Source organism: Yoonia ponticola, assembly GCF_014199395.1.
GTDB lineage: Bacteria > Pseudomonadota > Alphaproteobacteria > Rhodobacterales > Rhodobacteraceae > Yoonia > Yoonia ponticola.
Window position 1 is genome coordinate 228,493 of sequence record NZ_JACIJM010000003.1, and the last position, 115,050, is coordinate 343,542.

At 56.2% G+C, this 115,050-nt stretch carries 107 protein-coding genes and 1 tRNA gene (2 of these 108 cut by a window edge); 53 read left to right on the forward strand and 55 right to left on the reverse strand.

The genetic code is table 11. The features are described 5' to 3' along the window. From FHS72_RS06180 to FHS72_RS06205, 6 genes are all read right to left on the reverse strand, one after another. A protein-coding gene (locus FHS72_RS06180) for an HNH endonuclease (protein ID WP_183527163.1) crosses the window boundary here: on the reverse strand, positions 1–74 show its start. Its footprint begins 511 nt before the window's first position; only the first 74 of its 585 coding nucleotides appear in the window; its start codon is at positions 72–74; the stop codon falls past the left edge of the window. Positions 75–236: 162 nt separating this feature from the next. Next, positions 237–1,004, reverse strand: coding sequence for a GGDEF domain-containing protein (locus tag FHS72_RS06185; RefSeq protein WP_183527165.1), 768 nt, complete (start codon positions 1,002–1,004; stop codon positions 237–239). A gap of 53 nt (positions 1,005–1,057) precedes the next feature. After that, a complete protein-coding gene (locus FHS72_RS06190; RefSeq protein ID WP_183527167.1) occupies positions 1,058–1,726 on the reverse strand; it encodes an alpha/beta hydrolase in 669 nt (222 codons plus the stop codon). Next, on the reverse strand, positions 1,723–2,340 hold the full coding sequence (locus FHS72_RS06195; protein ID WP_425511114.1) for a DNA-3-methyladenine glycosylase family protein: 618 nt from the start codon (positions 2,338–2,340) through the stop codon (positions 1,723–1,725). The genes FHS72_RS06190 and FHS72_RS06195 overlap by 4 nt, the downstream gene beginning before the upstream one ends. Then, entirely contained in the window at positions 2,340–3,068 is a 729-nt protein-coding gene (locus FHS72_RS06200; RefSeq protein WP_183527169.1) for a cobalt-precorrin-6A reductase, read from the reverse strand. Before FHS72_RS06200 ends, FHS72_RS06195 begins: the two co-directional genes overlap by 1 nt. Continuing rightward, complete coding sequence (locus FHS72_RS06205; RefSeq protein WP_183527171.1) at positions 3,065–4,108, reverse strand: cobalt-precorrin-5B (C(1))-methyltransferase; 1,044 nt, start codon at positions 4,106–4,108, stop codon at positions 3,065–3,067. Before FHS72_RS06205 ends, FHS72_RS06200 begins: the two co-directional genes overlap by 4 nt. Positions 4,109–4,204: 96 nt before the next feature. Between FHS72_RS06205 and cobA the strand changes: the two genes are divergently transcribed. The 3 genes from cobA (at position 4,205) to FHS72_RS06220 (ending at position 7,661) form a co-directional block, all read left to right on the forward strand. After that, positions 4,205–5,059: a uroporphyrinogen-III C-methyltransferase gene (gene cobA / locus FHS72_RS06210; RefSeq protein WP_183527174.1), complete on the forward strand. Its 855-nt coding sequence runs from the start codon at positions 4,205–4,207 to the stop codon at positions 5,057–5,059. 64 nt (positions 5,060–5,123) lie between these two features. Continuing rightward, positions 5,124–6,377, forward strand: coding sequence for a cobyrinic acid a,c-diamide synthase CobB (locus FHS72_RS06215; protein WP_183527177.1), 1,254 nt, complete (start codon positions 5,124–5,126; stop codon positions 6,375–6,377). A gap of 45 nt (positions 6,378–6,422) precedes the next feature. Further along, positions 6,423–7,661 (forward strand): MFS transporter, encoded by a 1,239-nt coding sequence (locus FHS72_RS06220; RefSeq protein WP_183527181.1) that lies wholly within the window; start codon positions 6,423–6,425, stop codon positions 7,659–7,661. Between the two features lies 1 nt (position 7,662). On the opposite strand, the gene FHS72_RS06225 is transcribed toward FHS72_RS06220, so the two are convergent. The 3 genes from FHS72_RS06225 to cysS all read right to left on the reverse strand — a co-directional run bounded on the left by FHS72_RS06225 (position 7,663) and on the right by cysS (position 11,616). Further along, positions 7,663–8,439, reverse strand: a complete 777-nt coding sequence (locus FHS72_RS06225; protein ID WP_183527184.1) for a squalene/phytoene synthase family protein — start codon at positions 8,437–8,439, stop codon at positions 7,663–7,665. Positions 8,440–8,474: 35 nt separating this feature from the next. Continuing rightward, positions 8,475–10,091, reverse strand: a complete 1,617-nt coding sequence (cimA, locus tag FHS72_RS06230) for a citramalate synthase (RefSeq protein WP_183527187.1) — start codon at positions 10,089–10,091, stop codon at positions 8,475–8,477. A 61-nt stretch (positions 10,092–10,152) separates the two neighbouring features. Continuing rightward, positions 10,153–11,616, reverse strand: coding sequence for a cysteine--tRNA ligase (cysS, locus tag FHS72_RS06235; protein WP_183527189.1), 1,464 nt, complete (start codon positions 11,614–11,616; stop codon positions 10,153–10,155). Positions 11,617–11,833: 217 nt separating this feature from the next. Between cysS and FHS72_RS06240 the strand changes: the two genes are divergently transcribed. After that, a complete protein-coding gene (locus tag FHS72_RS06240; protein ID WP_183527192.1) occupies positions 11,834–12,163 on the forward strand; it encodes an MmcQ/YjbR family DNA-binding protein in 330 nt (109 codons plus the stop codon). 12 nt (positions 12,164–12,175) lie between these two features. Here the strand turns inward: FHS72_RS06240 and FHS72_RS06245 are convergent, their stop codons facing one another. Then, a complete protein-coding gene (locus tag FHS72_RS06245) occupies positions 12,176–12,313 on the reverse strand; it encodes a hypothetical protein (protein WP_183527195.1) in 138 nt (45 codons plus the stop codon). A gap of 114 nt (positions 12,314–12,427) precedes the next feature. On the opposite strand from FHS72_RS06245, the gene FHS72_RS06250 reads away from it, so the two are divergent. Genes FHS72_RS06250 through FHS72_RS06265 form a run of 4 tightly spaced genes read left to right on the forward strand, consistent with a single transcriptional unit; the run spans position 12,428 to position 16,536 of the window. After that, positions 12,428–13,384, forward strand: coding sequence for a zinc-binding metallopeptidase family protein (locus FHS72_RS06250; RefSeq protein ID WP_183527198.1), 957 nt, complete (start codon positions 12,428–12,430; stop codon positions 13,382–13,384). Positions 13,385–13,440: 56 nt separating this feature from the next. Then, positions 13,441–14,625: a pyridoxal phosphate-dependent aminotransferase gene (locus tag FHS72_RS06255; protein WP_183527200.1), complete on the forward strand. Its 1,185-nt coding sequence runs from the start codon at positions 13,441–13,443 to the stop codon at positions 14,623–14,625. Between the two features lie 49 nt (positions 14,626–14,674). Further along, on the forward strand, positions 14,675–15,724 hold the full coding sequence (locus tag FHS72_RS06260) for a bifunctional transcriptional activator/DNA repair enzyme AdaA (protein ID WP_183527202.1): 1,050 nt from the start codon (positions 14,675–14,677) through the stop codon (positions 15,722–15,724). Beyond that, positions 15,721–16,536: an isocitrate lyase/PEP mutase family protein gene (locus FHS72_RS06265; protein WP_183527204.1), complete on the forward strand. Its 816-nt coding sequence runs from the start codon at positions 15,721–15,723 to the stop codon at positions 16,534–16,536. The genes FHS72_RS06260 and FHS72_RS06265 overlap by 4 nt, the downstream gene beginning before the upstream one ends. Positions 16,537–16,608: 72 nt before the next feature. Here the strand turns inward: FHS72_RS06265 and FHS72_RS06270 are convergent, their stop codons facing one another. Further along, complete coding sequence (locus FHS72_RS06270) at positions 16,609–17,214, reverse strand: outer membrane protein (RefSeq protein WP_183527206.1); 606 nt, start codon at positions 17,212–17,214, stop codon at positions 16,609–16,611. 401 nt (positions 17,215–17,615) lie between these two features. Here FHS72_RS06270 and FHS72_RS06275 point away from each other — a divergent pair, with 401 nt between their 5' ends. Further along, positions 17,616–19,181, forward strand: a complete 1,566-nt coding sequence (locus tag FHS72_RS06275) for a trimethylamine methyltransferase family protein (protein WP_183527208.1) — start codon at positions 17,616–17,618, stop codon at positions 19,179–19,181. 2 nt (positions 19,182–19,183) lie between these two features. Here FHS72_RS06275 and FHS72_RS06280 read toward each other — a convergent pair whose 3' ends face one another. After that, on the reverse strand, positions 19,184–20,287 hold the full coding sequence (locus FHS72_RS06280; RefSeq protein ID WP_183527210.1) for an anhydro-N-acetylmuramic acid kinase: 1,104 nt from the start codon (positions 20,285–20,287) through the stop codon (positions 19,184–19,186). A gap of 62 nt (positions 20,288–20,349) precedes the next feature. On the opposite strand from FHS72_RS06280, the gene tyrS reads away from it, so the two are divergent. From tyrS to FHS72_RS06325, 9 genes are all read left to right on the forward strand, one after another. Continuing rightward, positions 20,350–21,600, forward strand: a complete 1,251-nt coding sequence (tyrS, locus tag FHS72_RS06285) for a tyrosine--tRNA ligase (protein WP_183527212.1) — start codon at positions 20,350–20,352, stop codon at positions 21,598–21,600. A 199-nt stretch (positions 21,601–21,799) separates the two neighbouring features. After that, positions 21,800–22,693, forward strand: coding sequence for a GNAT family N-acetyltransferase (locus tag FHS72_RS06290; RefSeq protein WP_183527214.1), 894 nt, complete (start codon positions 21,800–21,802; stop codon positions 22,691–22,693). 66 nt (positions 22,694–22,759) lie between these two features. Beyond that, positions 22,760–23,611, forward strand: a complete 852-nt coding sequence (locus FHS72_RS06295; protein ID WP_183527216.1) for a PhzF family phenazine biosynthesis protein — start codon at positions 22,760–22,762, stop codon at positions 23,609–23,611. Then, positions 23,601–24,563, forward strand: coding sequence for a zinc transporter ZntB (locus FHS72_RS06300; protein ID WP_183527218.1), 963 nt, complete (start codon positions 23,601–23,603; stop codon positions 24,561–24,563). Before FHS72_RS06295 ends, FHS72_RS06300 begins: the two co-directional genes overlap by 11 nt. A gap of 57 nt (positions 24,564–24,620) precedes the next feature. After that, a complete protein-coding gene (locus FHS72_RS06305) occupies positions 24,621–25,034 on the forward strand; it encodes a Fur family transcriptional regulator (protein ID WP_183527220.1) in 414 nt (137 codons plus the stop codon). Positions 25,035–25,268: 234 nt separating this feature from the next. Beyond that, the gene (locus FHS72_RS06310; protein WP_183527222.1) at positions 25,269–26,153 is read left to right on the forward strand and encodes a DMT family transporter; all 885 of its coding nucleotides are present in this window, start codon (positions 25,269–25,271) and stop codon (positions 26,151–26,153) included. 51 nt (positions 26,154–26,204) lie between these two features. Beyond that, on the forward strand, positions 26,205–27,479 hold the full coding sequence (gene eno / locus FHS72_RS06315; RefSeq protein ID WP_183527224.1) for a phosphopyruvate hydratase: 1,275 nt from the start codon (positions 26,205–26,207) through the stop codon (positions 27,477–27,479). Beyond that, on the forward strand, positions 27,476–27,703 hold the full coding sequence (locus FHS72_RS06320; protein WP_183527226.1) for a hypothetical protein: 228 nt from the start codon (positions 27,476–27,478) through the stop codon (positions 27,701–27,703). Before eno ends, FHS72_RS06320 begins: the two co-directional genes overlap by 4 nt. 25 nt (positions 27,704–27,728) lie before the next feature. After that, positions 27,729–28,148, forward strand: a complete 420-nt coding sequence (locus FHS72_RS06325; RefSeq protein ID WP_183527229.1) for a cupin domain-containing protein — start codon at positions 27,729–27,731, stop codon at positions 28,146–28,148. An 85-nt stretch (positions 28,149–28,233) separates the two neighbouring features. Here the strand turns inward: FHS72_RS06325 and FHS72_RS06330 are convergent, their stop codons facing one another. The 8 genes from FHS72_RS06330 to FHS72_RS06365 form a co-directional block, all read right to left on the reverse strand. Beyond that, positions 28,234–29,625: a 3'-5' exonuclease gene (locus FHS72_RS06330; protein WP_183527231.1), complete on the reverse strand. Its 1,392-nt coding sequence runs from the start codon at positions 29,623–29,625 to the stop codon at positions 28,234–28,236. A 1-nt stretch (position 29,626) separates the two neighbouring features. Continuing rightward, positions 29,627–30,148, reverse strand: a complete 522-nt coding sequence (locus tag FHS72_RS06335; RefSeq protein ID WP_183527233.1) for a hypothetical protein — start codon at positions 30,146–30,148, stop codon at positions 29,627–29,629. Between the two features lie 18 nt (positions 30,149–30,166). Further along, positions 30,167–31,993: a DUF294 nucleotidyltransferase-like domain-containing protein gene (locus FHS72_RS06340; protein ID WP_183527235.1), complete on the reverse strand. Its 1,827-nt coding sequence runs from the start codon at positions 31,991–31,993 to the stop codon at positions 30,167–30,169. Between the two features lie 60 nt (positions 31,994–32,053). Next, positions 32,054–33,859, reverse strand: a complete 1,806-nt coding sequence (locus FHS72_RS06345) for a sodium:solute symporter family protein (protein WP_183527237.1) — start codon at positions 33,857–33,859, stop codon at positions 32,054–32,056. A gap of 4 nt (positions 33,860–33,863) precedes the next feature. Continuing rightward, the gene (locus FHS72_RS06350) at positions 33,864–34,121 is read right to left on the reverse strand and encodes a DUF4212 domain-containing protein (RefSeq protein ID WP_183527239.1); all 258 of its coding nucleotides are present in this window, start codon (positions 34,119–34,121) and stop codon (positions 33,864–33,866) included. Further along, positions 34,118–34,873 (reverse strand): adenylate kinase, encoded by a 756-nt coding sequence (locus tag FHS72_RS06355; RefSeq protein WP_246414532.1) that lies wholly within the window; start codon positions 34,871–34,873, stop codon positions 34,118–34,120. Before FHS72_RS06355 ends, FHS72_RS06350 begins: the two co-directional genes overlap by 4 nt. 51 nt (positions 34,874–34,924) lie before the next feature. After that, the gene (gene acs / locus FHS72_RS06360) at positions 34,925–36,886 is read right to left on the reverse strand and encodes an acetate--CoA ligase (protein ID WP_183527241.1); all 1,962 of its coding nucleotides are present in this window, start codon (positions 36,884–36,886) and stop codon (positions 34,925–34,927) included. Between the two features lie 78 nt (positions 36,887–36,964). After that, positions 36,965–38,860, reverse strand: a complete 1,896-nt coding sequence (locus FHS72_RS06365; protein ID WP_183527243.1) for a propionyl-CoA synthetase — start codon at positions 38,858–38,860, stop codon at positions 36,965–36,967. A gap of 288 nt (positions 38,861–39,148) precedes the next feature. Here FHS72_RS06365 and FHS72_RS06370 point away from each other — a divergent pair, with 288 nt between their 5' ends. Beyond that, positions 39,149–40,570 carry a helix-turn-helix domain-containing protein gene (locus FHS72_RS06370; RefSeq protein ID WP_183527245.1) on the forward strand — a complete coding sequence of 474 codons (1,422 nt, stop codon included), beginning with the start codon at positions 39,149–39,151 and terminating at the stop codon, positions 40,568–40,570. A gap of 32 nt (positions 40,571–40,602) precedes the next feature. On the opposite strand, the gene FHS72_RS06375 is transcribed toward FHS72_RS06370, so the two are convergent. From FHS72_RS06375 to FHS72_RS06385, 3 genes are all read right to left on the reverse strand, one after another. Beyond that, entirely contained in the window at positions 40,603–41,883 is a 1,281-nt protein-coding gene (locus tag FHS72_RS06375; RefSeq protein WP_183527247.1) for a TRAP transporter large permease, read from the reverse strand. A 3-nt stretch (positions 41,884–41,886) separates the two neighbouring features. Then, positions 41,887–42,417, reverse strand: coding sequence for a TRAP transporter small permease (locus tag FHS72_RS06380; RefSeq protein ID WP_183527249.1), 531 nt, complete (start codon positions 42,415–42,417; stop codon positions 41,887–41,889). A gap of 94 nt (positions 42,418–42,511) precedes the next feature. Continuing rightward, the gene (locus tag FHS72_RS06385; RefSeq protein ID WP_183527251.1) at positions 42,512–43,504 is read right to left on the reverse strand and encodes a TRAP transporter substrate-binding protein; all 993 of its coding nucleotides are present in this window, start codon (positions 43,502–43,504) and stop codon (positions 42,512–42,514) included. Positions 43,505–43,995: 491 nt separating this feature from the next. On the opposite strand from FHS72_RS06385, the gene FHS72_RS06390 reads away from it, so the two are divergent. After that, positions 43,996–45,135, forward strand: coding sequence for a lytic murein transglycosylase (locus FHS72_RS06390; RefSeq protein ID WP_183527626.1), 1,140 nt, complete (start codon positions 43,996–43,998; stop codon positions 45,133–45,135). An 82-nt stretch (positions 45,136–45,217) separates the two neighbouring features. Here the strand turns inward: FHS72_RS06390 and FHS72_RS06395 are convergent, their stop codons facing one another. From FHS72_RS06395 to pdxH, 7 genes are all read right to left on the reverse strand, one after another. Continuing rightward, a complete protein-coding gene (locus FHS72_RS06395; protein WP_183527253.1) occupies positions 45,218–47,407 on the reverse strand; it encodes an NADP-dependent isocitrate dehydrogenase in 2,190 nt (729 codons plus the stop codon). Between the two features lie 100 nt (positions 47,408–47,507). After that, entirely contained in the window at positions 47,508–47,984 is a 477-nt protein-coding gene (locus FHS72_RS06400) for a hypothetical protein (RefSeq protein ID WP_183527255.1), read from the reverse strand. Positions 47,985–48,230: 246 nt separating this feature from the next. Continuing rightward, entirely contained in the window at positions 48,231–51,863 is a 3,633-nt protein-coding gene (locus tag FHS72_RS06405; protein WP_183527257.1) for a vitamin B12-dependent ribonucleotide reductase, read from the reverse strand. Positions 51,864–52,438: 575 nt separating this feature from the next. Then, positions 52,439–52,515 (reverse strand) — tRNA-Pro (locus FHS72_RS06410). A gap of 68 nt (positions 52,516–52,583) precedes the next feature. Further along, positions 52,584–53,051, reverse strand: a complete 468-nt coding sequence (locus FHS72_RS06415; protein ID WP_425511115.1) for a DUF192 domain-containing protein — start codon at positions 53,049–53,051, stop codon at positions 52,584–52,586. Continuing rightward, positions 53,051–53,566, reverse strand: coding sequence for a cold-shock protein (locus tag FHS72_RS06420; protein ID WP_183527258.1), 516 nt, complete (start codon positions 53,564–53,566; stop codon positions 53,051–53,053). The genes FHS72_RS06415 and FHS72_RS06420 overlap by 1 nt, the downstream gene beginning before the upstream one ends. A 114-nt stretch (positions 53,567–53,680) precedes the next feature. Further along, positions 53,681–54,286: a pyridoxamine 5'-phosphate oxidase gene (pdxH, locus tag FHS72_RS06425; RefSeq protein ID WP_183527259.1), complete on the reverse strand. Its 606-nt coding sequence runs from the start codon at positions 54,284–54,286 to the stop codon at positions 53,681–53,683. 136 nt (positions 54,287–54,422) lie between these two features. Here pdxH and fabI point away from each other — a divergent pair, with 136 nt between their 5' ends. The 5 genes from fabI to trpE all read left to right on the forward strand — a co-directional run bounded on the left by fabI (position 54,423) and on the right by trpE (position 60,578). Next, entirely contained in the window at positions 54,423–55,229 is an 807-nt protein-coding gene (gene fabI / locus FHS72_RS06430) for an enoyl-ACP reductase FabI (protein ID WP_183527260.1), read from the forward strand. Between the two features lie 65 nt (positions 55,230–55,294). Then, entirely contained in the window at positions 55,295–55,798 is a 504-nt protein-coding gene (gene gpt, locus FHS72_RS06435) for a xanthine phosphoribosyltransferase (protein ID WP_183527261.1), read from the forward strand. Positions 55,799–55,950: 152 nt separating this feature from the next. Next, the gene (locus tag FHS72_RS06440) at positions 55,951–57,126 is read left to right on the forward strand and encodes an aminotransferase (RefSeq protein WP_183527262.1); all 1,176 of its coding nucleotides are present in this window, start codon (positions 55,951–55,953) and stop codon (positions 57,124–57,126) included. Between the two features lie 60 nt (positions 57,127–57,186). Continuing rightward, complete coding sequence (locus tag FHS72_RS06445) at positions 57,187–59,028, forward strand: peptidylprolyl isomerase (protein ID WP_183527264.1); 1,842 nt, start codon at positions 57,187–57,189, stop codon at positions 59,026–59,028. A gap of 38 nt (positions 59,029–59,066) precedes the next feature. After that, complete coding sequence (gene trpE, locus FHS72_RS06450; RefSeq protein ID WP_183527265.1) at positions 59,067–60,578, forward strand: anthranilate synthase component I; 1,512 nt, start codon at positions 59,067–59,069, stop codon at positions 60,576–60,578. A 64-nt stretch (positions 60,579–60,642) separates the two neighbouring features. Here trpE and FHS72_RS18605 read toward each other — a convergent pair whose 3' ends face one another. Further along, positions 60,643–62,142, reverse strand: coding sequence for a divergent polysaccharide deacetylase family protein (locus FHS72_RS18605; RefSeq protein WP_183527267.1), 1,500 nt, complete (start codon positions 62,140–62,142; stop codon positions 60,643–60,645). A gap of 136 nt (positions 62,143–62,278) precedes the next feature. Here FHS72_RS18605 and FHS72_RS06460 point away from each other — a divergent pair, with 136 nt between their 5' ends. From FHS72_RS06460 to lexA, 7 genes are all read left to right on the forward strand, one after another. Next, positions 62,279–62,860, forward strand: coding sequence for an anthranilate synthase component II (locus tag FHS72_RS06460; RefSeq protein ID WP_183527270.1), 582 nt, complete (start codon positions 62,279–62,281; stop codon positions 62,858–62,860). After that, positions 62,857–63,876: an anthranilate phosphoribosyltransferase gene (gene trpD, locus FHS72_RS06465; RefSeq protein WP_183527272.1), complete on the forward strand. Its 1,020-nt coding sequence runs from the start codon at positions 62,857–62,859 to the stop codon at positions 63,874–63,876. Before FHS72_RS06460 ends, trpD begins: the two co-directional genes overlap by 4 nt. Further along, positions 63,876–64,523 carry a uracil-DNA glycosylase gene (locus tag FHS72_RS06470; protein ID WP_183527274.1) on the forward strand — a complete coding sequence of 216 codons (648 nt, stop codon included), beginning with the start codon at positions 63,876–63,878 and terminating at the stop codon, positions 64,521–64,523. The genes trpD and FHS72_RS06470 overlap by 1 nt, the downstream gene beginning before the upstream one ends. Beyond that, the gene (gene trpC, locus FHS72_RS06475; RefSeq protein WP_183527276.1) at positions 64,520–65,329 is read left to right on the forward strand and encodes an indole-3-glycerol phosphate synthase TrpC; all 810 of its coding nucleotides are present in this window, start codon (positions 64,520–64,522) and stop codon (positions 65,327–65,329) included. The genes FHS72_RS06470 and trpC overlap by 4 nt, the downstream gene beginning before the upstream one ends. Next, entirely contained in the window at positions 65,330–65,806 is a 477-nt protein-coding gene (gene moaC / locus FHS72_RS06480; protein WP_183527278.1) for a cyclic pyranopterin monophosphate synthase MoaC, read from the forward strand. It abuts the gene before it with no gap. Next, positions 65,803–66,987, forward strand: coding sequence for a molybdopterin molybdotransferase MoeA (locus tag FHS72_RS06485; protein ID WP_183527280.1), 1,185 nt, complete (start codon positions 65,803–65,805; stop codon positions 66,985–66,987). The genes moaC and FHS72_RS06485 overlap by 4 nt, the downstream gene beginning before the upstream one ends. A gap of 87 nt (positions 66,988–67,074) precedes the next feature. Next, complete coding sequence (lexA, locus tag FHS72_RS06490; RefSeq protein WP_183527282.1) at positions 67,075–67,779, forward strand: transcriptional repressor LexA; 705 nt, start codon at positions 67,075–67,077, stop codon at positions 67,777–67,779. Here the strand turns inward: lexA and FHS72_RS06495 are convergent. Then, on the reverse strand, positions 67,776–69,935 hold the full coding sequence (locus FHS72_RS06495) for a ComEC/Rec2 family competence protein (RefSeq protein ID WP_183527284.1): 2,160 nt from the start codon (positions 69,933–69,935) through the stop codon (positions 67,776–67,778). The two genes, lexA and FHS72_RS06495, sit on opposite strands and share 4 nt — an antisense overlap. Positions 69,936–69,968: 33 nt before the next feature. Between FHS72_RS06495 and gltX the strand changes: the two genes are divergently transcribed. The 3 genes from gltX to FHS72_RS06510 all read left to right on the forward strand — a co-directional run bounded on the left by gltX (position 69,969) and on the right by FHS72_RS06510 (position 73,302). Next, complete coding sequence (gltX, locus tag FHS72_RS06500) at positions 69,969–71,372, forward strand: glutamate--tRNA ligase (RefSeq protein WP_183527286.1); 1,404 nt, start codon at positions 69,969–69,971, stop codon at positions 71,370–71,372. Between the two features lie 93 nt (positions 71,373–71,465). After that, positions 71,466–72,761 carry a citrate synthase gene (gltA, locus tag FHS72_RS06505; RefSeq protein WP_183527288.1) on the forward strand — a complete coding sequence of 432 codons (1,296 nt, stop codon included), beginning with the start codon at positions 71,466–71,468 and terminating at the stop codon, positions 72,759–72,761. Between the two features lie 49 nt (positions 72,762–72,810). After that, a complete protein-coding gene (locus FHS72_RS06510; protein WP_183527290.1) occupies positions 72,811–73,302 on the forward strand; it encodes a GNAT family N-acetyltransferase in 492 nt (163 codons plus the stop codon). On the opposite strand, the gene FHS72_RS06515 is transcribed toward FHS72_RS06510, so the two are convergent. The 11 genes from FHS72_RS06515 to FHS72_RS06565 form a co-directional block, all read right to left on the reverse strand. After that, positions 73,287–74,063, reverse strand: coding sequence for an enoyl-CoA hydratase-related protein (locus FHS72_RS06515; protein ID WP_183527292.1), 777 nt, complete (start codon positions 74,061–74,063; stop codon positions 73,287–73,289). The two genes, FHS72_RS06510 and FHS72_RS06515, sit on opposite strands and share 16 nt — an antisense overlap. Positions 74,064–74,148: 85 nt before the next feature. Then, the gene (locus tag FHS72_RS06520; RefSeq protein WP_183527294.1) at positions 74,149–74,592 is read right to left on the reverse strand and encodes a cytochrome c-type biogenesis protein; all 444 of its coding nucleotides are present in this window, start codon (positions 74,590–74,592) and stop codon (positions 74,149–74,151) included. Next, entirely contained in the window at positions 74,589–76,565 is a 1,977-nt protein-coding gene (locus FHS72_RS06525; RefSeq protein ID WP_183527296.1) for a heme lyase CcmF/NrfE family subunit, read from the reverse strand. Before FHS72_RS06525 ends, FHS72_RS06520 begins: the two co-directional genes overlap by 4 nt. A gap of 83 nt (positions 76,566–76,648) precedes the next feature. After that, positions 76,649–76,852, reverse strand: coding sequence for a pseudouridine synthase (locus tag FHS72_RS06530; protein ID WP_183527297.1), 204 nt, complete (start codon positions 76,850–76,852; stop codon positions 76,649–76,651). Continuing rightward, entirely contained in the window at positions 76,845–77,393 is a 549-nt protein-coding gene (locus tag FHS72_RS06535; protein ID WP_183527299.1) for a holin family protein, read from the reverse strand. Before FHS72_RS06535 ends, FHS72_RS06530 begins: the two co-directional genes overlap by 8 nt. After that, a complete protein-coding gene (locus tag FHS72_RS06540) occupies positions 77,384–77,995 on the reverse strand; it encodes a holin-associated N-acetylmuramidase (RefSeq protein WP_183527301.1) in 612 nt (203 codons plus the stop codon). Before FHS72_RS06540 ends, FHS72_RS06535 begins: the two co-directional genes overlap by 10 nt. Positions 77,996–78,040: 45 nt before the next feature. Then, positions 78,041–78,508, reverse strand: coding sequence for a cytochrome c maturation protein CcmE (gene ccmE / locus FHS72_RS06545; RefSeq protein WP_183527303.1), 468 nt, complete (start codon positions 78,506–78,508; stop codon positions 78,041–78,043). Then, complete coding sequence (gene argC / locus FHS72_RS06550) at positions 78,505–79,533, reverse strand: N-acetyl-gamma-glutamyl-phosphate reductase (RefSeq protein WP_183527305.1); 1,029 nt, start codon at positions 79,531–79,533, stop codon at positions 78,505–78,507. The genes ccmE and argC overlap by 4 nt, the downstream gene beginning before the upstream one ends. Before the next feature lie 71 nt (positions 79,534–79,604). Continuing rightward, positions 79,605–80,216 (reverse strand): VPLPA-CTERM sorting domain-containing protein, encoded by a 612-nt coding sequence (locus FHS72_RS06555; RefSeq protein ID WP_221235358.1) that lies wholly within the window; start codon positions 80,214–80,216, stop codon positions 79,605–79,607. A gap of 85 nt (positions 80,217–80,301) precedes the next feature. Then, positions 80,302–81,120 carry a glutamate racemase gene (locus tag FHS72_RS06560; protein ID WP_183527309.1) on the reverse strand — a complete coding sequence of 273 codons (819 nt, stop codon included), beginning with the start codon at positions 81,118–81,120 and terminating at the stop codon, positions 80,302–80,304. Between the two features lie 205 nt (positions 81,121–81,325). After that, complete coding sequence (locus FHS72_RS06565) at positions 81,326–84,745, reverse strand: indolepyruvate ferredoxin oxidoreductase family protein (RefSeq protein ID WP_183527311.1); 3,420 nt, start codon at positions 84,743–84,745, stop codon at positions 81,326–81,328. A gap of 155 nt (positions 84,746–84,900) precedes the next feature. On the opposite strand from FHS72_RS06565, the gene FHS72_RS06570 reads away from it, so the two are divergent. From FHS72_RS06570 to grxD, 4 genes are all read left to right on the forward strand, one after another. Further along, entirely contained in the window at positions 84,901–85,809 is a 909-nt protein-coding gene (locus FHS72_RS06570) for a LysR family transcriptional regulator (RefSeq protein ID WP_183527313.1), read from the forward strand. Positions 85,810–86,205: 396 nt separating this feature from the next. Further along, entirely contained in the window at positions 86,206–88,365 is a 2,160-nt protein-coding gene (purL, locus tag FHS72_RS06575; protein ID WP_183527315.1) for a phosphoribosylformylglycinamidine synthase subunit PurL, read from the forward strand. A 105-nt stretch (positions 88,366–88,470) separates the two neighbouring features. Next, complete coding sequence (locus tag FHS72_RS06580) at positions 88,471–88,704, forward strand: BolA/IbaG family iron-sulfur metabolism protein (protein ID WP_183527317.1); 234 nt, start codon at positions 88,471–88,473, stop codon at positions 88,702–88,704. A gap of 68 nt (positions 88,705–88,772) precedes the next feature. Continuing rightward, entirely contained in the window at positions 88,773–89,132 is a 360-nt protein-coding gene (grxD, locus tag FHS72_RS06585; RefSeq protein ID WP_183527319.1) for a Grx4 family monothiol glutaredoxin, read from the forward strand. A gap of 76 nt (positions 89,133–89,208) precedes the next feature. On the opposite strand, the gene FHS72_RS06590 is transcribed toward grxD, so the two are convergent. Beyond that, the gene (locus tag FHS72_RS06590) at positions 89,209–89,589 is read right to left on the reverse strand and encodes a cell division protein ZapA (RefSeq protein WP_183527321.1); all 381 of its coding nucleotides are present in this window, start codon (positions 89,587–89,589) and stop codon (positions 89,209–89,211) included. A gap of 1 nt (position 89,590) precedes the next feature. Further along, positions 89,591–90,067, reverse strand: a complete 477-nt coding sequence (locus FHS72_RS06595) for a hypothetical protein (RefSeq protein ID WP_183527323.1) — start codon at positions 90,065–90,067, stop codon at positions 89,591–89,593. Positions 90,068–90,265: 198 nt separating this feature from the next. On the opposite strand from FHS72_RS06595, the gene tkt reads away from it, so the two are divergent. The 8 genes from tkt (at position 90,266) to FHS72_RS06635 (ending at position 97,684) form a co-directional block, all read left to right on the forward strand. Then, positions 90,266–92,281: a transketolase gene (tkt, locus tag FHS72_RS06600; RefSeq protein ID WP_183527325.1), complete on the forward strand. Its 2,016-nt coding sequence runs from the start codon at positions 90,266–90,268 to the stop codon at positions 92,279–92,281. Between the two features lie 66 nt (positions 92,282–92,347). Then, positions 92,348–92,944, forward strand: coding sequence for a DUF4329 domain-containing protein (locus tag FHS72_RS06605; RefSeq protein ID WP_183527327.1), 597 nt, complete (start codon positions 92,348–92,350; stop codon positions 92,942–92,944). A gap of 202 nt (positions 92,945–93,146) precedes the next feature. Continuing rightward, positions 93,147–94,148 (forward strand): type I glyceraldehyde-3-phosphate dehydrogenase, encoded by a 1,002-nt coding sequence (gene gap, locus FHS72_RS06610; protein WP_183527329.1) that lies wholly within the window; start codon positions 93,147–93,149, stop codon positions 94,146–94,148. Positions 94,149–94,349: 201 nt separating this feature from the next. After that, positions 94,350–95,054, forward strand: a complete 705-nt coding sequence (locus tag FHS72_RS06615) for a hypothetical protein (RefSeq protein ID WP_183527331.1) — start codon at positions 94,350–94,352, stop codon at positions 95,052–95,054. Between the two features lie 255 nt (positions 95,055–95,309). Further along, the gene (locus tag FHS72_RS06620; RefSeq protein ID WP_183527333.1) at positions 95,310–95,453 is read left to right on the forward strand and encodes a hypothetical protein; all 144 of its coding nucleotides are present in this window, start codon (positions 95,310–95,312) and stop codon (positions 95,451–95,453) included. Between the two features lie 21 nt (positions 95,454–95,474). After that, complete coding sequence (locus FHS72_RS06625; protein ID WP_183527335.1) at positions 95,475–96,224, forward strand: hypothetical protein; 750 nt, start codon at positions 95,475–95,477, stop codon at positions 96,222–96,224. Positions 96,225–96,329: 105 nt separating this feature from the next. Continuing rightward, on the forward strand, positions 96,330–97,334 hold the full coding sequence (gene gap, locus FHS72_RS06630) for a type I glyceraldehyde-3-phosphate dehydrogenase (RefSeq protein ID WP_183527337.1): 1,005 nt from the start codon (positions 96,330–96,332) through the stop codon (positions 97,332–97,334). Positions 97,335–97,525: 191 nt separating this feature from the next. Then, positions 97,526–97,684, forward strand: a complete 159-nt coding sequence (locus tag FHS72_RS06635; protein ID WP_183527339.1) for a hypothetical protein — start codon at positions 97,526–97,528, stop codon at positions 97,682–97,684. 78 nt (positions 97,685–97,762) lie between these two features. Here FHS72_RS06635 and coaD read toward each other — a convergent pair whose 3' ends face one another. The 3 genes from coaD to FHS72_RS06650 form a co-directional block, all read right to left on the reverse strand. Continuing rightward, entirely contained in the window at positions 97,763–98,254 is a 492-nt protein-coding gene (gene coaD / locus FHS72_RS06640) for a pantetheine-phosphate adenylyltransferase (RefSeq protein ID WP_183527341.1), read from the reverse strand. A gap of 75 nt (positions 98,255–98,329) precedes the next feature. Continuing rightward, positions 98,330–98,764 (reverse strand): CBS domain-containing protein, encoded by a 435-nt coding sequence (locus FHS72_RS06645; RefSeq protein ID WP_183527343.1) that lies wholly within the window; start codon positions 98,762–98,764, stop codon positions 98,330–98,332. Positions 98,765–98,811: 47 nt separating this feature from the next. Beyond that, complete coding sequence (locus FHS72_RS06650; RefSeq protein WP_183527345.1) at positions 98,812–99,702, reverse strand: LysR family transcriptional regulator; 891 nt, start codon at positions 99,700–99,702, stop codon at positions 98,812–98,814. Positions 99,703–99,802: 100 nt separating this feature from the next. On the opposite strand from FHS72_RS06650, the gene FHS72_RS06655 reads away from it, so the two are divergent. The 5 genes from FHS72_RS06655 to mmsB all read left to right on the forward strand — a co-directional run bounded on the left by FHS72_RS06655 (position 99,803) and on the right by mmsB (position 104,872). Further along, positions 99,803–101,302, forward strand: a complete 1,500-nt coding sequence (locus FHS72_RS06655) for a CoA-acylating methylmalonate-semialdehyde dehydrogenase (RefSeq protein WP_183527347.1) — start codon at positions 99,803–99,805, stop codon at positions 101,300–101,302. A gap of 78 nt (positions 101,303–101,380) precedes the next feature. Next, positions 101,381–101,728, forward strand: a complete 348-nt coding sequence (locus tag FHS72_RS06660) for a cupredoxin domain-containing protein (RefSeq protein WP_183527349.1) — start codon at positions 101,381–101,383, stop codon at positions 101,726–101,728. Positions 101,729–101,822: 94 nt separating this feature from the next. Then, positions 101,823–102,962, forward strand: a complete 1,140-nt coding sequence (locus FHS72_RS06665; RefSeq protein WP_183527351.1) for an acyl-CoA dehydrogenase family protein — start codon at positions 101,823–101,825, stop codon at positions 102,960–102,962. Next, complete coding sequence (locus FHS72_RS06670) at positions 102,959–103,987, forward strand: enoyl-CoA hydratase/isomerase family protein (RefSeq protein ID WP_183527353.1); 1,029 nt, start codon at positions 102,959–102,961, stop codon at positions 103,985–103,987. Before FHS72_RS06665 ends, FHS72_RS06670 begins: the two co-directional genes overlap by 4 nt. A gap of 3 nt (positions 103,988–103,990) precedes the next feature. Next, positions 103,991–104,872, forward strand: coding sequence for a 3-hydroxyisobutyrate dehydrogenase (mmsB, locus tag FHS72_RS06675; protein WP_183527355.1), 882 nt, complete (start codon positions 103,991–103,993; stop codon positions 104,870–104,872). 49 nt (positions 104,873–104,921) lie between these two features. On the opposite strand, the gene FHS72_RS06680 is transcribed toward mmsB, so the two are convergent. Beyond that, positions 104,922–105,539, reverse strand: coding sequence for a GIN domain-containing protein (locus FHS72_RS06680; RefSeq protein WP_183527357.1), 618 nt, complete (start codon positions 105,537–105,539; stop codon positions 104,922–104,924). Between the two features lie 9 nt (positions 105,540–105,548). After that, positions 105,549–108,413, reverse strand: coding sequence for an excinuclease ABC subunit UvrA (uvrA, locus tag FHS72_RS06685; protein ID WP_183527359.1), 2,865 nt, complete (start codon positions 108,411–108,413; stop codon positions 105,549–105,551). A 234-nt stretch (positions 108,414–108,647) separates the two neighbouring features. Here uvrA and FHS72_RS06690 point away from each other — a divergent pair, with 234 nt between their 5' ends. Beyond that, on the forward strand, positions 108,648–109,277 hold the full coding sequence (locus tag FHS72_RS06690) for a HupA family protein (protein ID WP_183527361.1): 630 nt from the start codon (positions 108,648–108,650) through the stop codon (positions 109,275–109,277). 71 nt (positions 109,278–109,348) lie between these two features. Here FHS72_RS06690 and lpdA read toward each other — a convergent pair whose 3' ends face one another. The 5 genes from lpdA to FHS72_RS06715 all read right to left on the reverse strand — a co-directional run. Continuing rightward, complete coding sequence (gene lpdA, locus FHS72_RS06695) at positions 109,349–110,743, reverse strand: dihydrolipoyl dehydrogenase (RefSeq protein WP_183527363.1); 1,395 nt, start codon at positions 110,741–110,743, stop codon at positions 109,349–109,351. Positions 110,744–110,879: 136 nt separating this feature from the next. Beyond that, positions 110,880–111,470 carry a DUF924 family protein gene (locus FHS72_RS06700; protein WP_221235359.1) on the reverse strand — a complete coding sequence of 197 codons (591 nt, stop codon included), beginning with the start codon at positions 111,468–111,470 and terminating at the stop codon, positions 110,880–110,882. After that, on the reverse strand, positions 111,454–112,791 hold the full coding sequence (locus tag FHS72_RS06705; protein ID WP_183527365.1) for an MFS transporter: 1,338 nt from the start codon (positions 112,789–112,791) through the stop codon (positions 111,454–111,456). The genes FHS72_RS06700 and FHS72_RS06705 overlap by 17 nt, the downstream gene beginning before the upstream one ends. A 211-nt stretch (positions 112,792–113,002) precedes the next feature. Next, positions 113,003–114,055 carry a tRNA preQ1(34) S-adenosylmethionine ribosyltransferase-isomerase QueA gene (queA, locus tag FHS72_RS06710; RefSeq protein WP_183527367.1) on the reverse strand — a complete coding sequence of 351 codons (1,053 nt, stop codon included), beginning with the start codon at positions 114,053–114,055 and terminating at the stop codon, positions 113,003–113,005. After that, a protein-coding gene (locus tag FHS72_RS06715) for a YhdP family protein (protein WP_183527369.1) crosses the window boundary here: on the reverse strand, positions 114,052–115,050 show its end. It continues 2,295 nt past the right edge of the window; the window shows 999 of its 3,294 coding nt (coding positions 2,296–3,294); its start codon lies off the right edge, out of view; it ends in the stop codon at positions 114,052–114,054. Before FHS72_RS06715 ends, queA begins: the two co-directional genes overlap by 4 nt.

Consider the following 115,050-nt stretch of genomic DNA (forward strand, 5'->3'; position numbering starts at 1 on the left):
TTCAGCACAAGCGCCGGAAAATGCTTGAGGTCCGCTGCATCACGCACAAAGTTGGTTCGAAAGTCGCCGTTCATGGTCAAAATCATCCCTGCTCTGTCGCCCGGAGGTGCAGAGCGGGAGCCCCGCTCCGGCCGCATATCAAAACTATATCTAGTGTTTTCCAAAGGGCAACGCCCAATTGATCATCCAGATATCACACGCATGATCGCAGTTGGTGACAGTGTTATGACGCGTGGTTAACCGACGGCACGCCGGATCGCGGATTTTTGCGGATCAGGGGACGCTAGGTCGCGGGAAAGTCCCATCGCATATTGTTTTCGCCCGCCCGCTTTGGCCTGATAAAGCGCGATGTCAGCCGTGTGAAACGCCCGTCGCGTTTCTAAATCGTACCCCACCTGCGTTATACCCGCAGAGGCCGTGATCCTGATACTGTCATGGCCGTCAATCGGCACATCAATGCCGTTACAGATCGTCGTGACCATCGCCTGAACCGCAGCCAAGTCGGTATTTACGAACAAAATGCCGAATTCCTCGCCGCCAAGGCGCGCACAACGTCCCCCATCGGGCAGAACAGCGCGCATGTGCTGCGCCATAGCGACCAGACAATCATCGCCAACGTCGTGCCCAAAGGTATCATTGACCCCCTTAAACTCGTCCAAATCCAGCAGGACAAGCGTATGCCCCCGTTTCAGATGGGCCGGAAGATGATCCATAAACCAACGCCTATTGGGCAATTGCGTCAGTTGATCGGTTGTGGCCTGCAAATACAGACATTGTTGCAGCGTATTCAGATACTGGATCAAAAACAGTGCTAAAATGCTCATCGGCAACGCCGTGAACGTGGCCGTTTTAAGGTTGTATGCAAAGGTATTTGCATCCGCGACGCCGAATGACAGCACCGCCCGCGTGTGGTTCATGGCCCCACATAACACCACAAAGAAAACAAGCTTGAAAAGGAAATCAAGCTTGTTCCGAGGTGCAATAATCTTGACGAACCGTTGCATGTGCACACCTTAAAAGATCAACGCAGGTATAGCGCACATAGATTTCGTTTCCGTTAACTCACGCCAAGCCGTTCTTGCATAAATGCCAAGGCGACTTGCAGCCCGTCGGGTGCGATGCCGTGGCCTGTGCCTTTCATGACGTGGGCGTAGACTTCTTTCCATCCGGCTGCTTGCAAGGCTTCGGCGGCTTCGGGCAGTGATTGCGGCGGTAGTACGTCGTCTTGGTCACCGTGGATCAGTAGCACGGGCGGTTTGCATTGTACTTCGTCGATCAGCAATTCAGGCTCTAACAGGCGACCGGAAAAGGCCGTGATCCCTGCCACGGCATCTTCGCGGCGTGGCAGCACATGCAGCGCCATCATTGTGCCTTGGCTAAAGCCGAGCACCATGACTTGTTCTGGCAGCAAGTCTTCATCGACCATCACACCGTCGAGAAATGCGTTCAAATCAGCTGCCGCGTTTTCCAGACCTGCCTTGGATTCTTCCTCAGATGATCCGTCGATCCACGGAATCGGGAACCACTGGAAACCCATTGGCGATCCTGCGCAATCTTCTGGCGCGTCGGGCGATAGGAACAGTGTGTCTGGCAGATGTTCGGCCAATGGATCGGCCAGCCCCAAAAGGTCGGCTCCATTGGCCCCGTAGCCGTGCAAGAAAACAACCGCTGATCTGATTTCGCCTGAAACCGGCTCGCGCCGTCCTGCTGTAAGTGCCCGTGTCATCTGATGCCGTCCCTTTGTTTGATGTCTGCGTAATACGCCCATAGCAGCCGTGCCGCAACCGATCGCCAAGGCGTCCACGCGGCCGCCATTTTGCGCAGGTCTTTTTCCTTTGGGCGCTCTGGTAGTGCGAACAGATCTTGTGCTGCGATTTGCAGAGCTAAGTCCCCTGCCGCGAAAATATCAGGCCGCCCAAGCGAGAATTTCGCGTAGATTTCAGCGGTCCACAGCCCGATGCCTTTGACTGCCGTGAGCGTTTTTATCACCTCCGCATCCGGCAAGTCGCGCAGGCCCGCGTAGTCGATCTGCGCCTTGGCGAGCTCATGAGCATAAAGCGCCTTTTGACGGCTGAGCCCTAAGGCGCGTAGGTCGTCGGGCGTCGCGGTCACCACGTTTTCGGGCTGATCCATCCCCGCCTCTACCATCCGCGCCCATGTTGCATTGGCCGAGGCCACACTGACTTGCTGGCCAAGGATCGCGGACATGACTTGACCAAAGCCTTCGGGTCTGAGGCGCAGGGGTAATGGGCTGAGCATTTCTGCGACATCGGCAAAGCGCGGCTCGATTTTGCATAATGCCCCTAGCCCCGCCGCCACATCTGCATCGCATGTAATGATCAAAGTGCTGCAGCCCACGCCAGCGCGTCATCCACAGTTTCAACTTTGGGGCCATCCGGCATTGGCGGTCTACGGATCATCAGCACGGGGATATTCAAGTCACGGGCCGCCACGAGTTTCGTGCGACTACGTTCGCCGCCTGCATTTTTAACCACCAGCCAATCAACGCCAAGCCGTTTAAACAAAGCGACTTCATCCGCAACAGGAAACGGTGGTCGCCCAACTAGGAATTCCCCACCGGCAAAGGGGAACGGCCCCGTCGGCGGATCAATCTGGCGGCAAATAATCCGGCAATCCGCGACATTTGCAAAGCGGTCCAGTGTTTGCCGTCCGGTGCCTAAAAAGACCGTTTGCCCCGCGATGAAATGCGCAGCGGCGTCTTCTTCGCGGTCGATCTGCGTCCAGTTATCGCCCGCCTCTGGTGTCCATGTGGGGCGTAGGAATTGGATATAAGGAAGGTTCGACTCTGCGCAAATCTGCGCCGTGCGGTCTGTGATCTGATGCGCAAACGGATGGGTCGCGTCAAGCACGGCTGTGATCCCCGCCTCTGCCAGATAGCTGCGAAAACCGTCAGCGCCGCCAAAACCACCGATGCGGGTTTCCAATGCCAATGGTTTGGGTGCGCGTGTGGCCCCAGCCAGCGATGCAATCGCGGTGACACCCGCGTCCGCGAGGCCGCGTGCGATGTCCTTGGCCTCGCCCGTGCCTGCCAGCAAAAGCAGCGTCATAGACCGGCCCGCCCGATAATGGCACCCGCGCGGTCGATCACGACGATGTCAAATTGCATAGCAGGGTATGCAGATTGGACGCGGGTTAAGGCTAAATCTGCGATCGCTTTTGCCAATGGTGGGCCTGCGATTGTGTATGCCTCTAACACGGTATTGGCGTCTTTTAACGCGGGTATGCCTGCCATGTCGGCCAGCGCTGCGAAATCCACCTGAGACCGCGACGAATGTAGATCAACGGCCCCTTGCGCGAGTTTGGTCAGTTTGCCGATTCCACCGCCGATCGTGACGCGTTCGATTGGGTTTTTGTTGAGGTATTTCAACATCCCCCCCGCGAAATCCCCCATATCCAGCATGGCGTGATCGGGTAGATCATAGAGCTTTTGCACAGTGGTCTCGGACGTCGCACCGGTGCAGCCTGCGACATGGGTCACGCCGCCAGCACGGGCCACATCAATACCGCGATGGATCGACGCGATCCACGCGGCACAGGAAAACGGGCGCACGATACCAGTAGTGCCAAGGATCGAAAGCCCGCCTTTGATCCCCAGCCGCGGGTTCCATGTTTTCTCGGCAATGACCGCTCCATTGGGCACAGAAATCTCGATACAAACATCAGGGGTCGCGGCATAATCTGCGGCGACCTCGCCCACCACATCATCCATCATCGCACGGGGCACAGGGTTTATCGCGGCCTCGCCCACGGCAATCGGCAGCCCCGCTTTGGTCACGATGCCCACGCCGTCGCCCGCACGAAACTGAACGCCGCCGTCAGAGACCGACACCTTGGCGATAATCAATGCGCCATGCGTCACGTCGGGATCGTCGCCTGCGTCTTTGGTGATGCCAACCGACACCCAACCGTCACCGCGATCTGAGATCGTGATCGGGGTCTCGAACACCTCGCCCTTGGGCAAAACAATCGACACACGGTCAGGAACGTCACCACCCCATAGCCCGATCAACGCGGCCTTAGTGGCAGCCGTCGCACAAGCCCCTGTGGTCCAGCCACGGCGCAACTCTCCCTTGGGTTTGCGTGTCATGCGCGCACTATAATCCGGCAAGCCCATGACGCCAATGCGCAAATAGAGGTCGCTTGATCTCTTTCCAAAACTGCAGCGTCACGGCATAAGCGGCGTATGACACAGACAATTTCCCTGCCCGCCCACGAATGGCCGCAACTTGAACCCGGATGGGTGTGGCTTTGTGGTGCCGGACCGGGTGATCCGGGGTTGCTGACGTTGCATGCACTGAACGCGCTGCGCCAAGCGGATGTGGTGATTTATGACGCGTTAGTGCAAGAGGCGATCCTTGATTGGGCCCCGCAAGCCGAGCACATCTACGCAGGCAAACGCGGCGGAAAACCGTCCGCAGTGCAACGCGATATTTCGCTGCAATTGGTGGAATTAGCCCGCGCTGGCAAACGTGTGCTGCGCCTCAAAGGCGGTGATCCGTTTGTATTCGGGCGTGGTGGCGAAGAAGCCCAAACCCTCGTCCAACATAACGTCCCCGTCCGTATCATTCCGGGCATTTCAGCGGGTATCGGCGGCTTGGCCTACGCCGGAATTCCAGTAACACACCGCGACGTGAACCAGTCGGTCACGTTCATCACCGGACACGACCAATCGGGTAACGCGACTGGATCACTGAACTGGCAAGCGATCAGCGATGGATCGCAAGTGTTGGTGATCTATATGGGCATGAAACATATCGCGCAGATCAGCGCGAAACTGATTTCAGCGGGACGCCCAAAATCCGAACCTGTCGCCGTGGTAACAAGTGCGACGACCACAGAGCAACGGGTGTTAGAGACAACACTTGGGAGCATCGTGGACGACATCGCGACGTCCCGAATGGAGCCGCCCGCGATCATCTGCGTCGGCGCATCCGTCTTGATGCGGCAAGTGTTGGACTGGCAAGGCATGGCCGCAGGCATCCCGCCGCGCAACCTCGATCCATTGGGGCGCGGTAAACCAGCCGAGTCCCCCTCGTGAGGTACGACCAAATTTTCGCGAAAATTTGTACGATTTTTCTAGAAAAATCGGCCCCCGTCGCCAGATGAGTTTTCTGATTGCAGCCCCCGCGTCCGGCTCTGGCAAAACCACAATCACGCTTGGCCTGCTGCGTGCATTGTCCCAAGATGGCATCACCCTGCGCGGCGCAAAGTCCGGCCCTGATTACATCGATCCACGGTTTCACGAAGCCGCTTGCGGTCAGCCCTGCCTGAACCTTGATGCTTGGGCGATGTCAGCGGATCGCATCCAATCTCTCGCCAGCGGATCGCCCTTGATCGTTGAAGGTGCCATGGGCTTGTTCGACGGTGCGCCGCCTGACGGCAAAGGCGCCTGCGCCGATCTGGCCCGCCAGTTGAACTTGCCTGTGGTCTTGGTCGTTGATGCGTCGCGCATGGCGCAATCCATCGCGCCCATCGTCAAAGGGTTCGCGATCCATGATCCCAGCATCACCATCGCGGGCGTGATCCTGAACAAAGTGGGCTCGCCGCGCCATGAGGCCATGCTGCGCCACGCCTTGCGCGACACGGGCATTTCCGTCATCGGTGCGATCCCGCGTAACACGGCGCTCGTTCAACCGTCGCGCCACCTCGGTCTTGTCCAAGCCCAAGAACGTCCCGATCTTGACCGATATTTATCGCAAGCCGCTGACATCGTGCGCGAGCATCTCGATCTGACTTTGCTGCCCAAGCTGTCGCCGCTGAGCGGAGCCCCCACCACACGGATCACGCCGCCGGCACAGTCCATCGCAATCGCACGCGATGCGGCTTTTGCATTCGCCTATCCGCATCTGTTGGATGACTGGCAATCTGCTGGGGCAACTATCCAGACGTTCTCGCCGCTCGCCAATGATCCTGTCCCCGCCGCTGACCTGATCTACCTGCCAGGCGGCTACCCCGAATTGCACGCAGCGCGATTGGCCAGCAACACACGTTTTCTGACCAGCCTCCAGACTGCCGCTAAAACCACCGACATCTACGGCGAATGCGGTGGCTACATGGCGCTGGGCGAAACGTTAACCGACGCCGATGGCCACCGCCACAAAATGGCGGGACTGCTCGCGCTCAACACGTCGTTTGCAAAACGCAAACTCCACCTCGGCTACCGCAGCATCACCGCATCCACTGGCCCCTTCGCCGGATCATGGACCGCGCACGAATTCCATTACGCGACAACCACGTCCGCCACAGGCCAATCGTTGTTCCAAGCGCAAGATGCAATGGGCGACACGCTCGCCGATATGGGTCTGATATCCGGCCGTGTCAGCGGGTCGTTTGCCCATATCATTGACCGCGCGTAACGCGGCCTCTGGACACCACCCAATCTCAAGTCTAACGAATATCGCATGACAGATATTTCCGATAGCCGCGCCAAGCGTAACGTAGCCGTTCTGGTAATTGCCCAAGCAATTTTGGGCGCACAGATGCCGATGATCTTCGTGATTGGCGGGCTTGCGGGCAGTATGCTGACGTCAAACCCGTGTTTGGCGACGCTGCCGATTTCGTTCATTGTGTTTGGCTCAATGACCACTGCGCCGTGGATCAGTCCGCTGATGCAGCGCCGCGGCCGACGGTTCGGGTTTATCATCGGGGCGCTGGGCGGTGCATCGGGTGCGGCGGTCGCGGCCTACGGTCTATATACACAGTCGTTCATGATCCTGCTGATTGGGTCATACCTCACGGGTATTTACATGTCCGCACAGGGTTTTTACCGTTTCGCAGCCGCAGATAGCGCGTCAGATACGTTTCGCCCCAAAGCGATTTCCTACGTCATGGCAGGCGGCCTCATGTCGGCGATTTTCGGGCCGCAGTTGAACAAACTGGTCAGTGATCTCTACGTTGTCCCGTTCCTCGGCACTTACATCGCAATCATCTTTTTGAACCTCTTCGGCTTGCTTCTGTTCTTTGGGCTTGATCTGCCCAAGGGCACCAATAGCACGCCCTCTGTGGCCATCGTCAAAGGCCGCTCGCGCCGCGACCTTTTGCGTGATCCGCGCATCGTCGTGGCGATCATCTGCGGCATGGTCAGCTATTCGCTGATGAACCTCGTGATGACCTCAACACCGCTGGCTGTTGTCGGCTGCGGCTTCACAGCATCGGACGCAAATGACATCGTTTCTGCGCATGTGCTGGCGATGTTTGCACCGTCCTTCTTTACAGGCCACCTGATTGCGAAATTCGGGGTCGAAAAGATCATCGGCACGGGCCTCGTGATCCTCGCCGGAGCCGGATCTGCCTCGCTCTTTGGCATTGAAATTGGCGGCGGCGATCCCGCCCTCTGGAGCTTCTATCTCGGGCTCATCCTGCTGGGCCTCGGTTGGAACTTTGGCTTCATCGGCGCAACATCCATGCTGGCCGAGGCCCACCGTCCAGAAGAACGCGGCGTTGTGCAAGGCATGAACGATATGCTGGTGTTCGGTTTTGTGACCATCGCGTCCATCGCATCAGGTGGCTTGATGAACTGCTCTGGCGGCACACCCGTCGAAGGCTGGACCGCGGTCAACTATGCAATGGTGCCGTTCTTGCTATTGGCGGCAGGGTCGCTGGGCTGGCTGGCGTTGCGCGGCAAGCAGCGGATCGACTGATCTACCAGCGGCCCACAAGGCTACGCCAAACCAAGCTGCCTTTCTTGCGAAAGTCCGACAGCCCAAGACTGCCGTCCACAACACGGCGCGGATCAGCAATCGCCTGACGCAAAATCGGGGCGGTCATCCATGCCGCCCGTAGCGCGGGCACGGCATCACCAAACCGCACTGCTTTGTGCGTATTCAGCAGCTTGAGCCCCCGTTCGGCCCGCGCAATCAAAACATCACTGTCCAGATCATCCGCCGCTACACGCTTGTGCCCCACCAAATCCGGCACGGCACGGAGCCAGAGCGCAATGCCCATCGCCTCGCCAACATCCGTGGCCGCGGCATCATCCACACCACAAGCGGCAGCCGACAACCCCATCAAATGCCCCGCCGTGCGCCGCAAATAAACGTCCAGATCAAAGCCAACCTGACCCGCGTCGTTGGGATAAATATCAAACCTGCGGGCAGCAATCATCTGATCCAACACCTCCGCGTCCAAACCAGCCTCTGCAATCAATCCCGCCAACGGTGCCGCAACCTCATGCGCCCGCACCGCCTTGCCAGCGACAGCATCTGCCACAACATCACGCCAGAACTGCAACCGCATCTCAGCGATCATCGGCTCTTTGGTCACAAAGGGCGCCTTTGCGACTTCTAAATTCAGCGCATACAGCACAAATAACCGCGCCCGCACATCGACAGGAGCCGCCATCGCCGCCAGAAACCGTTCAGGATCACCCGCTTCAACCAGCGCCGCACAGGCGTTTACGGATTGGGCATCTAAAGACATGTCCGCCCCTTCATTTCGCCTAAACAACTCAAATCTCAGACATCCGCATCACGCACCAACTTCCAATTGATCGCATCCAGCAGCGCCTCGAACGACGCATCCACAATGTTCGCAGACACCCCCACGGTGGACCAGCGTTTGCCCTGCCCGTCTTCGCTGTCGATAATAACGCGGGTGACGGCTTCGGTGCCGCCGTTGGTGATCCGCACTTTGAAATCGACCAAACGCATGTCGTCGATGATGTGCTGATATTTGCCTAAATCCTTGCTCAACGCGCGGTTCAGCGCGTTGACTGGACCCTGATCCGATCCGTCCTCGCCCAAGCTATCGGACACGTTCAGTACCTTGTCGCCGTCGATCTTAACCACAACCACGGCTTCGGACAGCGACACCATCTGACCGCGTTTGTTGCGGCGGCGTTCGACCGTGACGCGGTAGCGTTTGACCTCAAAGAATGATGGCAATTGGTTTAGCTCTTCGCGGGCCAACAGCTCAAAGCTCGCCTGTGCCGTATCGTATGAATAGCCCCGCGCCTCTTGTTCTTTGATCCGGTCCAGAATGCGTGTCAGCGCCGGATCGCCTTTTTCCACGACTAGCCCTGCGTCGGTCAACCGCTTGCGCAGGTTCGACTGACCCGCTTGGTTCGACATCGGCACGATACGGGTGTTGCCGACCAGTGCGGGGTCGATGTGTTCGTATGTCGTGGGATTTTTCAGAATCGCACTCGCATGCAGTCCCGCTTTGTGCGCAAAGGCCGAAGCCCCTACAAAAGCGGCCTGTTTCGCGGGCACACGATTCAATATATCGTCCAAGCTGCGCGACACTTTGCGCAGACCCTTGAGCGCATCGCGCGTCACACCCGTCTCGAACAGGCTCGCAAACGGTTCTTTCAACAACAACGTCGGAATGATCGCCGTCAGGTTCGCATTGCCGCAGCGTTCGCCAAGGCCGTTCAATGTGCCTTGCACCTGCCTCACGCCGGCCAAAACAGCGGCCAGCGATCCCGCCACCGCTTGTTCCGTATCGTTATGCGTGTGGATGCCCAGATGATCGCCCGGAATGCCGCTCGCGATCACTTCGCCAATAATCCGGCTGATCTCGGCAGGTTGCGTGCCACCATTTGTGTCGCACAGCACAATCCAGCGACAGCCCGCATCATACGCGGCGTGAATAGCCTCAAGCGCGTAATCACGGTTTGTCTTATACCCGTCAAAGAAGTGTTCCGCATCAAACAAAGCCTCGCGCCCCTGCCCCACAATATGCTGAAAACTGCCCGACACATTCTCGGTATTCTCGGCCAATGTAATGCCAAGCGCGTCGGTCACATGAAATGCGCTCGACTTGCCCACCAGACAAATTGCAGGCGTATTTGCATTCATCACAGCGGCCAGAACATCGTCGTTTTCCGCAGAGCGTCCGGCCCGTTTGGTCATCCCAAACGCGGTCATCGTCGCGCGGGTTTTGGGGGCCGCATCGAAAAAGTCGCTATCCGTCGGGTTCGCCCCCGGCCAGCCGCCCTCAATATAATCGACACCAAGCGCGTCGAGCATCTCGGCAATGCGCTGCTTTTCAGCGGTCGAGAACTGGACGCCCTGCGTTTGCTGGCCATCGCGCAACGTGGTGTCGTACAGATACAGGCGTTCTTTGGTCATAGGCATTGGCCTCCCACACCGAATTTTCGCGAAAATTCGCCCGATTTTTCGCGAAAAATCGTCATAACAACCCCTCCAGCTTCGCAGGATCAAAATCAGGCTCAAATTTATACATTTGGCCTTTTTGCGCGGTATCCGTCAGAATAACCCCTGCCTCTAAAAGCTGATCCCTCAATCGGTCAGCTTTTTCATAATCTTTCATTTGTTTAGCATCGTTGCGGAGCCGAATAATCTCACCAATGATAACCTCAGCTCTTGCATGGCTTTCTTGGACTTCTTTCCGTTTGGCATTCTCTAAATCAGAGAGGTTAGATTGAGATACGATCTTGGGCAAAAGACCTAACAATTTGAGAGAGGCTGCAAACGCGACAAATTTACTCGTGTCTTTCTTGGCTTCCTTGAAAATTACATGCAATCTAGCGATAGCGAGTGGAGTGTTCAGATCATCCGACAAGGCAGAAACAACTTCAGCATCGGCGTCTTCAATCTTTATTCTCTCAGGTTGATAATCAATTAAATTCAAGCCCGATTGTGTTGCCCACTTATTTAACGTCGTTTCCGCATTTTCTTTCTTTTCCGCAGTCCAGTCCATTGGTTTGCGGTAATGCGTCGATAGCATCACAAAGCGTATCACTAGGCCCGAGACACCCTGCTCCAGCAGATCGCGGACCGTAAAGAAATTGCCCAGCGACTTTGACATCTTCTTGCCCTCGACCTGTAGCATCTCGTTGTGCAGCCAGTAGTTCGCGAACCCATGTCCCGCGCATTTTGACTGCGCGATCTCGTTCTCGTGGTGCGGGAATTGCAGGTCGTTGCCGCCGCCGTGGATGTCAAAACGATCCCCCAGCAATTCATAGGCCATCGCGGAACATTCAATATGCCAGCCCGGACGCCCACGGCCCCACGGGCTATCCCAACCGGGTTGGTCGTCCGTTGACGGTTTCCACAGCACAAAATCCATCGGATTGCGCTTGTAGGGTGCCACTTCGACCCGCGCACCCGCGATCATGTCATCGACGCTACGGCCCGACAGTGCACCGTATTCTGTATAGCTTTCCACCGCGAATAGCGCGTGACCTTCGGCCTCGTAGGCATGCCCCTTGGCGATCAAATCCTCGATCATCGCGATCATCGGTGCGATCCACTGCGTCGCGCGTGGCATCGCGCGTTGATGGTCCACACCCTTGATCGACGGTTCTAACGCCCCAATCGCCGCCATATCATCCAGATACCACTGCGTCGTCTCTGCAGTGATCTCACCGATTGACCGCCCGCTTTGCGCAGCCCTAGCGTTGATCTTATCATCTACGTCAGTGAAATTACGCACATAGGTCACATGTTCCGCACCATACTCGTGTCGCAGCAGACGGTACAAAATATCAAACACCAACACAGGCCGCGCATTACCCAGATGCGCCCGATCATAGACCGTTGGTCCACAGACATACATCCGCACATCGTCAGGATTAATCGGGACAAAGTCCTCTTTGCGGCGGGTCGCGGTGTTGTGCAGTTTGATCGTCATATCTTCACCTATCTTGGCCCACACACGGGCAAACGGTTTTCGCCTGCGGGCATAACGACTTCAAGGATCAGATGAAACGTGAAAGAGCAGCCCGCGACGAAGTCAGCAGGAAATAATAATACAGCAAATAATGATGCGGTGGCTCTTCATAGCGCAATGACTAGCAGGAGGTCCGCACCTCGTCTAGTGTTTCGTCACACACCACAGGATGCAGCCCATGACACGCGATGACATCGACGCACTTTGCAAAACCCACGCGGGCGCCACCGCCGCCGATCCGACGACTGAACTGGATAGCTGGAAGGTCGGCGGCAAGATGTTCGTCTGCTTTGGCGACCGTATCGACGGGTTCTGCACCAAGACTGACAGCATCGAGACAGCACAGATGCTGATCGACGCAGGTGCCGCGACCAAAGCCCCCTATTTCCATAAATCATGGGTATTGGTCAGCATGGACGTGGACAGCGATGAGGCCGCGCACCGTATCGCAACCTCGTATGATATTGTCCGCAAGGGCCTGACCAAGCGTGTGCGTGACGCGCTGTAGCCCGCTTTTCCGTCAATGCTTGGCGCATATCTGCACGGCGGATGACAGGAACCCAGCCGCATCACCCAAGGTTGCAACGGCGCCGGCATCGCCAAACATTGCGACGTGCTGGCGTCGCTTGTCGATCATAGAGCCTGCGAGACGGTTCACACCCGCCCCGCCACCGATCAATAGGCGGTAAACGTCCTATATTTGTGCAGGAGTTGCCCTAGTTGCCGCATCGTTTATCTCGACTTGCGCACGGCACGGCGCTAGCGTCGTGACATGCACATATTTCAGAATCCTGCTGGTGACGGCACCATCTATTTCGACAACCTTCTCGCGCCAGAGAATATTCCTGTCGCCTACGATCCCGTTGCACGGGAATTCGTGGCCGAAGCTCTGTTCTGCAAAAACCGCGAATTGATCGGCTGCAACTGGGTGGCCACTGGCCCCGATGCGCTGTGCGTGTCCTGCGCCATGACCGCGATGTCGCCAGACGCGTCTCTGCCCGATGCCGTCGAGAACTGGGGCAAGACCGAAGAAGCCAAACGCTGGGTGCTGGATAACCTGCGCCAATGGGGGTGGTTTACCGACACAGACACAGGCGCACGCCCGATTTTCCACATGCTTGCCGAAGGTGTGAAGCCTGTCGTCATGGGGCATCACACGGGTGTCGTGACTATCAACATCGACGAATCCGATCCTGTACTGCGGGCCGAGCGCCGCGAAGACTTGGGCGAAAACTACCGCACGATGATCGGCCATATGCGCCATGAGATTGCACATATGTTGTGGTGGCGTCTAAGCATCTCGACGACATTCCTGACAGAATTTCGGGCTTTGTTCGGTGACGAACAGGCGGATTACGGCGTTGCGTTGAAAAAGCATTACGCCGACGGCCCGCCTTTGGATTGGCAGGACAGCTATCTGACGCCCTATGCCTCGTCCCATCCGCATGAAGATTGGGCTGAAACCACCGCCCACATGCTGCATTTGATCGACATCGCCGATAGCTTTCTGGCGACGAACCTGTCTGCCCCGCATGCGCCCAAAGGCGGCTGGGACCCCTATAAGGAACCCAACGGGGACAAGCTGACGACCTTTGCCGCCGAGTTGACGATCAAAATTAATCACGTGAACAGGTCGATGGGGTTGGCCGATCTCTATCCCTTCGTGTTGACCGATAAGTCGCGTAAAAAACTGTCGTTTGTGCATCGCTGGTTGTTCCAAGGCCCGTAGTCGCGGCGTTCCAACACCTGCTTGACAATACCCTGCCGCCAAGGCCCATTGGCGGCATGCAAGTATCAAATAGACTCAATACAATTAACGGCACTGGCGACGACGGTTGGGGGCTTTTCAATCGGTCCCGCAAGATGATCGCGGATGGCGTTAAAATCACGGAACTGACAATCGGCGAACATGATATTCGCACCGATGCCAGTATCTTAGACGCAATGCACGCATCGGCTAAAGGTGGTCATACTGGCTACGCGACGATCCCCGGCACCAATGCGCTGCGCGATGCAGTGGCGGCGCGTATCCAGTCGCGAACTGGAGTGCCTACAACACGCGCCAACATCATGATTACACCCGGTGGTCAGTCCGCGCTTTATGCGACGCATTTGGCGGCTTTGGATCACGGCGACACCGCTTTATTCATCGACCCGCATTATGCGACCTACCCCGGCACCGTGCGCGGTGTGGGCGGCGTGCCTGTGGCCATTGCAGCCACGCCCGAGAATGATTTCCAACCGCAAATCGCGGAACTGGCAGCGGCGGCATCCGATCCCCGCGCCAAGTCCCTGCTGATCAACACCCCCAACAATCCAACAGGCGTTGTCTACAGCCGCGACACCTTGGACGGCATCGCACAGGTCTGCAAAGATCATGACCTGTGGCTGATCTCTGACGAAGTGTACGATACCCAAGTATGGGACGGCGACCACCTCTCGCCCCGCGCCCTGCCCGATATGGCCGCACGCACGATGGTCGTCGGATCAATGTCGAAAAGCCACGCAATGACAGGCAGCCGTGTTGGCTGGATTTGTGCGCCTGAAGATATGACCGAACATTTGATTAACCTCGCCACGAACACCAACTACGGCGTGCCGGGCTTTATCCAAGACGCGGCTTTGTTCGCGTTGAACGCAGGCGAAGCGTTGGAAACCCAAGTCGCCGCCCCGTTCCGCCGCCGCCGCGATCTGACATTGGCAGCCCTCGCGGGTCAAAACGTCGTGCAAATCGTGCCTGCGCAGGGTGCGATGTATGTGATGTTGGATATTCGGGCGACGGGTTTAAGCAGCTGGGACTTTGCCAATGCCTTGCTTGACCAGGAACACATCGCGGTGATGCCGGGCGAAAGCTTTGGTGCCGCAGCCTCCGGCCATATCCGCGTAGCGATGACGATTGATGATGCGGCTTACGTCGATGCGATCAACCGTCTGGTGAATTTCGCAAAATCGCGCATCAGCGAGAAGTAACGCCCGAAAAGAGACGCCACGCCTCGGGGGAATCGTCTAGAGTTGTCACATGCTCTTTGATCTTCCCCCTGATGACGTCCTTTATGCTGCCCTGATTGCCCGTGATGCGGGCTATGACGGGCGTGCTTGGGTCGGTGTGACCACGACCGGTATCTTCTGCCGTCCGTCCTGCCCTGCCCGCAAACCGAAGCCTGAAAATTGCAAATGGTTTGATGCTGCGGGTGATTGTATCGCGGCTGGGTTCCGACCTTGTAAGCGGTGCAAGCCGCTGCATGATATGGCTGATCCCAGCGTTGCGGACCTGTTGACTGCACTTGAAGCGGACCCCGAGCACCGTTGGTCTGAAGGCGACGTGATCGCACGCGGTTTCGATCCATCCACCGTGCGCCGCGCCTTCAAACGCGCCTTTGGCATGACGTTTCTTGACCTCGCACGGCAACGCCGTTTGGCTTTGGGCTTTACCGAATTATCCGCAGGGCGCGTGGTTGATGCGCAGGTCGCGGCAGGTTTTGAGAGCGCATCGGCCTTTCGCCGCGCCTTTACCCGTTGGCTCGGCATCCGCCCCGGTGATCTGCCTGCGACCTCGCTGCTCAGGGCCACATGGATCACCACACCGCTGGGCGATATGGTCGCGGTGGCCGATCAACACAGCTTGCATCTGCTAGAGTTCACCGACCGCAAAGCCCTGCCTACCGAGTTGAAAAAGCTGCATGCACGTCATCCCGTCAGTATCGGTTATTTTGATATTTTTGATCAACTGAAGTCAGAACTCGATGATTTCTTTGCAGGATGCTCTGCCACCTTCACAATCCCGCTGACCTACCACGGCACGCCGTTTACCCAAACTGTTTGGGATGCCTTGCGCAAAATCCCCGCTGGCCGCACGCAAAGCTATACCAACATCGCGCAAACTATCGACCGCCCAACCGCCACCCGCGCCGTCGCCCGTGCAAACGGAGCAAACCAAATCGCGATCCTGATCCCATGTCACCGCATCATTGGTGCTGACGGATCATTGACCGGATATGGCGGCGGGTTGTGGCGCAAAGATCGGTTAATCGCCGTTGAAAAATCATACGCAGACAAGGACAGACCATGACCGATATCGGAGCCACATTCCGCGCCCTTCACATCCCCGGCAAACCGTTCATCCTCGCTAATGCGTGGGACATCGGGTCGGCGAAAATGCTCGCGGGGTTGGGCGCTCAGGCGCTGGCGACGTCGTCCGCCGCCCATGCGTTCACGCAAGGCAAAGCTGACGGAGGCACATTGACCCGCGATGTGGCTTTGGCCCATGCGCAAGACATCGTGGCAGCGACCCCACTACCCGTCCAAGGCGATTTCGAGAACGGCTTTGGTGATGATCCCGAAACGTGCGCGGAAACCGTCAGGCTCGCTGCTGAAATCGGACTGGCGGGGATTTGCATCGAGGATATTATCCCGGCGACCACGGACGCCTATGATTTCGACCTTGCCGTGGACCGGATTAAAGCGGCAGCAAGCGCTGCCCGCGCCCTGCCCCGCGACTTTGTTTTAACAGCGCGTGCTGACGGAATTATGTGGGACCGATACGACGTGGACGAGGCGATCCGCCGACTGCAAGCCTTTGAGGCGGCGGGCGCTGATTGCCTTTATGCGCCAATGCCAAAAACCGCCGCTGATCTTGCAAAAATTACCGCTGCTGTCTCGGCGCCCGTCAACGCATTGATTGCGGGCGATTATACACAAATGGACATCGCAGCATTCGCCAAACTGAACGTCGCGCGGCTGTCGCTCGGGTCGAGCCTTGCGCGGATCACCCACCGCGCGATCTACGATGCGGCGCAAGAGATGTTCGGGAATGGCGGGTTCACGTCACTCGGCCATGGGATCGACGGCGCTAAAATCGACGCCATGATGACCGACACATAAGCACCCCGAAAAACGCAACGGCGCCACTGCAGAACAGTGACGCCGTCAATCTTCCTAAGAAGATGTGTAGTCTTAGAAGTTGTAAGACACGCGCAATGCAGCTGTGTCAGCTGAGATGTCGCCTTCACCGCCGTTGAATTCTTCGAATTCGTGACGCAGGTACTCAGCACCAACTGTGAAGCTGTCGGATACTGCGTAATCAACACCAACGCCGTAGAAGTAACCTTCGTCTTCGTCACCATCTACAGTTGCTTGTGCTACACCGGCTGCAACGTATGGCAGGAAGTTGCCAGCGTCGTAACCTGCACGTACTTTAGCGCGCAGAACTTGGTCCAGCTCAAGGCCAGTTTCGTCGTTTGTGAAATCGTCTGTGCCGATTGCTTCGAATTCAGCACCCAGAACCACGTTGCCGAGGTCGTAGTTATAACCGACGTGACCGCCGAATGTTGTGCCTTCAAAGTCGCCGTCAACGCCGTCTGCGTCAACATCGCCGTAGCCAAGTGACAAACCAGCGTATGCGCCAGTCCAGTCTTTGCCGGAAGCGATGATCACAGGTGCGACTGCAACAGGTGCCGGCGCAGGTGCGACAACGGCTTCAGCGAGACCACCAGCGGTTGCGAATGTGCCAGCTACAACCAGTGGGGCTGCGATCAGGGCGGATGTAAGTGTACGTTTCATATCAGTTTCCAATTCTGTGGTAGTTCCGTTGTGGGGCTACAACCCGTAACTTTGTCATTCGTTCCCAAAATGATAGAGGGCCTCACGCGCCTGTGATCGGCACCTCTCGCGTCCGTGATCAAAATGGCTGAAATATGCCACTGGCTGTGCGGAGAACCGCATATCAATGTGCGAAAATCTACTTTTCCGTGGTTCAAACACGACATCAGGTCGCATTTAGAACAGATCGATTTTGGCTTTGCGCAAGACTGGTGCAATCGGAGAGGACGCCATGACGCATCACGCTTCCAAATTCGTGAGAATCACCCGCACCATCGGTGCGCGCAGAGGCAGGGCGGCCCGTGGCAGGCCACAGTGGGGCTGATCACCCCTTTTTCCTGAATTCTGCGAAAGATCACACCATGAAAGATGAATCCATTTCACCCGCCTGCGGACGCCCTGCCCGCTCTGGTGGCCGCGCGGCACGTCACGCAATGCGCGCCGCCCCCTTGACCGAAGCCAAGCGCCCGATCCGCGCAGGCATGTCCGGCGGCACCTACCGTCCCTTGAGCCAACAAGACATGGAACGGATTTACGAGACCGCTCTGATAGCTCTTGAGCAGATCGGCCTTGCTGATGCGCCGCCAAGCGGTGTCGCCGTGATGACCCGTGCGGGTGCTATATTAGGTGACGACAATCGGCTGCGGTTCCCGCGTGCCTTGGTCGAGCAGATGTTGGGTCTGGCAAACAAGGCAATCACGCTACATGCCCGTGATCCTCTACATGACCTACATCTGAGCGGCACAAAGGTGCATTACGGCACGGCGGGCGCGGCCGTGCATATGGTTGATGTGCTGGGACGTCATTACCGCGAAAGCACGTTGCAGGATTTGCATGATGCGGCAAGGATCGTGCAACAGCTCGACAATATACACTTTCTCCAGCGGCCCATGGTGGCCCGCGATGTGACCGATAACCGCGAAATGGACCTGAATACGATCTATGCATGTTGTGCGGGCACGGCCAAACACGTGGGCGTTTCGTTCACCGAACCGGATTTCACCGCTGATGCGCTTGAGATGTTGCACCTGATGGCAGGTGGTGAAGACCAATGGCGGGCGCGGCCTTTTGTGTCGAACTCGAACTGTTTTGTTGTGCCGCCAATGAAATTCGCCACGGAATCCTGTCTGGTCATGGAAAACTGCATCGCGGGCGGCATGCCGGTGTTGTTGCTGTCAGCGGGCCAAGCTGGTGCGACGGCCCCCGCTCCAATCGCGGGGGCAATCGTGCAAGCTGTCGCGGAATGTCTGGCGGGTGTCGTCTATGTCAACGCGATCAAACCCGGTCATACGGCGATCTTTGGCACATGGCCGTTTGTGTCCGACCTGCGCACGGGTGCAATGTCAGGCGGTTCGGGCGAACAAGCCCTTCTGACCGCCGGATGCGCCCAGATGCATCATTTCCTCGGCATACCGGGCGGTGCTGCGGCGGGCATTGCGGATGCAAAACTGCCAGACATGCAGGCCGGATGGGAACAGATGTGTTCCAACGTCATGGCAGGCCTGTCAGGGCTGAACATGGTTTACGAAGCCGCTGGCATGCATGCGTCACTATTGGGCTTTTGTTTTGAATCGCTGATCCTCGGCGACGATCTACTGGGCCAAGCGATGCGCTGCGTGCGCGGTATTGAAATCACGGATGAGACGCTGGGCATTGAGACGATGCGCGACGTCTGCATTGGTGGGCCGGGACATTATCTAGGGACCGACCAAACACTGGGGCTGATGGAAACCGAATACGTCTACCCCGTTGTGGCCGACCGGACCTCGCCGAAAGAATGGGTCGAGCGTGACAAACCCGACCTGATCCAAAGTGCGATTGCCCGCAAGGAATCCATCCTTGGCAAACCCACTGCCGTGCCATTCCCGCCCGAGACAGATGCCGCGATCCGCGCACGGTTCAACATCCATCTGGGGCCAGTGGCGTAGGTTTACGTCGACGACACGGGCCGCGACAAGGTGCCGCCAGACACTGCGGCCTTGACGCCCGTTGTGGTGCGGCAAGACGTGGGCAGCCCACGTGCGACACGGACGGCAAGATAGGCAAAGGCTTGGGCCTCTAACATATCGCCGTCCAATCCGACGTCCTCAACTGGCACCACGGGGCACTCCAGCCCTGCGGATAACATCGCCATTAATGTCGGATTATGTCGCCCGCCGCCCGTCGCCAAAACTTTGCTCGGCGTGCTTGGGCAATGCGTCATGCTTTGTGCGACGCTCATCGCACAGACGGCAGTCAAAGTCGCAGCGGCATCCGCATCGGACAAATCCGCGACCTCTGCTGCCAAGCCGATGAACGCATCACGGTCCAACGACTTTGGCGGGATTTTGTGGAAATAGCTGTGGTTCAAGAACCGCTCAACCACATCATCCGCGACATCCCCCTGCGCCGCCAAGGCCCCGCCTACATCACATGACAGACCCAGCCGTAGCTGCATCAGATCATTCAGCGGTGCATTTGCGGGTCCGGTATCAAACGCCAGCAACGCCCTATCGTCATTGGGTTTTTCTGCTGTAGGGTCAATCCACGTCAGATTACCGACACCACCAAGGTTCAAAAACGCAATCGGCGCAACTGCCTTGATATATTTCGCCAAAGCAAAGTGGAAAAACGGGGCCAGCGGCGCACCTTCACCGCCCAAGCGCACGTCAGCACTGCGAAAATCCCACACGACAGGTTTGCCCAAAACTTCGGCCAGCACAGCACCGTCGCCGCATTGATGCGTGCCGCGCCCGTGTGGATCATGCGATAGCGTCTGGCCGTGGAACCCCACGACCTCTGCATCCTTAAAATCATGCAATATCTGCGCATGTGTGGTCTCGATCAACTCGGGCAGATCGCCCAAGTCGTCTTCTTGCCATTTGCCCAAACCACCGCGCAACACAGCACGCTCTTGATCAGAGTAAGCCCGATAAGCCGTTGGTCCGAATTCAAAAACCGACACACCGTCGGTCACAATTTCAGCGGCATCGACACCGTCTAACGATGTCCCTGACATCGCGCCCACGGCCCGAATCCGTCCTGTCTTCAACATGTGCTTTCCCTAACCAGCCACGCGCCTTATAGGATGCACTGCACACTAGCCGGGAACAAGATATGACCTACCACCCCAAGTCCGAATTTATCGCAATCATGATGGAACGCGGCTTTTTAGCCGATTGTACCGACTATCAGGGTCTTGATGATGCTTTTTCGCGTGGGGTTGTGCCTGCTTATATCGGCTATGACGCGACGGCAAAATCGCTGCACGTCGGGCATTTGATGAACATTATGATGCTGCGCTGGCTCCAGAAATGCGGCCACAAGCCGATCACCCTGATGGGCGGCGGCACAACAAAGGTCGGCGATCCGTCGTTCCGGTCCGATGAGCGTCCGTTGCTGGATGATGCGGCGATCCAGTCCAACATCGACGGTCTGGAAAAGGTCTTCGCGAAATACCTCAGCTACGGCGACGCGGATAACGACGCGATGATGCTGAACAACGCAGAATGGCTGGACGGGTTGAACTACCTATCCTTCCTGCGCGACATCGGGCGGCATTTCTCGATCAACCGCATGTTGTCGTTTGAAAGCGTGAAATCACGGCTCGACCGCGAACAGTCGCTGTCTTTCCTCGAATTCAACTACATGATCTTGCAAGCCTACGACTTCCTTGAGCTGAACCGCCGCTACGGTTGTTTGCTGCAGATGGGCGGATCGGATCAATGGGGCAACATCGTCAACGGGATCGACCTGACGCGGCGCGTGCTGGACCATGAAATTTACGGGCTGACGACGCCATTGTTGACCACGTCTGATGGCCGCAAAATGGGCAAATCCCAAGGCGGTGCGATCTGGTTGAACGACGAAATGCTGTCGTCCTATGAATTCTGGCAGTTCTGGCGCAACACAACGGACGCGGACACGGGCAAATTCCTGAAAATCTTCACGGAACTGCCTGTTGCTGAATGTGACCGCCTTGGCGCGTTGGAAGGGTCCGAGATCAACGCGGCGAAAATCATCCTCGCGAATGAGGTCACAACCCTGTTGCACGGCGCAGACGCGGCAGCAGCAGCCGAGGCCACAGCACGCGAAGTATTCGAGAGAGGCGGCATCGGTGACGACCTGCCAACGCTGACCCTATCGGCGGCAGACCTCGGCGACGGCATGTCCATCGTGCAAGTCATCGTCAAAGCCGGCCTTGCCGATTCCGGCAAAGCGGCGAAACGCTTGATCTCTGAAAACGGGGCAAAGCTGAATGACGAGCCACTGACTAACGCGGGCCTGATGATCGACGCGGCAGCACTGGCCGCGCCAATCAAACTTAGCGCGGGTAAGAAACGTCATGCCTTGGTGCAATTGGGCTAGGTCATCAGATCGACCACGCACACTATAACGACAAACGGAATTGATATGGCCGTCGCAATCAATGCGGCGGCCAATTTCGTCGGGCGCGGACTAAGGGCGATCACGCCCGCGACACGATGCTGATTTATTTTTGCTTTCGCGGCATGTTTCATAGCAAGAGTTTACCAGTAATTAGGTTTCGATCTGTTTAACTCAGGCCATGAAATTAGATCAAACGACATTTGTCGCACCGCCCTTCCAACCGTTGCAACAACACCCGCATTTCGGGCAGGCTTTGGCTGGCATGGGGCGGCCCATGACGTCATATGCCCTGCCAGCCGGCGGCACCGCACAAGTGTTCACCCGCCGCGTCTGGCCATTTCGGCGATCGCTCAAGATGATTTCGCGCGGTCCGTATTGGCCGGAACCACCCAGCGAGAAACATCAATACGACGCGCTATGCATTCTGCGCGCTCAAAACGTGCGTCTGATCAATGCCGAAGACATGCCTGCGCATCTGCTAAAGGCGGCGGGCTACCGCCAAATCATGACCCCCGCCAGCATCGCCGTGATGGACCTGCGGCACGGGCCGGACGTGCGACGCGCCCTGATGTCGATCAAATGGCGCAATGCGCTGCGCAAAGCCGAAACCGCCGATCTGCGCATTTCCATGCGCAGTTATCAGCACACCACAGACAAATGGCTACTGGACGAGGACGAAAAACAGCAATCCGCGCGGGGATATCGCGCGCTGCCCAGTGCCGTGACACAAGCCTATTCCGTGATGAACAAGGGCCAAGCGATCATCGTCACTGCGTCGCGAGTTGCCGTGCCGATTGCCGCGATGATCTTTTTGCGGCACGGCGCGTCGGCTACATATCACATCGGCTGGACCTCACCCGAGGGCCGTGCGTGCAATGCCCACAACCTCTGCTTGGTGAAAGCAATGGATGCGCTGGAAAGCTTCGGCACACAGGTCTTGGACATGGGCACATTGGACACGGCCGCCTCACCAGGGGTCGCGCGATTCAAGCTCGGCTCTGGCGCACAGGCAAAAACGCTGGGCGGGACGTGGCTGCGACTAGCCTGCTTTCGCAAACAGCCATTCATCTGAGGTGACTTGCAAAATCTGTCGTGGCTGATCATGCTTTTGAACAATATTGAACAGGGCGACAGACCAATGACATCTTACCGAGTATACGACGTTTTCACCGACGCGGCCTTTGGCGGCAATCCATTGGCTGTATTTCCGGACGCTACTAACATCCCCGAAGCCAAGCTGCAAAAAATCGCCCGCGAATTTAACTTTTCGGAAACGACTTTTGTCTATCCTGCAGTGGACCCTGCCCATACGGCCAAAGTCCGCATTTTCACCCCCACCCGCGAATTGCAATTTGCGGGGCATCCAACCATTGGCACCGCTGTATGCCTGTCTGACCTCGGCCATACGGGACCGATGGTGCTAGAACTTGGCGTCGGGCCGATCCCTTGCGACGTGTCGGGCCAAACCGCCAGTTTCACCACCAGCGCCCCGCTCGACATCATCGCGACGCCCGAACCAGAACTGGTCGCGGCGGCGATTGGATTGAAACCAGACGCAATTTCGAATGCAACCCATGTCCCGACCCAAGCGTCATTGGGGCTGGCCTTTGTGTTTGTCGAACTGAAAACCCGCGATGATCTGCGGGCCTGCCATCCTGTCGCAGAGGCGAGCAAAATCGGCGCAGCCCGTTATCCCGCAGGCATCGACTTTGCGGTTTTTACCTATGTGCGGAATGGCGACCACCTAGATGCGCGCATGTTTGCCCCGCTCGACAACATGCCCGAAGACCCCGCGACCGGCAGCGCATGTGCGACGATCACCGCCCTGCTCAGCCAAATCGCAAGAAAACCGCTGGCATTTACCATTCATCAAGGCGACGATATGGGGCGCCCGTCGCGGATCAAAGCCGCCGCATTGGCGGGTGATCCGCACCCGATTAAGATCACCGGCGACGCTGTTTTGACAATGGAGGGACATTTTGTCGGTTAACCCCATCCCCGTATCCGTCATCGACATTTTCACCGACGGCACCGCCCAAGAAGCCAGTGATACAAACATCACGCCCTGCGATGGGGCTGCATTTCGGTGGTTGCATTTTGACCTGAACACGCCCGGCCTAGAGGATTGGTGCACCGCGCATCTGCCCCCCTTGGCATTTCGCACGCTGCTTGCGCTGCGCACCCGTCCCCGCGTCGATAGTCACGATGACGGGATTTTGCTGACACTGCGCGGCATCAACCTGAACGACGGCCAAGAGGTCGAAGACATGGTGTCGCTGCGCCTCTGGGCCACGCAAACTTTGGTTGTGACCGTCAGAAAACAAAGAATTTTCGCGCTCGACGAGGTCAAAGAACAAATCATCACAGGCGACGCGCCCGACACGCCCGCCCGTCTGATTGCGCGGATCACCGAACGGCTGGTGGACCGGATCGAGACTGTGTCCCTTGATCTAGAAGATCGCGCCGAGGAAATGGAAAATTCGGTCTACGACGACAACGGCCCTGCGCCAGCCGACCTTGCCCCGTTGCGACGGTCCGTCATCACATTACGCCGCCATATCGGACCTTTGTCCGAGGCGCTCAACGAGTTGTCAAAGATCGACACGCACCTCATATCAAAGACATTTCGCAACCGACTGCGCCACACGGCCAACCGCGCAAGGCGCTCGGTTGACGAGGTCCACGAGGTCGGCGACCGCCTGACCGCACTCGCGGACCATGTGGAGTTGCAACAGGACGGGCGACTGGCGCAAAACAGCTATGTGCTGTCCGTCATTGCCGCGATCTTCTTGCCCTTGGGTTTTTTAACCGGATTGTTCGGCGTAAATGTCGGCGGCGTCCCGGGCACCACAAATCCGGACGCATTTCTCATCCTCTGCGGGGCTATGGTCGTAATCGGCATCCTGCTTTATATCCTGCTGCGCTGGATCAAGTGGTTCTAAGACTAGCCAGCACCGCCCACACGGTCTAAAGCAGCGGCACGAACGAAAGAGGCACTCATGAGCAGCGTAATATTGCAACTATGCGAAGCAAAAGGCCTGCGCATGACAGAGCAGCGCCGCACGATTGCCAACGTGTTGGAAGCGGCCGACGACCATCCCGACGTCGAAGAATTGTACAATCGCGCCGTGGCCGCTGACCCTAAAATCTCGCTGGCGACCGTGTACCGCACTGTCAAACTGCTCGAAGAATCGGGCATCTTGGAAAAGCACGAATTTGGCGATGGCCGCGCCCGCTATGAAACGGCAGATCGCAAACACCACGACCATTTGATCGACATGAACTCTGGCGAGGTCATTGAATTTGTCGATCCGGATATCGAAGCCCTGCAAGAAAAAATCGCCGCCAAACTCGGATACCGCCTGATGGGTCACCGTTTGGAGCTATACGGCGTTCCGGTTAAAGAAGACTAAACAGTACGGGCTCTGCCGCGACCCGACTGGCAAGGGCCGTCATGGCTGCCCAACCCACCACAAATATACAAAAACGCATTTTCAAATTCCCAGATGATGCTCAAATTCATGCTGCAAGAATTGAATGAATAAATAGTTACCACAATGCGGGAAAACCTGACCCTTTCCACTTGCGTCAAGGCAGGGTACGCCAAACCGACAGCCGTAGGGCCTGCATTTTAAAGGATCTCGAAAATGGATAATGCACGCGGTGCGGCGCTGATGGTTTTGGCGATGTTTGGCTTTGCGGTCGAGGACATGTTGATCAAACAAATGGCTGCGGGATTGCCCGTCGGTCAGGTCATCACAGTGCTGGGCATCGGCGGCGCGATCATCTTTGGCTTTATCGCGCGATCCTATGGCGACCGCCTTTGGTCCCGCGATTCCTTGCACCCGAAACTGTTGTTGCGCAACGCTTGCGAAGTCTTTGGCACCTTGGGTTTTGTCGCGGCCATTGCCCTGACGCCGATCTCGACAGCCTCTGCGATCTTGCAAGCAACCCCGCTGGTTGTGACGCTGGGAGCCGCCGTTTTTCTTGGTGAAACAGTTGGTTGGCGGCGTTGGCTCGCGATTGCGATTGGCCTGTGCGGCGTTTTGTTAATCATCCGTCCCGGCATGGATGCGTTTGACCCTAAATCTCTGCTGGCCGTGATGGGCGTCGTGGGACTTGCCGCGCGTGACCTTGCCACACGCAGTATCCCGCGCACGATTTCGTCGCGTGTCATCGCGTTTTACGCCTTTGTCGTGTCGATCATCACCGGCTTTTTGCTGCTCGCCTTTGGCGTCACAGGCACGACGTGGCTCGTGCCTGACACCACCGATACGCTGCGCCTGATTGCAGCTGTCGTCGTCGGCGTGTCCGCCTATTACGCTATCGTCGCGGCCACCCGGATCGGCGAAATGTCCATCGTCGCCCCCTTCCGCTATTCGCGGCTGGTCTTTGCGCTGGTCATTGGCGTGCTGGCCTTTGGTGAACGCCCTGACGCGCTGACGTTGCTGGGCGGTGTCATCATCGTCGCATCTGGCATTTACACACTTTGGCGCGAAGCAAAACTGCGCCGCGCTTCCCCTTCACATTGAACCACGCTATAGTTTAGTTAACGCTAACATAGCCGTTTTAAGGAGCCTCCTATGAGCACGATTATCGACATTCACGCCCGCGAAATTCTGGACAGTCGGGGCAACCCAACTGTTGAAGTCGACGTGACATTAGAAGACGGCACAATGGGCCGCGCAGCCGTGCCATCGGGTGCATCAACAGGCGCACACGAAGCCGTTGAAAAACGCGATGGCGACAAATCCCGCTACTTGGGCAAAGGCGTTCTTGAGGCCGTCGCCGCCGTAAACGGTGAAATCGCCGAAGCCATCCTCGGCTTTGACGCGACCGAGCAAGTCGGCATCGACATGGCAATGTGCGAACTCGACGGCACACCAAACAAAAGTCGCCTTGGCGCAAACGCGATCCTCGGCGTGTCCATGGCCGTGGCAAAAGCCGCTGCTGACTACACAGAACAGCCACTGTTCCGCTACATCGGCGGCACATCTGCGCGCACCCTGCCGGTTCCAATGATGAACATCATCAACGGCGGCGAACACGCAGACAACCCGATCGACATCCAAGAATTCATGATCATGCCGGTGTCTGCGACCAACATCAAAGAAGCCGTGCGCATGGGCTCTGAAATCTTCCACACGCTGAAAAAAGAGCTGTCCGCCGCTGGCCACAACACCAGCATCGGTGACGAAGGCGGCTTTGCACCGAACATCGGCTCCACCCGTGAAGCGCTTGATTTCATTATGAAGTCTGTCGAAAAAGCTGGCTACAAGCCGGGTCAAGACGTCTATCTCGCGCTCGATTGTGCTGCGACCGAATACTACAAAAACGGCAAATACGAGATGGCAGGCGAAGGAAAATCCCTGACGTCCGCCGAAAACGCCGACTATCTCGCACAACTCGCATCCGACTACCCGATCATCTCGATCGAAGATGGTATGTCCGAAGACGATTGGGACGGCTGGAAACTGCTGACCGACAAAATCGGCGACAAAGTGCAGCTTGTTGGCGACGATCTGTTCGTAACAAACCCTGCGCGTCTGGCCGACGGTATCGCCAAAGGCTCTGCGAACTCCATGCTGGTCAAAGTAAACCAAATCGGGACACTGACCGAAACATTGCAAGCCGTTGATATGGCGCACCGCGCAGGTTTCACCAATGTGATGTCGCACCGCTCTGGCGAAACCGAAGACACCACAATCGCCGATCTGGCAGTGGCTACAAACTGCGGCCAAATCAAAACCGGCTCGCTGTCACGCTCTGACCGTCTGGCGAAATACAACCAATTGATCCGCATCGAGGAAATGCTGGGTGAAACGGCTGTCTACGCTGGGCGTAGTATTTTAAAGTGAAGTACCCACATATCAAGATTGCCGCCCTAAAGGCGGCAATCATCTTGGTGCCATGCTGGACAACAGCATGGCTTACCGACAAAATGGTCTACGTGGTCCCGATGTTAGCCGCGACCGCTATTTTTGCAGGCACCTTTGACCAACAGAACACTCGTCGACGCATTGATGATGACACTGATGGTGATGGGCAGGATATCGAAACAGAGATCACGGATATCGGTTGATCTATTATGTCGAGTAAAAAATAATATGACCGCCGACGACATCATCGCAAAACTCGACCTCGCCCCCCATCCCGAAGGCGGCTTTTACCGCCAAACATGGGTTGCCCAAAACGAAGGTCGCCCACTTGGCACCGCCATTTATTTCCTATTGAAAGACGGCGGCAGCAGCCATTGGCACACCGTTGACGCAACCGAAATCTGGTTCTATCACGCAGGCGCGCCGCTGATTTTATCTGTCTCTGCAACCGACGCGGGCCCCGCACGCGACACGCGCCTTGGCCCCGATGTCCTAGCAGGCGACGCACCCCAAGGCATCGTGCCCGAAGGGCACTGGCAAGCCGCCCGCACCACTGGCGACTGGACGCTGGTCAGTTGTACCGTCTCACCGGGCTTTACTTTTGACGGCTTCCACCTCGCACCCCAAGGCTTTGATATCCCACGCTAATCACGCATGCCAACTCTGTGCTTCTTTGACTTTCTCTAAATCCCGGGGTCTGGGGTAGCGCCCCGGCAGAAAACGCAGTTTTCTCTTAACTGCCGCCCTTCAAGATCCGCAAATGTTTGCCGGTCTCGTCCAGCAGCGCGCCATAGGTCGCGATCCCTCGCCCCTCAAGCGCTTGGATCATCGCGATCAGCGCTGCCGCCGTAGCCTTTGCGTCGCCCAGTGCCGTATGCCGCGCGGCGTCGGGGATCGTGATATTCAGACGGTCGCAAATTGCGTCCAACGTATGCACCGCCGACCCGCCAAATACGGCGGCAGACAGCAGCACCGTGTCCACGACCGGATTGTCAAAAACCAAGCCCGCAGCCTCTGCTTCTTTCGTCAAAAACGCCATGTCGAACGGCGCATTATGCGCGACCAACACCGCGTCTTTGGCAAAGCTGTGGAACTGCGTGCAAACGGGCTGAAAACTGGGCGCGTCTTTCACCATACTGTCGTCGATCCGGTGCACATCCGTTGATCGCGCGGGGATCAAAACGCCCGGATTAACCAAGCTTTCGAACACTTCGCCTGCGACCACTTTGCCGTTCACGATCCGCACCGCTCCCAATTGCACAACCGCGTCCCGCGCAGGGTCCAGCCCTGTGGTTTCAGTGTCGAACACCACAAAAACCAAGTCGCGCAGACGTGTCGCGCTTAACTCCGACGACGCAGTTGGCGTCAGCAAATCAAAATCATACGTCAGCGGGCGCGCCTCGCTAAGCAACGCGCGCGGCTCTAGCATCAGCGTATAGCCCTGCCCCGCACCAAACGTCCGAATGCGCCCAGAATACACATCACCACAATGCGCCTTTACCTTGATTTCGAGCCGGTTTTCCTGCGCCTCAGCCATCTGCGCGAGCGCCTTCAAAATTGGGGCCTCTTTCAGATAATTGAACACTGACGTCTTCAGCTTTGCCGTTCCCACACGTTCCATCATTGCCGCTGCTTGCCCGTCATAGAGCACGATCTGGTGCTCCGCGCTGACAAGGATCGTGGCGACGGGAATATCCGTCAGAATGGCGATTAACCGTTCGCTTTGCTGTGCTAGCTGCTTGATTTTAGGGTCATCTTCAACGCCACTGCGTTCGTCCATCGCAGCCTGCAACGCCGTCACGGCTGGTGCCAAATCACCCAAGTATTTCGCAGCTTTTGCATCCAGCGGCGCACCGCAATCGGTATGCGCCCGTACCCGCAAATTGGCTGCAATCGCTTCCACAGGTTTGCTGACGTGATCGTCAAACAGCAACCAAATCGCCGTCGTGACCCCCAGCATCCCAAAGCCTGCAACAATCCCGACGGTCATCAGCGCGGCCCAATCATCCGCATGGGTTAACTGCCGCGAACCAAACCAAAGTGCGACCAAAATCACAGCAAGGCTGCCAAGCCCGAACAGACAGAACACCAGAAAAACCCGTATGCGCAAACTGAGGTGGGTCATATCACATCACGTTGCACGCAGTTGTCAGGATCGGCGCATCTGCATCCATCTGCAGCCAATCGGTATTCAGAATTTCACCATCAGCGCCAAATTCAGCGCCGTCTACCAGATCAGCACGGGCATTTTCGGCGCAATCAAACAGCGCTGGCACCTTTGCGATCTGTTGCCAGCGACCGTAAAAAACGAGGTCCACAAGCCGTTGATCCGGCCTGTCAGGATGGATACGCAGACTGCCCTGATCTACCGCGACAAAGCGGCTCACATAGGGTTTTATATAGGTCCAAGGGCGGTAGACTTGTTTGTTCTCAATCGCTTCTGCCACCACAAATTGCCCCGGCATCGTGGCCGTCGTCCGGCTGAACCAGCTATATTCGCTGGTGATCGTGGCAAGCAGCATTGCCCCGCCACCCGCAACCGGCACCAACCACGACGGCAACCGCCCCTTCAGGACACGGTTCACCGCCCACATGAAAAGAGCTGCCGCAACGCCTGCGAAAATCGTGCCGATCAGTTCGTAAAACATCGGGCTTCTCCTGTTAATTTACGCAAGCACACCGCGCCCCTGCATCAATGCAGATTGCATCGTTTTGATCACCACAAACGCATCGCGCAGATGGCTTCGCTCAAACCCCGACAGCGTCGCGGGGGGTAGAAAATTATCGGGCGCGAGGTCTTGTTTGATCAGGTTTGCTTGGTGTTGCAAGCGCGTTTGCGCTACCAAATCATACGCCGCCACCAGATCAAGCCCGCCGCTGTTGCTGATGATCCCACCGTCCAGCGCCGCTTTCAAGCGCGCACGGGTATTCAGCGCGGACAGTTGTCCCGCCAGCGCATACATGCGGCCCAGATCAACGACAGGAATAACGCCGTTCAGCTTCATATCAATCGTGTCGCGATGTTCGCCCGCGCGGATCGTAGACAAGCCGCGCAACAGCCCCAAAGGCGTGGCATGGGTCAGCGCATTTGTCGCCATATGTGCGGTGAAAATCGAATTACTGGCCGCCAGTCGCAAGGTTTCCGCCTGAAGATCGGCAAACAACGTCTCGTCCCCACCGATGGGCCGCAGGTCGAACATCACTGACGCCAACATCTGCGCTTCTTTGCTCGGGTTCGCGATCCAGCCTTTGAAATACGCGGTCCAAACTGACAAAGGCTGGCACCAACGCGGGTTCGTCGCCATCATATCGCCCGGACAATACACATAGCCGCAAGCGTCCAAACCATCGCTGACGAACTGCGCAAATGGGGCGAAATAGGCGGCATCCGCATCCGAAATCCCGTCTTCCAAGATCAAACAATTGTCCTGATCGGACACGCCCGTCTGCTCTTGCCGCCCTTGAGATCCACAGGCCAGCCACAGATACCGCGCGGGTGGTGTCCCGAATTTATCCTCGGCCATGCGCAGCAACCGCCGCGTCACCACGTCCGCAATATCCGTAATTAACCGCGTCACGACATCGTGCCGATTACCTGTCGCCACCAGACTGACCAGCAGTTTCGGAATGCGGGCCGTGATCGCAGCTAGCTCTTGCACGGTCGTTGCTTGGGCAGCTTCCGCCACGAAAGTCGACGCATGAGACGCCTGATACCGCGTCAAATCCGTCTGCGTCACAATCCCGACCAAACGCCCCGCCGAGATCACTGGCAAATGCCCTAGACGGTTTTCCATCATCAGATGCAGCACGTCCGACCCAATCGCGGCAGGCGTCAAAACCCGTGGATTGTTGGTCATGATCGCGGCAATCGGTGTGGTCATCGGCAAGTCGTCAACCACGGCTTTATTCACAAAGTCACGCAGCGTGACGATGCCGCGCAATGCGTCACCATCAACGACACAGAGGCTCGAAATCTTCTTGTCCCGCATCATGCGGGCGGCGTCTTGGATCGGGGTGTCTTCGGCGCAAACAACTGGGTTTGTCGACATCAGCGCATCGACCCGCACACGGGTCAGATCACCGGGTTTCGAGGCGACTTGCAGCTTGGCATTGCCAGAACGGCGATAAAACCGTCCGAACGGTTCGCAATCGACCAGCAGCCCTTGAAACAACGTGCTTGGGATCACCAACAGACGGCAGTCTTCTTGGGCTTTGGCATTCGTGGCGGCGCGTCCGTCGCGCAACAAGCCCCGTTCACCAAACGAATTTTCACGGCGTAGCAGCGAGATCGGCGCGGCATTTTCATCCGTCACAGCAACCTGCCCGCTTTCGATGATATACAGCCCTCTGAGCTGATCACCGATCACATAGATATCGCGGCCCTTGGCCACATCAATCTGTTCACATTGGTCTAAAATCTGTGCGCGTGTCACATCGGTCAACACGTCGTAGGGGTGCAAGTAGGACAGGATGGATGGGTTATCGATCGTCACTGGTGCAGGCCCTTATGTGTGGTGGAACCGGCGACAGATGCGCCGCCGGTTCCGATGGTTTTAGTGATCAACCGCGCCGCCTGCACCCGCTGGAATGCGGACGCTTTCGACAAGGTCTTTGATCTCTTGTGGTGTGTCTTTGGTGGACAACGACACGATGTACGCCACCGCAAAGTTGATCGCCGCACCAACAGCACCAATCGCAGTGGACTGGATACCCAGCATTGATCCTTCGACCGTATCAGGGAACGAGTTGGTGCCGTCGATGAACAACCAGCCTTTGTGCATAAAGATGTAGACCAGCGTAAAGCCGAGACCAGCCAACATACCACATACAGCACCTACGTTGTTCACACGTGTCGAGAAGATCCCCATCATCAGAGCAGGGAAGATCGACGCCGCCGCCAGACCAAAGGCCAGCGCAACTGTTTGCGCCGCAAAGCCCGGTGGGTTCAGACCAAGGATCGTTGCCACCACAATCGCCACAGCCATCGCAACACGTGCTGACATCAGCTCTGCCTTTTCAGACATGTTTGGTGTCAATTGACCCTTGAGCAGATCGTGCGACACAGCAGACGAGATCGCCAGAAGCAAACCCGCCGCCGTTGACAAAGCCGCCGCAAGACCACCCGCCGCCATGAGACCGATGACCCAGCTTGGCAGGTTCGCGATTTCAGGGTTCGCCAAAACAAGGATGTCTTGGTTAAAGTTGGTCAACTCGTTGCCTACCCACCCGTTAGCCGCAGCACGTTCAGCCATTTCCGCGTTCTGATCGTTGTAGTACTGGATCATGCCGTCGCCGTTTTTGTCTTCCCATCCAAGAAGACCGGTTGTCTGCCATGTTTTCATCCAGTCATACCGTGCGTCTTCTTCGATCATCTGTACAGATACCGCGTCACCTTGCGTGCCATTTGGCCACATCAGGTTTGTGATATTCAGACGTGCCATCGCACCAACAGCAGGGGCTGTGAGGTAGAGAAGTGCAATGAAAACAAGCGCCCAACCCGCAGACCAACGCGCATCAGATACCTTTGGCACCGTAAAGAAGCGCATGATCACGTGCGGCAGGCCCGCTGTACCAATCATCAGTGACAGCGTGAACAAGACCATGTTCAGGTTGTCTTTGTGCTGGTCGGTGTAGCTTGCGAAACCCAATTCTGTGACGATTTGGTCCAGCTTTTGCAGCAGATACACGCTACCTTCGCCGCCCGATGCTTCTGGTGAGATGTGGCTAAACAGACCCAATGCAGGGATCGGCGTGCCAACCAGTTGCAACGAAATAAAGACCGCAGGAATTGTGAAGGCAAGGATCAACACAACGTATTGGGCCACTTGGGTGTAAGTCACACCTTTCATGCCGCCAAAAACCGCGTAAGCAAACACGACGCAAGCGCCGATCAGCAAGCCAGCTGTGTTTGAAATCTCGAGGAAGCGACCAAAGGCCACGCCTACGCCCGTCATCTGACCGATCACGTAAGTCGTTGATGCAACGATCAAACATACCACGGCAACCATACGTGCGGTTGGTGAATAGAAGCGATCACCGATGAATTCGGACACGGTGAATTTGCCGAACTTGCGCAGGTAAGGTGCGAGCAAAAGCGCCAACAAAACGTAGCCGCCTGTCCAGCCCATCAAGTAGGACGAGTTGTCGTAACCTGTGAACGCGATCAGACCCGCCATCGAGATAAACGACGCCGCAGACATCCAGTCCGCCGCAGTTGCCATCCCGTTGGTGACAGGGTGAACACCCCGACCCGCCGCGTAAAATTCTGACGTGGACCCGGCACGGGCCCAAATCGCGATGCCGATGTAGATCGCAAAGGACGCGCCTACAAACAGCAAGTTAATTACAAACTGACTCATTGTGTTATTCCTCTACGCCGAATTCACGATCCAGCTTGTTCATCCGCCAAGCGTAGAAAAAGATGATCGCGAGAAACACGAGGATGGACCCTTGCTGGGCCACCCAAAATCCGATGTCGACGCCACCGATCTGCACACCTTGCAGCAAGGGGCGCAGCAAAATGCCAAAGCCGAAAGGGACGATGGCCCAGATGACCAAACTCACCTTAATAATGCGCAAATTGGCTGCCCAATATGCGCCTGGTTCCGGTTTCTCACTCATTGTGTTTCCTCCAGTTGTGTTGTTTTTGCCTGCTTGTCAGTGCTTTGCACCCCGCGCACATCCATCACGATGGGACGGATGATCTGGCGTAAAGCATCGGTAATCGCGTCGATGTCGCCCATCGCGTCCAGCGTATGCAGCGATCCTTCGGCGTCGTAGAACGAGATCAGCGGTGCGGTCTCTTTGTGATACGCCTTCAAGCGGTGACGCACGGTGTCCGCATTATCATCCGCACGACGGCGGAACTTCGTGGCCCCACATTTGTCACAAGTGCCATCAACGACGGGACGCTTAAACGTCTCGTGATAGCCCTCGCCGCAGCCTTCGCAGGTGTGGCGACCGGAAATCCGGACCACCATCGCCTCGTCAGCGACCTCTAGACTGATCGCCGCGTTCACCTTTGCGCCCTTCGCTGCAAGCAGCCCGGTTAATGCTTCGGCTTGCGGGATCGTGCGCGGGAAACCGTCAAGAATGACGCCCGCCGCACAATCAGGATCACCCAAACGGTCGCTGAGGATATTCAGCACGATATCGTCGCTGACCAGACCGCCCGCTTCCATCACGGTTTTCGCGGCTTTGCCCGCATCGGTGCCAGCGGCGACCGCTTCGCGCAGCAGATCGCCAGTGGACAGTTGGACAAGACCGAACTTTTCCTCAAGCCGTTTGGCCTGCGTCCCCTTGCCCGCACCCGGCGGCCCAAGCAGGATCAAGACCGGCATAGTGCTTTGCGGCATTTTGCTTGTGTCAGACATGATTTCCCTCGTCTTTGAATGGTAGCAGCGCGGTACGTTTTGCGTACAAACTCACGCCTTACCCTTTCTATTTTCGATCAGCTCGTCGACGACCGACGGATCAGCCAGCGTGGACGTGTCGCCCAATGCGCCAAAGTCGTCCTCTGCGATTTTCCGCAAGATCCGGCGCATGATTTTGCCTGACCGTGTTTTCGGCAAACCCGGTGACCATTGGATCACATCCGGTGCAGCAATCGGGCCGATTTCGGTGCGCACCCATGTGCGCAACTCTTGGCGCAGCTCTTCGGATGGTTCTTGGTCGTTCATCAACGTGACGTAGCAATAGATGCCTTGGCCTTTGATTTCATGCGGATAACCAACCACAGCAGCTTCGGCGACTTTCGGGTGTGCAACCAAAGCGGATTCGACTTCTGCGGTCCCCATCCGGTGGCCGGATACGTTGATCACGTCGTCGACGCGGCCTGTGATCCAGTAGTCGCCGTCTTCGTCGCGGCGGCAACCGTCACCTGTGAAGTAGTAGCCTTTGTAATCCGAGAAATAAGTCTTCTCGAAGCGGTCATGGTCGCCCCAAATGGTGCGCATTTGACCGGGCCAACTGCCTTTGAGGCACAGAACACCTTCGCAAGCGGTGTCGTGGATTTCGTCGCCTGATGTCGGCTCAAGAACCACAGGCTCGATCCCAAAGAACGGCTTCATCGCAGAGCCCGGTTTCAGCGCATGTGCGCCCGGCAATGGCGTCAACAAGTGACCGCCGGTTTCCGTCTGCCACCATGTATCGACGATGGGCAATTTGCCGCCGCCAACCACGTCGTTGTACCAGTTCCACGCTTCAGGGTTGATCGGCTCGCCGACTGTGCCCAGCACTTTGAGGCTGCTTAGATCACACTTTTCAACGAACTCAGGGCCTTTGGCCATCAACGCACGGATCGCTGTTGGCGCGGTGTAGAATTGGTTCACCTTATGCTTTTCGCAGACCTGCCAGAACCGGCTCGCGTCCGGATACGTCGGCACGCCTTCGAACATCACGGTTGTCGCACCATTGGCCAGTGGGCCGTAGACGATATAGCTGTGGCCCGTGACCCAGCCCACGTCAGCGGTACACCAGTACACATCGCCTTCGTGGTAATCGAACACCAACTCTTGGGTCATCGCGGCGTAAACGAGATAGCCACCGGACGTATGCACAACACCTTTTGGCTGACCGGTTGAGCCGGATGTGTAGAGAATGAACAGCGGATCTTCGGCGCCGACTTCAACAGCTTCGCATGTCGGTGCAGCATCAGCAGCAAGCGCGCCGTAATCCAGATCGCGCCCCTCTACCCAAGTCGTCTGCCCGCCAGTCCGTTTCACCACCAGACATTTCACAGTGTCCTTGCAGTGCAGTAACGCGGCATCAGCATTGGACTTCAGCGGTGTCTGACGACCACCACGCGGGGCATAATCCGCTGTGATCAGTACCTTGGCGTCAGACCCGTTGACCCGTGCGGCCAATGCGTCTGGCGAAAAGCCCGCAAAAACAATCGAGTGGATCGCACCAAGACGCGCACAGGCCAGCATGGCATAAGCGGCCTCTGGGATCATCGGCAGGTAAATCACAACGCGGTCGCCTTTGCCCACGCCTTGGTCTTTCAGCACGTTCGCCATGCGGCACACGGATTCGTGCAACGCCTTGTAGGTGATGTGCTGCGCGTCTTCATCCGGATTGTCCGGCTCAAAGATGATCGCAGTTTGGTCGCCACGTGTCGCCAGATGACGGTCAACGCAGTTCGCAGAGACGTTCAGCGTCGCATCGGCGAACCAGTTGATATGCACGTTGCCCAAAGTGAAATCGACGTCGCGCACGCTGGAATAAGGTTTGATCCAGTCGATCCGCTTCCCCTGCTCGCCCCAAAACGCATCAGGATCAGCCAAAGAGGCCGCGTACATTTCGTCGTATTTCGCCTCGGTGATATGTGCGTGCGCGATGGTCGCGGCGCTCGGGGCGTAGGTCTTTGCTTTGGTATCGGCGGACATGGTGTATTCCTTTTATCGTGGGACTTTGACGGCTTTGACGTAAACCGAACGTGGTCGCGGTAGAATTGGACGTAATGGCTAAGACAGCGTTTCGCCGATGCCCGCGATGCGGGCGGCGATAGCATCCAGTGTTGCAGGATCGTCAATCGTGGCTGGCAATTTCCAAGGTTTGCTGTCGGCAATCGATGCCATCGTCGCACGCAACACCTTGCCAGAACGGGTCTTGGGCAATGCGTCGATGACGATACAGCGTTTGAAAGCGGCGACTGGTCCGATTTCCTTGCGGACCAAAGCCACACATTCCTTGGCGATTTCTTCTTCGGATCGGTCGGTGCCATTGTTAAGGCAAACCAACCCAAGCGGGGCTTGGCCTTTCAGCGCATCCCCAATCCCGATGACCGCACATTCAGCGACATCGGGGTGGTTCGACAGAACTTCTTCCATCGCACCGGTGGATAGACGGTGGCCCGCGACGTTGATCACATCGTCGGTGCGGGCCATGATATACAGGTAGCCGTCGGCGTCTTTGATACCCGCGTCGCCGGTTTCGTAGTAGCCGGGAAAGGCGTTCAAATACGCGGATTTAAACCGCTCTTCGGCGTTCCACAACGTCGGCAACGCACCGGGCGGCAACGGCAGTTTGATCGCAATCGCGCCCAATTCGCCCGCAGGCACCGGATGGCCGCCCTCGTCAAGAATTTCGATATCGTAGCCCGGCATCGGAACCGCGGGCGAGCCTAGCTTGACGGGCAGTTGTTCGATCCCAAGCGGGTTCGCGGCAATCGCCCAGCCCGTTTCGGTCTGCCACCAATGGTCGATCACTGGTTTCTGCAGATGCTGTTGCGCCCATTTGATCGTGTCCGGATCAGCGCGTTCACCTGCGAGGAACAGGGCGTTAAACCCGCTCAGGTCGTATTTCTTAACGTATTCAGCCTTGGGGTCTTCCCGCTTGATCGCACGCAAGGCGGTTGGCGCTGTGAACAGCGATTTGACGTTGTGATCTTGGATCACGCGCCAGTAGGTGCCTGCATCTGGGGTGCCAATCGGTTTGCCTTCGAACACGACCGTCGTGCAGCCAGCCAGCAGCGGACCGTAGCAAATATAGCTATGCCCCACGACCCAACCGACATCAGACGCGGCCCAGAACACATCGCCTTGCGACACGTTGTAGATGTTCTTCATCGTCCAGTTCAGTGCAACCATATGGCCGCCATTGTGGCGCACAACGCCCTTTGGCTGACCCGTCGTGCCAGAGGTATAGAGGATATAAAGCGGATCAGCACCGCCCACAGGCGTGCAGCCCACAGGTGTCGCACTTGCAACTTCATCAGCCCAATCCAGATCATATCCGGAAACCATATCGGCCTGCGTTTGGGGCCGTTGCAGAACCACAGTAAAGTCGGGTTTATGCGTCGCCCGAGCGATCGCATCATCAAGCAACGGTTTGTAGGCGATGATCTTTTGACCTTCGATCCCGCAGGACGCGGCCAAAATCGCCTTGGGTGTCGCATCGTCGATCCGCACCGCCAGTTCATGCGCCGCAAAGCCGCCAAACACCACCGAATGGATCGCACCGATCCGCGCGCAAGCCAGCATCGCGACCAATGCTTCGGGGGCCATCGGCATATAAATCACGACGCGGTCGCCCTTGACGACACCGCGGCTGGTCAGAACGCCTGCCAAACGGGAGACACGGTCTTGCAGGTCCGCAAAGGTGATTTTGGTCACGCTATCTGTCACTGGACTGTCGTGGATGATCGCAACCTGATCGCCGCGCCCTGCCTCGACATGACGATCAACGGCGTTGTAGCATGTGTTGCAAACCCCATCCGGAAACCACGTCGTCATAGGTGCATTGCTGTTGTCCATCACAACGCTGGGTTTTTTCACCCAGTCAATGGCGGTCGCAGCTTCAGCCCAGAACGCCTCTGGGTTGTTTTGCCAGCCTGCAAAGGTCTTTGCGTAAGTCGTCAATGAAAATCTCCCCCCCGAAATGGAGCGTCGATTTTCGCACGATGCGCGTGTTGACTTGGGGTTGAGTGAAAACCACCCCTGTCACACAAGAAAGAACACCGAACGGCGGCTCCCTCTCCCATGGAAGCTTGCGCATTCAAAAGGTATTCTTCCGGCACGCGTCGTTCAAAGAATCAACGTTCCGTCACGTCATTGTGTACTGAAAATCGACGGTACCAAAGACCTTAACGTGTTAAGATGCAACAAAATGATAGACGAAACGTGCAAATTGCGAAAAAGTGTAATTCAATGACCAACACAAGAAAAATCTTCGCCGGAGCCCGAATTCGCCTTTTGCGACAGAGTCACAACTTGACGCAAGCTCTTTTTGCACAGCAGCTCTCGATCTCCACAAGCTACTTGAATCAAATAGAAAATAACCAGAGGGCGTTGTCAGGTTCAGTCATTCTCGCTCTGGTTGATACGTTCAACTTTGACCTGTCAGAATTGGCCTTGGATGGCGCGGGAAAGGTGTCCGTCGACCTTCAAGAAATCCTCAATGATCCGATTTTCACCGAAAACAAGGTCCTGACCCAAGAAATAAAAATCGCAGCGACCAATGCCCCAAATATTTCAAAGGCGTTTTTGGACCTGTACCGCATGTTTCAGAAGTCCCGCGAGCAATTGGGCGAGGTCGATAACGCGCTGAAAGACCACGAAACGTCGCTTGCACCCCTGCCCTACGAAGAGGTCCGCGACTATTTTCACTACACCGACAACTACATCGACGCGCTGGATCGCGCGGCCGAAGCCTTCGCGCTGTCGCTGCCTCGTTCGGATGCAGGCCGTCACGCGGATATGGTGGACTATCTGCTGAAAACCCACGGCGTGAAAGTCGTGATGCGCAAGGACAAACCCGGCTCAAGCACCCTACGCGCCTATGACCCGACGACCAAAACCATCCACCTGAATGCAGCCTCGTCTATGGCCACGAATTTGTTTCAACTCGCCTATCAAGTTGGCCTGATCGAACAGAGCGACCTCATTGAACAACTACTGGACGACGCGGCCTTCCACACCGATGTCGCCCGCGATGTGTGCCGCATGACCTTTGCCAACTATTTTGCTGGCGCCGTCGTGCTGCCCTACTCTGAATTTGCGCAAGCCGCAAAAGAACAACGGCACGATCTGGAAAACCTTGCGTTCCAGTTTGATGCCAGCCTCGAACAAGTCTGCCACCGCCTGAGCAACCTGCAACGCCCCGGCGAAAAAGGCATTCCGTTCTATTTTGTCCGCATCGATCAGGCGGGCAACATCACGAAACGCCATTCAGCCACAACGCTGCAATTCACCCGCTTTGGCGGCGGCTGCCCGCTGTGGAACGTGCATCATGCGTTTCAATCCCCCGGTGAAATCCTGCGGCAACTGGCCGTGACGCCCGATGGCATTCAATACCTCTCGCTTGCCTTTGTGCAAACGAAACGGGTGTCGGGGTTCAAATCACCCGTGCGGAAATATGCAATTGGGTTGGGTTGTGAAATCAAACATGCGGGCCATGTGGTCTACGCTGATGATTTGGACGTCACTGAGGTCAAGAACTTTGACCCTATCGGCACGAGCTGCCGGATTTGCGAACGGATTGATTGCTTTCACCGCTCTGTGCCGCCGATTGGCAAGCAGATCGTTGTGGATCACAACAAACGTGGCAGCGTGCCGTTCAAGATTTCCTGACCCGGTTTTCGCCGGATCAGGATAGTGTTTGATTAGCCCAGAAGCGACGGCAACCACAGCGACACGGCTGGCACGTAAGTGACCAAAATCAGCGCCACCAAAATCGCCAGATAGAACGGCCAGATTGATTTCAGCGCCTGTTCGATTTTGATCCGCCCGACAGCGCAGCCGACGAATAAACAGGTCCCGACAGGTGGCGTACACAGGCCCAGCCCGAGGTTCACCAACATCATGATGCCGAACTGTGTCGGGTCCATGCCGAGGCCCTTTGCGATTGGCAAAAAGATCGGCGTGCAGATCAGGATCAATGCGGCCATGTCCATAATCATGCCCAACAAGAGCAAGATCACGTTGATCATCATCAATATCACAATCGGGTTGTCAGAGATCGACACCAGCAAATCGCTGAGTTTCGTTGGGACTTGGTACAGCGCCAAAAGATAGGCGAATGACGACGCAAATGCGATCAGGATCATCACCATCGCCGTGGTCCGCACAGCCCCCGTGACGGCCAGAACAAAGGCATTCCACGTCAGCGAGCGGTAGTAGAATTTGGTCAGCAGCAGCGCATAAAGCGCCCCAAACGCACCGGATTCCGTTACAGTGAACACGCCCGACAATGTGCCGCCCACGATAATCACCGCCGTGATAAAGCCGGGGATCGCGTCCATCGCCGTGCGGCCAACTTCGCGCCAACCGGGGAACGGCTCTGCGGGGTAGTTGTGCTTGATCGACAGGATGTAGGCCGCAATCGCAAGGCTCACACACATCAAAATGCCCGGAATAACGCCTGCGAGAAACAGTTTCGAGATCGAAATCCCGCCGCCAGCCGCCACCGCAAAGATAATCATGTTATGGCTTGGCGGAATGACGATACCCGCAATCGACGAGGTCACAGTCACGTTCACCGCAAAATCAGGCCGGTAGCCGCGTTCTTTCATCACTGGGATCAACAACGACCCAAGTGCGGAGATATCAGCCACAGCAGAGCCGGAAATTCCACCGAACAGCATGGATGAGAAAATGTTCACCATCGCCAAACCACCCTTGAGGTGGCCGACCAAGGCCGCGGCGAGTTTTACCAGACGTTTGGCAATGCCGCCGTGCAGCATGATCTCGCCCGCAAAGACAAAGAACGGAATGGCGAGCAGTGAAAACACCGACACACCTGCCGTGGCCCGTTGAAAGGTAATCAACATCGGGAAGCCTTCGAACCAGAACGCAGAGGCCGCAGCGATCCCCATGGCAAAAGCCACAGGCATCCCCACGACCACCAACAGGCCGAAGACGAGCATCAGAATGAGTAAGCCCATAGATCAGGATTCCAGTATGTCAGAGACTGGCGACCAGTCGGAAAATGTCAGAATACGCAGAACGCCGCGCGTGCCTGCAAACAGAAAGATCAGCCCGCCGCAGGACGTAATCGCAAGGGTGCGGAAACTCTCGGGGATATCCAGCATCGGCAGCAGCGTATCCCAGCCGAACTGCATCAGCATGATACCGGCGATCAACATCACAGCGCCAAAGGCCGCCAATGTCAGATCAATCGCCACAATCAGCACCTTTTGAACAATGGTTGGCATCAGGTCACGGAACAGGTTCACGCCTAGGTGAAAGTTCTCTTTGATCCCTGCTGCAGCCCCAAGAAACGCAATGTAGCAGATCAACAGAAGGGCTAATTGTTCAACCCAAGTTGGCGTGACGTTCAGCACATAGCGGCCAAAAACCAGCCACCCGAATGTCGCAACCAGCACCACCAGCGCAATAGATGCGCATAAAATGCAAGCAGCGCGGATCAGGTCCAATCCGGCTTCCAGTCTGACGTATTTTGATGATTGCTCGACCATCGTTTAGCCCCTCACTTTGGTGTCGCTATGTTTCAGGCGACCCGTGGAAAAAGGCCCGCCCAATTTTGGGCGAGCCTTCTTAACGATGTGCGTCTTATTCCGCGTTGCGGATCAAGTTGACCAAGTCAGTGAGGTCAGGATTGTCAGCAAGGAACTTGTCATAGACTGGACCCATTGCCTCTTGGAACGGTGCTTTGTCTTCGATCGTGTTCACAGTCGTCCCGCCAGCAGCGATGGTTTCCATCGACGCCGCTTCACGTTCCTGCCACAGCTCGCGCTGAAGCAAAGCGGATGTATGACCCGCTTCTTTCACGATCTCTTGCTGCTCAGGTGTCAGCTTTTCGTATGATTTCAGGCTCATGCACAGACATTCTGGAATGATCAGGTGCTCTGTCAGTGAATAGAACTGGGCCACTTCGTAGTGATTTGTGGATTCGTAGGATGGCGGGTTGTTTTCCGCACCGTCCACAACGCCAGTTTTGATCGACTGGTAGACTTCGCCAAACGCCATTGGTGTGGCGTTGCCGTCCATTGCTTCGACCATGCCAACAAACAGGTCGTTGGACATCACGCGAACCTTCAAGCCCTCGACGTCCGCAGGTGTGTTGATCGGACGGACAGAGTTGTAGAACGACCGCGCACCAGCGTCATACCACCCCAGCGGCACGATACCTTTGGCAATCATGCCTTCGCCGATGGCTTCGCCAACTTCACCGTCCATCATTTCATACATGTCGGGGATCGACGGGAAAATGAACGGCAAGGACACAACGTTGGTTTCAGGAATAGACTGACCCATCGGTCCAAGGCTGAATTCGCCAAAATCAATCACGCCAAGGCGGATTTGCTCGATCGCGTCAGGCTGGCTGCCAAGTACGCCGTTGTGAAATGTCTTTGCAGTGATCTCGCCATTTGTGCGTTCTGCAACTTCTGCTGCGAACGATTCCATCGCGATAGAAACTGGGTAATCTTCGACGTGAATGTTCCAGCCGCGCAATTCAACGGCTGTCGCAGCAGTGCCCGCAACAGCAATTGCGCCGCCAAGTGCTGCGGATGTCAAAGCTGTCCGGATATTAAAGTGTAGCATAATGCGATCCCTCCCGATCGTTTTTTAAATACCGCCGCACCGCCACTCCTCTGGCGATGAATTGGTCACGTTCTCAATGTGCTGCCCTGATTAAGTTTCACAATCTTGGCGGCTCATTAATTGGTATACTAGTATTGATTGACGGAAACTCTGTCAATTCCATGCGTTCATTTTTGACATCGAAACGGCAAGTTGCAAGATGAAAAACATGTCGCAATAAACTGATTTTATTGGGTAAAATGCGAACCGAGCCGCCGCGTAAAAACCCACACCGTGGCGTGATGCGCGCATCTGCTACCGGTGTGTGGCCAAAATCCACGCTGTTTCGAAAACATTCGATATGAATACGCCCCGATTCTTAACACCATGCTAGGCATATTCCGGCTCACGACAACTCCCTAATCGAACTTGATGGTGCGCACGGAATAAGGCACCGTTACGGCGTGTGAAAAATTGGTTTTCGGCTGGACCGGGATAGGACTGTGGACGAAATGAACTTGAATAGGCGACTTTTTATGGCAGGCGTAAGTGCGTTTAGTTTGACCGCTTGCTCTAGCACGGCGCAATCCACCCGCCCTACTGCGCGGGTGCTGGACGCGGATCTGCGCCCCGTGCAAACCCCCGCCTTTATGGAGTGGGTCGCAAGGTTCAAACCCCGCGCCACGAGTGCCGGCATCTCCAGCGGCACTTTCGATGCCGCCTTTGCCAATGCAGGCTATATCCCGCGCGTTGTGGACCGTGATCGCAACCAGATCCAGACCCGCCGCACGCTTGAAGATTACCTGTCGATTGCCGTCTCGGACGAGCGCATGACCAAGGGCCGCACCGCGATCAGACAGCACGCCAATACGCTGGCGTCGGTAGAACAGCGCTACGGCGTTGACCGCAACATCGTCGCGGCGATTTGGGGCATGGAAAGCCTGTTTGGTGAACGACGTGGCGACATTCCTGTGGTGTCCGCCACCGCAACGCTGGCCTTTGACGGACGGCGCGGTGCGTTCTACGAAAGCCAGCTGATTGCCGCGTTAAAAATCCTTGAACGTGGTGACACAACGCCCGATCAAATGATCGGCAGCTGGGCTGGTGCGATGGGTCACACGCAGTTTATTCCCACGTCTTATCAATCCTTTGCCGTCGATTTCACAGGCGACGGTCGCCGCGATATCTGGAGCGACGACCCCACGGATTCGCTTGCCTCGACAGCCGCATACCTGTCGCGCAACGGCTGGCAATCCGGCTTGAAATGGGGATCAGAAGAAGGCACAGGCGGCCCGTCGGGGCGCACCCTGCAACCCCAAGCAGGCGGGATCAAATTCACTGTAACGCGAAACTTTACCGCGCTGAAAACATACAACAATTCCGATTTCTACGCGATTGGCATCGGGCATCTGGCCGACCGTCTAGGCGGCGCTGGCCCCCTTCGCGGCAGCTTCCCACCCGACGAAAACGGATTGACCAAAACGGACCGTCAAACCGTGCAACGCGGCCTCGCGCGGCGCGGCTTTGACGTCGGCGCGGCAGACGGTGTGATCGGCGGCCAAACGATTGCGGCGATCACAGCATTCCAAGAACAACAAGGCATGGCTGTCACAGGTGTCGCGTCGCGTGACGTGCTTAATGCGTTACGTTAAGATCGCCGCGTAACACTATACTCTAAAACGAAAAAAGCCCCGCGCATCACTTGATACACGGGGCTTTCTTAGTGTAAACATCTTATCCGATGATCGCGTTCAACGTCGCGGATGGGCGCATCGCAGCTGCGGTTTTCGCCGCATCACCGTGGTAGTAGCCGCCCAGATCAACAGCAGGCCCTTGCGCCGCTGCGAGTTCCGATAGGATTGCCGCCTCGCCTGATGCAAGCGCCTCTGCGATTGGGGCAAAGTGTGCCGCCAAGTCTGCATCATCCGATTGCGCGGCCAATGCTTCGGCCCAATAGCGCGCAAACCAGTAGTGGCTGTCGCGGTTGTCAGGCTCGCCAACTTTGCGCGATGGGGAATGGCCGTTGTCCAAGATCCCTTGGGTCGCGGCGTCCACTGCCTTGCCCAAAACGCGGGCTTTTTCGTTGCCTTTTGCGTCTGCCAGGAATTGCAGGCTTTCCCCTAAGGCACAGAATTCACCCAATGAATCCCACCGCAGGTGGTTTTCTTCGAGCAACTGCTGCACGTGCTTTGGCGCAGACCCACCAGCGCCCGTTTCAAACAAACCGCCACCCTGCATAAGCTTCACGATGGACAACATTTTCGCAGATGTGGCCAGTTCCAAGATCGGGAACAGGTCGGTCAGATAATCGCGCAATACGTTGCCCGTGATCGCGATTGTGTCGTCGCCTTTGGTGATGGTTTCCAGCGATGCGCGGGTGGCTTCGCGTGGGGCCATGATTTCGAATTTGTCGGCCACGCCTTTGGCTTCAAGGATCGGCTTCACGTAAGCAATCAGTTCCGCGTCATGCGCACGATCCGCATCAAGCCAGAAAATCGCGCGTGTGCCTTCGGCCTTCTGGCGATCAATCGCGAGGTTCACCCAGTCTTCAATCGGCGCCTGACGCGCAGATGCTGACCGCCAGATATCGCCTGCTTCAACCGCGTGCTGGTGCAGAACCGTGCCATCGTCTAGAATCATTTTGACGGTGCCCGCCTCTGCGATCTCGAATGTGGTCGGGTGCGAGCCGTATTCTTCTGCTTTTTGCGCCATCAGACCGATGTTCTGGACTGTGCCGGCTGTGGCTGGGTTCAATTTGCCGTTTTCTTTGAAAAACTTAATGCTTTCGTCATAAATCGGCGCGTATGAATTGTCCGGGATCACGCAATTGGCGTCGGATTCCTTGCCGTCTGGCCCCCATCCCTTGCCGCCTGCGCGGATTAAGGCTGGCATCGACGCGTCAATGATCACATCGGAAGACACGTGCAGGTTGGTGATGCCCTTGTCGCTGTCGACCATATACATCGGCGGACGATCCGCCATGCATGCCTCGATGTCGGCAACGATTGCAGCGTTATCCTTAACGCGTCCCAACAAATCACCAAGGCCGGAATTCGGGTTCACGCCCAAATCGGCCATCGCAGCGCCGTGCTTTTCAAACACGGGCGCGAGGAATGCTTTGACCGCGTGGCCGAAGATGATCGGGTCGGAGACCTTCATCATCGTGGCTTTCATGTGCAGTGAAAACAGCGTGCCGTCTTCTTTGGTTTTTGCGATTTCGTCAGCCAAGAACGACTGCAAAGCGGCGGCGGACATGAATGTCGCGTCAACCACGGTGCCAGCTGGGTAGCTGATGCCGTCCTTCAAAACAGTCTCGCCACTGGCCGTTTCCAGCACGATTTTGGCTGTGACGTCTTTGGACAAAGTCGCCGACGTCTCGTTCGAGAAGAAATCGCCACCGGACATCGCGGACACATGTGTTTTGCTGTCAGCAGACCAGTCGCCCATCCGGTGCGGGTTGTTTTGTGCGAATGTTTTCACGGCCTTAGCCGCGCGGCGGTCAGAGTTGCCTTCACGCAGCACGGGGTTCACAGCAGAGCCTTTGATCCCGTCGTATTTCGCGCGGATTGCTTTTTCAGCGTCCGTGGAAGGGGATTCTGGGTAGTCAGGCAGCGCAAACCCTTGGGATTGCAGTTCTTTGACTGCGGCAACTAACTGCGGCACGGACGCCGAAATGTTCGGCAGTTTGATCACGTTGGCATCAGCAGTCTTAACCAAACGACCTAGTTCCGCCAGATCGTCAGATTGCTGCTGATCCGCGTTCAAATGCTCTGGGAACGTCGCCAGGATGCGGCCCGCGAGGCTGATGTCTTTGGTGCCAACAGACACGCCAGCGGCGGCTGCGAATTTCTGGATAATCGGCAAGAACGACGCCGAGGCCAGTTCCGGTGCTTCGTCAACTTTGGTGTAGATGATATCTGTCATGATTAACCCCTAGCTTTTCAATTTGCCTGTCCTTACCGGATGCAACCGGCGACGTCCATTGTATACCACGGTATATCGAAATTAATCCAACAGAGACGGGTTATGCCCCCTCAAGGAATGCGTGCGCCTCTAGTATCGCTGCAGCCAATCCATCAAAAAACCCGGCCTTAGTTACGTCTACAAGACCCGCTTGGCCGTTTTGCGCAACGAATCCATCTGGGGCTTGGATCACGGTGAACATATTATTCTTGGACAGCCACAGATCGCGGTGACTGTTGCCCATACCGTGTTTCAACACGTTCACGGCCAGATAATAGCTGTAAATGCGATCCGCGAGATCAGCTTCGCCCGCCTCAAGCAGCTGCGCCTTAAGTTTGCGCGCAAATGGACCGCGCCGGAAATGGTGTTGGGACCGCGCTTCAAAAGCTGCAAATGTGTCGATTGCGATTGCCTCAAGCGCAAGTGTGCCCGCCAAAACCTCTGCATCAGACGCACCCGCTGCGATCTGATCCTCAGCGGCTTTTGCGGTGACACGCGCGGTTTCGATCAACTCTGGGACGGTTTGAGGGGCTGACATGGTAAATTCTCCGGTTTCTCACCCTCGTTTACGCGATGGACGGCAGAATGATAGTGGCCCTGCGTGAAATCGACATAAAAAAGGGGCCCCCAAAGGGACCCCGTGAGTTTCGCTGATCGGGCTCGTGATTATACCGCTCAATGTTTTTTGCCTGTGGCCCGATCTGCGCCGGGGGTGAGCGCACCCACCCCGGGTCTCGTTTTGGCGCCGAATTTTCTGGAAAATTCGAAATGCGACGCCGATGTATCAGCTACACCCAGACGTGCCGCCGCAGGTGTTGCACTTCATGCAGGTTCCGTTGCGGACCAATGTGTAGTTGCCACATTCGCCGCAGGCTTCGCCTTCATAGCCCTGCATTTTCGCCTTATCGCGGGCATTCATGCTCGTGGCCACTGCGACGCTGGACGTCTCGGACACCACAGTTTCGACCGCGACAGCCGTGTTGCCCGCTGACGCCACCAATCCGGCCCCGCCGTTCAGCACGAACAATTCTTGCGGCATACGCTTGCGCAAATAACCGGTGGACGAGATTTGTTTCAACACTTCCAATGACTTGGACGCTGCCACATCAGATGCAGCCCGCACATTGGACACGCCTTCCATCTCGCCGCGACCGATATCGTCGAACGACGCGCCTTCCGGTTTGACATGCGCAAGGTCCGTCCGGTCAAGGTAGGACACCGCCAATTCGCGGAAGATATAGTCGAGGATCGACGTCGCATTCTTGATGCTGTCGTTGCCCTGAACCATGCCCGCAGGCTCGAATTTCGTGAAGGTAAACGCGTCCACGAACTCTTCCAGCGGCACGCCGTACTGCAAGCCAACAGACACGGCGATTGCAAAGTTGTTCATCATGGCGCGGAAACCGGCACCCTCTTTGTGCATATCAATAAAGATTTCACCAAGATTGCCGTCTTCGTATTCGCCCGTCCGCAAGTACACTTTGTGACCGCCAATAATCGCCTTTTGCGTGTATCCTTTACGGCGCTGCGGCATCTTTGTGCGTTCTTGTTCTTTGTAGATTTCCTTGATGATCACCTTTTCGACGATCTTTTCGGCCAGAACAGTCGCTTTTTCTTGCATGGAACCGCTGGCGAGCACGTCCATCGCCTCGTCGTCGTCCTCGACCAAGGCCGCAGCCAGAGGTTGTGACAACTTCGATCCGTCACGGTACAGCGCGTTGGCCTTCACACCCAACGACCATGACAATTCGTAAGCCTTTTGGCAGTCCACGATTGTCGCGTCGTTTGGCATGTTGATGGTCTTGGAAATCGCCCCAGAGATAAACGACTGTGCAGCGGCCATCATGTAGATGTGGCTGTCAACGCTCAGATAACGCTTACCTTTTTTGCCGCATGGGTTTGCGCAATCGAACACGTTCAAGTGCTCTTCTCTCAAGAACGGCGCGCCTTCCAGCGTCATTGTCCCGCAAACATGGTCATTTGCCGCGTCGATGTCCGCCTTAGAATACCCAAGATGACGCAGCAGATCGAACGTCGGATCGTTCAGTTTTTCTTCTGGAATGCCAAGTGTTTTGGTGCAGAAATCCGCGCCAAGCGTCCATTGGTTGAACACAAAACGGATGTCGAATGCGGCTTTCAGCGCGCCTTCAACCTTGTCCAATTCCGCCTGACCAAAGCCGTGACCGATCAGCGAAGTATGGTTAATGGCAGGCGCCTGCCCGATTGAACCATGCCCCACCGCATAAGCGATGATTTCTTCGATCTGGGCAGAGCCATAACCAAGCGTATCGAGGGCCGCTGGCACCGATTGGTTGATGATTTTAAAGTAACCACCGCCCGCGAGTTTCTTGAATTTCACCAGCGCAAAGTCAGGCTCGATCCCTGTTGTGTCGCAGTCCATCACCAGCCCGATGGTGCCAGTTGGCGCTATCACAGAAACCTGTGCGTTGCGATATCCGTGCTTTATTCCAAGGGCTAACGCCTCGTCCCATGTGCCTTCGGCAATCGCGATCAAGCGCTGATCTGGGCAGTTCGCTTGGTCCAGCGGCACTGGTTTTACATCCAGTTTTTCGTAGCCATCCACATTGCCATAGGCGGCGTTGCGGTGGTTGCGAATGACCTTAAGCATGTGTTCTGCGTTTTTCTCGTACCCTGGAAATGCACCCTGCTCGGACGCAATTTCAGCGGACGTCGCATAGGACACGCCAGTCATAATCGCGGTTAACGCAGCGCCCATCGCGCGACCTTCGTCGCTGTCATAGCCCAAGCCCATATTCATCAACAAACCGCCGATGTTCGCGTAGCCCAGCCCCAACGTGCGGAAGTCATATGACCGCTGCGCGATTTCCTTGGACGGGAATTGCGCCATCATCACCGAGATTTCCAGCGTCACAGTCCACAAACGCGAGGCGTGCATGTAGTCTTCGACTTGGAATTCGCCGGCTTTGTAGAATGTCAGCAGGTTCATCGACGCAAGGTTACAGGCCGTGTCGTCCAAAAACATGTATTCAGAACAAGGGTTTGACCCACGGATTGCGCCGTCTTCTGGGCAGGTGTGCCATGCGTTAACCGTGTCGTGATACTGGATGCCCGGATCGGCGCAGGCCCATGCGGCGTGGCCGACTTGTTCCCACAAATCACGGGCGCGGATGGTCTTTTGTACCTCGCCGTCGCGGCGATTTATCAGGTCCCAATCATCGTCGTTTTCGACGGCTTTGAGGAACGCATCAGTGACGCGGATCGAGTTGTTCGAATTCTGGCCGGACACGCTAGAGTAGGCTTCAGAATCCCAGTCGGTATCATATGTCGGGAATTCAATCGACGTGTGACCCTGCTTTGCATAATCCAACACGCGCTTGATATAGGTCTCGGGGATTGCGACAGATTTTGCTTCACGAACAGCCTGTTGCAAGCCGTTGTTCACCTTGGGATCGTAGGCGTCTTGTTCTTTGCCGTCCCATGCTTTGATCGCAGCAAAGATCGCATTCAGGAACTTTTCGTGCATTTTAGAGCCAGCGACGATGGATGCCACTTTTTGCTCTTCAATCACCTTCCAGTTGATGAAATCTTCGATATCAGGGTGGTCGGCGTCGACGATAACCATCTTAGCGGCGCGGCGTGTTGTGCCGCCTGATTTGATCGCACCAGCGGCGCGGTCACCGATTTTCAAGAAACCCATCAGACCGGACGATTTACCGCCGCCAGACAACGCCTCGCCTTGGCCACGCAAGCTGGAAAAGTTGGTGCCCGTGCCAGAGCCATACTTGAAGAGACGCGCTTCACGGACCCAAAGGTCCATAATCCCGCCTTCGTTAACTAAATCGTCAGCAACTGATTGTATGAAACAAGCGTGCGGCTGCGGATGCTCGTATGAGGAGGTCGATTTTGTCAGTTTCTTAGTTTTGTAATCAACATAATAATGGCCTTGGGCCGGACCATCGATACCATAAGCCCAGTGCAGGCCTGTGTTGAACCACTGCGGGCTGTTTGGGGCAGCGCGTTGGGTCGCCAGCATGTAGCGCATCTCGTCGAAATAGGCGCGTGCGTCTTCTTCAGTTGTGAAATAGCCGCCCTTCCAGCCCCAATAGGCCCAAGCACCCGCCAAACGGTCGAAAACCTGCTTTGCTGAGGTCTCGCCACCGAATGTCGCGTTGTCTGTTGGCACAGAGCGCCACAGGAACTCTGGTACGCCTTTTTCTTTGACCTTCTTCATCTCGGAAGGCACGCCCGCCTTGCGGAAATACTTCTGGGCGATGACGTCAGACGCAACCTGCGACCAGCCTTCGGGAATTTCACAATTGTCGAGCTTGAACACGATGGTGCCATCGGGGTTCCGGATTTCCGATGTCGTCGTGTTAAAAGCCAACGCACCATATGCGCCTGTGCCTGCCGTTGTGAAATTCCGTTCGATTCTCATCGCGTCTGCCCCAATTCATTTGCCGTCTTTGCGGCTTGTCCCAAAAATAGCCCCACGAAGGGCTCACATAATAAGTTGCTCTGGCGATGGGACGAGAGGATTTGCGCCGAAAACACGTGTTTTCAGCCCGCGCGTCTACAATGTGTATAAACGTCTGCCCTGTCCCAGCACTAACACCACATGTTGTGTGATCGTTAGCAACTCGCACAATCTGGCGTATCCCCCCCGTGGCGGTCAACGAATTTTTTACCACTATATGTAGATTAAAGCGGTTGACGGCTTTGTGTGAAAACGGGCGGATCGTTGTCCTCCGATTCATCCTCAGAGTTCTCCACAGAACGTTAACGCCGCCTGTGGAAAACCTAATCACAAAAAGAATAACCGCCACGTAGACTTACGCCGGAAGGCTCATCTTTTACGCTAACTTTGGATTTTCGAGGAATCGGTAGAATCACTTGGCTGCCCGATCGGCACAACATCTAGCGCGCTGACAAATTCGCAACGCATTAACTGCTAAAACAACAAACACCGGTCCGCCTTGCGGCGACCGGTTTGTTGTCACAATGTTAGTGAAGTGGTCGGGGCAGAGAGATTCGAACTCCCGACCCTCTGTTCCCAAAACAGATGCGCTACCAGACTGCGCTATGCCCCGACTGAGGCTTGATTTAGTGCCTGTGGTCGGGATTGAAAACCCCTAAATTCCACTAAATCAAACATTTTTTAATTTGTGCAAGGAAGCACGGCATCTGCACCAAAAGATGGGTGCTGAATCACAGCCCCTGCGGTGATTCCAAGCCGTGCAGACAACCCGCCGTTGATTTCCAACACCGCAAGCACGCCGTCACCGCCGTCGATTGTGGTCTCATCTCCGGGAATCGCATTTTCATGGATTCGCAGCACCGTGCCATCAGGCGCGGCAAACAGCATATCCAAGGGAATCAGTGTGTTGCGCATCCAGAATGTCGCCCTGCGCGGCCCCTCGTAAACAAAAAGCATGCCCCCAAGCGTTGGCATGCTTTCCACGAACATCAGACCTTGGGCGCGTTCGGCGTCGTCATCAGCGATATCGACTTTGAAATTCGCTTGGCCAAAGTCGCCTACGACTCGCGCCACATCATCGGTACAGGTGGCAGCGATTGCCCCTGTCCCGCTCATCATCAGCAGCAATGCCGCCGCAATTGGTTTAATCAAGCTATACTGTCCCAAGTTACCACATCAATTGCCATCCGTCCGCGTTCACCATTGAACAGACGCACACCAATCGCTTCGCCGGCTTGAAGATTCGCCAGACCAGAGCGCCGCAGCACGTCTATATGGACAAACACATCTTCGGGGTCGCGGAACACATTTGCAAACCCAAATCCTTTGGCTTTGTCGAACCACTTCACCCGCGCCGGTTCAACAGTAACCTTGGCGATATCTTCTGGGGATAGTTCTTCCATATCGCGCAATGGTGGAATCGTATCAGCCACGACAATGATATTAACGACACTCACAGCCTGCAGGCCGCGGTCCGTTTCTTGCACTTCAATCTCGATTGCGGCGCCGTCCGCGACAGAGCCTTGGCCGAAATTGCGTAAAACGTTGGCGTGCAGCAATACATCTTTGCCGCCGTCTTCGGGCACGATAAAACCGAACCCCTTGGTGGGGTCGAACCATTTAACATGGCCATGAATCGTGTGGGTCGTTGGGGTCGATGACATCTTTAGTACTCTTCACGCGTTGCGGCGATACGCCGCTTGATAATTTAGGTATACGTTATATCCAACAGAAAACCAACACCATGACAAGCGCTTACCACTCGCGCTTCGTGGAATTCACGGGTTCAAGCGCTGTATTTCCCACTGTTCTGACGCGGTCTTGCGGGTCCACCGGAAACGGTCGTGCAACCTAAAGGCACCATCAGCCCAGAACTCTATCTCTATAGGTGTGATACGATATCCACCCCAGTGCGGGGGGCGCGGCGGGGAAACCCCGAGAGTAGCCGTCAGTTTTGCAACCTTTGCCATTAATCGACCCCGCGAGACAAGTGGCCGCGATTGGTCAGAAGCCCATGCGCCCAAACGACTTTGAAGCGGCCTTGACGCATAGTAAGCATCCGACGCGGCCGCATCTTCGCGCTCAACCATGCCGCGTACCCGCAACTGCCGTCCGCGCGTCTTTGAATACAAGACGAACGCCGCTTTGCCGGATGCTTCGATTTCTTGGCCCTTCTGACCGTCGTAATTGGTGTAAAAAATAAATGCCGATTCTGTGATTTCTTTTAGCAGAACCATCCGGACGTTCGGCATCCCGTCCGAATCAACCGTGCTCAGCGCAATCGCGTCGGGATAAGACGTTTCGGTCTCGACAACATCGGCGAGCCAACGTTGTGCAATTTCAAACGGATCATCACCCGCAAAAATACCATCGCGATCGCTCATTTCTCTTATCCTCGTTGCCCTGCAAACCGTAGACGTAGGGCGTTCATGCCTATGTGACAACGTGCTTTACCTTGCTGCGCTTCCTTTGTTCGCATAAACCACTGCAGATGTGAGACTAATATATAGGGGCAGCCACATGAGTTCTGAACTGATGAAGGGCAAACGCGGTCTGATTATGGGCCTAGCGAACGACAAATCCATCGCTTGGGGCATCGCAAAGGCCTGCGCCGATGCTGGTGCCGAACTGGCGTATTCGTACCAAGGGGATGCCCTGCTGAAACGGGTTGGCCCACTGGCGGCACAAACCGGGTCCGACATCGTGCTGCCCTGTGACGTCAGCGACGAAGCGTCGATTGACGCTCTGTTTGACGAGCTGGAAAAGCGCTGGGGCAAACTTGATTTTGTCGTCCACGCGATTGGCTTCTCTGACAAAAACGAATTGCGCGGCCGCTACGTCGACACCAGCCGTCAGAACTTTCTGACGTCGATGGACATCTCGGTCTATTCCTTCACGGCGGTTGTGCAGCGTGCGGAAAAGATGATGAACGAAGGCGGCTCTTGCCTGACACTCTCTTACTACGGCGCGGAACGTGTGATGCCGCATTATAACGTCATGGGTCTGTGTAAAGCAGCGCTTGAGGCATCCGTGCGCTATCTGGCCGAAGACCTCGGCAAAGACGGCATTCGCGTAAATGCGATTTCTGCGGGTCCAATCAAAACGCTCGCGGCTTCCGGCATCGGCGATTTCCGCTACATCCTGAAATGGAACGAATATAACTCGCCGCTGCGCCGGACCGTGACAATCGAAGACGTGGGCAAATCCGCGCTTTACCTGTTGTCGGACCTCGGGTCAGGTACCACAGGCGAAGTCCTGCACGTCGACGCAGGCTATCACGTTGTTGGTATGAAGGCGGTTGATGCGCCCGATATCACCAAAGAATAGTTAACACGGGTGGCGGACGACAGCGTACCGCCCCCCAAACAACCACGAACGCTAAAGGATCTGCCATGACCGACCGCCTGCCTCACGAAAAAGGCTTCCACATCAGCTGGGACCAAATCCACCGCGATAGTCGGGCACTTGCGTGGCGGCTCGACGGCAAAGGACCTGACGACGGCGCATGGAAAGCAGTTGTGGCAATCACACGCGGCGGCATGGCACCTGCGATGATCGTGGCGCGCGAGTTGGACATCAGAACAGTCGACACAATCAGCATCAAATCCTACGACAACCAAGCACAGTCCGAAGCGACAGTCCTCAAATATCCAGATGCGGACATGATGGGCGACGGCACCGGCATCCTGATCATCGACGATCTGGTGGATAGCGGCAAAACACTGGAAGTCGTGCGCAAACTCTACCCCAACGCCCATTGCGCAACGGTCTATGCCAAACCCAAAGGCGAGCCGATGGTGCAAACGTTTATCACGGGCGTTAGCCAAGACACATGGATTTTCTTCCCGTGGGACATGGCATTGCAATACGTCGAACCCTACCGCGGCAAAGACTAACGGCACGCCCGCGGCACCTGCCGAAGCCTCCGGCGGGAGTTTTTTTGGCGAAATGAAGACGGGCCGGATCGCCTTCATTTCGCCGCAACAACTCTCTGCCCGAAGGGCATTACGAAAAGAAATGCGGCGCAGCCGCACAATTGGATCAGACCATGGGTATTTCGCGGACACAGGCTACTTTTTCTCCTCCGGTGATGGAAGCACGGCGCTGGTTGGACGGTGTTACGCACCCCGCTGACCGTCCGCTTTTGAACGTCAGTCAAGCCGCCCCAGTTGATCCGCCCCCCGCGCCCATGCGCGACGCGATGGCCGCGATTATTCGCGACGAACCCGAGGCGCATTTGTATGGGCCTGTGTTAGGGATGCCCGAATTGCGCGCGGAAATCGCTGCGCGTTGGACGACCGCTTATGGTGGCGATGTGCGCCCAGATCAGGTTGCGATCACGTCCGGTTGCAATCAGGCTTTCGCCGCTGCGATTTCCGCGATCTGCACTGAGGCTGACGAGGTCATCATTCCCGTCCCGTATTATTTTAATCATCGCATGTGGTTGGACATGGCGGGCGTCACAACCGTACCACTGATGGTGGGCGACGACATGATCCCCGATGTCAACGCTGCTGCCGCCTTGATCACCGACAAAACCCGTGCAATTGCTCTGGTAAGCCCCAATAATCCAGCGGGTGTTGAATATCCGTCCGAGACGCTCGCCGCGTTTTTCGCACTTGCCCGCGCCCGTGGCATCAAGCTGATCGTCGATGAAACCTACCGCGATTTTGACAGCCGCACCGGTGCCCCGCATGATCTGTTCACCGACCCGCAGTGGGACGATACGCTGATCCAGCTTTATTCGTTTTCCAAGGCCTACCGTTTAACAGGCCACCGTGTTGGCGCGATGATCAGCAGCACCGATCTGTTGGCTGAGGCCGAAAAGTTCCTTGATACAGTCACGATTTGCCCGAACCAATTGGGCCAGCGTGCCGCCCTATGGGGGATGCAGAATCTGGACGATTGGCTCGCGGGTGAACGGCTAGAAATCCTTGACCGTCGCGCCGCGATCGAAGAAAACGCCCCGCGTATCGCGGCCAAAGGCTGGAAATTACTCGGCTGTGGCGCGTATTTCGCCTATTTCGCGCATCCCTTTGACATGCCGTCCGACGTGCTGGCGCAAAAACTGGTGCAAGAGGCCAGCATTCTGACCCTGCCCGGCACCATGTTCATGCCCGCCGACAACCCGCAGGGTGCCCGCCAAATACGCATCGCTTTTGCGAATATCGACCGCGCAGGCATCCGCGTTTTGTTTGATCGGCTCGAAAACCTCGCCCTGTGACCTTGCGGACCGCAAAGCTGCATCATATGCATCATCAACCAAGTTTGAGGGACGCGACCAATGGCCAAAAGTAAAGCAAAACAAACCGCTGCATGGGTCATCGTCGTCCTATTGCTCTTGGGCCTTTTGGGCTTTGGTGCGGGCGGTCTGTCCGGCACGATCCGCAGCATTGGCACCGTGGGCGATAAAACGATCCCCGTTGTGCAATACCAGCAAGCCGTGAGCGCGCAAATCGCAGCCCTAGAGGCGCAAGTCGGCTCGCCGATCAGCTTTGTGCAGGCGCAGTCCATTGGCATCGACCAGCAAGCCCTGAACGGTGTCATCGCCGAACGCACCCTTGATAACGAGGCCACGCGCCTTGGCCTGTCCGTGGGCGACGAACGTGTGCGCGCCCGTGTGCTGCAAGTGCCTAGCTTTCGCGGCCTCGACGGCAGTTTTGACCGCGACGCCTATCGCCGCGTCCTGCAAAACCAAGGCATGAGCGACACCGAATTCGAAACCAGCATCCGCGAAGAAGAATCCCGTATTCTGCTGCAAGGCGCCGTCGTGGACGGTGTGCGTGCGCCCAGCACTTACGCCGAAACCGTGGCCCGCTACATCGGCGAGCAACGTGCAATCACATGGGCCACGTTAACGGCTGACGACCTGACGACACCGGTTCCTGGCCCGACGGACGCCGACATTCAGACGTTTTACGATGAAAACCCTGACATGTTCACCGCGCCCGAGACCCGCAAGATTACTTACGCATGGTTAACACCTGACATGATCCAAGAAGACGTGACCGTTGATGAAACAGCGATCCGTCAGCTTTACGAAGACCGGATCACCGACTTTGTCCGGCCAGAGCGCCGCTTGGTCGAACGTTTGGTCTATTTTAATCAGGCCGAAGCAGATGCAGCCAAAGCAGCCTTTGACGCCGAAGAGACAACATTCGACGCGCTTGTCGAAGACCGCGGTTTGTCTCTGACAGACGTGGACATGGGCGACGTGGACCAAGAGGCGCTTGGCGCTGCAGGTGAGGCCGTGTTTGACGCGATGCCCGGCGATGTTGTTGGCCCGTTCGCGACAGAATTCGGCCCGGCCTTGTTCCGCATGAACGCGATCCTTGCGGCAGACGAGACGCCATTTGAAGAAGCCGAAGCAGAGTTGCGCATCGAACTTGCCGCCGCGCGCGCCCGCCGCGTCATCGAGGATTCACGCGAAGGCATCAACGATCTACTCGCCGGTGGCGCACGTCTCGAAGATCTGGCGGAACAAACTGATCTGCGTCTTGGCACGATTGAATGGTCCGAAGACGTCCAAGACGACATCGCAGCCTACGATTCGTTCCGCGCAGAAGCCGCTGTTGTTGAGCAGGGCGCGTTCCCGGACCTGTTCGAACTCGAAGACGGTGGCATTTTCACCCTGCGTTTGGACGACATCGTAGCCCCTGCCCTGCGCCCGCTGATTGACGTCACTGACGCCGCTGCTAACGCATGGCAAACCGCTCGCACGCAGCAAGCCGTTCTTGAAGAAGCACAGGCTGTTGCCGCTGAATTGTCTCCGACAACAGGATTTGAGACCGTAGCACTTATCGCGACCACTGAAGAAAATCTGACGCGCCGCAGCTTTGTTGACGGCACACCGCCGGGCTTTATCCAAGAGGTGTTCGCGCTGGAACTTGGCGAAGTCACAACAATCGACGCGGGTGATTTCGTGGCGATTGTGCGCTTGGATCACCAGTCCGTGCCAGCTGTGGGCGACGAATCCTTGGACGCGGATATGGAAGTGTTCGGCAACAATGCCTCTGTCGGCATCGCGCAGGATATCTTTGAAATCTTCAATGCCGAAATCCAGCGCAACACCGACGTGAAAATCAATCCAGCCGCTGTCACGGCGGTTCACACCTCTTTCCAATAAGGGCAGCAACGCCCCGCTCAAGACGCGATAGGACGACCATGGCCCTGCACCCCGACTACACCGATTTCGCCGCAGGCTATGACGCGGGCAAGAACCAGGTCGTCTACACGCGCCTTGCAGCCGACCTCGACACGCCCGTGTCATTGATGCTGAAACTGAACGGTGCGGGCAAAAACGCCTTCATGCTGGAAAGCGTGACAGGCGGCGAAGTGCGTGGTCGTTATTCCATGATCGGCATGAACCCGGACTTGATCTGGGAATGTCGTGGAACGGGCTCGCGGATCAATCGCTCGGCCCGTTTCGACGACGACGCCTTTACGGATTGCGCGGACGATCCGCTGACAGCATTGCGTGGCATCATCGCGGAAAGCCGCATTGACTTGCCCACCGACCTGCCCGGTGCGGCGGCTGGCTTGTTCGGATTCTTGGGCTACGACATGATCCGCCTGATCGAACATTTACCGGATGTGAACCCCGACCCGTTAGGCTTGCCTGACGCGGTGATGATCCGCCCATCGGTGATGGCCGTTCTGGACGGCGTCAAAGGCGACGTGATCCTTGTGGCCCCTGCGTGGACCGACAGCGGCTTGTCCGCAAAGGCAGCCTATGCCCAAGCAGCCGAGCGTGTGATGGACGCGACCCGCGCCTTGGAACGCCCCGTCCCTGCGGAAAGCAGGCAGTTGGCTAACCCTGATCCAATCGCGCCAGAGCAGTCGAATTTCAGCCAAGCTGAATACGAAAATGTGGTCGAGAAAGCCAAAGAATATATTCGTGCGGGTGACATTTTCCAAGTTGTCCCATCACAACGCTGGACCCAAGATTTCCGCGAGCCGCCTTTTGCGCTTTACCGCTCGCTGCGCCGCACAAACCCGTCGCCCTACATGTTCTACTTCAACTTTGGCGGCTATCAGGTGGTTGGGGCATCGCCCGAAATCCTTGTTCAAGTGCTTGGTAAACAAGTCACAATCCGCCCGATCGCTGGCACACGTCCACGCGGTGCGACTGCAGCCGAAGACAAAGCGAACGAAGCCGATTTGATGGGCGATCAGAAAGAGCTGGCAGAGCATCTGATGCTGCTTGATCTAGGCCGCAACGACACGGGCAAGGTCTCGAAAATCGGCACAGTGCGCCCGACTGAGCAATTTACCGTCGAATATTACAGCCACGTCATGCACATCGTGTCGAACGTTGTAGGCGAATTGGCCGACGACCAAGATGCGCTGTCTGCGTTCTTTGCGGGCATGCCAGCGGGCACTGTATCCGGCGCGCCCAAGGTCCGCGCTATGGAAATCATCGACGAGTTAGAGCCTGAAAAGCGCGGCGTTTACGGCGGTGGCTGCGGATATTTCAGTGCAAACGGTGACATGGACATGTGCATCGCCTTGCGCACAGCCGTGGTTCAGGACGAAAAACTGTACATCCAAGCAGGCGGCGGCGTGGTTTATGACAGCGATCCACACGCAGAATATATGGAAACCGTGCACAAATCCAACGCGATCCGTAAAGCCGCAGCAGATGCCGCCATGTTCAGAGGCGGTAGCAACAGCTAACGCCCCCGATTTTTCTCGAAAAATTGATCGTATTTTCTAGAAAATTCGGGACCGCCACCAGCGGTCAGTCGACCATAAGAACCGTTGAAATCGGCACCATCGCCACTTGGCTCGCGCGGTTTGCAGCGCCCCATTGGATCAACGCTGAAATCGTCTCGCCGCGAATTTGTCCCAGCAGAACAACGCCGCTTTCCTGACGTGCACGGAATGCAGCTTGATCCATAAAGCGTCGGATCACACGTGCATCCTGATTTTCAGAATCCAGATTGCGGAAAATCAGGCTTGTTGGCACACCCTGTTCATCCGCCACACGCAACGCGGAATTCAACCCGCGCGGCACCGTGACCAGCCCGCGCCCGTCTTCGGACAATGCAGCGATGGTTTGGGAAATGACTTCTGGATCGGACTGTAATCCCGCCTCGCCCGCGTCCAAAACGGCTACGGTTTCTGGCAGCGTATTAAACGCCGCTTCAAAGAAAATTTCGACGTCTGTGGCGGTCGCAGAGGCAGGTAACGCCGCCAAAACGCCCACTTCGATTCCCGCCGCGCGGTAGGCTTTCATCCGTTCCGTGGCGTTCGGCACCGATGGGTTCAGCATCACTGTGATCGGGAATGCCACGCCCGCAACTGCGGACACGGCCCCGTCAAAACTGCCATCATCCATCAACACAACCGACACTTCGGGACGGTTATCAGGGTTCGCAGCCTCCGCCGCATAGCGTTCCAGCGCTGGCATTCCGTCAGTATTTTCAACGTCATCCTCGACCGCGACTTCAGCCTCTTCCGCCGCAGTGTCGCCAGCCAAACGGTTCACACGCACAGCACCCGTGCCACCCGGCAAGGCAGACGTCGCGGGATCATCAATGATTGCGACGACAACAGGCTCTTCGTCGTCAGCGGCCGCATCATCGTCAATAACAATAGCCGCAGGCGCATCCGTGCCCGCGATTTCAGCCGTATCACCCGCCTCTGGCGCATCCAGAACATCGGGCGCTGTCGGGGCAATCGGCAAGGTTTCAGCAACCGCATCCACGTCAGGACTGTCCGCATCTTGCGGGGCCGCATCGGCCAAAACAGGCGCATCGTCAGCAATTTCAGGGGCTTCACCCGGCAAAGGCTCAGCTGTCATTGTGTCTACCGCAACGGGCGCTTCGACGTCCGGTGCAATCGGCACAACGGATTGCGGGTTCGGCAGCACGGGTACTTCGGCAGTGATATCAACACCAGTCAACACACCCTCAGCAGGCACTTCGACTTCGGCCACAACATCGCTGGTTTCGGGCGGCAAGGCTGGCGCAGTATCGACCACAGCAACCTCCGCCGCATCATCCGGCGTCACAGCCAAAGGCGCGTCCGACTGTAAAACCGCGTCTGCGTCTACCTCTGCGCTTTGCGTCTCGGGACTTTCCGATTGGCTTGTGTCGCTTTGCACATCAGGTGCGGCCACTTGTGGCACAGCTGGCGGGTCGTTCCGCGCGGGTTGTTCACCGACAAGCGACGCTCCGGCCACGGTCACACCGCCCAGAACCAAGCCCCAAATTCCACCACTTACAAATCCGCGCACGACGCGTTCTCCCAACTGCTCTAGTCTTCTGACACGCTCGCCTTGACGGCGCCCCACGTATCAGCCCATTTATACGTGACTATACCGTGACCAAGCCCTTGGGCGGTAGCCCCAAATTCCCGGAAAGCTGCTTACAATGCTGCTATTGATCGATAATTACGACAGTTTCACCTATAACCTCGTGCATTACCTTGGCGAATTGGGTGCGGATGTTGTGGTCAAACGCAATGACGCGCTGGATGTGCAGGCGGCGATGGCCTTGAAACCAGAGGCAATTTTGTTGTCACCCGGCCCTTGCGACCCTGCCCAAGCGGGTATTTGCTTGGCACTCACGGCGGCTGCGGCGGAAACGCGGACCCCGCTTTTGGGTGTGTGTTTGGGGCATCAAACAATCGGCGAGGCCTTTGGCGGCAAAGTCATTCGCTGCGACGAGATCGTCCATGGCAAAATGGGCACGATGCACCACACGGGCAAAGGTCTGTTCGCGGACCTGCCAACGCCATTCGCGGCGACGCGCTACCATTCGTTAATCGTGGAACGTGAAACCCTGCCCGATTGTCTCGAAATCACAGCCGAGCTGGAAAACGGCACCATCATGGGGATGCAGCACAAAACGCTGCCGATCCATGGCGTGCAGTTCCACCCTGAATCAATAGCCTCCGAGCATGGCCACAAAATGCTCGATAACTTCCTGAAAAATATGAAAGTTCCGGCATGAGCGATCAAATGAAGCCCCTGATTTTTGCCGCCAGCGAAGGTCCATTGTCGCGGACCCAAGCCGAAATGGCCTTTGCGCTGTTGTTCGACGGCGAAGCCACACCATCGCAGATCGGCGGTCTTTTGATGGCAATGCGCGCGCGCGGCGAATCTGTGTCCGAATATGCGGCGGCGGCGGCAGCCATGCGCGAGCGCTGCAATCCAGTTGTGGCCCCCGCGAATGCTATCGACATCGTCGGCACCGGCGGCGACGGCATGAAAACGCTCAATATTTCGACGGCAACCGCGTTTGTCGTGGCTGGCACTGGCGTACCTGTCGCGAAACACGGCAACAAGAACCTGTCGTCGCTGTCCGGCGCGGGCGATATCCTGACCGAGATGGGTATCAAGATCATGGTCGGCGCAGAGGTCGTTGAAAAGGCGTTAACAGAGGCCAACATTGGCTTCATGATGGCCCCGATGCATCATCCTGCCGTGAAACATGTGATGCCAACGCGGCAGGAACTCGGATGCAAAACGATCTTTAACATCTTGGGACCATTAACAAATCCGGCTGGCGTGAAGCGGCAATTGACAGGTGCCTTCGCCCCCGATTTGATTTTTCCAATGGCGGAAACCCTGCGTGAACTTGGCTCCGAAGCTGCATGGTTGGTCCACGGGTCCGACGGCACTGACGAGATCACAATCTGCGGAACAACGGCTGTTGCGGTGCTCGCCACGACTGGAAAAATTACCTCTCTTGAGGTCCACCCAGAGGACGCGGGCCTACCCGTTCACCCGTTCAAAGACATTCTTGGCGGCACACCCGCTGACAACGCGGACGCATTCCGCGCGCTGCTGGACGGTGCCGAAAGCGCCTATCGTGACGCAGTTTTGCTGAACGCAGCGGCGGCTTGCGTCGTGGCGGAAACGGCCAGCGACTTGAAGCAAGGCGTTGAAATGGCACGCGAAAGCATCGACAGCGGCAAAGCCAAAGTTGCGGTTGAAACGCTCGCCCGCATCACATCTGCGGCATAATGTTCGACACGTCCCGTCTTGGCGCATGGGCTGATCTGCCGTTTTTTACGGATGATCTACCCGCCATCGCAGACAAGCTGGACGGAACCGCGTTCCTGCCGCCGACCGCGCTGACGTTTAAAGCATTAGAGCGAACGCAACCCGACGCGGTCAAAGTCGTGATCCTCGGCCAAGACCCCTATCACACGGCTGGCAAAGCCGATGGTTTGGCGTTCTCGATCCCCGACGACTTTGGCGGTAAGCTGGACAGCTTAGGCAATATATTCAAAGAGTTGCACAGCGATCTTGACCTAGACCGCAGCAAAACATCTCTCGATGATTGGGCCGATCAGGGCGTTTTGCTGTTAAATACAGCGCTCACCGTGCCACTCGGACAAGCCAAAGCACATGCTAAAATTGGCTGGTCAAAACTTGTCACTCAGGTTCTGCAGAACCTCGGCGCCAAACCGCGCGCATTCATCCTTTGGGGTGGCCCGGCCAAGGCCTACGCACTCCAAATCACAGGCCCACATCTGATCCACACCTCTGCGCATCCATCGCCATTGTCATGCCATCGCGGATTTTTCGGTTCGCGACCATTTTCAACGGTGAACCAGTGGCTTATTGATAGTGGCAACACACCGATCAACTGGGCGGACCCGCTATGACAGACACGATCCTCGACAAGATCAAGGCCTATAAACTCGACCACGTCGCGGCCTGTAAAAAAGCTGTGCCACTGGCCGAAATCGAAGCCCGCGCCCGCGACGCCAGCCCCGTGCGTGGCTTTGCCGACAGCTTGGCGCAAGCAACCCGCGAAGGGTACGGATTGATCGCTGAGATCAAAAAAGCCAGCCCGTCCAAAGGGTTGATCAGGGCAGACTTTAACCCATCCGAACTCGCCCGCGCCTATGAAGACGGCGGTGCCACCTGTTTATCTGTTTTAACCGATGAACCATCCTTTCAAGGAGCTGATGATTTTCTCGTCGAAGCGCGCGCTGCAGTAGAGCTACCAGCACTTCGTAAAGATTTCATGTACGACACCTACCAAGTCGCCGAAGCCCGCGCCCTGACCGCCGATTGCATCCTGATCATCATGGCAAGCGTCAGCGACACACAAGCGCAAGAGCTTGAAGACGCTGCCTTTTCTTGGGGCATGGACGTGTTGATCGAAGTCCACGATCAAGCAGAACTCGAACGCGCAACCCTGTTGAAATCCCCGTTGATGGGCATCAACAACCGCAACCTCAAAACCTTTGAAACAACGCTCGACACCACACGCACGCTGTCAAAGTTGGTCCCTGCAGACCGCCAAATCGTCGCAGAGAGCGGGCTTTCCGGTCCCGAAGATCTGGCCGACCTCGCCCGCTACGGTGCGCGTACATTCTTGATCGGCGAAAGCCTGATGCGCCAAGACGACGTCGCCACGGCTACCCGCACCCTGCTTGCTAACCCGTTGATGTCAGGTCGTTAAATGTCAAATCTCAGCCACTTTGATGCCGACGGTCAGGCCCATATGGTCGACGTGTCCGGCAAAGCCATCACCGACCGGATAGCGACCGCGCAAAGCTGGATTAAGATGACGCCACAAACCCTTGATCTTATTAAACAAGGCACGGCCAAAAAAGGCGACGTTCTGGGCATTGCGCGGCTTGCCGGTATCATGGCCGCCAAAAAAACATCCGACTTGATCCCGCTCTGCCACCCGCTGCCAATCACCAAAGTCACCGTCGATTTAACGCCCGACGACGCATTGCCCGGTGTACAAATCACCGCGACGGTCAAAACATCCGGTCAAACTGGTGTCGAAATGGAGGCGTTAACAGCTGCTTCTACTACCGCGTTAACCGTCTATGACATGGTGAAAGCCGTCCAAAAAGACATGGAAATCGGTGGGTTACGCGTCACATTAAAAGACGGTGGAAAATCAGGATTGTTTGAAAACCCATGATCACCGTCGATCAGGCTCAAACGCTTTGCCTTGCTGGGCTCGGAATCCTAGGCACCGAGGACGTCCCAATCACGCAAGCCGCTGGTCGCACGCTGATCACGCCTGCCCGCGCGACACGTCCACAACCGCCCTTTGCCGCGTCCAGCATGGACGGATATGCCGTCGCCAATGACGCCGTTATGCCCGCCACCGCGTTCAAGGTCGTGGGTGAAGCGGCAGCGGGTCACGCTTGGGATGGCACCGTGCAAACAGGCGAAGCGTTAAGGATTTTCACCGGCGCACCAATGCCCCACGGCACCGACCGTGTGGTGATCCAAGAAGACGTCACCCGCGACGGCGACACCATCACATTGAACATAGACCTCGACCAAAGTCGGTATATTCGTCCCGTCGGCGTTGATTTTCCTGCAGATTTCATTTTACCAAGCCCGCGTTTGTTAACCCCATCTGACATCGCCCTCTTGGCCGCGATGAATAGCGCAACCGTTACCGTCTCCCGCAAACCACGTGTCGCGCTGATCGCCACTGGCGACGAATTGGTCATGCCGGGTGGCGATCCGCGACCTGATCAGATCATCGCATCCAACATCTTCGGCCTCAAAGCGTTAATCGAACAACACGGCGGCGAAGCCAATATTTTACCAATCACAGCCGACACTAAAGATGCCCTGCATGCGACGTTTACGACCGCGATCGAGGCTGATTTGATCGTAACGATCGGCGGCGCGTCGGTGGGGGATCATGATTTAGTCGGCAAAGTCGCGCAAGAATTTGGTCTTGATCGCGCCTTTTATAAAATCGCGATGCGCCCTGGAAAGCCATTGATGTCAGGGACAATGCACGGGAAACCGTTCCTTGGGCTGCCTGGCAACCCTGTTTCTGCAATGGTCTGTGGTCATCTGTTTTTGCTCCCTATGCTGCGGAAAATGTCTGGCTTGGCGCAAGTATTACCGACAATCGTTTCAGCGACGTTAACGCACGATCTTTCCGCGAATGGCGCGCGCGCTCACTACATGCGCGCGCAGATCACCGAGACTGAAAACGGCCGTGAAATCATAGCCTTCGACCGTCAGGATAGTGCTTTGTTAACCGTATTATCGGACGCTAACGCACTCATCGTTAGGCCGATTGCCGATTCTGCGCTGAAAGCAGGAACATTAGTGCAATCGATACAACTTTAACGGACTAACTTGACACAAAACGAGAACATCGATAGAACAATACCCAAACAGGTCGGAAACATGGCTTGAGACACAGGGAAATCGGTGATGCTAACGAAAAAACAACTCGACTTACTTGAATTCATCCATGTGCGCGTGCAGCGCGATGGCGTTCCGCCGTCTTTCGATGAGATGAAAGAAGCGTTGGATTTACGGTCTAAATCCGGCATCCACCGCTTGATCACAGCGCTTGAGGAACGTGGGTTTATCCGGCGTTTAGCGCATCGTGCGCGTGCTTTGGAAATCCTGAAGATGCCTGATGCATTATCGCAAAAACTTGAGAAAAAAGCGAAAGGTTTCACGCCACGTATAGTTGATGGTGGGCGACCCGATCAAACGTCTCCGGCTGCCATGCCTGTCGAATCCGAAGGGATCGTGAACCTGCCGATGATGGGCCAAATCGCGGCTGGTGTTCCGATCGAAGCGATCGCGCATGCGTCCCGTAATGTTGCCGTCCCCTACACGATGCTGGGCAAAGGCGAACACTACGCCCTTGAAGTTAAAGGCGATTCGATGATCGATGCTGGGATCAATGACGGCGACGTTGTGATTATTCGCGAGACGACGACCGCTGAAAATGGCGATATCGTCGTAGCCTTGGTCGAAGATCAAGAAGCAACGCTCAAGAAACTCCGCCGCTCGAATGGCGCAATTGCGCTTGAGGCCGCCAACCCTGCCTACGAGACTCGCGTGTTCCGCGATGATCAGGTCAAGGTTCAAGGGCGGCTGGTCGGTCTGATCCGTACTTATTAATCTATTTGCGCCAATTCTGGCCCATTTTGATCCATAACAAATGACAAAGCGATGGTGTTATCGTCGCTTTGTGGCGTCCAAGGGCGCGGTCCTGTCACTGCGTTCGCGGCGTTAACTCGCAGACCACCTGTGTCGGTGAGGGATAATCCTAATGCGCCTGTCAGGCGTAGTCGTTCGATGTCGAAGACCTCGCATGGGCGGGTGATTTCATCGCTTTGGTTGCTGATGAGAACATCTGCCCCGTCACATCCGGTTATCTCTGCCAGTGCTGTTTTTCCAGAGACCTGTAGCACGGTCCACGCTCCAAAATCGACCTGGTACCGCCGCAATCCGCGCGTGATTCCATCGCGTGCACCTGCGATCTCTTGAGTAATTGGTGCCCCGTCATTTTCCAACCAAACGCCTGTCACGAACCCGTCGCCGCGTGGTTTACTCAACGCCCGTCCCTGTTCCGTCATACGTCCGATCATCCCGCCGCTATCTGCGATCAGAATGTCGGGACGTGTGGCCTGCGACCAGATGAAAAATGCTAATCCTGCGGCGAGCACACCTGCGATTTTGGCGCGTCCTTGCCATAACACCATCCAGAGCAATCCTGCTGCGAGTATTGGTAGTACAAACCATTGCGGAGATATCACATGCCCCACTGCGCCATCTTGGTTTGCGACCAAATTGGCGACCCATAATATCCATTTCAGCCCTAAGCCCATGATAAACAAGCCGATCCACGCTAGTCCGAATGGTGCGAGGCAGGCCGCGAGGACCGCGGCGGGCATAATAAGCGCGCCCATGAGAGGTACGCTGAGTAAGTTTGCGATCAATCCGTAGTGCGCGATTTGGTTAAAATGGGCTGCGGCGAAAGGGGCTGTCGCGATGCCTGCGATGAAGGACGAGATGACCACGGATAGCACGTTACGCGTCCATTTTGGCCAGTGTTGCCAGTTCGCGTGGCGTAGATATTTGAACACAAAGACCAGCGCTGTGGTGGCGGAGAATGACATTTGGAAACCCGGTCCGGTCAAGGATTCTGGCTGTAATATCAAGATGATAATCGCCGCCATGGCCACAGCACGCAAGGTCAACGCGGGCCGCCCGAGTAGGATCGCGACCAGCATCACGGCAACCATGGTAAATGCCCGTTCGGTGGCGACGTTGCCGCCTGATAGTGCCAGATAACCGCCCGCTGCGATTAATGCCCCGACAGCTGCGATTTTCTTGGTTGGTAGGCGTAGGCCAGCGCCCGGAATGAGCACGAGTATCGTGCGCAGGACTGCGAAGACAAAGCCTGTCAAAAGCCCCATGTGGAGGCCTGAGATTGCGAGTAAATGCGCCAGATTGGACGCCCTGAGATTCGACAACGTGACCTGCGACATGCCTGACCTGTCGCCGCTCATGATGGCAGCCGCGAACGCCCCCGCTTCGCCCGGTAAGGTGGCTTGCACGGCTCGCGAGACGGCCATGCGTGCCTCGAAGACGAGCAATCCAAAGCCGCCGCGTTCCGCAGGTGCCAATCGTAACAAGGGGTTACGGGTGTAGCCGACGGCCCCCAGTTGCGTGAACCAAGCGTGACGTTGGAAATCGAATCCGCCCGGCTCTGCGGGGCCTGAGGGCGGCGATAAATGCCCCGTTGTCGCGAGACGTTGCCCCGGTCTGACGGGGACTGCGGGCATGTCGCCGTGGATAGAGATTCGCACCTTTTTGGGAATGCGGTCGGGGGATAAACGGTTTAGAAATACCTCGTCCAACGTGATCCGCAGCGCGTCGCTGGCTGATCTGTCGATGCCCACAACGCGGCCTTCGATTGGGCCATAATAGCGGAACGATAACACAGGTGCCGCGACCGATTCTGTGCGCCATTTAGCAAGACCCGCCCCTGCCCCGATCAGCGCCAAAGCCAGCAAAATCGGACTGCACGACACGTGCACAATGCGTGCACAACCCGTGCACAGCAGTGACACCGCCAGCACTGTCATCATGAATGGCCACGATGGTTCAAATCGGATCGCGAAATACCAGCCGATACCGCATGCCAAAAACAGCGGCACCCAGCCAATCAAATGGCCCCGCTGCGCGAGGAGCGCATCTATCAATCTGACGTGCAGGCGCACTTGTCCTCCGTCGGTTTGCTGCGTATTCCGCAGGTCAATTCCCACCATCGCCATTCATGGTGAACGAAAGGTTAAAATCCGATGTCCGATAAACCAGTTGTCACCCGTTTCGCCCCGTCTCCTACCGGTGCTTTGCATATTGGCGGTGCCCGCACTGCGCTGTTTAACTGGCTCTATGCCCGTGGTCGCGACGGCAAATTTGTACTGCGGATCGAAGACACCGACAAAGCGCGATCCACTGATGAGAACACCCAAGCGATCTTGGATGGTTTGACGTGGTTGGGTCTGGATTGGGACGGCGAACCTGTGTCGCAAGCGTCGCGCGTGGATCGTCATGTGGAAGTTGCACAGCAAATGCTGGCCGATGGCACGGCGTTCAAATGCTTTGCCACGCAAGAAGAAATCGAAGCCTTCCGTGAAGATGCCCGCGAGAATAAAACCTCGACGTTGTACCGCTCGCCTTGGCGCAATGTGGCCGAGACCGACCACCCTGACCTGCCGTTTGCCGTGCGTGTAAAGGCCCCGCGTGATGGATCAACGACGCTGCATGACGAGGTTCAAGGCGATGTGACGTGGTCGAATGACCAGTTGGACGACATGATTATTCTGCGGTCTGACGGCACGCCTGTCTATATGTTGGCAGTTGTTGTGGACGATCACGATATGGGCGTGACCCATGTTATTCGCGGCGACGATCACCTTGCCAATGCGTTCCGTCAGAACATGATTTACGACGCGATGGGCTGGGACAAACCTGTTCTTGCGCATATCCCGCTGATTTTCGGCCCTGACGGCAAAAAATTGTCAAAACGCCACGGTGCGACGGGTGCCGCTGAATATCAAGCGATGGGCTATCCTGCCGCCGGTATGCGCAACTATCTGGCGCGTTTGGGTTGGAGCCATGGCGACGATGAATTCTTTAGCGACGCACAAGCGCAAGACTGGTTCGATCTGAGCGGAATCGGCAAATCGCCGTCGCGTTTCGACTTTAAAAAGCTGGAAAATATATGTGGTCAACACAATGCTGTCACCGACGATGCTGCACTGCTGCACGAAATTCAGGCGTTCCTTGCGGCGACTGACGCGACCCCGCTGAATGAACAGCAAAGTGATGGGCTACTTGCCGCCATGCCAAGCCTGAAGGAACGGGCGAAAACGTTCCCTGAACTACTTGAAAAGGCTCACTTTGTTCTCACATCCCGCCCGATTGTGCCGGACGAGAAAGCGGCGAAATCGCTGGATGATGTACACAAAGGTATACTGCGTGAATTGACGCCGCAGTTGCAAAATGCTACTTGGACCCGAGATGACTTGGAGGGTGTTGTTTCATCCGTGGCCGCTGCCAATGAGACGAAACTTGGCAAGCTCGCGGGACCGCTACGTGCGGTTTTTGCTGGACGGGCCGTTTCTCCGAGTGTGTTTGATATGATGCTTGTTTTAGGCAAGGACGAAACGGTGGCACGCTTAAAAGACGCCACAGGTTGAAACCTTTTCGTTACGTTTTATCGTTACGGGTACTAAAACAACGCCACCACGCCGCGCAGGCCAGAACGGCATGCGCTTCAGAAGGGGACTACAATGACTGAATCCAAGAAGACCGCGACGCTCACGATTGATGGGCAAAGCTACGAGTTGCCGATCCATTCCCCGACTGCTGGTCCTGACGTGATCGACATCCGCAAGCTCTACGCCCAAGCTGGTGTTTTCACATATGACCCAGGTTTTACGTCGACTGCGGCCTGTGACAGTACGATTACGTTCATCGACGGTGACAAAGGCGAATTGCTGCACCGTGGCTATCCAATCGACCAACTGGCCGCTGAATCGCACTACCTAGAAGTGTGCTATGCGCTGCTGTATGGTGATCTGCCGGACGCCGACACGCTGGATAAGTTCGAGAAGCTGATCACGAACCACACGATGATCCACGAGCAGATGCACAACTTCTTCCGTGGTTTCCGCCGCGATGCGCATCCGATGGCGACAATGGTTGGTGTTGTGGGCGCGATGTCCGCATTCTACCACGACAGCACCGATATCGACGACGCGCATCAACGTGAGGTTGCATCGATCCGTCTGATCGCGAAAATGCCGACGATTGCTGCGATGGCCTATAAATACTCCATCGGTCAGCCGTTCGTGTATCCGCGCAATGATCTGGATTACGCGTCCAACTTCTTGAACATGTGTTTCTCGGTCCCTGCTGAAGAGTACAAAGTTGACCCTGTTCTTGCCAAAGCAATGGACCGCATCTTTACGTTGCACGCCGATCACGAGCAGAACGCGTCTACGTCCACAGTGCGTTTGGCGTCATCATCCGGTGCGAACCCGTTTGCCTGTATCGCGGCTGGTATTGCATGCCTCTGGGGCCCTGCCCACGGTGGTGCGAACCAAGCATGTCTCGAAATGTTGAAAGAAATCGGGTCTGTAGACCGGATTCCTGAATTCATCGCCCGTGCGAAAGACAAGAACGACAGCTACCGCCTGATGGGCTTTGGCCACCGCGTTTACAAAAACTTCGACCCACGGGCGACCGTGATGAAGGAATCTGCGGACGAAGTTCTGGAACTGCTGGGCGTCGAAGACAACCCGCTGTTGCAGGTCGCAATGGAGCTTGAAAAACAAGCGCTGGCCGATCCGTATTTCGCAGAAAAGAAACTGTTCCCGAACGTCGATTTCTATTCCGGGATCATCCTCGAAGCGATGGGTTTCCCAACGTCGATGTTCACGCCGATCTTTGCGATGGCGCGAACAGTTGGCTGGATTTCCCAATGGAAAGAGCAGCTTGACGATCCACAATTGAAAATCGGTCGCCCGCGTCAGTTGTACATGGGTGAAACCGCCCGCGACTACGTTGCACCTGACAAACGCTAAAATCTTGGGCGCTAAGAATTCAGGGTCGCCTTCGGGCGGCCCTTTTCACATGCGGACGACAAAACGCCTTATCCTGCGCGGCGCGCGCCAAGATGATCTAATGGATCTGTTCGCGATCTATAGCGATCCGCGCGCGATGCAGTTTTGGTCAACGCCGCCGCATGACAGCCCTGATATCACCCAAGAGAAGCTTGACCGGATGCTCGCTGCGGTTGAACCGTTGGTGTTTTTCATCATTGAAACGGATGGTCGTGCGATTGGCACAGCGGGGATGCACCGCGACAACGAGGTCGGGTTTCTGCTGCATCCCGACTATTGGCGGCAGGGCATTGTGACCGAAGCAATGCAGGCAATCATACCGCATATCTGGGCTGTGAGCGATGTGGCTGAGGTCTTTGCGGACGTCGATCCAAAGCATGTAGCGTCGATTGGATTGCTTAAAAACCTTGGATTCACCATCAGCCACACTGCCAAAAATACGTTTTGTATCAATGGCGTGTGGTCCGATAGCGTTTATCTGAAACTTTACCGGCCTTCGTAGACTGGTGCTCGTTTTTGCAGGAACGACACAACGCCTTCTTGGAAATCGCGTGTTTGGCCGCATTTGCCCTGCAGCTTTGCCTCTAACGCCAATTGCTGCTCGAAGGTGTTGTCGCTGGACCCACGCAATGCAGTTTTCACGTGCTGGTAAGCAACTGTCGGGCCGCTGGCGAGCTTGGTCGCACGCGCCATCCAATGCGCATCAAAGTCAGCGGCAGGGATAGATTCGTAAATCATGCCCCAATCAGCGGCCTGCGTGGCGCTGATTTTATCCGCGAAGAGTGCGGCCCCCATCGCCCGTGCCGACCCTATTTGACGCGGCAGGAAATGCGTACCGCCTGCGTCGGGGATCAACCCGATGCGGGTGAATGCCTGGACAAAATAGGCCGCGTCGCTCGCGATCACCACGTCAAACGCCAGCGCAAGGTTCGCGCCAGCCCCTGCCGCTGGACCGTTTACAGCCGCTATTGTCGGGATTTTACAGTCCACGATGGCCCGCAACATCGGCACATATTCGTCGCGTAAGGTGCGTTCCAGATCAAGCGATGCCGCGTTGCCGCCGTCGCCCAAATCTTGGCCGGAACAGAACGCTTTGCCTTCGCCCGTCAATACAACCACACGCGCCTCGGCCTCTGCCGCTTTGACCGCGTGGGTGATTTCCGCCCGCATTTGTGTGTTTAACGCGTTCATCACGTCTGGACGGGACATCGTGATCACTGCCACGCCGTTGTCGATTTCAAGTTTGATTGCCCGATAGTCCATGATCACGTCCTCCATGCCCCGACCAAATCGGCGGCTTTGGCAGCACCCTAAAGGCCGTGTTATTTTAGAAAAGAGGAACGGTGCGTTACGAGCGTAAAATCTTATCCAGCGCCGCCTGTTCGTCGTCAGACAGCGTCGGATCAGTCGCCTCTGGTTTGCGCCGAATTGTCGTCCAGCCCACACCAAGGGCCACGATCAAAAGACCGGGGGCCGCCAACCACAGAATCCAGTTGGCCCCAGTGACGGTGGGCGTCAGCAGGATATATTCGCCATAGCGTGCCACAAGATAATTAATAATGTCTTGATCACTGTCACCCGCGACAAGCCGTTCACGCACAATGATCCGCAGCTCTTTTGACAGCGAGGCGTTGGATTCGTCGATGCTTTCATTCTGGCAAATCGGGCAGCGCAGACCAGCGGACAGGTCACGCGCACGTTTTTCCAGCACTGGATCAGCCAGCATTTCGCTGGGTTCAACGGCCCATAAAGGCGCGGCAATCAGGGCAAAGATGAGGGCAAGACGCTTCATTCTGCTGGCACCGCTTTGACGGGTTTCGGCTTGGACGCCCCTGCCCCAACCCGCAATCTGCGATCGGTCAGCGACACCAGCGCACCCAGCGCCATCAGCATACAGCCGCCCCAAATCCAGTTTGCGAATGGCTGGATATAGACCCGCATTGCATAGCCGCCGTTGGCTTGTGGTTCGCCGATTACGACGTAGATGTCGCGCAGGATTCCGTTGCGGATCGCGGCCTCTGTCGTCGGCATTTGTGCCACGGGGTAGAACCGTTTTTCAGGGTAAAGCGTGCCGATATCGCGCCCGCCCTTTGTCACGTCGATGGTCGCCATTGTGGTGACGTAGTTTGGCCCTTCGGCGCGAACGACTTCGTCGATTGCAAAGGTGTAGCGGCCCACGTCGTAACTGTCACCGATGTTAACCACCCGGATGTCTTCGATCTGCCACGCGAGGATCGCCGCGACCCCGAATGTCGTGACGCCAACGCCGATATGCGCGATGGATTTGCCCCAATCGGCACGCGGCAAACGTCTGATCCGGCGCAAGCGACCAGCAAGGTTTTCACGCCCGCCACGCAGCCAGAGATCAAGCAGCGCACCGCCTACGACCCAAACACCAAGTGCGACGCCAACGGGGCCTAGTGCCGACCGTCCGCTCTGCAGTGCATAGGCCAATGCGCCCATGGAAATCGCGAGTAACGCCCAGCCCCACAACGGTTTTTTCGCTCTTGTCAGTGTGCCGCGTTTCCATGCCAACAATGACCCGATGGGCAAAACAAGAGCGAGTAGCACCATGAATGGCGTGAACGCCGCGTTGAAAAACGGCGGGCCAACCGATAGCGTGCGGCCCCAAACCATCTCCGCGACTAAGGGCCAGATCGTGCCGATGAAAACGACAAAACAGCTGACCGCGAGTAGGATGTTGTTGAGGACCAATGCGCTTTCGCGGCTGACGGTTCCGAAGACCCCGTTTGCTGCCAAAACCCGTGCGCGGGCCGCGTAAAGTGTTAATGATCCGCCGACGAAGAACGCGAGAATGGCGAGAATAAACATGCCGCGTTGCGGGTCGTTGGCAAAGGCATGCACGGACGTCAGCAGGCCTGACCGAACGATGAATGTGCCGAGCAGCGAGAAACCGAACGCGAGGATCGCAAGCAGGATTGTCCAGCTTTTCAGCGCCTCGCGTTTCTCGACAACGATGGCGGAATGGAGCAATGCAGCGGCGATCAGCCACGGCATAAAGGATGCGTTTTCGACCGGATCCCAGAACCAGAAACCGCCCCATCCGAGTTCGTAATAGGCCCACCAAGAGCCAAGTGCGATGCCGATGGTCAGGAACATCCACGCGGCCAACGTCCACGGGCGGACCCAGCGGCCCCATGCGGCGTCGACGCGGCCTTCGATCAGGGCTGCGACGGCGAATGAGAACGCCATGCTCAGCCCGACATAGCCGAGGTAGAGGAATGGAGGGTGGAACGCGAGGCCCGGATCTTGAAGCAACGGGTTCAAGTCTTGGCCGTCAAATGGTGGTACGGCAAGGCGGTCAAACGGGTTCGACGTGAACAAGATGAACGCATAAAACGCAACAGAAACAGAGGATTGCACGGCTAGAACACGGGCGCGCAGTGTCTCGGGCAAGCCACCGTCGAACCATGCCGCACAGCCGCCGAACAGCGTCAGGATCAGCAACCAAAGCAGCATCGACCCTTCATGATTGCCCCAAACGCCGCTGATTTTATAGAGCATCGGCTTTAAGCTATGCGAGTTTTCGGTGACGACGCGCAGCGAGAAATCAGAGGTCACAAAGCCCCACGTCAGCGCCACAAAGGCAAAGCCCACGAGGATAAATTGCGAGGTCGCGGCGGGTTGCGCCATGGCCATCCACCCGCGCCACCCTTTGTGCGCGCCGATCAACGGCATGACGGTCTGTGCGATCGCCACGACGAAAGCGAGGATCAGGGCGAAATGGGCAAGTTCATTTATCATGCCGCAGACATAGCACTGCGCCGCGCCCCCGAACAGACTGAAGTCAGGGACGGATTGTCACATTTCAGAGGGTGGAAGGTTTGCTACAGCGCCAGACCGCCTTGCAGGACGAATGCAACCGCAGACATCAGTAACCCGCCGATGACCAAGCGGACCAACCACTTGAGCGCGTCTTCGATATGGCCCAGCCTGTCAGCCACGTTGGCGCGGTGGACCTCATCCACCGCGCTACGTGTTTCAATGGCGTTCAACCGTTGTTCGACCCGTGCCACCCACGCGCTATCCATGCTTGCCCTGCCAGTCTAAAAGAGCCGCGTTTTCAGTGGGTAAGATGGCGGATTTGGTCAGCGTCGGCGCGTCGGGGGCTAGCCCTTTGATCGCTTGGATGTTGCGTGTCACCTGACCCGTGCGGGCCATCGTATCGGTGACGGATTGTTGAAATTCTTGCCCCTTTGCTTGATGCCGCGCCCCGAAATAAAAGCTGACAATCGCGCCCATCAGCCACCAAAGCGGCTCTGGCACGAGGGCAAGCCCCTGCATCCTAGAGGCGAACCAGATCGGGTCCGCCATCGACGCCCCGATCAAAGCGAGCGTGCCAAGCGCCATCATCGGGCGCGGCAAGCGATTCATGCCGTCGATCATGACGTCAAACCAGCTTCGGCGCGGGTGGCTAAATTCGGTGGCAAATTGGCGGAGGGCTTCGGTTTGTATGTCGCTCGCACGTGCGCTGGCGTTCTCGGCGTTCTCGCGAAACACCTGCGCCGTTTCGATTAAGACGTTGCGATTGTTGCCGAAAAGCAAGCCCATGATGTTTGTGATTAACCCCATGACGCGGTCCTTTCAGCATGTTGCGCGGCAGTCAGGTGGAAGCGTGGCGAGATGAATTCTTCGGCGCGTGTGATCCATCCGCCTTTGCCACCATCGAGGCGTTTGGCGTATTTTCGACTGGCCACGCGGGCGTCCGCGAGGGCGTAATAGTAGTTGCGCCGCGCAATGCCGTAGGCGTCTGCGATATGGTTCGGCGCGGCTGCGACTGCCTGTTGGGCGGCGGCGATTGTTTGCGGGCCTATCAGACCATCTACTGCAACAACGATCCTCATCTCATTGAAAAGGCGTTGTAAAATCTTGACGGCATGAGAACCTGCGTTGACGTACATATCAAAAATGCTAGCGTGCAAGACCTGCGGTAGCGCGTGGATTTTGGGTTCCTCGAAGTAATGTTCGATGAAAATTGCTTCGGCATGGTCGCGGGTCAAGCGGCGCACATCGTCGGTGTCCACCACCCCGTCGCCGTCCAAATCCAGCCCCAAACGGCGCATTGTGTGAATCGTGACCCCGAAATTTGTCGCCCCGCCGGGATCATCGGGATCATTCACATAGCCACCCTCGCGGGCGACAATTTCGCGGGCAATGTCTTGGATCGATTGCATAAACTCTGTCCTCTGCCATGATATGGCGAAGGTCAGAGGAAATGGTTAATTCGTTGCGTTAGCACCGTCCGGTGCCACGTAGTTGCCCTGTTCTTTCAGCGCGTCGATGACTTCTTTTGGCATATAGGTTTCGTCATGTCTGGCAAGGATTTCAACGGCTTCGAAGGTGCCGTTAATGTAGCGGCCCTGCCCGACCATGCCTTGACCATCGCCAAACAGATCCGGCAAAATGCCTGTGTAGACGACCGGAATAGTTGCCCCGCCATCGGTGACATTAAATCGCACGGTTTCGCCCGAATTCGATTCGATTGAGCCTGCTACGATCAAGCCACCGATGCGAAACAACTCGTTTGGCGGCGGCGGTGCGTCAGCGATCTCGGACGGCGAGCGGAAGAACTGGAACGATTCTTCGGGCAACATCGCGAGGATAAACAAGATCGCCACAACGCAAGCCCCAGCCAAGCCAATGACTTGGATGCGGCGCGTTTTCTTGAGGCTTTTTAAACCACTCATGGGAACACAGGCGCCATGGTTAATCCTGCGGATTCATCGAGACCCAGCATCAGGTTCGCATTTTGCACCGCTTGGCCAGACGAGCCTTTGCATAGGTTATCCAGCACGCAAGTCACCAGCGCACGGCCCGAAATCCGGTCTGTGCTGACGCCGATATGGCAGTAATTCGAACCTGCGACGTGGCCCGTGCCCGGCTGTTGGCCGTAGGGCAGCACGATGATGAACGGCTCGTCTTTGTAAGCATCGACGAGCGTCTGATATACCGTTTCGGCGTTGCCTTTGAGGTAGCAGGTCGCCAGAATGCCGCGGCTCATTGGCACCAGATGCGGTGTGAATTGAATTTCAACTTTGCGGCCTGCAATCTCGGTAAACTCTTGATCAAATTCACCTAAATGACGGTGCTTGCCGCCGTGCGCATAACCTTGGACATCTGTTGCACGCTCAGTGAACAGCATGTTTTCTTTGAGCGCACGCCCCGCACCGGAAATCCCGTTTTTCAGATCGCAGATGATGTCGTCCAGATCGATCACATCGGCTGCAATCAACGGGCGCAGCGCGAATTGCACGGTCGCGGCGTTGCAGCCAGTGCCAGCCACTAGCCGTGCGTTTTTGATATCTTCGCGGTAAAATTCAGTCAGGCCGTAGACCGCCGTTTTTTGCAGCTCGACCGCGACATGGGGTGCGCCGTACCATTTTTCATAGGCCGCAGGATCGCGCAGCCGGAAATCCGCGCCGAGATCCACAACCTTGACGTGTTCAGGCAGATCGCGGACCAACGCTTGGGATAGTCCGTGCGGCAAGGCGGCGAAGACCAGATCGACGTTAGCAAAATCGATTTCGTCCAGCTTGACCAGTGGCGGCAGATCAAGGTGGCGCAGGTGTGGGAATACATCGGCCATTTGCTGGCCGGCTTTGCGTTCAGCGGACAGCGCCACGATTTCAAACGACGGATGCGTCGCGATAATGCGGACAAGTTCAGCCCCAGTGTAACCAGAAGCCCCAAGAATTGCGATTTTTTGTGTCACCGGTCTGCCCTATTTCTGCGTCACCCTTTATGTGGCGCGAGACAGGCGCGGATGCAAGGCGTGCGGACGTATCAGGCCGCGACTAAGCCGCCCTTGCGACCACGTAACGCGGCAAATCCTGCTAAAGCCGCCAAAAGCATCAGACCAGCGGCCGGAATTGGGACAGGCGAAGGCGCGATTGCGTTGCCGGGTGCGTTCACACCAAAGGACACTGCGCCCGACGAGCCATGCGTCACGTTAACCGCGAAAAACAATGGCGATCCGGTATAAGTGTCGTCCAAATTAAACGACAACGTCTGTGACACCACCGCAGAAGCCAAGTTGCCAGGATTGAAGACGAGATCGAAATCAGTCCGCGTCCCCTCTTCGGCAGAGTATTGGAAAGGTGTTTCTTTCATGCGCACATAACCGCCCGCATTCTGGTAGGATGTCAGCGCGGCAGGCAATTGAAACGTCAAGCTAACCGTTTGGGCCCCTGATGCCAAATTCGCAAAATTAAAGATATTGTAGGTGCCTGACGAAAGCGTCCCGGCGACATCGTCAAACCCAAATGCAATTTCCGTCGGCGTCGTATAGTCGCTGCTGAGGCCCCCCGCGATATTGTTCACGTTCAAGGTTGCCGCTTGCACAGTCGATGTGAGCCCTAAAATAAAGGCCGCTGAGATCATCAAAATACGCATCATTCAAATCCAATTTAGAGCATTAACATTTTGTTAACGCTCTAACTGGACTTTATTTGGGCGCGATTACGGCGTTTGGTGGGCTGCTTTATGGAAAGGCTGCCGTAAACGTAATCTCTTTGCGCAGGAATTGTGTGGCGTTGCGCGACACCCGTTTTGGGTCGCCCGTGGTCAGGAACAGCGGCTCGGTCCCTGCCCCGATCATCTCGGGACGGCGTGTTAAATAGTCGGCGAGGCTTTCTGCGACGAGGTTCGCCTGGCTAAAGACCTTTACATCTGCGCCCAATGCGTCTTGGAACGCCTCGGCCATCAACGGGTAGTGCGTGCAGCCCAAAATCGCTGCATCAGGGCTTGGCATTTTGCGGGTCAGCGCATCGACGTGGCTGCGCACGAGCGCTTCGGCCAAGATCAGATCGCCGTCTTCGATTGCATCGACGACACCGCCGCAGGCTTGGGCCTCGACATCCACGCCAATCGCGCGGAACGCCAGTTCACGTTGGAATGCGCGGCTGCGCACCGTGGCGGGCGTCGCAAAAAGCGCCACATGTTTTACGCCAACTTCGCGGGGTGGCGAATTATCGCCCCATTGCCGTTCGGTCAGCGCCTCGATCAACGGCACGAACACGCCCAAGACGCGCTTGTCGGTCGGAATCCAGCTTTCCTGCATCCGACGTAGCGCCGCCGCAGAGGCCGTGTTGCACGCCAAGATCACCAGATCACAGCCCGCATCCCAGAGCCGTTCGACGGCCTTGGTTGTTAAATTGTAAATATCGTCGTCCGTGCGGACCCCGTAAGGCGCGTGGGCGTGGTCACCAAAGTACACAAACGGCACGTCCGGCAACCGCTTTTGCACCGCGTCCAGAACCGTTAAACCACCGACACCGCTATCAAATATTCCGACCGCCATTGGTCCGCCCCTTATGTTTTGCCTCGCATGCGCGGCCCAATCTGTTTGTGTCGATTGGGTCCTGAGACAAAGCATACGTGGCCTGACGCAAGAAATCCATCATGCGCTTTGCTTCTTTTTAAGAGGCGTCAATTTCGTGCCGAAGCGTCGCGGTGCCGTGTGTGTTTCAGAGACAACTCTGATGTACGCGGCACCGCGAAACTGGTTATTCGGCGGCGATAGGCACTGGCGTTGCCTTCATGTCAGCCAGCAGTGTCTCGCGACGTTTCGCGGCTTTGCGGGCGTTGGCTTCTTTGACGGGACCAAAGCCGCGAATGTCGAGCGGCAACCGCGCCAACGCAATCGCTGCGTCGCGTGTTTCGGGTCGGATCGCGGGGATGATCTGCGCCATATCCGCCTCGTATTCCGCGATCAAGGCGCGTTCCATCCGGCGTTCTGCAGTGCGCCCAAAGGGGTCAAACCATGTCCCGCGCAGGGCCTTGAACCGCGCCAGAAGCGGGAACATCTTGCCCATTCCCGCACCAAATTCACGTTTCACCGGACGTCCGTTGGCACCTATTTTCGACAAGAACGGCGGGGCAAGATGATACGTCAGTTTCAGATCGCCATCGAATTCGGCTGCTGCCTTTTCTTTGGTGTCCTGCAAGAGCCGCGCGACCTCGTATTCGTCCTTATAAGACAATAGCTTATGATAACCTTCAGCCACAGCGCCCTTGAGGTCAGGATCGGTGATACCGTCGAGCATTTTCAGGTAACGTTTTTTCAACCCTTTGCCCTGATAAGAGGTCAGATGATCAGCACGATATGCAATTTTCTCGTCCAAAGTTTTAGGCTTTGCCGTCACATTTGGCGCCAAAACACGCGCCGCTTGGTCAGGGTGCAGGTACGCCCAGCGACCCAGATCAAAAGCGCGCAAGTTCTGCTCGATCGCAGCCCCGTTCAGCGTCACCGCCTCGCGGATTGCAGCACCGGACAGAGGAATGCCGCCCATTTGCCAGACCGCCCCGAAGATCATCATGTTGGAGAAAATGCTGTCGCCCATCAACGCCTTGGCCAGATCAGACGCATCAAACAACGCCAAACGGTCTTGCAAACGCGCCTCAAGCGACAGTTTCAACTGGTCCGTTGGCAGCTTAAAGCCCGTGTCACGCGTGAAATCGCCGGTGATGATCTCGTGAGAGTTCACAACGCCCATCGCGCGGCCCTGCTTCATCAGGCCCAGCGTTTTCGCGCCAGCAGAAACCACCAAATCGCCGCCGATCAGCGTGTCCGCCTCGCCAACAGCAACACGGATCGCGTTGATATCAGACGGTTTTTCGGCCAAACGACAGTGGATATGCACGGCACCGCCCTTTTGCGCGAGGCCTGCCATTTCCATCATGCCAGCGCCTTTGCCATCCAGATGAGCGGCCATCGCCATCACGGCACCGATGGTCACAACGCCAGTGCCGCCGACGCCTGTAATCACCACGTTATGTGTACCGTTTATGGTCGGCAAAACCGGATCAGGCATGTCAGGCAAATCGATGCTGGTGGTTGCGGATTTACGGATTTTCGCACCTTCGACGGTGACAAACGACGGACAAAAGCCGTTGACGCAGGAAAAATCTTTGTTGCAGGACGATTGATCAATTGCGCGTTTGCGGCCCAATTCGGTTTCCGCAGGGACAATAGATACGCAGTTCGATTGCACGCCGCAATCGCCGCAACCTTCGCAAACGTCGGTGTTAATGAACACGCGTTTGTCAGGATCAGGGAATTGCCCACGTTTGCGCCGCCGCCGTTTTTCCGCCGCACAGGTCTGGATGTAGACAATCGCAGACACGCCTTTGACCTTGCTTAACCGATCTTGGACAGCGGGTAATTCTGCGCGTTCGGAAATGGTAAGGCCTTTGGGATAAAGCGCAAAATCGATATCCTCTTTCTCGTCGTAAACGATTTCGAGGTTCTGCACACCCATCGCTACCAATTCGCGGCAAATCTGATCGGCGGTCAAATCACCGTCGTTCCCCTGCCCGCCGGTCATGGCAACCGCGTCGTTATACAGGATTTTATAGGTGATATTTGTGCCCGCAAGCAGCGCAAAGCGGATCGCTTGCACGCCAGAATGGTTGTAAGTGCCGTCGCCCAAATTTTGGAACACATGATCGCGTGTCGAAAACGGTGCTTCGCCTACCCAGTTCGCGCCCTCGCCGCCCATTTGCGTAAAGCCGACAGTGTCGCGGTCCATCCACTGCACCATATAATGGCAGCCAATACCTGCGTAGGCGCGTGATCCTTCGGGGACTTTGGTGGAAGAATTGTGCGGACAACCGGAACAGAAATACGGCAAACGCGCCGCGATTTCGGGCTGGTTGTCAGCTTTGCGGGCCTCAGAGATTTGCGCGAGACCAGCGGTCACAGCGGCGGACCCGCAGCCCTCTTCGATCAAGATGCCGCCGACTTTTTCGGCGATCCAGATCGGGTTTAAGTCTGCTTTTGTTGGGAAAATCTCTTCGCGGCGACCTTCGGAATGTTCATCCCCTTTGTGCCAACCGTAAACGCGCCGACCTTGGCGGTCGTCGAAAATCGCTTCTTTGACCTGCACTTCGATCAGCTTGCGCTTTTCTTCAACGACAACAATCAGATCAAGCCCTTCGGCGAAATCATGGAAGCTGGCCATATCCAGCGGCCAAACCTGACCGACCTTATATACAGTAATGCCAAGGCGTTCGGCTTCGGCTTCGTCCACGCCAAGCAGGTTCAGCGCGTGGACCAAATCAAGGTAGTTTTTGCCAGCCGCGACAAAGCCAATCTTGGCCCCCGCCTTGCCCAGTTTGCGCTGATCCATCCGGTTTGCGCGACTATATGCTTCGGCGGCGTAGCGTTTATGGTCGATCATCCGCGCTTCTTGCAGCTGCGGCGTGTCCACCAGACGGATGTTCAAACCACCCTCTGGCATGTCAAAGTTGTCCGGCTCGACCAGCTTCACGCGGTCGGGATCACCGTCCACAACCGACGTGACCTCAATCGTGTCTTTCATCGTTTTCAGGCCGACCCAAACACCGGCAAAGCGGCTGAGCCCCCACGCATACACGCCGTAATCGAGAATTTCTTGCACACCGGCAGGGCTCACGATGGGCATATAGGCGTCGAGCATCGCCCAATCGCTTTGGTGTAATGTTGTCGAACTTTCGCCCGTGTGGTCATCGCCCATTGCCATGATGACACCACCATGTGGCGATGATCCGGCCATGTTCGCGTGCCGCATCACGTCGCCGGAACGGTCCACACCGGGGCCTTTACCGTACCAAAGCCCGAACACACCGTCGAATTTACCTTCGCCGCGCAGTTCGGCCTGTTGCGATCCCCACAGGGCGGTCGCGGCCAAATCTTCGTTCAAACCAAGCTGAAATGTCACATCCGCAGGGGCCAAGACATTGCGCGCACGGGTCATCTGCATATCGACCGCGCCAAGCGGCGATCCGCGATAACCCGTCACATATCCGGCGGTGTTCAACCCAGCCTGCGTGTCGCGCGCTTTTTGCATAAGCATCAAGCGGACAAGGGCTTGGGTCCCGTTCAACAGAACTTGACGTTTTGTTAAGTCATATCTGTCATTGAGCGTAATACGGTCCTGCGTCATCTCCCACCTCCCCGATTGGATAACACCCCCACAATAGGTCATACTTTCTGACCTACAAAGCGAAAACTTCCCCTTTAAGTACAATTGCGCCTTAATGAGGTGTTAGCGTAAACAAAGTTCAATTAAGAACAAACAAACAGCCGCAGGGACACGTTATGGACTGGGACAAGCTAAGAATATTTCATGCCGTGGCCGATGCGGGGTCGCTGACCCATGCGGGTGAGACACTACATCTATCCCAATCCGCAGTGTCGCGGCAGGTTCGTGCGCTCGAAGAAAGCCTGAACACCACGCTATTTCACCGCCATGCGCGTGGACTGATTCTAACCGAGCAAGGTGAGTTGCTGTTCGACGCGACTAAATCGATGAACAAACGGCTCGAGGCCGCATCGGCGCGGATTCGCGATTCTGAAGAAGAAGTGTTCGGCGACCTGCGCGTCACGACCACAACTGGATTCGGGACATTATGGTTGGCACCGCGCCTGCCAAAACTCTACGAACAATACCCCGACTTGAAAATCGATCTCATGTTAGAAGAACGCCTGCTCGACTTACCGATGCGCGAAGCCGACGTCGCGATCCGTATGAAAGAACCATCCCAAGCTGATCTTATCCGCAAACGGCTGATGTCCGTGCGGATGCGGCTATATGCGTCGCAAACCTATCTTGAGAAAAATGGTGGCATCCGCGATATCGAAGAGATCAGCAATCATCGCTTGATTTGTCAGTCACCGTCGTCTGTTCAGGTCAGCGCAAGCTCAACGCTTGTTCAGCACCTGATGACCTATGATGTACCCAGCCTGTTTACCGTGAATAACTACTTTGGCGTGCTGCAAGGTGTGTTGAACAACCTCGGAATCGGCGTGTTGCCTGATTACGTGACCGAAGATTTCCCCGATCTGGTCCGTGTATTGCCCGAAATCGAGTCGGGTGAGGTCCCCGTTTTCCTCGCCTACCCCGAAGAATTGCGCCAATCCAAGCGGATCAGCGCGTTTCGCGACTTTGTTCAGGACGAAATTATCTCGCATCGGCGCAAGATCAGAGAAGCGGCAGCACTGGAATAGCCGTCTTTTATAACCGCCTAAAATCCGCAAAAACGATTGAATTGCAGGTCCTTACGTCAGTATTTAGGCAGTTAGATAACGGCAGTTATGCAACACACGCATATCGGTCATGCGAAATACTGTGCATTATTTTCTTGATCGGTGGGGACCCCACTCCTATCTCAAGCCTCGAAGGTGATGATGCTTTAACGCTTGTCTCCTTCACCTCCCTGTTGGACTTGCCGGGCCTTAGTGCCCGGCAGTTTTTTTTTGGACCACGGGGATCGCTGATTTTTCATCATAAAAACCGCAGTCCCTCAGGGTTTTTAGCCAAAAACGCAGCCCTTTCCCGTACACGCACTTCCCCCGCTTGCAAACGCAGTCTAAAAGGCCCGCGAATGCTCAGGGGATTGCCACATGACCGAACCAGCCATCACGTCCGAATTGATCGCCGCACACGGGCTGTCGCCTGACGAATACAAGCGTATTCTCGACATCATCGGCCGCGAGCCGAGCTTCACAGAGTTGGGCATTTTTTCCGCGATGTGGAACGAGCATTGCTCATATAAGTCGTCCAAGAAATGGTTGCGCACCCTCCCTACCGAGGGTCCACAAGTCATCTGCGGTCCTGGCGAGAACGCGGGCATCGTGGATATCGGCGACGGTCAATGTGTGGTCTTCAAGATGGAAAGCCACAACCACCCGTCCTACATCGAACCCTACCAAGGGGCGGCAACTGGCGTTGGCGGCATTCTGCGCGACGTCTTTACCATGGGCGCACGGCCCATCGCCGCTATGAATTCGCTGTCCTTCGGGATGCCAGATCACCCGAAAACCAAACAATTAGTGAACGGCGTTGTTGCGGGCGTTGGCGGTTATGGCAACTGTTTTGGCGTGCCAATGGTCGGCGGCGAAGTCCGGTTTGACCCGTCTTATAACGGCAACTGCCTTGTGAACGCATTTGCCGCAGGCCTCGCAGACACCGACAAGATTTTTTATTCCGCGGCGTCTGGCATCGGCATGCCCGTCGTCTACCTTGGCGCAAAAACAGGCCGTGACGGTGTTGGCGGTGCGACGATGGCCTCTGCCGAATTCGATGACACGATCGAGGACAAACGCCCGACGGTCCAAGTCGGCGATCCGTTCACGGAAAAACGCCTGATGGAAGCCACTCTGGAACTCATGGCGACCGGCGCTGTGATCTCGATCCAAGACATGGGCGCCGCTGGCCTGACCTGTTCCGCCGTTGAGATGGGCGACAAAGGCGGCTTGGGCGTCAAGCTGAACCTCGAAGACGTACCACAACGCGAAGACAACATGACAGCCTACGAGATGATGCTGTCGGAATCCCAAGAACGCATGTTGATGGTCTTGAAACCGGAACTTGAGGCTGAAGCCCGCGCCGTGTTCATCAAATGGGATCTCGATTTCGCCATCGTCGGTGAAACCATCGCCGAAGACCGGTTCCTGATCCTGCACAACGGCGAAGTCAAAGCCGACTTGCCGCTCGCGACCTTGTCCGGCTCTGCGCCCGAATACGACCGTCCGTGGGTGGAAACACCAGCGGCGACGCCATTCACCGAAGCGTTGGACATCGATCCAATCGACGGCCTGAAGGCGCTGATCTCTAGTCCAAACTATGCGGGTAAACAGTGGGTGTACGAACAATATGACCAGCAAGTCATGGGCGACACATCCCGCACACCGGGTGCCGGGTCCGGCATCGTGCGCGTGCACGGGACACCAAAATCCATCGCCTTCACCTCTGACGTGACTCCTCGCTACGTCAAAGCGAACCCCGTTGAAGGCGGTAAACAAGCCGTCGCCGAAGCCTACCGCAACCTCACAGCCGTGGGTGCTACACCATTGGCAACAACCGACAACATGAACTTTGGCAATCCAGAGAAGCCTGAAATCATGGGCCAGTTTGTGGGTGCGATCAAAGGCATTGGCGAAGCGTGCATCGCACTGGACATGCCCATCGTGTCCGGCAACGTGTCGCTCTATAATGAAACCGACGGCACAGGCATTCTGCCCACACCGACCATTGGGGCCGTTGGCCTGATCGCCACGCCAGACCGCGCGATCACGGGTATTCTGCAGGACGGCGACGTGCTGTTGCTGGTCGGATCAACTTCCGGACACCTCGGTCAATCCGCCCTGCTCGCCGAAGCTTTCGGGCGCGTTGAAGGCGACGCCCCAACAGTAGACCTCAAGGACGAAAAAGCACACGGCGACTTCATCCGCGCCAACCACGCCGACATCCCCTGCTGCACCGATATCGCAGATGGCGGGCTGGCGCTTGCCGCGTTTGAACTGGCTGAAGCCGCAGGCGTGGGGATCAACGTGACCTTGGGCGACACCGCAACATTGTTCGGCGAGGACCAAGCCCGCTACCTGATCGCCTGCACCCCCGCGCAAGCAAAGTCGCTCGCGGCTGCCGCCAAGTCCGCCGACATTGCACTGACGCAAATCGGCACGGCATCCGGCACATCAGTCACATTCGGGACATCAACGGCCCCGCTGGACGCGCTGCAACAGATCTTCCGCAGTGCCTTCGCCAATGCTGTGGCGTAACACCCGCTTCTTTGACTTCTTCTAAATCCCCCGCCGGGAGGCACCCCCCTTGCCGACCGGCGGCACACTACCTAGTTTAAATGCAACACGCAAAAAGGACGCGCCATGATCACCGCTCACGACATTGAAACCCTGATCCGCGATGCCTTTCCGCAGGCGAAAGTCACCGTGCAAGGTGACGACGGCGCGCATTTCGCGGCCGAAGTTATCGACGAAAGCTTTCGAGGCAAAAACCGCGTGCAGCAACAACGGGCGGTCTATGCGGCGCTGAAGGGCAAAATGGACGGCAGCAATGGCGAACTTCACGCCCTTGCGCTGACCACCAAAGCCCCCGATTGATCCCAAATTTTCCAGAAAATTTGTCCGAATTTTCGCGAAAATTCGAGGCCACAACGAAGGACACCACTATGACTATCGCAGACCAAATCAAAGAAACCGTGACCAGCAACGACGTTGTACTGTTCATGAAGGGTACAAAATCCATGCCGCAATGCGGGTTCTCTTCGCGCGTCGCTGGTGTTTTGAACTTCATGGGCGTTGAATTTGCCGATGTGAACGTATTGGCCGACGACGACATGCGCCAAGGCATCAAAGATTATTCCGACTGGCCAACCGTGCCGCAGCTTTACGTCAAAGGCGAATTTGTCGGTGGCTGTGACATCATCACCGAAATGACGTTGTCTGGCGAATTGGACACGCTGTTTTCAGAAAACGCAGTGACCTTCGACAAAGACGCAGCCGACAAAATCCGCGAAGCGAACGGCTAAGCGCTGCCGCGATTTTTCGAGAAAAATCGATGCGTCATACAAATGTCGTACCCGCAGAACGTGGGTACGACTCTAACTATCCAACCCGGCGTTCGACCTCTGCCGCCAGTGCTTCTGCCCGTGCTGCGATCTGCGCCATTGCATCGCTCACACCCGCTGGAATGACAGGCACTTCGACCTGCGCAGGGTTGCTTTCCAACGTATCAATCCGTGCTTGCAGTTGCGCCATGCGGGTTTCCGCTTCTTTGACCTTTTCCTCAAGGCCAGCCGTTTTGTCCGCCAGCATCAGGCCCGACATCAGCAGCATCCGCGCTTCTGGCATCCGCCCGATTTGCGCGGACATATGTGATGCCTCTTCGTTCAGCATAGCAGCCGCAGAGTGTAGGAAATGCTCTTCGCCTTCCTGACAAGCCACTTCAAACGTCCGGCCACCGATGGCAATCTCGACATGGGGCATATCAGGCCTCCTTGATCAGGGGTTTGAGTTCTTTCAGGATCGCGTCAACTTCGGCTGATTCAGACGCCCGCTGCGCTGACAGTGCCTCAACTTCGGCCATCATCGCGCGGTTGATCAGTTCCGGTTCGGCCACACCTTCGGACGCCGCCGTCCGCAATTGCGCGTTCACCTCGCGCAAGTCCGCGCTGGACGCCCGCAACCGCTGTAATTCTGTATCAAGTGCTGCCATCTGGTCGCGTTGGGCGATAACCCGCGCTTCGAGTTCAGTAATTTTGGTATCTTGCCGCTCTTTGAGCGCTTTGACACGTTCCTCAAGCTGCGCATTGGCGAACCGTTCTTCGTCCAATTGCGTGGCGAGCCCCGCCGCATCAACGCCAGTCTCCAAATCCGCCGCCTGCTCGGCCATCGTTCCGAGACCACGTTCAATCCGGTCCATAGCGACCGAAATCCGCTGCTCTAACTGCGTGACGTCTGTCATGCGTCGTCCTCTCGTAGCATCAAAACCGCGAATCGCGGAACATGTCACAAACTCTATGCCAACCGCAGCCCCCCCGCAAATGCCGCAGTTGAGCGGTAGTGTAACTATGCCAACCACTTATGATGCGTGCTTGATCTTAACCGCGTCGGTGATATGACACCCCCTAACGCCAAAACTTAGCCCGATAGGACCGTTGCCTTGGATATTGCAGCCATGCGTGAAGCAAACCCCGACCATTGGATGAAAGCAGCCGCCATTCGTGCGCTGACATTGGATGCTGTCGCCGCCGCCAACTCTGGCCACTCAGGTATGCCGATGGGCATGGCCGATGTTGCAACAGTTCTGTACGAGAACCACCTCAACTTTGATCCTAAAGCCCCCGATTGGGCCGACCGCGACCGGTTCATCCTGTCCGCAGGTCACGGATCGATGCTGCTGTATTCCCTGATGTACCTCACGGGCTACGAAGACATCACGCTCGACGAGATCAAAAACTTCCGTCAGTGGGGTGCCAAAACAGCAGGCCACCCTGAATATGGCCACGCCCGCGGTATCGAGACCACAACAGGTCCGCTTGGCCAAGGGATTGCCAATTCTGTTGGCTTCGCGATTGCCGAAGAAATCCAGCGCGCCACTTGGGGCAAAAACATCGTTAACCACTACACATATGTAATGGCTGGCGACGGATGTTTGATGGAAGGCGTATCCCAAGAAGCGCTGGCTCTTGCCGGTATGCAGGAATTGTCGCACCTGATCGTGTTCTGGGACAACAACAACATCACAATCGACGGCACCGTTGATATCGCCGACAAAACCAACCAGCCGCAGCGCTTTGCTGCATCCGGTTGGCATGTGTTGGAAATCGACGGTCACGATCCAAAAGCGATCGACGCCGCGATTTCTGAGGCGAAAAAAGACCCACGCCCGTCGATGATCGCCTGCAAAACCCACATCGCTTTGGGTCACGCAGCGCAGGATACATCCAAAGGCCACGGCGCTTTGACCGATGCCGACCAAATGGCCGCTGCCAAAGAAGTCTACGGTTGGACAACCGGCCCGTTTGAAGTCCCCGCTGACATCAAAAAAAGCTGGGAAGACATGGCGAAACGCGGCCAAGCGGCTCATGCCGATTGGGACGCCCGTTTCGACAAACTGTCCGGCACCAAGCAGGCGGAATTCAAACGCCAGTACGCAGGCGAAGCCCCAGCGAAATTGTCCGCTGTAATTCGCGCGTTCAAAAAGCAGACGACAGATTCCGCGCCAAAAATGGCGACACGCAAGTCATCCGAGAAAACACTGGAAGTCGTCAACGCGATCATGCCGGAAACCATTGGTGGCTCTGCCGACCTCACAGGGTCGAACAACACCAAAACCGCTGACATGGGCGTGTTCCACCCGACTGACCGCAAAGGCCGTTACGTTTACTACGGTGTGCGCGAGCACGGTATGGCCGCTGCGATGAACGGCATGGCGCTGCACGGTGGTGCGAAACCATACGGCGGCACATTCATGTGCTTTACCGACTACGCACGGGGCGCGATGCGTCTGTCTGCGTTGATGGGCGTGCCTGTGACTTACGTTATGACCCACGATTCCATTGGTCTTGGCGAAGATGGCCCGACACACCAGCCTGTTGAGCACCTCGCGATGATGCGTGCGACGCCAAACACCAACGTTTTCCGCCCTGCGGATACGGTGGAAACGGCTGAAGCATGGGAAATGGCGCTGACATCGACCAGCACGCCGCATGTGCTGTGCCTGTCGCGTCAAAACCTGCCAACCGTGCGCACCACGCACAAAACCAAGAACCTGTCCGCACAAGGCGGCTACGTTCTGGCAGAGGCGGAAAACAAGCGCAAAGCGATCATCATGGCATCGGGTTCCGAAGTCGAAGTAGCGATGGAAGCCAAAGCCCTGCTTGAGGCCGAAGGCATCGGCGCGCGCGTCGTGTCCATGCCGTGTATGGAACTGTTCGCGCAGCAAGACGAAGCTTACCGCAAGCGCGTTCTGCCAGCAGGTCCGGTACGGGTCGCGGTTGAAGCTGGCATTCAGCAAGGCTGGGACCAGTGGTTGCTCGGCGAGCGCGGCAATCACAAAAAGGCGGCTTTTGTCGGCATGGACAGCTTTGGGGCATCTGCACCCGCTGAAACCTTGTTCGAAAAGTTTGGCATCACAGCCGCAGACGTGGCCAAAGCAGTAAAAGACCTGCTTTAATCAAATGTTGTCAGGTGGGTGGCATACTACCCACCTGATATTTCCTCGATAGAACTGGTCACATAGATGCTTCGTTTGTCCTTCGCGTTCATCGCAACTGTGATGCTCACCGCTTGCGCCGACCCGATTGACACGATCAGCAAACGCCCTGCGGTGCTGCCCAAAGCGGGTGTTCTGCAACCAGTGCTCCCTGCCCCTGCGACCAGATCGGCTGATGCTTTTGCGAAGGCTTTTCTTGACGGTATCCAAGCGGAATCGATTGCGGAACGGCGTGAATTTTGCGGCTTTTTCTACCGCGATGCTGCGGGCCAAATGCAGGGCACGACACCGCGACGCGGCACATTTGCAAGCTGCAACATGCCTGTGCCAAACCGCCGCGACAATATCATCGCATCCTACCACACCCACGGGGCCTACGGTCCGCAATACGATAACGAAGTCCCATCCGCGACCGATCTGCTGTCGGATTTCGAATTGGGCCTGAACGGCTATATCTCGACCCCGGGTGGACGTGTCTGGCGCGTGAACAACCGCACTCGGGACGCGATACAAGTGTGCGGCCTTGGCTGTGTCACGCGCGATCCGGGTTTTATCCCGCGTGATGAAGGCGGTGTGCAGCAACGGTATACCGTCGGCACATTGAACCAGCGCAACGGCAGCTAGCGTCTGCGCTGGCCGATTCTGCACCTGCACATCCGTTAGCGATACCATATAAATCCGGCGTATTTTGTTAGCCCTAACTGTCGCGTCGCGTGCATGATAGCGCCAACAGTTACCGTTAACATACTGATTTACCACGGCTTTACGCTTTGTTCACGACAGTATACCAGATATACGGACCTAAATGACGCAAGGGGTTTAGGTTATGACTGTCACGATTGGGATCAACGGATTTGGGCGCATCGGGCGCTGCACTTTGGCACATATCACCGAAGCCGCGCGCAACGACGTTCAAGTCGTCCGCATCAACGCCACAGGCCCTATCGAGACAAACGCGCACCTGTTGAAATACGACAGCATCCATGGCCGATTTGGCAGCCCTGTGACGGTCAAAGACCAAACGATTGATCTGGGGCGCGGCCCGATTGATGTAATGTCGTCCTATGATCCCGAAACGTTGGATTGGTCCGGCTGTGACGTGGTGCTGGAATGCACAGGCAAATTCAACGACGGCAACAAAGCGAATGTTCATCTGACACGTGGCGCGAAAAAGGTGCTGATCTCGGCCCCTGCCAAGAACGTCGCCCGCACCGTTGTTTACGGCGTGAACCACCGCCAATTGCTCGCCGATGACCGGATGGTGTCCAACGGGTCCTGCACGACAAACTGCCTCGCCCCGCTTGCCAAAGTGTTGAACGACGCGGTGGGCATCGAACGCGGCATCATGACAACGATCCACAGCTACACAGGCGACCAACCGACGCTGGACCGCCGCCACGACGATCTGTACCGCGCACGGGCCGCGGCGATGGCGATGATCCCGACGTCCACAGGCGCGGCGAAGGCGATTAGCGAAGTCCTACCGGAGCTGGAAGGCAAGCTCGATGGTACAGCCATGCGCGTCCCTACCCCGAATGTGTCCGCCGTGGACCTGACGTTTGAGGCTGGCAAATCCGTGACGGTTGAAGACATTAACGCGATCATGGCCGAGGCCGCGGGCGGTTACATGGGCATGGTCATGTCCTACGACGACGAAGCCAAAGTCAGCATCGACTTTAACCACACCACCCAAAGCTGCATCTTTGCGCCCGACCAAACCAAGGTCGTCGGCGGCAAAACCGTGCGGGTGCTGGCGTGGTATGACAACGAATGGGGCTTTTCTGCGCGGATGGCTGATGTTGCTGCTGCGATGGGGCGGATTCATTAACCACGCTTGATTAATGGCACAGCTGCTGGTCACGCCAGTTTCGGCATTCGTTTTTCTGACAGCCTCTAAGCTCACTGCGGAAACAATTCGATAGCTGTCAGACGGATTGTTTCGCAAGTCGATGAACGTGAGGGAAAGTGCTGAAGTCGGACACAAAATGAACTAATTTGCACTTCAGTTCAAACCGAATCGGATCCTGTTATGCGTACTGCTTTTTTGCCATTGTCGCTGCTCGCCCTCGCAGCTTGCTCTTCCACGACGACGTCGCATCACGTCAGCGAGCTGGCCAATTTACCGACATTTGAAGTCGACAGTCAGACGCTGAGCGAGGAAGAATTGAACGATCTGGTTGACGAGGCCAATGCTAACAACACACAGGACGCGTCGAGCGATGTCATCCGGACAATGGATCTGATTGCAGAAATAGCCCAGTCCGATCTGATCTATAAAAGCAATAGTCGCTTTGACGCCATTCCACAGAGCGGCACAGCCCGCTTTGAAGGTGGGCTCGCGATAATTGTCGTAGACCAATCATTCGCGGATTACACGGCGCTTGGCTTTGTTGATGTCACTGCGAATTTTTCGGACAAAACGTTGGACGTCGAAAATGATGGTTTCGTGACGCTTCGGAATGCTGACCGTGACACGATACAAACGGCAACCGGTAGCATTGACCTGACCAACGGCATCATCGGTGCGCAACAGGCCAATTCGGTAGAATTTGCTATCGCGGGTGAAGTCGTGTCGGACCAAGCAACCATATCGATTGACGGTAATCTATTCGGCACGTTCAAAGGTAGCCCCGAGTTGAAGGGTATCTATGCGGACGAAGGCAACGGTATCACAATGGTCAACGGTGACCTTGCACGTTCGACGCAGGTTCAGCTTTTCGCGCTGCCCGACTGAACTGCGACAGGTATCGCGTGGGCGATGCCAAACGCACATGGCATTGGGTTTTATCTGGTTAAACGAGGTCGCTGCTGTCTGCGCGTAGAGACCTCGAAAACCACGAAAGAACAAATCATGCACAAATTTTCCTAAACTGGCCCAACAGTAACGAAATAATCATCATTACCGTCGATGCTGAGATTCCAAGTAAAAACCATGCGGCATGTCTCTTCTTGTCTCGCGCATGGCGATTGCCTGGGATACGCTGTGGGCATGACCAATCAAATCGCCATTGGCCTTGCCCTATTTATCGTCGGTTTTTTCGTGATGGACCATTTTGTGTTTCATCTTGATGCGCTGACAGTTGTGCTGCGCCTGATCGTCAGCACGATTAACCATATGGCCTTCTGGCGTTAGTCAAAGGCCGAGGGGCTTTTGATGTTTAGATTGTTCTATCTACCTATTTTTCTATCTGTTACGGCCTGCGGTGGTGGTTCTTCTGCGACCAGCAATGCGCCGACTACTGTTAACCCACCATTGCTGACCATCGACCAAGACCTGCTTGATCTCATTAAAGATCCGATCAAGGTCAATATGTCCGGTGAGGACGATGACGACGGCGATCCCGCGCCAGAGACTGATCCGGGCCCCACGCCCTTCGATCTCTATGCGGATGCCATTCTAGATTTCAACACCCGTGCTGTTTTGATTGGTCTGGAAACGCTCGCGGTCACGCCCGACTCGCACATACAACCCAGTGGGTCAGCCGATTTTGCGGGGTTCATTACCATCAATATCGATCCGCTCGACAGATTTTCGGCGGAAATGGCGCTAAATCTCGACTTTGACGACAACACCATCGAGGCATCGAATGGCCAGTTCTTTCGATTGCAACAAGATCCCGATGTCTTGACCGCTTATACGGGGGATTTTCTTTATATCCGTGGTGCGATTGGTGAAGACGGTGTTAACGATCTCGACCTCGATGTGCGCGGCACGTTGGCCTATGACGCCAGCAGGTTGCATGTCAGCGCCAATCTCAGCGGTACATTGCTGGGCGACAATGCAGAGGGCCTCATTATCCGCACGCCTATCGGATTAGGTGAACGGTTCACTGTTAATCTTGACGGTGAAAAGGCTGAAAACGCTAATGTCATCATCAGCGCAATGCCGCAAATAGCCCCGTAAACCATGTTCCCCAAACCCAATCGAAGGTTGACCTTTGGCGATAAATCGCAATGTTAGCGCCAACAGTAGGGATTCCCTGCGTTCACATCTTTGGAGAACCTCATCATGGCAGTCAAAGTAGCGATCAACGGTTTTGGACGTATTGGCCGGAACGTCTTGCGGGCAATCATCGAGTCCGGACGCACAGACATCGAAGTCGTCGCAATCAACGACCTGGGCCCAGTGGAAACAAATGCGCATTTGCTGCGCTTTGACTCTGTCCACGGCCGTTTCCCTGCGACAGTCACCACGACTGAAAATTCAATCGACGTGGGCCGTGGCCCGATGGCCGTCACAGCGATCCGCAACCCTGCCGATCTGCCTTGGTCGAATGTTGATGTTGTGCTGGAATGTACCGGCATCTTTACCAGCAAAGAAGCCTGCCAAGCGCACCTCGACAACGGTTCAAAACGCGTTCTGATTTCCGCGCCGGGCAAAGACGCCGACAAAACCATCGTGTTTGGCGTAAACGACGGCACGCTGACTGCGGACGACATTGTTGTGTCCAACGCATCATGCACCACGAACTGCCTGTCCCCTGTCGCCAAGGTTTTGAACGACGCGGTTGGTATTTCCAAAGGCTTTATGACCACGATCCACAGCTACACTGGCGACCAGCCGACACTGGACACGATGCACAGCGACCTTTACCGCGCACGTGCGGCGGCCTTGTCGATGATCCCAACATCAACAGGTGCAGCCAAAGCAGTTGGTCTTGTATTGCCAGAATTGAACGGCATCCTTGATGGCGTCGCAATCCGCGTTCCAACGCCAAACGTATCCGTTGTCGACCTGACCTTTGAATCAAAAAAGGCCACAACAGTCGAAGAAATCAATAATGCGATCATCGCGGCTGCTGAAAACGGCCCGCTGAAAGGCATCCTTGGTTACACCGATCTGCCAAACGTCAGCACCGACTTTAACCACGATCCGCGTTCGTCCATCTTCCACCTCGACCAAACAAAGGTTCTGGATGGCAACATGGTGCGCATCCTGACGTGGTACGACAACGAATGGGGTTTCTCGAACCGGATGAGCGATACCGCCGTCGCGATGGGCAAATTCCTGTAACGCACAGGCGTTCAGCACCAATCAAAAGGCCGTCCTGTTATCAGGGCGGCCTTACTTATTTGTGACCATAGCCATGCACCAACCGCATTTCCGTTATCGCTAACCGTCCGTTGTGCTGCAGTGCAGCATGCACAATATAAGAGACAGGCAACACAGCCTGACACACAGCGATGACATTGAAGGAGCACGCTATGACTGTACTAAACCTCGTCCGCGACACGCTTCACAAACGTGCGGCTTATGCAAAAACCAAGCACGAGCTGGAAATGATGCCGCTTGAAACGGCACAAGACCTTGGGCTTTTCCGCGAAGATGCGGCCAAGAACGCGACCAAAGCTATCTACGGATAAGCAATGATGCGCCGACAGGCGGTATCAGCACACCAGCCGCGCCTTCCGAGGGGCGGCTTTCGTGTTTTTAGCGATCAGTTAACGCAGACGTTCGACCAGTTGGTCTTTGACGGCAGCAGGGACGAATTTTGAAACGTCGCCCCCTAACCGCGCGATTTCCTTAACCAGTTTTGATGCAATCGCTTGGTTTTTGGCGTCGGCCATCAGGAACACAGTCTCGATAGAGCTATCCATCGCACGGTTCATCCCAACCATCTGATATTCGTATTCAAAATCGGCGACAGCCCGCAATCCGCGCACGATCACGTTGGCACCAACCTCGCGGGCGCAATCGATCAGCAGATTTTCGAAGGGATGCACGACGATTTCGCAACCTGTCGCAATCCCAAGCGGCACACATTCCGCTTTGATCATCGCTACACGTTCATCAAGCGTAAACAACGGCCCCTTATCACGGTTAATCGCCACCCCGATGACCAGCCGATCGACAAGCGAACAGGCGCGGCGCACGATATCGGTGTGTCCATGGGTGACAGGGTCAAACGTGCCCGGATAAAAACCTGTACGCATGGCGAAAACTCCTATTCTGTTACGCCGCACGCAATATTATTGCGCGACAGATTGCAACAGCAAAGTAACGCGCCGTCAGTGACCCATGATCATCCCTTGCAGCGCGTCTTTTTCCATCGACAATTCGGCCAAGCGGGCTTTAACGGCGTCACCGATTGAAATCAAGCCGACCATTTTGCCGTCAACCATCACGGGCATGTGCCGGAACCGCCCTTCGGTCATTTTGGCCAGCACAGAATCGGCCTGTTCAGTGGGTTCGCAGGTGATGATTTTCGCGGTCATCAATTCGTGCACTTTTTGGTCCAAGCAGGACGGACCTGCGACGCCCAACGCCCGCACGATGTCGCGTTCGGACAAAATGCCTTCAAGGGTGTCGCCGTCTGTTGACACCACAAGGGTCCCGATCCGTTTGTCCGACAGCACCTTGGTGGCGTCGCCGACGGTGCTGTTGGGCTTGACCGAGATCACGCCGCCTTCGGGCTTTGTTTCCAATATCTTACTAACCAGCATATCTTCACCCCTTGCGTTACTTAATTTTGAGCGTCGCTCAGATTTGGCTAATCTGTCAAGCCTACAGTCTGCTCCAACCGCGCGACTTCCGCCTTGATCCCCGCGCTCAGTACCTCTGCGAACCGCGACAATCGTTCGGATTGGCGGTCTGATTTATGCCGAACAAGATACAAGGTGCGGGTTAACGAAACCTGATCGATCAATACCCGTCGCAGTTCTGGCGCGGCTTGAAGCGCAAAATCATGCACAAAACCAACCCCGCCGTGCCGCAACATCTGGACCTGCACAGCCACCGAATTTGACGCCAAAGCGACTGCTCGCGCGCCAATTTCCCCCAAATAATCCAACTCTTTGTCAAAGATCATATCGGGGATATATCCCACGATCCGCCGTCCATTGAGGTCATCAAGATGGTTAATCGGCAATGCATCGGCCCGCTGCGCAAGGTGCAGATTATAATCCGTGATCGCATCGACGTTCAGCCGTTGCGCTGCGGGCGGGCTGACTGTGACGGCCATATCCGCCTCGCGTTGCGACAGGTTAACCATGCGCGGCAACGCCAACACCTGCACCTCTAACCCCGGGTTATCTGCTTGGATCGCGGCAACGACCTGCGGCAGCACGTAGTTCGCGACCCCGTCGGGCGAGCCGATCCGGATCTGTCCGGTCAAGCCGCGCGTGCCGCCCTGCCCTTCGTCCATCGCCAACGCCAGCGCCGCTTCAGCCTCGATCGCTTTATCGCGCATCCGTTGGCCTAGATCGGTTAACGCGTAGCCTTGCGGTGACTTCACAAACAACGGCGCCCCCACAGCAGCCTCTAATCGGGCCACCCGTCTGCCCAATGTCGCGGGGTCCATTTTTAACGCGGGCGCGGCACCGGACAGTCCGTTTGCACGTGCGACGGCCAAAAATATCCGCATGTCGTCCCAGTTTTGCATCGCACGTCCTGACTTTTTTGCAAAATGATTTTGATATATTGGCGCTTTTCCTTGCGTTTTCGCAAGAGTAGAGTGAGCCCAAATCAAAGAGGAGTATCCCATGCAAGAGTTGACTCACTACATCAACGGCGAACACGTCAAAGGCACATCAGGCCGTTTCGCTGACGTCTTCAACCCGGCGACCGGCGAAGTACAGGCGAAAGTCCCACTCGCATGCCCCGCCGAGCTGGCGCATGCCGTTGAAATCGCTCAGAAAGCACAGCCAGCTTGGGCGGCTACAAACCCACAACGCCGCGCACGTGTGATGATGCGTTTTGTTGGCCTGTTGAACGATAACATGGACAAGCTTGCCGAAGCCTTGTCCCGCGAGCACGGCAAGACATTGCCAGACGCCGCAGGCGACGTGCAGCGCGGCCTCGAGGTTGTTGAATACTGCATCGGCGCGCCTGAAATGCTGAAAGGTGACTACACCGACAGCGCGGGTCCCGGCATCGATATGTACTCGATGAAACAAGCACTTGGCGTTTGCGCAGGCATCACGCCGTTCAACTTTCCAGCGATGATCCCACTGTGGATGTGTGCGCCTGCGATCGTGTGCGGCAACGCATTCATCCTGAAACCATCCGAGCGTGACCCCTCTGTGCCGCTGATGCTGGCTGAGTTGCTGGAAGAAGCAGGTCTGCCAAAAGGTATCATGCAGGTTGTAAACGGCGACAAAGAAGCCGTTGACGCGATCATCGATCACGACGTGATTCAGTCGATTGGTTTCGTCGGCTCGACCCCGATTGCGGAGTATATCTACGGTCGTGGCTGTTCAAACGGCAAGCGCGTGCAGTGCTTTGGTGGCGCGAAAAACCACATGATTATCATGCCAGATGCCGATCTGGACCAAGCTGCTGATGCGTTGATTGGTGCAGGTTATGGCGCTGCTGGCGAACGTTGCATGGCGATTTCGGTGGCCGTGCCTGTTGGTGAAGAAACCGCTGACAAGCTGATCGCAAAGCTGATCCCGCGTATCGAAAAACTGAAAGTCGGCCCTTACACATCCGGCAACGACGTTGATTACGGTCCCGTTGTGACGGCTGCGGCGAAAGAAAACATTCTGGGTCTCGTACAATCTGGCGTTGATCAAGGTGCGGAACTGGTTGTCGACGGTCGCGACTTTAGCCTGCAGGGCTACGAAGACGGTTTCTTTGTCGGCGCGCACCTGTTTGACCGCGTCACAACCGACATGGACATCTACCAAAAAGAGATCTTTGGGCCGGTTTTGAGCTGCGTTCGCGCACAATCCTACGAAGAAGCGATCACCATGGCGATGGACCACGAATACGGCAACGGCACCGCGATCTACACCCGCGATGGCGACACGGCCCGTGATTTCGCTAACCGGATCAACATCGGCATGGTCGGTATCAACGTGCCAATTCCCGTGCCGCTGGCCTATCACACGTTTGGCGGCTGGAAAAAGTCGGTCTTTGGCGACCTGAACCAGCACGGTCCTGACGCGTTCAAATTTTACACGCGCACCAAAACCGTCACATCACGCTGGCCGTCTGGCATCAAAGAAGGTGGCGAATTCTCTATTCCAGTGATGGAATAGTTAACTTCCGCGTTATGTTGAAACTAATTCGGGGGGCCATCCGTGGCTCCCCTTATACATTTTATAAGGGAAATACCGATGACACTTTTGACACGCCGCGCCACCCTACGCCTTGCCGCCACTTCATTCGCCCTGCCCTTGGCCGCAGCTATGGCCCGCGCGGATGGCCATGCCACGAACCACACCGTTGTGATCAAAGACTTCGCCTTCACCCCTGCCAATTTGCAGATCAAAGCGGGCGATACCGTCACGTGGGTTAACCAAGATAGCGCGCAACACAGCGCGTGGGAGTCCACCAATAACGCGTTTGACATCGGGCTTTTGTCGACGGGCCAATCCGCATCATTGACGTTCGCGCGTGCGGGCGCGTTCAACTACCGCTGCCGACCGCACGGCAACATGCGCGGCTCTATTACGATTTCCTAACGAATTTGACGGTCCCGCGCGTTTTCATTTTGACAACGTGCGGGCTTCGCGTCACCTTGATATTGAACGGTCGTTCAATTCGAGGAGGATGCTCATGGACTTTGCTTTAACCGAAGAACAAACCGCTATTTTCGACATGGCGCAGGCGTTCGGCGCAGAGAATATCGCGCCCTTTGCCCGCCAATGGGAAGCAGACGGAACCATACCAAAACAGCTTTGGAAAGACATCGGCGATCTTGGCTTTGGCGGTTTATATGTCTCTGAGGAAAGCGGCGGTTCTGGCCTGACGCGACTAGATGCGACGCTGGTTTTCGAGGCATTATCACAGTCCTGCCCCTCTGTCGCGGCGTTCCTGTCGATCCATAACATGTGCGCCCGCATGATCGACGCCTTCGGTTCCGACGCGATGAAAGCCGATCTTTTGCCCCGTGCGTTAACCATGGAAACGCTGCTGTCTTACTGCCTGACGGAACCGGGATCAGGGTCCGACGCGGCATCTCTCAAAACCAAGGCCGTGGCGACCGACGACGGCTACGCGCTGACTGGCACCAAGGCATTCATCTCTGGCGGCGGCTATTCCGACGGCTACATCATCATGGCCCGCACCGGCGAAGACGGCCCCAGAGGCATCAGCACATTCTACGTTGCTGACGGCACAGACGGGCTTTCGTTCGGTGGATTAGAGGACAAAATGGGCTGGCGGTCGCAGCCAACCCGTCAGGTCCAATTGGACAATTGCAACATTCCAAGCGCCAATTTGCTTGGTGAGACCGGAAAAGGTTTCACATATGCGATGATGGGCCTTGATGGCGGTCGATTGAACATCGCCGCCTGCTCGCTTGGTGCGGCGCAATCCGCGCTGGATCGGACCGTCACATACATGAGCGAACGTAAGGCCTTCGGCAAACCTATCGATCAATTCCAAGGGCTACAATTCCGGCTCGCGGACATGGAAATCGAGATGCAAGCAGCACGGATTTTTCTACGCCAAGCCGCATGGAAGCTCGACAACAAAACGCCCGACGCCTCGGCCTTTTGCGCCATGGCCAAAAAACACGTGACCGAAGTCGGCAGCCGCGTCGCCGATCAATGCCTGCAACTGCATGGCGGCTACGGATATCTGGCGGATTACGGTATCGAAAAAATCGTGCGTGACCTGCGCGTCCACCAAATCCTTGAAGGTACAAACGAGATCATGCGCGTCCTGACAGCCCGTCATGTGATGTCGAAATGAGCGACATTATCGCACGTATTGAAGGGGTTGCGGGACGGATCACATTGAACCGGCCCAAGGCGTTGAACGCATTGACGTGGGACATGGCGCTGGACATCGAAGCCGCGTTAGACGCTTGGGCAGACGATGACGCCGTGCAGGTCGTCATCATCGACGCGGCGGGCGAAAAAGCGTTCTGCTCTGGCGGCGACATCGCGGAAATCTACGCGACGGGCAAGGCCGGAAACTACGCATACGGCCAACGGTTCTGGCGCGACGAATACCGCCTCAACCGCAAAATTTACCACTACGACAAACCTATCGTCAGCTTCATGCAAGGCTACACAATGGGTGGCGGCGTTGGCGTCGGCTGCCACGGGTCACACCGGATCGTTGGCGAAACAACACAGATCGCCATGCCCGAAACCAGCATCGGGCTTGTACCGGACGTTGGCGGCTCGTTGATCCTCGCGACAGCCCCCGGTCACGTTGGCGAATACCTTGGCTTAACAGGCAGCCGGATTAACGCGGCAGATGCGATTTATGCAAATTTTGCCGATGCTTTCGTTCCAGAAGACCAGTGGAATGTTCTAAAAGATCAATTGTGCGACACCGGAAATCTTGGCTTGATTGACGACGCCGCGCAGGAATTCCAAGGTGGTATGCTGCGCGAAAACCAAACAGCTATTGACGCGGTATTTGGGGCGGATGACGTATTCGCGGCCTGCAAAGACGACACGACAGAGGTCATCCAAAGCGCTGCGAAAAAGATGTCACGCAACGCACCGCTCGCCTTGCAAGTCACCCTCGGGCTCATCCGTGCGGTGCGGGCCGATCCGACTATCGAAACCGCGTTGGACCACGAATTCCGCTATACATTTCGGTCGGCGCAATTCGGTGACTTCATCGAAGGCATCCGCGCCGCGATCATAGACCGCGACCGGACACCCGTATGGAAACACGCAACAATCGCGGACGTGAGCGACGCGGACATCGCACAAATGACCGCACCTTTGGGCAGCGACGCCCTGATTTGGGAGACATAAATTATGAAAATCGGTTTTATCGGATTAGGGAACATGGGCGGTCCAATGGCCGCAAACCTCTCAGCAGCGGGTCATACTGTCGTAGGGTTTGACACTGTCGCAAAACCCGACGGACTAACCATGGCAGACACCGCGGCAGGCGCTGTTGCTGACGCCGATGTGGTCATCACGATGCTGCCAAACGGTGACATTTTACGCGCGGTTGCAGCCGAAATTCACCCCGCGATGAAAGCGGACGCGGTGCATTTGGACTGCTCGACCGTCGACGTGGAGAGCGCGCGCGCCGTGGCCGAATTGGCCGAGGCCGCAGGACTGCGCGCGGTCGACGCGCCCGTCTCAGGTGGCATTGGTGGGGCTACCAACGGCACGTTAACCTTTATGGCTGGCGGGTCAGAAGAAGGCTTTGCTGCGGTGTCGCCATTGTTCGACACTATGGGGCAAAAAGCAGTGCACTGCGGCCCGTCCGGTAACGGTCAAGCAGCCAAAATCTGCAACAACATGATTTTGGGTGTCACGATGATTGCTACGTGCGAAGCCTTTGTTCTTGCAGATAAATTGGGGCTGGATCGACAAGCGATGTTCGACGTCGTCAGCACGTCCTCGGGGTATTCTTGGAGCATGAACGCCTACTGCCCCGCCCCAGGCATCGGCCCACAAAGCCCAGCTGACAACGATTACACACCCGGTTTTGCCGCAGATTTGATGCTGAAAGACTTAAGATTATCGCAGATGGCCGCAATCGCCGCCGACGCAGACACGCCGATGGGCGAAGTCGCGACGACGCTCTACGAGCGTTTTGTCGAGAACGAAGACGGCCGCGGGCGCGACTTTTCAGCGATGCTAACACGGTTTTCCAATCGCGGACGTGACCGTGACGCGGGCTGAAGCCGTAGTGTGAGTTGTTATGGCGAAATGAAGGGGCGGCGTGGTGTGATCACTGCGCCGTTTCGCCGAGGTCTTCAACGATTTGGGTTGTTTCTGAAATCGAAATCACCCCTGCTGTTTTGGTCTCGACTTCGGCGGTTTCGCAATTGAACGCACCTGCGTTTATTGTTGCTGAATCAATCGCTTCGGCGTCAAGAGCATCACAAGTACCGCTAATCGTGAGCCTCCCATTTTCGGTGGCGTAAAGGCTAGTTTCGTCCATGTCGAAGTCGTTTAGCGTGACAGTCCCACCTTCGAGCGCCTCGGCGCGAATACGATTGCCAGAGAACCCCGTGGCGGTGATCGACGCGGTCCCGTAGGCCTTGAGCGCGCGGGTGTTGGGCAGGGTCACTGTCAACGTCAGTTGGTCCTGCCGCGCGTATGGAAAGATGAACCAGCGCGTATTGCGGTTAACGGCCAGCCAATCGCCATATTTCTGCAGCCGGAATTGCGAAACATCACCCGATTGCGCTGTACCAACGATGGAAAACTCATCGCCCTGTACCAGTTCAACAGTGATCCCGTTCCGTACCTCGATATTTGATATGCCACTGAAATCAAAAGACTTTTCCTGCGCACTTACTGGCGCGGCAAGTAATATAGCGGCAAAGGCACTGATCTTGATCATGCGATTATCCTACTCAGCGGCCAATTTCGTGCCCTTAGGCAATAACATCTGTTTAAGATACCGACCTGTGTGGCTTTCTTCGACCTTGGCGACCTTTTCTGGCGTTCCTTTTGCCACAATGCGCCCGCCGCCGTCACCGCCTTCTGGGCCAATGTCGATAATGTGATCGGCGGTTTTGATGACGTCGAGATTGTGTTCAATTACAACCACAGAGTTACCTTGGTCGACAAGTTCGTGCAGCACCTCAAGCAGCTTGCGCACGTCCTCAAAGTGCAAACCTGTCGTCGGTTCATCAAGGATATACAACGTGCGACCAGTCGATCTGCGTGCCAGCTCTTTGGACAGTTTGACGCGCTGCGCCTCGCCGCCGGACAGCGTGGTCGCCTGCTGCCCGACTTTAATATAGCCAAGACCAACGCGCATCAAAGCGTCCATTTTCTCGCGAATTGATGGTACTGCGGTAAAGAACGTTTGCGCATCTTCTACAGTCATATCAAGGACATCTGCGATGCTTTTACCCTTGAATTTGATCTCTAGAGTTTCGCGATTGTAGCGCGCGCCTTTGCAGGTTTCGCATTCGACATAAACGTCCGGTAAGAAGTGCATCTCGATCTTGATCACACCGTCGCCTTGACACGCCTCGCAGCGGCCACCTTTGACGTTGAACGAAAAGCGACCCGGTTTGTAGCCGCGTGCCTTTGATTCGGGCAGGCCTGCAAACCAGTCACGAATGGGTGTGAAGGCACCCGTGTAGGTTGCGGGGTTGGAACGTGGCGTCCGGCCAATTGGACGTTGGTCGATATCGATCACCTTGTCGAGGTGTTCGAACCCTTTGATCGTTTCGCAAGGCGCAGGTGCTTTGCGTGCGCCGTTCAGCTTTTGCGCCGCATTTTTGAACAATGTCTCGATGGTTAACGTCGACTTGCCGCCGCCAGAGACGCCCGTCACGCAAACAAATTGCCCCAATGGGAAGTCCGCAGTGACGTTTTGCAAGTTGTTGCCGGTCGCCTTTACCACGGTAAGCTTTTTGCCATTACCCTTGCGCCGTTTCTTAGGCACCGCGATTTCACGCGCACCGGTAAGATACTGACCTGTAATGGAATTTGGGTCTGCCATAATGTCAGCAGGCACGCCCTCGGACACGACTTGACCGCCGTGAACCCCTGCCCCCGGACCGATGTCAAAGACATAATCTGCTTCACGGATCGCCTCTTCATCGTGTTCGACAACGATCACGGTGTTACCTTGGTCGCGCAGGTTTTTTAACGTGGTTAACAGTCGGTCGTTGTCGCGCTGGTGCAAACCGATTGACGGCTCGTCGAGGACGTAAAGCACGCCTGTCAGGCCCGATCCGATCTGCGAAGCAAGCCGAATACGTTGGCTTTCACCACCCGAAAGCGTGCCGGAATTACGCGACAGTGAAAGGTAATCAAGACCGACATTATTCAAGAAACCAAGCCGTTCGCGAATTTCTTTCAGAATCGCCTTGGCGATTTCGTTCTTCTGCGCCGACAGGCTATCCGGCACCGATTGGCACCATTCATAGGCTTCTTTGATCGACAGTTGCACAACTTTACCGACATGCAGGTCACCAATACGCACGGCCAATGCTTCTTCGCGCAAACGGTAGCCACCACATGAACCGCAGGGTCTATTGTTTTGATATTGCTCGAATTCTTCGCGAATCCAGTTGCTATCTGTCTCGCGATATCGGCGCTGCATGTTCGGGATTACGCCCTCGAACACACGTTTAACGCTATAGACCCGACCGCCTTCGTCGTACCGGAATTGGATTTCTTCTTTGCCTGAACCGCGCAGAAACACCTCTTGGACCTTCGGGTCGAGCTCTTTCCAGCGCGCGGTTTTGTTGAAGCCGTAATGTTTCGCTAAAGCTTCAATCGTCTGTAGGAAATACGGTGACTTGCCTTTGCGCCACGGGGCCAAAGCGCCGTCAGCGATCTTTAATGTTACGTCAGGAACGACCAGCCCTTCGTCGAAAAACAGCTCTACACCTAGCCCGTCGCAGGATGCGCAGGCGCCAAATGGTGCGTTAAACGAGAACAGGCGCGGCTCAATCTCTGGGATAGTGAAGCCGGACACTGGGCACGCAAAATTTTCCGAAAAGGTAAAGCGTTCCGCCTCGCCTTCGGCCGGTGCTGTTTCCAAAACCGTGATGCCGTCAGCCAGATCAAGGGCTGTGCGGAAACTGTCCGCAAGCCGCGTTTCCAAACCTTCGCGAACGACAATCCGGTCCACCACGACGTCGATATCATGGCGGTATTTTTTGTCCAAAGTTGGCGGTTCGTCGAGCTCATAAAACGCGCCGTCGACTTTCACACGCTGGAAGCCGGATTTGCGTAACTCTAAGAATTCTTTGCGGTATTCGCCCTTCCGGTCGCGCACAATCGGGGCCAGCAGATAGCCGCGTGTGCCTTCGGGTAGCGCCATCACGCGGTCGACCATGTCCTGCACCTGTTGGGCTTCAATCGGCAGTCCTGTCGCAGGCGAATAAGGTGTCCCTGCCCGCGCATAAAGCAGTCGTAAGTAGTCGTAAATTTCGGTGATTGTGCCAACCGTAGACCGTGGGTTTTTCGACGTCGTTTTCTGCTCAATCGAGATCGCCGGAGACAACCCAGAGATGTGATCGACGTCTGGTTTTTCCATCATATCGAGGAACTGACGCGCATAGGCCGACAGCGATTCAACGTAGCGGCGCTGTCCTTCGGCGTAAATCGTATCAAAGGCGAGCGACGACTTGCCAGACCCCGACAACCCCGTGATCACGACCAATTTGTCGCGTGGGATATCCACGTCGATATTCTTGAGATTGTGTTCGCGTGCGCCGCGTACTTCGATGTTCTTCAGCTCTGCCATCTGGCACCCCCAAGGTCCGTTACGACATGACATAGTCATGTTCGCAGAATTCTCCAGTCCGCGTTTAGAACATTAATGGAACATTAGGAAGAAAATATCGCGACCAAAGGGCAAATCGCAGCAGACTTTGGATTTGTTAACCGTTTCTTTACGAAATTCCCTTAGCCGAAGTATCAGCGTCACTGCGTTACAATCGACGCTACTAGCCGAACTGATTGATAAGGACCCAATTCTATGAATTTTATTAAAACTCTCATCGCTGGCACTGGCCTTTTTGCTGTGGCTGCCTGCGGCGGATCAAACTCTGGCTCCGATGAATTTGTTGTTTCGTCTGGCGTTTTAGAAGAAGTTGAACTGCCATCGGGTGACGACTACGCTGAACTGCCAAGTGTTCTCAAAGGCCTTGTGAACGAGTTTAAGGACCTCAACGAGTTGAATGTGGCGACGGTAACCGTGCCGAGCGGCAGTGCGGATTACAGCGGCGTGCTAGGTTTCGGGGTTGACGATGATGCCTATCTCTCTGGTGATCTTGCAATGACCGCGAATTTTGATGACCTGACGTTTAATGGCACCTACAGCAATATCACAGGCCAATCAGACGAAGGCGAGGCACTGACCGTCATCGGCAGCGTTCCTGTTGCAACGACCATCCGCAACAACGGTGACAAGGTCACATTCGACGGCGCGGCTGTCGGTGATGTGACGTTAGCGGGCGCCGCATACCGTTTTGATGCCAACATCGATGGTGCTTTCGGCGGTACAGACGGCGAGGTCGCATTGGCGCAAGTCAGCGGCAATATCTATGACTATGCAGAGCAAGAATACGAAGAGATTGACGGTCTCGCCATGTTAGAACAGGACTAATATCGGCAGTATTCAATACTAAAAAAGGGCAGCACTTTCGCTGCCCTTTTTCTGTGTGAAATCCTCATGAATTACATGTGGATGACGCGATCATAGGCATCCAGAACGCTTTCGTGCATCATTTCTGACAGCGTCGGGTGCGGGAAGACGGTGTTCATCAAGTCCTCTTCTGTGGTCTCCAACTGGCGGCCAACGACATAGCCTTGGATCAGCTCTGTGACTTCAGCGCCAACCATGTGTGCGCCTAAAAGTTCGCCGGTTTTCGCGTCAAAGATCGTTTTGACCATGCCTTCAGGTTCACCCAATGCAATCGCCTTGCCATTGCCGATGAACGGGAAACGGCCCACTTTGATCTCGAAACCCAGTTCTTTTGCTTTGGCTTCGGTGTAACCGACTGACGCGACCTGAGGATGGCAATATGTGCACCCTGCAATTGACTCAGGCTTGACCGGATGCGCGTGTTTGCCCGCGATCAGGTCCGCGACCATAACACCTTCATGCGATGCTTTGTGCGCAAGCCACGGTGCGCCCGCGATGTCGCCAATCGCATACACCCCATCAACGCCCGTGCGGCAGAATTCATCGGTCACAACATGGGTGCGGTCGATTTTGACACCCAATGCTTCCAACCCGAGGTCTTCGACGTTGCCCACAATGCCAACGGCGGAAATGACAGTGTCGAATTCCATTTTCTCGACTTTGCCGTTTGCCTCGATATGGGCCGTGACCTTGCCTTTGCCGCGATCAAGCTGTTTCACCATGGATTTCTCCATGATTTTCATGCCTTGTTTGACGAACTGCTTCTTGGCGAATGCGGAAATTTCTGCGTCTTCAACTGGCAAAACGCGGTCCATAACTTCGACAACAGTCGTGTCACAGCCGAGCGTATTGTAGAAGCTGGCGAATTCGATGCCGATTGCGCCCGAGCCGATGACCAACAGTTTCTTGGGCATCCGTGGCGGGTTCAGCGCGTGTTTGTATGTCCAAACCAAATCGCCGTCAGCCTCTAGGCCCGGCAATTCGCGCGCACGTGCGCCCGTCGCCAGCACGATGTTTTTCGCGGTTAACTCGTCGGTGCCTTTGTCGGTCTTAACGGACACTTTGCCTTTAGCGGGCAGCGTCGCAGCCCCCATAAAGACAGTGACTTTGTTCTTTTTCATCAAGTGACCGATGCCCCCTGACAATTGCCCCGCCACATCTCGGGACCGTTTAACCACCGCGTCGAGATCGTACTCGATACCCGTGGCCTTCAGTCCAAATTCTTTTGCACGATGCATCAAGTGGAACACTTCGGACGACCGCAGCAACGCTTTCGTGGGGATACAGCCCCAATTCAGGCAAATACCGCCCAAATGTTCGCGCTCAACAATCGCAACCTTCATACCAAGCTGCGCACCGCGAATCGCGGCAACATAGCCACCCGGTCCTGCGCCTATTACGATCAAGTCAAAGGTCTGTGCGGCCATTGGAATCTCCTCCAGAGTGAAATTAGTTTGATGCTAAACTAATTTTTTACAGACCTCTAGTGACCTTCCAGATTTGCGATTATCTTCACGCAGGCGGATTTAAATCGCCCCAATGCCCACCATAGCTAGGCGAAGATTAAGCCGCCGCCCCTTGGACCTTGCGCAACTCGTAACCGTAGCCACCAGCATTTAAAAACCTTTGTTCTGCTGGGGTTGTTTCGCGGCCAAGCGCGGTATTCCGGTACGGAAACCGTCCGAATTCCGCGATGATGTTGCGATGCGCGATGCCATGCTCACGGTTGTTTTCACCCGTTTCTGGCATCCGTGTTGCAAAAAGTTTGATGGACAAGTCGTGATCCGCCAAAACTTCGGAATGCATTAACGGCATATAAACGAATTGGCGTTCAGGTTCAGGGATCAGCATGTCCCATTCTTTGTCCAAGGCGTATTGCGTCGCAGCCCGGCTCATTGCGTCGGTCGCAAAAGAGGCACCGGTGCCGCGAAACATGTTACGCGGAAACTGGTCACACAGGATCAAATAGGCAAGCAGGCCATTCGGCGTGTCGAGCCAGTCCTGACAGCGCCCGTCGCGGGCCTCGTCCCACGTGGGCTGAAACCTGCGGCGGATTTCGGCATCAAGGTCGGGGTTCACCACATACCAATCGCGCGGCGCGAGGGTATGCAGCCAATAATCGGTGACTTCGCTCGGGTTAGCTATTTTTGACATTAGATGCTTCCTCTTCGGCGGCTTCTGCTTCTGCTTCTGCTTCTGCTTCTGCTTCTGCTTCTGCGATAACCTCTTCTTCAGCCTCAATATAGACCTCTTGGGCAACTTCCGCGATCACAGCGGTACTGGCCGCCGAAATCGGTGCGTAAGGAACGTTGTCGTAAACCGTGTCGTGTTCGCGCTGCGTCATCCGGTACATCGCGTAGGCTGAAATCGCGGACATCAGTACGAGCAGGAAAATCCAGTAGCCAGCAGGCCCGACCCGATCCATCATATACCCCAAAATCAACGGCCCCGATACAGCCCCAACCCCGTTCACGAACAACAGCCCGCCAGACGCGCCAGCCATGTCCTCTTTTTGCAAGTAGTCGTTAGTGTAGGCGATCAGCAGCGCATAAAGCGGGTTCGACGTGCCGCCCATCATGATGCCGCCAATCACAATCGGCACAAACGGATCTTCAAAATAGCTGCCCGCCGCAAATGCGATCAAGCACCCAACGGCCCCAAAAATCCCGAGCCCGATAATCAAAATGCGGCGGTCGATCCGGTCTGATAGCCAGCCGATCGGGTATTGGAACACCAGAGCCGAGATATAAATCGCCGAGATAAACAACGAGATTTGTCCGACTGACAGACCGACCCGTTGGCCGTAAACCGCTGACATACCGAATTGTGCTGCAAAGACGCCGCCCAACAAGAACATGCCGACACTGCCCAAAGGTGACGTTTGCACCAGCAGTTTGATGCTCATCGGTTTTGCCGTGCCGAATTCCGGGCTTTTCCCAGCGCTTAGCAAAATCGGCGCAAAGGCCAGCGACACCAGCATCGAGGACACGATGAACAGGATGTAACCGCTGATATCGCCCAAAGTGATGATGTATTGCGCGGTCACGATGCCCGCCATTTGCACGATCATATATATCGACAAGGCTTGGCCGCGGTGTTCGTTATCTGCAGAATCGTTCAGCCAGCTTTCGGCGGTGATATACACGCCGCAAAAGCAGAACCCGATGATAGTACGGCCTAAAATCCATGCCCAAGGTTCGGTTAACGTCGGATACAGGATCAAAACGGCAGAAATTGTGGACGCAAGCGCCGCAAAGACCCGCACGTGGCCAACCTTGCCGATCATCTTTGGTGTGAACCGCGATCCGCCCAAAAAGCCTGCAAAATAGGCCGACATCACAATCGAAATTTCGGTGGTTGAAAAGCCTTCAACCTCGCCGCGCAGACCTAACAATGTCCCTTGTAGACCGTTGCCGATCATCAACATGAACATGCCAAGGAACAATGCCCATGACGCGATAAATACCTGTACCATAAAGGCCTCCGTATGGGCGTGTTTTCTGCCGCCTACGCGGGCACTCGTATCGGGTCTAGTCTGAAAACGACACTATTAGCGACATTTCGCTAAGGATATGTTAAGTTTGGAAAACACGGTGCGAAACAACGGCACCAAAGGTCGACGCAGCCACGTCGCAAACACACACGTTAACCCAATGGTAACGCATGTCCAGTAACATCATCCTAAGTCAGTCGTTCGGCAGCAAAACAGAGGCATCACCGTATGAAAAGAACCTGTAGTCGTGGGTCAGCGCATGGGCGTAGATCGCCTTGATCTGATCGACGCCCATTAACGCAGACACGAGCATCATCAGCGTCGATTTTGGCAAATGGAAATTCGTCATCAAACCGTCAGTCAACTGGAATTTAAACCCCGGCGTAATGAAAATATCGGTGGCCCCTGACCATGCGTGCAGTTGCCCGTCTTTGGCAGCGCTTTCGATCAGGCGCAGCGCAGTCGTGCCCACCGGAATGATCCGCCCGCCAGCAGCTTTGGTTGCGTTCACTTCGGCGGCGGCAGTGGCTGAAACCTCGCCACGTTCCGCGTGCATTTTGTGGTCCGCGATGTTGTCCACCTTGACGGGCAAGAACGTACCCGCGCCCACATGCAGCGTAACTTTAGTAAACTCAACGCCCATATCCGCGAGCGTTTTCAACAGGCTATCATCAAAATGCAACGACGCCGTTGGGGCCGCAACCGCGCCCGCATTCTCTGCCCAGGCCGTTTGGTAATCCGTCTTGTCCGCATCATCTGCTGGGCGTTTTGCGGCGATATAGGGCGGCAACGGCATCGCCCCGACCGCATTCAGAGCCGCATCGAAATCATCGCCCGTCACATTGAATTGCAGCAGCCCCTGCCCGTCAGCACGACTAATCATCGTCGCGGTCAACGCATCGGAAAACACGATCTCTTCGCCGTCTTTCACCTTTTTCAACGGTTTGATCAGCGCCGCCCAAATACCGTCCGGTTGCGGGTCTAGCAGGGTCACTTCGATCTTGGCGGACATGCGCCCTTGGGCCGTGTCGCGCCAGCGCAAACCGGACAGCCGCGCAGGGATCACTTTGGTATCATTCAGGATCAGACGATCGCCTGCCCGCAATATGTCAGGCAGGTCAAAAACATGCCGATCCGTGATCGTATCACCCTTTGCTAACAACAACTTGGCCGAGGTGCGCGGCTTCGCAGGGCGCACCGCAATCCGGTCGTCAGACAAGGGAAAATCGAAATCAGAAAGCTTCATTGCGGAACCTGTGGCGGCGGTCTGCGGAAAATTTCGCGGAACATACCGGGCGTAAAAGCGGACAGAGGGTTAACGCTGATGCGCGGTGCATCCGCCGTGCCGCCGATGTTAAAATTGAACCCGATCAGCCCCTCACCGCGTCGGGTGAAAATCGAACCAATCGCGTTGATGATATAGAGCGGCGAAACCACGCCTTGAAAGTCCATTTGCTTGCTCGCGAGCGTGTAGATCCCATCCAGCGAAATGCCAAGCCCCGGCCCCACGGCACTTGATTGCGTTAGGATCACGTGTTGCGGGGTCAGGCGGAATTGCGCGTCCACTTCGTCGAACGCAATGCCCTGCCCGTCAAGTTGCTGCAGCAGACCCACGACGCTGATCGCATCCAAAAGTGCGGCCATCACAGGTGCATCGCGAATGCGCAGCGACCGGATGGCAAGCGTGCCGTCAAAGGTGCCATCGCCCCCCGTCGGCAGCAAGGTCAGGTCTAACGTGCCGCCCGCCGCGTTGCGCAAAAGCCCCGCCGCACGCGCCAAACCGCCCGCATCATCGCTGACCAACCGCACCGCAGAGCGCCCATTGCGCGGTGCGACCGTGCCTTTGATATTAGCGGCATCGTTGAGCCGCGCATTGAACTGTCCAGCAAAACCGCCAGTGCTAGTGAAATCGCCGACCAAACGGTTCAGCGCGATACCTTCGGTGACTTGCAGCCGGTCCAGCGCAATAGAAATCGGCCCCGATGCCGACCCGCTACTAGCCCCGAAATTCGCACGGCGCAGATCAACGCTACCGCCCTTAATCTCGACACCCACCGGACGACCCACACCGCGCCCGCGCAGCGTGATCGGCGCATTCAGCCAATCGCCAACTTGCACGCGGTTAAATCGCGCCCGTTCCAGCGATCCATCCGCCTGAAACGTCACATCGCCTTGCACGTCTAGACCGCCGCCTTGGATTTGCAGATCGTCGACCTGCGGATCAGCGCCAAGCCTACCGCT

What these genes read in the sequence shown, in the direction of transcription:
- FHS72_RS06185 (WP_183527165.1), bottom strand. Translation starts at nt 1,004, where the DNA reads ATGCAACGGTTCGTCAAGATTATTGCACCTCGGAACAAGCTTGATTTC.
- FHS72_RS06190 (WP_183527167.1), bottom strand. Translation starts at nt 1,726, where the DNA reads ATGACACGGGCACTTACAGCAGGACGGCGCGAGCCGGTTTCAGGCGAA.
- FHS72_RS06200 (WP_183527169.1), bottom strand. Translation starts at nt 3,068, where the DNA reads ATGACGCTGCTTTTGCTGGCAGGCACGGGCGAGGCCAAGGACATCGCA.
- FHS72_RS06205 (WP_183527171.1), bottom strand. Translation starts at nt 4,108, where the DNA reads ATGACACGCAAACCCAAGGGAGAGTTGCGCCGTGGCTGGACCACAGGG.
- cobA (WP_183527174.1), top strand. Translation starts at nt 4,205, where the DNA reads ATGACACAGACAATTTCCCTGCCCGCCCACGAATGGCCGCAACTTGAA.
- FHS72_RS06215 (WP_183527177.1), top strand. Translation starts at nt 5,124, where the DNA reads ATGAGTTTTCTGATTGCAGCCCCCGCGTCCGGCTCTGGCAAAACCACA.
- FHS72_RS06220 (WP_183527181.1), top strand. Translation starts at nt 6,423, where the DNA reads ATGACAGATATTTCCGATAGCCGCGCCAAGCGTAACGTAGCCGTTCTG.
- FHS72_RS06225 (WP_183527184.1), bottom strand. Translation starts at nt 8,439, where the DNA reads ATGTCTTTAGATGCCCAATCCGTAAACGCCTGTGCGGCGCTGGTTGAA.
- cimA (WP_183527187.1), bottom strand. Translation starts at nt 10,091, where the DNA reads ATGACCAAAGAACGCCTGTATCTGTACGACACCACGTTGCGCGATGGC.
- cysS (WP_183527189.1), bottom strand. Translation starts at nt 11,616, where the DNA reads ATGACGATCAAACTGCACAACACCGCGACCCGCCGCAAAGAGGACTTT.
- FHS72_RS06240 (WP_183527192.1), top strand. Translation starts at nt 11,834, where the DNA reads ATGACACGCGATGACATCGACGCACTTTGCAAAACCCACGCGGGCGCC.
- FHS72_RS06250 (WP_183527198.1), top strand. Translation starts at nt 12,428, where the DNA reads ATGCACATATTTCAGAATCCTGCTGGTGACGGCACCATCTATTTCGAC.
- FHS72_RS06255 (WP_183527200.1), top strand. Translation starts at nt 13,441, where the DNA reads ATGCAAGTATCAAATAGACTCAATACAATTAACGGCACTGGCGACGAC.
- FHS72_RS06260 (WP_183527202.1), top strand. Translation starts at nt 14,675, where the DNA reads ATGCTCTTTGATCTTCCCCCTGATGACGTCCTTTATGCTGCCCTGATT.
- FHS72_RS06265 (WP_183527204.1), top strand. Translation starts at nt 15,721, where the DNA reads ATGACCGATATCGGAGCCACATTCCGCGCCCTTCACATCCCCGGCAAA.
- FHS72_RS06270 (WP_183527206.1), bottom strand. Translation starts at nt 17,214, where the DNA reads ATGAAACGTACACTTACATCCGCCCTGATCGCAGCCCCACTGGTTGTA.
- FHS72_RS06275 (WP_183527208.1), top strand. Translation starts at nt 17,616, where the DNA reads ATGAAAGATGAATCCATTTCACCCGCCTGCGGACGCCCTGCCCGCTCT.
- FHS72_RS06280 (WP_183527210.1), bottom strand. Translation starts at nt 20,287, where the DNA reads ATGTTGAAGACAGGACGGATTCGGGCCGTGGGCGCGATGTCAGGGACA.
- tyrS (WP_183527212.1), top strand. Translation starts at nt 20,350, where the DNA reads ATGACCTACCACCCCAAGTCCGAATTTATCGCAATCATGATGGAACGC.
- FHS72_RS06290 (WP_183527214.1), top strand. Translation starts at nt 21,800, where the DNA reads ATGAAATTAGATCAAACGACATTTGTCGCACCGCCCTTCCAACCGTTG.
- FHS72_RS06295 (WP_183527216.1), top strand. Translation starts at nt 22,760, where the DNA reads ATGACATCTTACCGAGTATACGACGTTTTCACCGACGCGGCCTTTGGC.
- FHS72_RS06305 (WP_183527220.1), top strand. Translation starts at nt 24,621, where the DNA reads ATGAGCAGCGTAATATTGCAACTATGCGAAGCAAAAGGCCTGCGCATG.
- FHS72_RS06310 (WP_183527222.1), top strand. Translation starts at nt 25,269, where the DNA reads ATGGATAATGCACGCGGTGCGGCGCTGATGGTTTTGGCGATGTTTGGC.
- eno (WP_183527224.1), top strand. Translation starts at nt 26,205, where the DNA reads ATGAGCACGATTATCGACATTCACGCCCGCGAAATTCTGGACAGTCGG.
- FHS72_RS06325 (WP_183527229.1), top strand. Translation starts at nt 27,729, where the DNA reads ATGACCGCCGACGACATCATCGCAAAACTCGACCTCGCCCCCCATCCC.
- FHS72_RS06330 (WP_183527231.1), bottom strand. Translation starts at nt 29,625, where the DNA reads ATGACCCACCTCAGTTTGCGCATACGGGTTTTTCTGGTGTTCTGTCTG.
- FHS72_RS06335 (WP_183527233.1), bottom strand. Translation starts at nt 30,148, where the DNA reads ATGTTTTACGAACTGATCGGCACGATTTTCGCAGGCGTTGCGGCAGCT.
- FHS72_RS06345 (WP_183527237.1), bottom strand. Translation starts at nt 33,859, where the DNA reads ATGAGTCAGTTTGTAATTAACTTGCTGTTTGTAGGCGCGTCCTTTGCG.
- FHS72_RS06350 (WP_183527239.1), bottom strand. Translation starts at nt 34,121, where the DNA reads ATGAGTGAGAAACCGGAACCAGGCGCATATTGGGCAGCCAATTTGCGC.
- FHS72_RS06355 (WP_246414532.1), bottom strand. Translation starts at nt 34,873, where the DNA reads ATGTCTGACACAAGCAAAATGCCGCAAAGCACTATGCCGGTCTTGATC.
- acs (WP_183527241.1), bottom strand. Translation starts at nt 36,886, where the DNA reads ATGTCCGCCGATACCAAAGCAAAGACCTACGCCCCGAGCGCCGCGACC.
- FHS72_RS06370 (WP_183527245.1), top strand. Translation starts at nt 39,149, where the DNA reads ATGACCAACACAAGAAAAATCTTCGCCGGAGCCCGAATTCGCCTTTTG.
- FHS72_RS06375 (WP_183527247.1), bottom strand. Translation starts at nt 41,883, where the DNA reads ATGGGCTTACTCATTCTGATGCTCGTCTTCGGCCTGTTGGTGGTCGTG.
- FHS72_RS06380 (WP_183527249.1), bottom strand. Translation starts at nt 42,417, where the DNA reads ATGGTCGAGCAATCATCAAAATACGTCAGACTGGAAGCCGGATTGGAC.
- FHS72_RS06385 (WP_183527251.1), bottom strand. Translation starts at nt 43,504, where the DNA reads ATGCTACACTTTAATATCCGGACAGCTTTGACATCCGCAGCACTTGGC.
- FHS72_RS06390 (WP_183527626.1), top strand. Translation starts at nt 43,996, where the DNA reads ATGAACTTGAATAGGCGACTTTTTATGGCAGGCGTAAGTGCGTTTAGT.
- FHS72_RS06395 (WP_183527253.1), bottom strand. Translation starts at nt 47,407, where the DNA reads ATGACAGATATCATCTACACCAAAGTTGACGAAGCACCGGAACTGGCC.
- FHS72_RS06400 (WP_183527255.1), bottom strand. Translation starts at nt 47,984, where the DNA reads ATGTCAGCCCCTCAAACCGTCCCAGAGTTGATCGAAACCGCGCGTGTC.
- FHS72_RS06405 (WP_183527257.1), bottom strand. Translation starts at nt 51,863, where the DNA reads ATGAGAATCGAACGGAATTTCACAACGGCAGGCACAGGCGCATATGGT.
- FHS72_RS06420 (WP_183527258.1), bottom strand. Translation starts at nt 53,566, where the DNA reads ATGTCATCGACCCCAACGACCCACACGATTCATGGCCATGTTAAATGG.
- pdxH (WP_183527259.1), bottom strand. Translation starts at nt 54,286, where the DNA reads ATGAGCGATCGCGATGGTATTTTTGCGGGTGATGATCCGTTTGAAATT.
- fabI (WP_183527260.1), top strand. Translation starts at nt 54,423, where the DNA reads ATGAGTTCTGAACTGATGAAGGGCAAACGCGGTCTGATTATGGGCCTA.
- gpt (WP_183527261.1), top strand. Translation starts at nt 55,295, where the DNA reads ATGACCGACCGCCTGCCTCACGAAAAAGGCTTCCACATCAGCTGGGAC.
- FHS72_RS06440 (WP_183527262.1), top strand. Translation starts at nt 55,951, where the DNA reads ATGGGTATTTCGCGGACACAGGCTACTTTTTCTCCTCCGGTGATGGAA.
- FHS72_RS06445 (WP_183527264.1), top strand. Translation starts at nt 57,187, where the DNA reads ATGGCCAAAAGTAAAGCAAAACAAACCGCTGCATGGGTCATCGTCGTC.
- trpE (WP_183527265.1), top strand. Translation starts at nt 59,067, where the DNA reads ATGGCCCTGCACCCCGACTACACCGATTTCGCCGCAGGCTATGACGCG.
- FHS72_RS06460 (WP_183527270.1), top strand. Translation starts at nt 62,279, where the DNA reads ATGCTGCTATTGATCGATAATTACGACAGTTTCACCTATAACCTCGTG.
- trpD (WP_183527272.1), top strand. Translation starts at nt 62,857, where the DNA reads ATGAGCGATCAAATGAAGCCCCTGATTTTTGCCGCCAGCGAAGGTCCA.
- FHS72_RS06470 (WP_183527274.1), top strand. Translation starts at nt 63,876, where the DNA reads ATGTTCGACACGTCCCGTCTTGGCGCATGGGCTGATCTGCCGTTTTTT.
- trpC (WP_183527276.1), top strand. Translation starts at nt 64,520, where the DNA reads ATGACAGACACGATCCTCGACAAGATCAAGGCCTATAAACTCGACCAC.
- moaC (WP_183527278.1), top strand. Translation starts at nt 65,330, where the DNA reads ATGTCAAATCTCAGCCACTTTGATGCCGACGGTCAGGCCCATATGGTC.
- FHS72_RS06485 (WP_183527280.1), top strand. Translation starts at nt 65,803, where the DNA reads ATGATCACCGTCGATCAGGCTCAAACGCTTTGCCTTGCTGGGCTCGGA.
- lexA (WP_183527282.1), top strand. Translation starts at nt 67,075, where the DNA reads ATGCTAACGAAAAAACAACTCGACTTACTTGAATTCATCCATGTGCGC.
- FHS72_RS06495 (WP_183527284.1), bottom strand. Translation starts at nt 69,935, where the DNA reads ATGGTGGGAATTGACCTGCGGAATACGCAGCAAACCGACGGAGGACAA.
- gltX (WP_183527286.1), top strand. Translation starts at nt 69,969, where the DNA reads ATGTCCGATAAACCAGTTGTCACCCGTTTCGCCCCGTCTCCTACCGGT.
- gltA (WP_183527288.1), top strand. Translation starts at nt 71,466, where the DNA reads ATGACTGAATCCAAGAAGACCGCGACGCTCACGATTGATGGGCAAAGC.
- FHS72_RS06510 (WP_183527290.1), top strand. Translation starts at nt 72,811, where the DNA reads ATGCGGACGACAAAACGCCTTATCCTGCGCGGCGCGCGCCAAGATGAT.
- FHS72_RS06515 (WP_183527292.1), bottom strand. Translation starts at nt 74,063, where the DNA reads ATGGACTATCGGGCAATCAAACTTGAAATCGACAACGGCGTGGCAGTG.
- FHS72_RS06520 (WP_183527294.1), bottom strand. Translation starts at nt 74,592, where the DNA reads ATGAAGCGTCTTGCCCTCATCTTTGCCCTGATTGCCGCGCCTTTATGG.
- FHS72_RS06525 (WP_183527296.1), bottom strand. Translation starts at nt 76,565, where the DNA reads ATGATAAATGAACTTGCCCATTTCGCCCTGATCCTCGCTTTCGTCGTG.
- FHS72_RS06530 (WP_183527297.1), bottom strand. Translation starts at nt 76,852, where the DNA reads ATGGATAGCGCGTGGGTGGCACGGGTCGAACAACGGTTGAACGCCATT.
- FHS72_RS06535 (WP_183527299.1), bottom strand. Translation starts at nt 77,393, where the DNA reads ATGGGGTTAATCACAAACATCATGGGCTTGCTTTTCGGCAACAATCGC.
- FHS72_RS06540 (WP_183527301.1), bottom strand. Translation starts at nt 77,995, where the DNA reads ATGCAATCGATCCAAGACATTGCCCGCGAAATTGTCGCCCGCGAGGGT.
- ccmE (WP_183527303.1), bottom strand. Translation starts at nt 78,508, where the DNA reads ATGAGTGGTTTAAAAAGCCTCAAGAAAACGCGCCGCATCCAAGTCATT.
- FHS72_RS06555 (WP_221235358.1), bottom strand. Translation starts at nt 80,216, where the DNA reads ATGATGCGTATTTTGATGATCTCAGCGGCCTTTATTTTAGGGCTCACA.
- FHS72_RS06560 (WP_183527309.1), bottom strand. Translation starts at nt 81,120, where the DNA reads ATGGCGGTCGGAATATTTGATAGCGGTGTCGGTGGTTTAACGGTTCTG.
- FHS72_RS06565 (WP_183527311.1), bottom strand. Translation starts at nt 84,745, where the DNA reads ATGACGCAGGACCGTATTACGCTCAATGACAGATATGACTTAACAAAA.
- FHS72_RS06570 (WP_183527313.1), top strand. Translation starts at nt 84,901, where the DNA reads ATGGACTGGGACAAGCTAAGAATATTTCATGCCGTGGCCGATGCGGGG.
- purL (WP_183527315.1), top strand. Translation starts at nt 86,206, where the DNA reads ATGACCGAACCAGCCATCACGTCCGAATTGATCGCCGCACACGGGCTG.
- FHS72_RS06580 (WP_183527317.1), top strand. Translation starts at nt 88,471, where the DNA reads ATGATCACCGCTCACGACATTGAAACCCTGATCCGCGATGCCTTTCCG.
- grxD (WP_183527319.1), top strand. Translation starts at nt 88,773, where the DNA reads ATGACTATCGCAGACCAAATCAAAGAAACCGTGACCAGCAACGACGTT.
- FHS72_RS06590 (WP_183527321.1), bottom strand. Translation starts at nt 89,589, where the DNA reads ATGCCCCATGTCGAGATTGCCATCGGTGGCCGGACGTTTGAAGTGGCT.
- FHS72_RS06595 (WP_183527323.1), bottom strand. Translation starts at nt 90,067, where the DNA reads ATGACAGACGTCACGCAGTTAGAGCAGCGGATTTCGGTCGCTATGGAC.
- FHS72_RS06605 (WP_183527327.1), top strand. Translation starts at nt 92,348, where the DNA reads ATGCTTCGTTTGTCCTTCGCGTTCATCGCAACTGTGATGCTCACCGCT.
- gap (WP_183527329.1), top strand. Translation starts at nt 93,147, where the DNA reads ATGACTGTCACGATTGGGATCAACGGATTTGGGCGCATCGGGCGCTGC.
- FHS72_RS06615 (WP_183527331.1), top strand. Translation starts at nt 94,350, where the DNA reads ATGCGTACTGCTTTTTTGCCATTGTCGCTGCTCGCCCTCGCAGCTTGC.
- FHS72_RS06620 (WP_183527333.1), top strand. Translation starts at nt 95,310, where the DNA reads ATGACCAATCAAATCGCCATTGGCCTTGCCCTATTTATCGTCGGTTTT.
- FHS72_RS06625 (WP_183527335.1), top strand. Translation starts at nt 95,475, where the DNA reads ATGTTTAGATTGTTCTATCTACCTATTTTTCTATCTGTTACGGCCTGC.
- gap (WP_183527337.1), top strand. Translation starts at nt 96,330, where the DNA reads ATGGCAGTCAAAGTAGCGATCAACGGTTTTGGACGTATTGGCCGGAAC.
- FHS72_RS06635 (WP_183527339.1), top strand. Translation starts at nt 97,526, where the DNA reads ATGACTGTACTAAACCTCGTCCGCGACACGCTTCACAAACGTGCGGCT.
- coaD (WP_183527341.1), bottom strand. Translation starts at nt 98,254, where the DNA reads ATGCGTACAGGTTTTTATCCGGGCACGTTTGACCCTGTCACCCATGGA.
- FHS72_RS06645 (WP_183527343.1), bottom strand. Translation starts at nt 98,764, where the DNA reads ATGCTGGTTAGTAAGATATTGGAAACAAAGCCCGAAGGCGGCGTGATC.
- FHS72_RS06650 (WP_183527345.1), bottom strand. Translation starts at nt 99,702, where the DNA reads ATGCAAAACTGGGACGACATGCGGATATTTTTGGCCGTCGCACGTGCA.
- FHS72_RS06655 (WP_183527347.1), top strand. Translation starts at nt 99,803, where the DNA reads ATGCAAGAGTTGACTCACTACATCAACGGCGAACACGTCAAAGGCACA.
- FHS72_RS06660 (WP_183527349.1), top strand. Translation starts at nt 101,381, where the DNA reads ATGACACTTTTGACACGCCGCGCCACCCTACGCCTTGCCGCCACTTCA.
- FHS72_RS06665 (WP_183527351.1), top strand. Translation starts at nt 101,823, where the DNA reads ATGGACTTTGCTTTAACCGAAGAACAAACCGCTATTTTCGACATGGCG.
- FHS72_RS06670 (WP_183527353.1), top strand. Translation starts at nt 102,959, where the DNA reads ATGAGCGACATTATCGCACGTATTGAAGGGGTTGCGGGACGGATCACA.
- mmsB (WP_183527355.1), top strand. Translation starts at nt 103,991, where the DNA reads ATGAAAATCGGTTTTATCGGATTAGGGAACATGGGCGGTCCAATGGCC.
- FHS72_RS06680 (WP_183527357.1), bottom strand. Translation starts at nt 105,539, where the DNA reads ATGATCAAGATCAGTGCCTTTGCCGCTATATTACTTGCCGCGCCAGTA.
- uvrA (WP_183527359.1), bottom strand. Translation starts at nt 108,413, where the DNA reads ATGGCAGAGCTGAAGAACATCGAAGTACGCGGCGCACGCGAACACAAT.
- FHS72_RS06690 (WP_183527361.1), top strand. Translation starts at nt 108,648, where the DNA reads ATGAATTTTATTAAAACTCTCATCGCTGGCACTGGCCTTTTTGCTGTG.
- lpdA (WP_183527363.1), bottom strand. Translation starts at nt 110,743, where the DNA reads ATGGCCGCACAGACCTTTGACTTGATCGTAATAGGCGCAGGACCGGGT.
- FHS72_RS06700 (WP_221235359.1), bottom strand. Translation starts at nt 111,470, where the DNA reads ATGTCAAAAATAGCTAACCCGAGCGAAGTCACCGATTATTGGCTGCAT.
- FHS72_RS06705 (WP_183527365.1), bottom strand. Translation starts at nt 112,791, where the DNA reads ATGGTACAGGTATTTATCGCGTCATGGGCATTGTTCCTTGGCATGTTC.
- queA (WP_183527367.1), bottom strand. Translation starts at nt 114,055, where the DNA reads ATGAAGCTTTCTGATTTCGATTTTCCCTTGTCTGACGACCGGATTGCG.